General features: G+C 68.7%; 114 protein-coding genes (2 of these 114 only partly in view). 47 read left to right on the plus strand and 67 right to left on the minus strand.

Features of this window, described 5'->3' with window-relative positions; genetic code table 11:
• From hemC to AC3ERS_RS12805, 4 genes are all read right to left on the minus strand, one after another.
• Positions 1–1078 carry the 5' portion of a hydroxymethylbilane synthase gene (hemC, locus tag AC3ERS_RS12790; protein ID WP_431966917.1) on the minus strand. Its footprint begins 20 nt before the window's first position, so the window shows 1078 of its 1098 coding nt (coding positions 1–1078); its start codon is at positions 1076–1078; its stop codon lies off the left edge, out of view.
• Positions 1075–2487, minus strand: coding sequence for a glutamyl-tRNA reductase (locus AC3ERS_RS12795; RefSeq protein ID WP_431966919.1), 1413 nt, complete (start codon positions 2485–2487; stop codon positions 1075–1077). Before AC3ERS_RS12795 ends, hemC begins: the two co-directional genes overlap by 4 nt.
• Positions 2488–2622: 135 nt before the next feature.
• Positions 2623–3453, minus strand: coding sequence for a redox-sensing transcriptional repressor Rex (locus AC3ERS_RS12800; RefSeq protein ID WP_431966921.1), 831 nt, complete (start codon positions 3451–3453; stop codon positions 2623–2625).
• Positions 3454–3690: 237 nt separating this feature from the next.
• A complete protein-coding gene (locus AC3ERS_RS12805; RefSeq protein ID WP_431966923.1) occupies positions 3691–3975 on the minus strand; it encodes a glutaredoxin family protein in 285 nt (94 codons plus the stop codon).
• Positions 3976–4104: 129 nt separating this feature from the next.
• On the opposite strand from AC3ERS_RS12805, the gene AC3ERS_RS12810 reads away from it, so the two are divergent.
• Positions 4105–5109, plus strand: a complete 1005-nt coding sequence (locus AC3ERS_RS12810; RefSeq protein ID WP_431966925.1) for an HAD family hydrolase — start codon at positions 4105–4107, stop codon at positions 5107–5109.
• Between the two features lie 34 nt (positions 5110–5143).
• On the opposite strand, the gene AC3ERS_RS12815 is transcribed toward AC3ERS_RS12810, so the two are convergent.
• From AC3ERS_RS12815 to AC3ERS_RS12855, 9 genes are all read right to left on the minus strand, one after another.
• Entirely contained in the window at positions 5144–6172 is a 1029-nt protein-coding gene (locus AC3ERS_RS12815) for a lysophospholipid acyltransferase family protein (RefSeq protein WP_431966927.1), read from the minus strand.
• Positions 6169–7200 (minus strand): NAD-dependent epimerase/dehydratase family protein, encoded by a 1032-nt coding sequence (locus tag AC3ERS_RS12820; RefSeq protein WP_431967416.1) that lies wholly within the window; start codon positions 7198–7200, stop codon positions 6169–6171. Before AC3ERS_RS12820 ends, AC3ERS_RS12815 begins: the two co-directional genes overlap by 4 nt.
• Positions 7201–7483: 283 nt before the next feature.
• Positions 7484–7585 carry a 30S ribosomal protein bS22 gene (locus AC3ERS_RS12825; RefSeq protein WP_003402602.1) on the minus strand — a complete coding sequence of 34 codons (102 nt, stop codon included), beginning with the start codon at positions 7583–7585 and terminating at the stop codon, positions 7484–7486.
• Between the two features lie 244 nt (positions 7586–7829).
• Positions 7830–8120 carry a helix-turn-helix domain-containing protein gene (locus AC3ERS_RS12830; RefSeq protein WP_431967418.1) on the minus strand — a complete coding sequence of 97 codons (291 nt, stop codon included), beginning with the start codon at positions 8118–8120 and terminating at the stop codon, positions 7830–7832.
• Between the two features lie 190 nt (positions 8121–8310).
• The gene (gene proC, locus AC3ERS_RS12835) at positions 8311–9132 is read right to left on the minus strand and encodes a pyrroline-5-carboxylate reductase (protein WP_431966929.1); all 822 of its coding nucleotides are present in this window, start codon (positions 9130–9132) and stop codon (positions 8311–8313) included.
• Positions 9133–9155: 23 nt separating this feature from the next.
• A complete protein-coding gene (locus AC3ERS_RS12840) occupies positions 9156–10043 on the minus strand; it encodes a thioesterase family protein (RefSeq protein WP_431966931.1) in 888 nt (295 codons plus the stop codon).
• Positions 10044–10158: 115 nt separating this feature from the next.
• Positions 10159–11034: a sugar phosphate isomerase/epimerase family protein gene (locus AC3ERS_RS12845; RefSeq protein ID WP_431967420.1), complete on the minus strand. Its 876-nt coding sequence runs from the start codon at positions 11032–11034 to the stop codon at positions 10159–10161.
• A 141-nt stretch (positions 11035–11175) separates the two neighbouring features.
• Positions 11176–12810, minus strand: coding sequence for a hypothetical protein (locus AC3ERS_RS12850; RefSeq protein WP_431966933.1), 1635 nt, complete (start codon positions 12808–12810; stop codon positions 11176–11178).
• A 114-nt stretch (positions 12811–12924) separates the two neighbouring features.
• Complete coding sequence (locus AC3ERS_RS12855) at positions 12925–13956, minus strand: Ppx/GppA family phosphatase (RefSeq protein WP_431966935.1); 1032 nt, start codon at positions 13954–13956, stop codon at positions 12925–12927.
• A gap of 65 nt (positions 13957–14021) precedes the next feature.
• Here AC3ERS_RS12855 and AC3ERS_RS12860 point away from each other — a divergent pair, with 65 nt between their 5' ends.
• The 4 genes from AC3ERS_RS12860 to AC3ERS_RS12875 all read left to right on the plus strand — a co-directional run bounded on the left by AC3ERS_RS12860 (position 14022) and on the right by AC3ERS_RS12875 (position 16531).
• Positions 14022–14897 carry a DUF3109 family protein gene (locus tag AC3ERS_RS12860; protein ID WP_431966937.1) on the plus strand — a complete coding sequence of 292 codons (876 nt, stop codon included), beginning with the start codon at positions 14022–14024 and terminating at the stop codon, positions 14895–14897.
• 119 nt (positions 14898–15016) lie between these two features.
• Positions 15017–15505: a hypothetical protein gene (locus AC3ERS_RS12865; RefSeq protein ID WP_431966939.1), complete on the plus strand. Its 489-nt coding sequence runs from the start codon at positions 15017–15019 to the stop codon at positions 15503–15505.
• Between the two features lie 116 nt (positions 15506–15621).
• Positions 15622–16068, plus strand: a complete 447-nt coding sequence (locus AC3ERS_RS12870) for a hypothetical protein (RefSeq protein WP_431966941.1) — start codon at positions 15622–15624, stop codon at positions 16066–16068.
• 130 nt (positions 16069–16198) lie between these two features.
• Positions 16199–16531, plus strand: a complete 333-nt coding sequence (locus AC3ERS_RS12875) for a hypothetical protein (protein WP_431966943.1) — start codon at positions 16199–16201, stop codon at positions 16529–16531.
• A 241-nt stretch (positions 16532–16772) separates the two neighbouring features.
• On the opposite strand, the gene AC3ERS_RS12880 is transcribed toward AC3ERS_RS12875, so the two are convergent.
• The 3 genes from AC3ERS_RS12880 to AC3ERS_RS12890 all read right to left on the minus strand — a co-directional run bounded on the left by AC3ERS_RS12880 (position 16773) and on the right by AC3ERS_RS12890 (position 19417).
• Positions 16773–17462, minus strand: a complete 690-nt coding sequence (locus tag AC3ERS_RS12880; protein ID WP_431958626.1) for a winged helix-turn-helix domain-containing protein — start codon at positions 17460–17462, stop codon at positions 16773–16775.
• Positions 17459–18694, minus strand: coding sequence for a sensor histidine kinase (locus tag AC3ERS_RS12885; protein WP_431966945.1), 1236 nt, complete (start codon positions 18692–18694; stop codon positions 17459–17461). The genes AC3ERS_RS12880 and AC3ERS_RS12885 overlap by 4 nt, the downstream gene beginning before the upstream one ends.
• A gap of 180 nt (positions 18695–18874) precedes the next feature.
• Complete coding sequence (locus tag AC3ERS_RS12890; RefSeq protein ID WP_431966947.1) at positions 18875–19417, minus strand: winged helix-turn-helix transcriptional regulator; 543 nt, start codon at positions 19415–19417, stop codon at positions 18875–18877.
• Between the two features lie 89 nt (positions 19418–19506).
• Here AC3ERS_RS12890 and AC3ERS_RS12895 point away from each other — a divergent pair, with 89 nt between their 5' ends.
• Entirely contained in the window at positions 19507–20166 is a 660-nt protein-coding gene (locus AC3ERS_RS12895; RefSeq protein WP_431966949.1) for an NADPH-dependent F420 reductase, read from the plus strand.
• 61 nt (positions 20167–20227) lie between these two features.
• Here the strand turns inward: AC3ERS_RS12895 and AC3ERS_RS12900 are convergent, their stop codons facing one another.
• The 6 genes from AC3ERS_RS12900 to AC3ERS_RS12925 form a co-directional block, all read right to left on the minus strand.
• Positions 20228–22279 (minus strand): CocE/NonD family hydrolase, encoded by a 2052-nt coding sequence (locus AC3ERS_RS12900; RefSeq protein ID WP_431966951.1) that lies wholly within the window; start codon positions 22277–22279, stop codon positions 20228–20230.
• Between the two features lie 343 nt (positions 22280–22622).
• Positions 22623–23360 (minus strand): phosphoglyceromutase, encoded by a 738-nt coding sequence (locus AC3ERS_RS12905; protein WP_431966953.1) that lies wholly within the window; start codon positions 23358–23360, stop codon positions 22623–22625.
• A 43-nt stretch (positions 23361–23403) separates the two neighbouring features.
• Entirely contained in the window at positions 23404–24297 is an 894-nt protein-coding gene (locus AC3ERS_RS12910; protein ID WP_431966955.1) for an ROK family protein, read from the minus strand.
• 765 nt (positions 24298–25062) lie between these two features.
• On the minus strand, positions 25063–25566 hold the full coding sequence (locus tag AC3ERS_RS12915) for a type III secretion system chaperone family protein (protein ID WP_431966957.1): 504 nt from the start codon (positions 25564–25566) through the stop codon (positions 25063–25065).
• A complete protein-coding gene (gene mshA / locus AC3ERS_RS12920) occupies positions 25563–26975 on the minus strand; it encodes a D-inositol-3-phosphate glycosyltransferase (RefSeq protein ID WP_431966959.1) in 1413 nt (470 codons plus the stop codon). Before mshA ends, AC3ERS_RS12915 begins: the two co-directional genes overlap by 4 nt.
• A gap of 125 nt (positions 26976–27100) precedes the next feature.
• Entirely contained in the window at positions 27101–27922 is an 822-nt protein-coding gene (locus tag AC3ERS_RS12925) for an alpha/beta fold hydrolase (protein ID WP_431966961.1), read from the minus strand.
• A 97-nt stretch (positions 27923–28019) separates the two neighbouring features.
• On the opposite strand from AC3ERS_RS12925, the gene AC3ERS_RS12930 reads away from it, so the two are divergent.
• Together AC3ERS_RS12930 and mscL are read left to right on the plus strand one after the other, a co-directional pair.
• Positions 28020–28754 carry an SDR family NAD(P)-dependent oxidoreductase gene (locus tag AC3ERS_RS12930; protein ID WP_431966963.1) on the plus strand — a complete coding sequence of 245 codons (735 nt, stop codon included), beginning with the start codon at positions 28020–28022 and terminating at the stop codon, positions 28752–28754.
• Positions 28755–28961: 207 nt separating this feature from the next.
• Entirely contained in the window at positions 28962–29423 is a 462-nt protein-coding gene (gene mscL / locus AC3ERS_RS12935; RefSeq protein WP_431966965.1) for a large conductance mechanosensitive channel protein MscL, read from the plus strand.
• A gap of 24 nt (positions 29424–29447) precedes the next feature.
• On the opposite strand, the gene AC3ERS_RS12940 is transcribed toward mscL, so the two are convergent.
• Both AC3ERS_RS12940 and AC3ERS_RS12945 read right to left on the minus strand, forming a co-directional pair.
• Entirely contained in the window at positions 29448–30650 is a 1203-nt protein-coding gene (locus tag AC3ERS_RS12940; RefSeq protein ID WP_431967422.1) for a L,D-transpeptidase, read from the minus strand.
• A 97-nt stretch (positions 30651–30747) separates the two neighbouring features.
• Positions 30748–31812, minus strand: coding sequence for a UDP-N-acetylmuramate dehydrogenase (locus AC3ERS_RS12945; protein ID WP_431967424.1), 1065 nt, complete (start codon positions 31810–31812; stop codon positions 30748–30750).
• Positions 31813–31879: 67 nt separating this feature from the next.
• Between AC3ERS_RS12945 and AC3ERS_RS12950 the strand changes: the two genes are divergently transcribed.
• The 4 genes from AC3ERS_RS12950 to AC3ERS_RS12965 all read left to right on the plus strand — a co-directional run bounded on the left by AC3ERS_RS12950 (position 31880) and on the right by AC3ERS_RS12965 (position 34250).
• On the plus strand, positions 31880–32365 hold the full coding sequence (locus AC3ERS_RS12950; protein ID WP_431966967.1) for a DUF2505 domain-containing protein: 486 nt from the start codon (positions 31880–31882) through the stop codon (positions 32363–32365).
• Positions 32366–32406: 41 nt separating this feature from the next.
• Positions 32407–32631 carry a hypothetical protein gene (locus AC3ERS_RS12955; protein ID WP_431966969.1) on the plus strand — a complete coding sequence of 75 codons (225 nt, stop codon included), beginning with the start codon at positions 32407–32409 and terminating at the stop codon, positions 32629–32631.
• Between the two features lie 327 nt (positions 32632–32958).
• Entirely contained in the window at positions 32959–33480 is a 522-nt protein-coding gene (locus AC3ERS_RS12960) for a DUF2505 domain-containing protein (RefSeq protein ID WP_431966971.1), read from the plus strand.
• Entirely contained in the window at positions 33450–34250 is an 801-nt protein-coding gene (locus AC3ERS_RS12965; RefSeq protein WP_431966973.1) for a class I SAM-dependent methyltransferase, read from the plus strand. Before AC3ERS_RS12960 ends, AC3ERS_RS12965 begins: the two co-directional genes overlap by 31 nt.
• Here AC3ERS_RS12965 and AC3ERS_RS12970 read toward each other — a convergent pair.
• Entirely contained in the window at positions 34244–35740 is a 1497-nt protein-coding gene (locus AC3ERS_RS12970; RefSeq protein WP_431966975.1) for a hypothetical protein, read from the minus strand. The genes AC3ERS_RS12965 and AC3ERS_RS12970 overlap by 7 nt on opposite strands.
• Positions 35741–35828: 88 nt before the next feature.
• The gene (locus tag AC3ERS_RS12975; RefSeq protein ID WP_431966977.1) at positions 35829–36437 is read right to left on the minus strand and encodes a hypothetical protein; all 609 of its coding nucleotides are present in this window, start codon (positions 36435–36437) and stop codon (positions 35829–35831) included.
• A 99-nt stretch (positions 36438–36536) separates the two neighbouring features.
• Between AC3ERS_RS12975 and AC3ERS_RS12980 the strand changes: the two genes are divergently transcribed.
• Positions 36537–37271 carry an LmeA family phospholipid-binding protein gene (locus AC3ERS_RS12980; protein ID WP_431966979.1) on the plus strand — a complete coding sequence of 245 codons (735 nt, stop codon included), beginning with the start codon at positions 36537–36539 and terminating at the stop codon, positions 37269–37271.
• A gap of 63 nt (positions 37272–37334) precedes the next feature.
• Here the strand turns inward: AC3ERS_RS12980 and deoC are convergent, their stop codons facing one another.
• Positions 37335–38003: a deoxyribose-phosphate aldolase gene (gene deoC, locus AC3ERS_RS12985; protein ID WP_431966981.1), complete on the minus strand. Its 669-nt coding sequence runs from the start codon at positions 38001–38003 to the stop codon at positions 37335–37337.
• 158 nt (positions 38004–38161) lie between these two features.
• Between deoC and AC3ERS_RS12990 the strand changes: the two genes are divergently transcribed.
• The gene (locus AC3ERS_RS12990) at positions 38162–38758 is read left to right on the plus strand and encodes a GNAT family N-acetyltransferase (RefSeq protein ID WP_431966983.1); all 597 of its coding nucleotides are present in this window, start codon (positions 38162–38164) and stop codon (positions 38756–38758) included.
• 133 nt (positions 38759–38891) lie between these two features.
• Complete coding sequence (gene purU, locus AC3ERS_RS12995; RefSeq protein ID WP_431966985.1) at positions 38892–39782, plus strand: formyltetrahydrofolate deformylase; 891 nt, start codon at positions 38892–38894, stop codon at positions 39780–39782.
• A gap of 106 nt (positions 39783–39888) precedes the next feature.
• Here purU and AC3ERS_RS13000 read toward each other — a convergent pair whose 3' ends face one another.
• From AC3ERS_RS13000 to AC3ERS_RS13020, 5 genes are all read right to left on the minus strand, one after another.
• On the minus strand, positions 39889–40932 hold the full coding sequence (locus AC3ERS_RS13000; RefSeq protein ID WP_431966987.1) for an alpha/beta fold hydrolase: 1044 nt from the start codon (positions 40930–40932) through the stop codon (positions 39889–39891).
• 214 nt (positions 40933–41146) lie between these two features.
• On the minus strand, positions 41147–41452 hold the full coding sequence (locus AC3ERS_RS13005; RefSeq protein WP_431966989.1) for a DUF2516 family protein: 306 nt from the start codon (positions 41450–41452) through the stop codon (positions 41147–41149).
• A 64-nt stretch (positions 41453–41516) separates the two neighbouring features.
• A complete protein-coding gene (locus tag AC3ERS_RS13010) occupies positions 41517–42182 on the minus strand; it encodes a heparin-binding hemagglutinin (RefSeq protein WP_431966991.1) in 666 nt (221 codons plus the stop codon).
• Complete coding sequence (locus tag AC3ERS_RS13015) at positions 42179–42682, minus strand: helix-turn-helix domain-containing protein (protein WP_431966993.1); 504 nt, start codon at positions 42680–42682, stop codon at positions 42179–42181. The genes AC3ERS_RS13010 and AC3ERS_RS13015 overlap by 4 nt, the downstream gene beginning before the upstream one ends.
• A 94-nt stretch (positions 42683–42776) precedes the next feature.
• Positions 42777–44099 (minus strand): DUF445 domain-containing protein, encoded by a 1323-nt coding sequence (locus AC3ERS_RS13020; protein WP_431966995.1) that lies wholly within the window; start codon positions 44097–44099, stop codon positions 42777–42779.
• A gap of 208 nt (positions 44100–44307) precedes the next feature.
• On the opposite strand from AC3ERS_RS13020, the gene AC3ERS_RS13025 reads away from it, so the two are divergent.
• From AC3ERS_RS13025 to AC3ERS_RS13040, 4 genes are all read left to right on the plus strand, one after another.
• The gene (locus AC3ERS_RS13025) at positions 44308–44988 is read left to right on the plus strand and encodes a TetR/AcrR family transcriptional regulator (protein WP_431966997.1); all 681 of its coding nucleotides are present in this window, start codon (positions 44308–44310) and stop codon (positions 44986–44988) included.
• Positions 44989–45242: 254 nt separating this feature from the next.
• Complete coding sequence (locus AC3ERS_RS13030; protein WP_431966999.1) at positions 45243–46715, plus strand: ABC1 kinase family protein; 1473 nt, start codon at positions 45243–45245, stop codon at positions 46713–46715.
• 42 nt (positions 46716–46757) lie between these two features.
• Positions 46758–48008, plus strand: coding sequence for a saccharopine dehydrogenase family protein (locus tag AC3ERS_RS13035; protein WP_431967001.1), 1251 nt, complete (start codon positions 46758–46760; stop codon positions 48006–48008).
• A 71-nt stretch (positions 48009–48079) separates the two neighbouring features.
• Positions 48080–48712 (plus strand): class I SAM-dependent methyltransferase, encoded by a 633-nt coding sequence (locus AC3ERS_RS13040; protein WP_488186842.1) that lies wholly within the window; start codon positions 48080–48082, stop codon positions 48710–48712.
• A gap of 103 nt (positions 48713–48815) precedes the next feature.
• Here the strand turns inward: AC3ERS_RS13040 and AC3ERS_RS13045 are convergent, their stop codons facing one another.
• On the minus strand, positions 48816–49022 hold the full coding sequence (locus tag AC3ERS_RS13045; protein ID WP_431967005.1) for a hypothetical protein: 207 nt from the start codon (positions 49020–49022) through the stop codon (positions 48816–48818).
• Between the two features lie 103 nt (positions 49023–49125).
• Entirely contained in the window at positions 49126–49872 is a 747-nt protein-coding gene (locus AC3ERS_RS13050; protein ID WP_431967007.1) for a GntR family transcriptional regulator, read from the minus strand.
• Positions 49873–50037: 165 nt separating this feature from the next.
• Here AC3ERS_RS13050 and AC3ERS_RS13055 point away from each other — a divergent pair, with 165 nt between their 5' ends.
• From AC3ERS_RS13055 to AC3ERS_RS13070, 4 genes are read left to right on the plus strand one after another with little or no spacing between them, the layout of a single operon-like run.
• Entirely contained in the window at positions 50038–50460 is a 423-nt protein-coding gene (locus tag AC3ERS_RS13055; RefSeq protein WP_431967009.1) for a hypothetical protein, read from the plus strand.
• 4 nt (positions 50461–50464) lie between these two features.
• Entirely contained in the window at positions 50465–51142 is a 678-nt protein-coding gene (locus tag AC3ERS_RS13060; RefSeq protein ID WP_431967011.1) for a hypothetical protein, read from the plus strand.
• Positions 51139–51867 (plus strand): ESX secretion-associated protein EspG, encoded by a 729-nt coding sequence (locus tag AC3ERS_RS13065; RefSeq protein ID WP_431967013.1) that lies wholly within the window; start codon positions 51139–51141, stop codon positions 51865–51867. Before AC3ERS_RS13060 ends, AC3ERS_RS13065 begins: the two co-directional genes overlap by 4 nt.
• Before the next feature lie 46 nt (positions 51868–51913).
• Positions 51914–52759, plus strand: a complete 846-nt coding sequence (locus AC3ERS_RS13070; RefSeq protein WP_431967015.1) for a polyphosphate kinase 2 family protein — start codon at positions 51914–51916, stop codon at positions 52757–52759.
• 308 nt (positions 52760–53067) lie between these two features.
• Here AC3ERS_RS13070 and lexA read toward each other — a convergent pair whose 3' ends face one another.
• Both lexA and AC3ERS_RS13080 read right to left on the minus strand, forming a co-directional pair.
• Positions 53068–53718 carry a transcriptional repressor LexA gene (lexA, locus tag AC3ERS_RS13075; protein ID WP_431967017.1) on the minus strand — a complete coding sequence of 217 codons (651 nt, stop codon included), beginning with the start codon at positions 53716–53718 and terminating at the stop codon, positions 53068–53070.
• 187 nt (positions 53719–53905) lie between these two features.
• Positions 53906–54685, minus strand: a complete 780-nt coding sequence (locus tag AC3ERS_RS13080; protein WP_431967019.1) for a class I SAM-dependent methyltransferase — start codon at positions 54683–54685, stop codon at positions 53906–53908.
• Between the two features lie 118 nt (positions 54686–54803).
• On the opposite strand from AC3ERS_RS13080, the gene AC3ERS_RS13085 reads away from it, so the two are divergent.
• The 4 genes from AC3ERS_RS13085 (at position 54804) to AC3ERS_RS13100 (ending at position 56994) form a co-directional block, all read left to right on the plus strand.
• Positions 54804–55034 carry a ribbon-helix-helix domain-containing protein gene (locus AC3ERS_RS13085; RefSeq protein WP_431967021.1) on the plus strand — a complete coding sequence of 77 codons (231 nt, stop codon included), beginning with the start codon at positions 54804–54806 and terminating at the stop codon, positions 55032–55034.
• Positions 55031–55474 (plus strand): PIN domain-containing protein, encoded by a 444-nt coding sequence (locus AC3ERS_RS13090; protein ID WP_431967023.1) that lies wholly within the window; start codon positions 55031–55033, stop codon positions 55472–55474. Before AC3ERS_RS13085 ends, AC3ERS_RS13090 begins: the two co-directional genes overlap by 4 nt.
• A gap of 207 nt (positions 55475–55681) precedes the next feature.
• Entirely contained in the window at positions 55682–56431 is a 750-nt protein-coding gene (locus AC3ERS_RS13095) for a thioredoxin domain-containing protein (RefSeq protein ID WP_431967025.1), read from the plus strand.
• On the plus strand, positions 56428–56994 hold the full coding sequence (locus tag AC3ERS_RS13100; protein ID WP_431967027.1) for a vitamin K epoxide reductase family protein: 567 nt from the start codon (positions 56428–56430) through the stop codon (positions 56992–56994). Before AC3ERS_RS13095 ends, AC3ERS_RS13100 begins: the two co-directional genes overlap by 4 nt.
• Positions 56995–57022: 28 nt before the next feature.
• Here AC3ERS_RS13100 and AC3ERS_RS13105 read toward each other — a convergent pair whose 3' ends face one another.
• Positions 57023–58123: a S1C family serine protease gene (locus AC3ERS_RS13105; protein WP_431967029.1), complete on the minus strand. Its 1101-nt coding sequence runs from the start codon at positions 58121–58123 to the stop codon at positions 57023–57025.
• Positions 58124–58339: 216 nt separating this feature from the next.
• On the opposite strand from AC3ERS_RS13105, the gene AC3ERS_RS13110 reads away from it, so the two are divergent.
• Together AC3ERS_RS13110 and AC3ERS_RS13115 are read left to right on the plus strand one after the other, a co-directional pair.
• Entirely contained in the window at positions 58340–59395 is a 1056-nt protein-coding gene (locus AC3ERS_RS13110) for an NAD(P)-dependent alcohol dehydrogenase (protein ID WP_431967031.1), read from the plus strand.
• A gap of 80 nt (positions 59396–59475) precedes the next feature.
• Positions 59476–60708 (plus strand): AI-2E family transporter, encoded by a 1233-nt coding sequence (locus AC3ERS_RS13115; protein ID WP_431967033.1) that lies wholly within the window; start codon positions 59476–59478, stop codon positions 60706–60708.
• A gap of 149 nt (positions 60709–60857) precedes the next feature.
• Here AC3ERS_RS13115 and AC3ERS_RS13120 read toward each other — a convergent pair whose 3' ends face one another.
• On the minus strand, positions 60858–61448 hold the full coding sequence (locus tag AC3ERS_RS13120; RefSeq protein ID WP_431967035.1) for a TetR/AcrR family transcriptional regulator: 591 nt from the start codon (positions 61446–61448) through the stop codon (positions 60858–60860).
• A complete protein-coding gene (locus AC3ERS_RS13125) occupies positions 61448–61873 on the minus strand; it encodes a VOC family protein (RefSeq protein WP_431967037.1) in 426 nt (141 codons plus the stop codon). Before AC3ERS_RS13125 ends, AC3ERS_RS13120 begins: the two co-directional genes overlap by 1 nt.
• A 206-nt stretch (positions 61874–62079) precedes the next feature.
• Between AC3ERS_RS13125 and AC3ERS_RS13130 the strand changes: the two genes are divergently transcribed.
• Complete coding sequence (locus AC3ERS_RS13130; RefSeq protein ID WP_431967039.1) at positions 62080–62367, plus strand: hypothetical protein; 288 nt, start codon at positions 62080–62082, stop codon at positions 62365–62367.
• A gap of 178 nt (positions 62368–62545) precedes the next feature.
• On the opposite strand, the gene metE is transcribed toward AC3ERS_RS13130, so the two are convergent.
• Positions 62546–64849 (minus strand): 5-methyltetrahydropteroyltriglutamate--homocysteine S-methyltransferase, encoded by a 2304-nt coding sequence (metE, locus tag AC3ERS_RS13135; protein WP_431967041.1) that lies wholly within the window; start codon positions 64847–64849, stop codon positions 62546–62548.
• 544 nt (positions 64850–65393) lie between these two features.
• Between metE and AC3ERS_RS13140 the strand changes: the two genes are divergently transcribed.
• Both AC3ERS_RS13140 and AC3ERS_RS13145 read left to right on the plus strand, forming a co-directional pair.
• Positions 65394–66131, plus strand: a complete 738-nt coding sequence (locus tag AC3ERS_RS13140) for a response regulator transcription factor (RefSeq protein ID WP_431967043.1) — start codon at positions 65394–65396, stop codon at positions 66129–66131.
• A 140-nt stretch (positions 66132–66271) separates the two neighbouring features.
• A complete protein-coding gene (locus AC3ERS_RS13145; protein WP_431967426.1) occupies positions 66272–67678 on the plus strand; it encodes a sensor histidine kinase in 1407 nt (468 codons plus the stop codon).
• A 27-nt stretch (positions 67679–67705) separates the two neighbouring features.
• Here the strand turns inward: AC3ERS_RS13145 and AC3ERS_RS13150 are convergent, their stop codons facing one another.
• The 12 genes from AC3ERS_RS13150 to AC3ERS_RS13205 all read right to left on the minus strand — a co-directional run bounded on the left by AC3ERS_RS13150 (position 67706) and on the right by AC3ERS_RS13205 (position 79601).
• On the minus strand, positions 67706–68194 hold the full coding sequence (locus AC3ERS_RS13150) for a h domain protein (RefSeq protein WP_431967045.1): 489 nt from the start codon (positions 68192–68194) through the stop codon (positions 67706–67708).
• Positions 68191–69309, minus strand: coding sequence for a hypothetical protein (locus AC3ERS_RS13155; RefSeq protein WP_431967047.1), 1119 nt, complete (start codon positions 69307–69309; stop codon positions 68191–68193). The genes AC3ERS_RS13150 and AC3ERS_RS13155 overlap by 4 nt, the downstream gene beginning before the upstream one ends.
• Positions 69310–69371: 62 nt before the next feature.
• A complete protein-coding gene (locus AC3ERS_RS13160; RefSeq protein WP_431967049.1) occupies positions 69372–70790 on the minus strand; it encodes an MCE family protein in 1419 nt (472 codons plus the stop codon).
• Entirely contained in the window at positions 70787–72031 is a 1245-nt protein-coding gene (locus AC3ERS_RS13165) for an MCE family protein (protein WP_431967428.1), read from the minus strand. Before AC3ERS_RS13165 ends, AC3ERS_RS13160 begins: the two co-directional genes overlap by 4 nt.
• Positions 72031–73293 (minus strand): MCE family protein, encoded by a 1263-nt coding sequence (locus tag AC3ERS_RS13170; RefSeq protein WP_431967051.1) that lies wholly within the window; start codon positions 73291–73293, stop codon positions 72031–72033. The genes AC3ERS_RS13165 and AC3ERS_RS13170 overlap by 1 nt, the downstream gene beginning before the upstream one ends.
• Positions 73290–74351, minus strand: a complete 1062-nt coding sequence (locus tag AC3ERS_RS13175) for an MCE family protein (protein WP_431967053.1) — start codon at positions 74349–74351, stop codon at positions 73290–73292. Before AC3ERS_RS13175 ends, AC3ERS_RS13170 begins: the two co-directional genes overlap by 4 nt.
• A complete protein-coding gene (locus AC3ERS_RS13180; RefSeq protein ID WP_431967055.1) occupies positions 74348–75373 on the minus strand; it encodes an MCE family protein in 1026 nt (341 codons plus the stop codon). Before AC3ERS_RS13180 ends, AC3ERS_RS13175 begins: the two co-directional genes overlap by 4 nt.
• Positions 75370–76539, minus strand: coding sequence for an MCE family protein (locus tag AC3ERS_RS13185; protein WP_431967057.1), 1170 nt, complete (start codon positions 76537–76539; stop codon positions 75370–75372). Before AC3ERS_RS13185 ends, AC3ERS_RS13180 begins: the two co-directional genes overlap by 4 nt.
• A 6-nt stretch (positions 76540–76545) precedes the next feature.
• A complete protein-coding gene (locus AC3ERS_RS13190) occupies positions 76546–77397 on the minus strand; it encodes an MlaE family ABC transporter permease (RefSeq protein ID WP_431967059.1) in 852 nt (283 codons plus the stop codon).
• A 4-nt stretch (positions 77398–77401) separates the two neighbouring features.
• Positions 77402–78166, minus strand: coding sequence for an MlaE family ABC transporter permease (locus tag AC3ERS_RS13195; protein ID WP_431967061.1), 765 nt, complete (start codon positions 78164–78166; stop codon positions 77402–77404).
• Between the two features lie 296 nt (positions 78167–78462).
• A complete protein-coding gene (locus tag AC3ERS_RS13200; protein WP_431967063.1) occupies positions 78463–79368 on the minus strand; it encodes a 3-oxoacyl-ACP reductase in 906 nt (301 codons plus the stop codon).
• Between the two features lie 44 nt (positions 79369–79412).
• Entirely contained in the window at positions 79413–79601 is a 189-nt protein-coding gene (locus AC3ERS_RS13205) for a ferredoxin (RefSeq protein WP_068055768.1), read from the minus strand.
• Between the two features lie 151 nt (positions 79602–79752).
• Here AC3ERS_RS13205 and AC3ERS_RS13210 point away from each other — a divergent pair, with 151 nt between their 5' ends.
• Both AC3ERS_RS13210 and AC3ERS_RS13215 read left to right on the plus strand, forming a co-directional pair.
• Positions 79753–80946, plus strand: coding sequence for an acyl-CoA dehydrogenase family protein (locus tag AC3ERS_RS13210; RefSeq protein ID WP_431967066.1), 1194 nt, complete (start codon positions 79753–79755; stop codon positions 80944–80946).
• A gap of 21 nt (positions 80947–80967) precedes the next feature.
• On the plus strand, positions 80968–82071 hold the full coding sequence (locus tag AC3ERS_RS13215) for an acyl-CoA dehydrogenase family protein (protein WP_431967068.1): 1104 nt from the start codon (positions 80968–80970) through the stop codon (positions 82069–82071).
• A gap of 82 nt (positions 82072–82153) precedes the next feature.
• Here the strand turns inward: AC3ERS_RS13215 and AC3ERS_RS13220 are convergent, their stop codons facing one another.
• Complete coding sequence (locus tag AC3ERS_RS13220) at positions 82154–82741, minus strand: TetR/AcrR family transcriptional regulator (protein ID WP_431967070.1); 588 nt, start codon at positions 82739–82741, stop codon at positions 82154–82156.
• Positions 82742–82841: 100 nt separating this feature from the next.
• On the opposite strand from AC3ERS_RS13220, the gene AC3ERS_RS13225 reads away from it, so the two are divergent.
• A complete protein-coding gene (locus AC3ERS_RS13225; protein ID WP_431967072.1) occupies positions 82842–84020 on the plus strand; it encodes an FAD-dependent monooxygenase in 1179 nt (392 codons plus the stop codon).
• 85 nt (positions 84021–84105) lie between these two features.
• Here AC3ERS_RS13225 and AC3ERS_RS13230 read toward each other — a convergent pair whose 3' ends face one another.
• A complete protein-coding gene (locus AC3ERS_RS13230; RefSeq protein ID WP_431967074.1) occupies positions 84106–85755 on the minus strand; it encodes an acyl-CoA synthetase in 1650 nt (549 codons plus the stop codon).
• 59 nt (positions 85756–85814) lie between these two features.
• Here AC3ERS_RS13230 and AC3ERS_RS13235 point away from each other — a divergent pair, with 59 nt between their 5' ends.
• On the plus strand, positions 85815–86597 hold the full coding sequence (locus tag AC3ERS_RS13235) for a crotonase/enoyl-CoA hydratase family protein (RefSeq protein WP_431967076.1): 783 nt from the start codon (positions 85815–85817) through the stop codon (positions 86595–86597).
• Between the two features lie 58 nt (positions 86598–86655).
• On the opposite strand, the gene AC3ERS_RS13240 is transcribed toward AC3ERS_RS13235, so the two are convergent.
• Positions 86656–87075, minus strand: coding sequence for a VOC family protein (locus AC3ERS_RS13240; RefSeq protein WP_431967078.1), 420 nt, complete (start codon positions 87073–87075; stop codon positions 86656–86658).
• Between the two features lie 177 nt (positions 87076–87252).
• Between AC3ERS_RS13240 and AC3ERS_RS13245 the strand changes: the two genes are divergently transcribed.
• The gene (locus tag AC3ERS_RS13245) at positions 87253–88254 is read left to right on the plus strand and encodes a sigma-70 family RNA polymerase sigma factor (RefSeq protein ID WP_431967080.1); all 1002 of its coding nucleotides are present in this window, start codon (positions 87253–87255) and stop codon (positions 88252–88254) included.
• 471 nt (positions 88255–88725) lie between these two features.
• Here the strand turns inward: AC3ERS_RS13245 and AC3ERS_RS13250 are convergent, their stop codons facing one another.
• A complete protein-coding gene (locus tag AC3ERS_RS13250) occupies positions 88726–90324 on the minus strand; it encodes an acyl-CoA synthetase (protein ID WP_431967082.1) in 1599 nt (532 codons plus the stop codon).
• Between the two features lie 22 nt (positions 90325–90346).
• Positions 90347–91384 (minus strand): LLM class F420-dependent oxidoreductase, encoded by a 1038-nt coding sequence (locus tag AC3ERS_RS13255; RefSeq protein ID WP_431967084.1) that lies wholly within the window; start codon positions 91382–91384, stop codon positions 90347–90349.
• 255 nt (positions 91385–91639) lie between these two features.
• On the opposite strand from AC3ERS_RS13255, the gene AC3ERS_RS13260 reads away from it, so the two are divergent.
• The 4 genes from AC3ERS_RS13260 (at position 91640) to AC3ERS_RS13275 (ending at position 95565) form a co-directional block, all read left to right on the plus strand.
• Positions 91640–92605 carry a Zn-ribbon domain-containing OB-fold protein gene (locus AC3ERS_RS13260; protein WP_431967086.1) on the plus strand — a complete coding sequence of 322 codons (966 nt, stop codon included), beginning with the start codon at positions 91640–91642 and terminating at the stop codon, positions 92603–92605.
• A 12-nt stretch (positions 92606–92617) separates the two neighbouring features.
• Complete coding sequence (locus AC3ERS_RS13265) at positions 92618–93652, plus strand: thiolase domain-containing protein (protein WP_431967088.1); 1035 nt, start codon at positions 92618–92620, stop codon at positions 93650–93652.
• Positions 93653–93879: 227 nt separating this feature from the next.
• Positions 93880–95049, plus strand: coding sequence for a thiolase domain-containing protein (locus AC3ERS_RS13270; protein WP_431967090.1), 1170 nt, complete (start codon positions 93880–93882; stop codon positions 95047–95049).
• A 96-nt stretch (positions 95050–95145) separates the two neighbouring features.
• Positions 95146–95565 carry a nuclear transport factor 2 family protein gene (locus tag AC3ERS_RS13275; protein ID WP_431967092.1) on the plus strand — a complete coding sequence of 140 codons (420 nt, stop codon included), beginning with the start codon at positions 95146–95148 and terminating at the stop codon, positions 95563–95565.
• Between the two features lie 85 nt (positions 95566–95650).
• On the opposite strand, the gene AC3ERS_RS13280 is transcribed toward AC3ERS_RS13275, so the two are convergent.
• Positions 95651–96919 (minus strand): cytochrome P450, encoded by a 1269-nt coding sequence (locus AC3ERS_RS13280; RefSeq protein ID WP_431967094.1) that lies wholly within the window; start codon positions 96917–96919, stop codon positions 95651–95653.
• 130 nt (positions 96920–97049) lie between these two features.
• On the opposite strand from AC3ERS_RS13280, the gene AC3ERS_RS13285 reads away from it, so the two are divergent.
• Together AC3ERS_RS13285 and AC3ERS_RS13290 are read left to right on the plus strand one after the other, a co-directional pair.
• Entirely contained in the window at positions 97050–98213 is a 1164-nt protein-coding gene (locus AC3ERS_RS13285) for a steroid 3-ketoacyl-CoA thiolase (RefSeq protein WP_431967096.1), read from the plus strand.
• Positions 98214–98576: 363 nt separating this feature from the next.
• Positions 98577–98993, plus strand: a complete 417-nt coding sequence (locus tag AC3ERS_RS13290) for a helix-turn-helix domain-containing protein (RefSeq protein WP_011207048.1) — start codon at positions 98577–98579, stop codon at positions 98991–98993.
• Positions 98994–99545: 552 nt separating this feature from the next.
• On the opposite strand, the gene AC3ERS_RS13295 is transcribed toward AC3ERS_RS13290, so the two are convergent.
• The 5 genes from AC3ERS_RS13295 to AC3ERS_RS13315 all read right to left on the minus strand — a co-directional run bounded on the left by AC3ERS_RS13295 (position 99546) and on the right by AC3ERS_RS13315 (position 104177).
• On the minus strand, positions 99546–100568 hold the full coding sequence (locus AC3ERS_RS13295; RefSeq protein ID WP_431967098.1) for a hypothetical protein: 1023 nt from the start codon (positions 100566–100568) through the stop codon (positions 99546–99548).
• Positions 100565–101080: an ImmA/IrrE family metallo-endopeptidase gene (locus tag AC3ERS_RS13300; protein WP_431967100.1), complete on the minus strand. Its 516-nt coding sequence runs from the start codon at positions 101078–101080 to the stop codon at positions 100565–100567. The genes AC3ERS_RS13295 and AC3ERS_RS13300 overlap by 4 nt, the downstream gene beginning before the upstream one ends.
• 311 nt (positions 101081–101391) lie before the next feature.
• Positions 101392–102255, minus strand: coding sequence for a pentapeptide repeat-containing protein (locus AC3ERS_RS13305; RefSeq protein ID WP_431967430.1), 864 nt, complete (start codon positions 102253–102255; stop codon positions 101392–101394).
• Between the two features lie 190 nt (positions 102256–102445).
• Positions 102446–103354, minus strand: a complete 909-nt coding sequence (locus AC3ERS_RS13310) for an SDR family oxidoreductase (protein WP_431967102.1) — start codon at positions 103352–103354, stop codon at positions 102446–102448.
• 31 nt (positions 103355–103385) lie between these two features.
• Complete coding sequence (locus tag AC3ERS_RS13315) at positions 103386–104177, minus strand: SDR family oxidoreductase (protein WP_431967104.1); 792 nt, start codon at positions 104175–104177, stop codon at positions 103386–103388.
• 87 nt (positions 104178–104264) lie between these two features.
• Here AC3ERS_RS13315 and AC3ERS_RS13320 point away from each other — a divergent pair, with 87 nt between their 5' ends.
• The 4 genes from AC3ERS_RS13320 (at position 104265) to AC3ERS_RS13335 (ending at position 107849) form a co-directional block, all read left to right on the plus strand.
• The gene (locus AC3ERS_RS13320) at positions 104265–105029 is read left to right on the plus strand and encodes an enoyl-CoA hydratase family protein (protein WP_431967106.1); all 765 of its coding nucleotides are present in this window, start codon (positions 104265–104267) and stop codon (positions 105027–105029) included.
• 25 nt (positions 105030–105054) lie between these two features.
• Positions 105055–105933 carry a CoA transferase subunit A gene (locus AC3ERS_RS13325; RefSeq protein ID WP_431967108.1) on the plus strand — a complete coding sequence of 293 codons (879 nt, stop codon included), beginning with the start codon at positions 105055–105057 and terminating at the stop codon, positions 105931–105933.
• 4 nt (positions 105934–105937) lie between these two features.
• The gene (locus AC3ERS_RS13330) at positions 105938–106696 is read left to right on the plus strand and encodes a CoA-transferase subunit beta (RefSeq protein ID WP_431967110.1); all 759 of its coding nucleotides are present in this window, start codon (positions 105938–105940) and stop codon (positions 106694–106696) included.
• Positions 106697–106769: 73 nt separating this feature from the next.
• Positions 106770–107849, plus strand: coding sequence for an NAD(P)H-dependent flavin oxidoreductase (locus AC3ERS_RS13335; RefSeq protein ID WP_431967112.1), 1080 nt, complete (start codon positions 106770–106772; stop codon positions 107847–107849).
• A gap of 452 nt (positions 107850–108301) precedes the next feature.
• Here AC3ERS_RS13335 and AC3ERS_RS13340 read toward each other — a convergent pair whose 3' ends face one another.
• From AC3ERS_RS13340 to AC3ERS_RS13355, 4 genes are all read right to left on the minus strand, one after another.
• Positions 108302–109450 carry an acetyl-CoA C-acetyltransferase gene (locus tag AC3ERS_RS13340; RefSeq protein ID WP_431967432.1) on the minus strand — a complete coding sequence of 383 codons (1149 nt, stop codon included), beginning with the start codon at positions 109448–109450 and terminating at the stop codon, positions 108302–108304.
• Positions 109451–109545: 95 nt separating this feature from the next.
• Entirely contained in the window at positions 109546–110163 is a 618-nt protein-coding gene (locus AC3ERS_RS13345) for a TetR/AcrR family transcriptional regulator (protein ID WP_431967114.1), read from the minus strand.
• A gap of 71 nt (positions 110164–110234) precedes the next feature.
• A complete protein-coding gene (locus AC3ERS_RS13350) occupies positions 110235–110879 on the minus strand; it encodes a hypothetical protein (RefSeq protein ID WP_488186270.1) in 645 nt (214 codons plus the stop codon).
• Between the two features lie 233 nt (positions 110880–111112).
• Positions 111113–111665, minus strand: the 3' portion of a protein-coding gene (locus AC3ERS_RS13355; protein WP_431967118.1) for an SDR family oxidoreductase. 248 nt of this gene lie beyond the right edge of the window; the window shows 553 of its 801 coding nt (coding positions 249–801); the start codon falls outside the window, past its right edge — the gene reads right to left on this strand; it ends in the stop codon at positions 111113–111115.

A 111665-nucleotide genomic window follows, 5' to 3' on the forward strand; every position in this document is an offset into this window, starting at 1 on the left:
GGCTGGGATTACTGATACGACCTTCGGTCGCGCCCGGTCGCGACCGCTGCAAGTTCGGGACGTCACCTGGGCGCTCGGCTCTCGCCTCGGCGGTGTCGTCTGTTCCGGGTGCGCCGAGCAACTCGCGGGCCCCCAGCTCCAAGAGCTCTTTCGCGAGTGCGCGGCCGAGCCGATCGGCCTCGGCGGGCGCTCCGACCACCGAGGCGCGCAGCACCTCGGACCCGTCGGCGGCCGCGGCGCAGGCCCGCAGCGAGAGCTCGTCGACGATGCGACCGTCGTCGTCCAGCGACTCGACGACCTCGGCCAGCGCGCCGATCGGCGCGGTACATCCGGCCTCCAGCTCGGCGAGCAGCGACCGTTCCGCGATGACGGCGGCCCGGGTGGCCGCGTCGTCGAGCCGGGTCAGCGCGTCGATGGTCGCGGCGTCGTCGCTGCGGCATTCGACCGCGAGCGCGCCCTGCGCCGGGGCGGGCAGCATCTGCACCGGCTCCAGCGCCTCGGTCACGGCGTCGAGTCTGCCGATCCTGGACAGTCCGGCTCTGGCCACCACCACCGCGTCCAGCTCACCTTCGGTGACCTTGCGCAGCCGGGTGTCCAGGTTGCCGCGCAGCGGCACGATGTCCAGACCCAGGCCGAGCGCCGCCAGCTGAGCCGCGCGGCGCGGCGCGGAGGTGCCGATCTTGGAACCGGCGGGCAGCTCGCCGAGCACCAGCCCGTCGCGCGCCACCAGGGCGTCGCGCGGATCCTCGCGGGGCGGGATGGCGGCGATGGTGAAACGCGCGTCCGGCGCGGTCGGCAGGTCCTTGTAGGAGTGCACCGCGATGTCGATGGTTCCCGCGGCCAGCTCGTCGCGCAGCGCCGAGGTGAACACGCCGACGCCGATCGTCTGCACCGGATCGGAGGATAGATCGCCCGGCGTCTTCACCACGACCAGCTCGGCCGGATGTCCCGCGGCGATCAGCGCGTCGCGCACGGTGCCCGCCTGGGTCATCGCGAGCAGACTGCCTCGGGTGCCGATGCGCCACGGCGCCCGGGTGCCGCCGGCTGTCATGTTGTCCTCTTCCTGAACGACTGTCATGCCGACTTGCCCTCCTCGCCGAGATGTCCCGCGGTGAAGTCGTCGGCGAGTCCGGCGCCGAGTTCACCGGTGATCGTGCTGATTTCCATCGGCGCGGCAACAGCTTGTGCCGCACCGGGCTTGAGTTCGAACAGTTCGCGTAGCGCCTCGGCGTAGCTGTCGCCGCCCGGCGTCGACGCGAGTTGCTTCACCCGCACCGTCGGCGCGTGCAGCAGCTTGTCGACGACCCGGCGCACGGTGCGCGCCACCTCGTCACGTTCCGGATCGGCCAGGCTGGGCAGGCGCGAATCCAGCCGCAGCAGTTCGGCTTCCACCACTTCGGCGGCGCGCTGGCGCAGGGCGGCGACCGTCGGGGTCACCTCGGCCATGCGCTGGCCCGCCAGGTACTTGGCGAGTTCGTCGGCGACGATCGACCTGGCGGCTGCGGTGTCGTCGGCTGCGGCGCCCGCGGCCGGATCGCGCTGCAAGGTCTCGATGTCGATGACCGCGACGCCGGGCAGACCGGCCACGGCGTGCTCCACGTCGCGCGGCAAGCCGAGGTCGCAGAACACCAGCGGACGTTCCGTCGCCGGGAATTCGGCGCGATCGCGGTCGGCGAGGGCGCGGTGGGTGTCGGCCAGCGTCACCACGGCGCCGACCGCACCGGTACAGGTCACCACCACATCGGCGGCGGCCATCGCCTCGGTGAGCCGGGAGAGCTCGAGCGCCGAGGACTCGACGCCGTAGGAGCCCGCGGTCTCGGAGAGCCTGCGCGCCCGGTCGATGGTCCGGTTCACCACGATGATGCGGCCGATGCCCGCGCGCGACAGATGCGCGACGGCGAGCCCGCCCATCGCGCCCGCGCCGACGACGACGGCGGTGCGACCCGCGAGTTCGCCGAGGACCTGCTTGGCCCGATCCAGCGCGACCGACACCACGGACGCGCCCGCCCGGTCGATACCGGTCTCGGCGTGCACCCGCTTGCCGACCCGCAGCGCGTGCTGGGCCAGCTCGTGCAGGGTGCGCCCGACGGCCTGCTGGGCGTCGGCGGTGGCATAGGCGCCGCGGATCTGGCTGAGCACCTGCTGCTCGCCGACGACCATCGAGTCCAGCCCGCTGGCCACCGCGAACAGGTGCTCGGCGGCGGCCTCGCTGTAGCGCACGTAGGCGTGCTTGGTGAGATCGGTCAGCGGCAGCCCGGAATGCTTGGTGAGCAGGTCACCGACCTCGGCGAGACCGCCGTGGAAGGCGTCGACCACCGCGTAGACCTCGACGCGGTTGCAGGTCGAGACGATCATGGCCTCGGAGATGTGGCTGGAGGCGAGCATGCGATCGATCAGCTTGGGCCGGTCGGCATCGGTGATGGCGACCTTCTCCAGCACTGCGACGGGAGCGCTGCGGTGCGAGATCCCGACGAGTAGAACGCTCATGCCTTCGCCTCGCTGACGCTCGGCTCCGGCATGCGCGAAGCGCGCTGGCACATGATTCGCTCACTACGTTCACTCATGCCAGCGCCTCACTGATGCTCGGCATGCGTGAGGCACGCTCGCACAGAATTCGCTCGCTCATGGTGCAACCACCGATCCCTTGCTGCTTGGCTCCGTTGCCGAATGCGAGGTCGTCGAGTGCGTGAGGGCCGGATGGCCGGCCGGAGAGTGCGGAGTCGGCACGCGGCGCGCGATCCGCCCCGAGCCCGCGTGCGCCACCTCGGGCAGCTGCTCCGGCTCGGCATTGCGGGTCCGTTCGAACGACAACATCTGCATTTCGACCGCCAGGTCCACCCGGCGGACTTCCACCGTCTGCGGCGCGATCAGCCCGCACGCGGAGAAGCTCAGAATCGACTGCAACCCGGCGGCGACCAGCTGGTCGCAGACGTTCTGGGCCGCGTCGTCGGGCACCGCGATCACCGCGATGGTCGGTTTCAGTTCGGCGATGCCCGCGGCAAGACCCGCGGCGTCGCGCACGGTCAGTCCGGCAACCGACAGCCCGACCACCCCGGGATCGGCGTCGAAGAGGCCGACCACGCTGAATCCGCGCCGCCGGAAACCGCCGTAGCCGACCAGGGCCCGGCCCAGATTTCCGACGCCGACCAGCACCACGCGATGTCCACCGGACAGACCGAGCACGTCCTCGATCCTGGTCCGCAACTTTGCTACGTCATAGCCGACACCCCGGACGCCATTGGGGCCCAGGAACGACAAATCCTTGCGCAACTTCGCCGAATTGACACCCGCCGCGACAGCCAGTTCCTCACTGGATACGATGAGCACACCGTCGTCGGCCAACATGGCGAGAACCCGAAGATAGGTAGCCAGCCGCGCCACGGTGGCCTGCGGGATGTCTTTCTGCAGAGCCCTGCCGGAGACGCCGCCCGGCGCCTCATGCTGCTCTGTCACGTCGTCGGCTCCTCGTTCCGGCCTGCGCACAGGTCCGGTTCGTCGTTCGACCTCGAGCCCGGCGGCGGTCCGGTGCCATGGTCGAAGTATCGGATTTCAGGGCGCTCCGCAGCCTCGGCATGCGGGTCGCGTGCCACCACCGTAACCGCTTGTGAAGCCCTGCACAAAGTCGGTGAAATTGGCCTCATTTTCCGCCGCGACCAGCGCAGCGGCCGAATCGGACACGGATCACACCGATCAGCGACCCAGATCAGCCCGCAAACGCGCCTCGTCGACGTCGAAGTAGCTGTGCTCGCGACCGTCCACAAGCACGACGGGCAGCCGGTCGCCGTACTCCGCGCGCAGGCCAGGGTCGGTTTCCGCGGCGACGTCGACGTCGAGGGCGCCGGGCTCGATGCCGAAATCCGCGCAGATCGCCCGCAACTGCTCCAGTGCCGTGGCACACAGCCCGCAGCCGGCTCGGGTCAGCAAAATCACTTCGTGCGCGGGCGGCGCGGCGGCGCTCTCTGTGGGATTGGTCATGGCCGATATTAAATCCCCTCGCCACTCCCTTCGGTGCGCGTGGTCTTTCGGGTGACTGTCGGTGAATCCGGTTAGTGTGGACGTGGTTCGCGCGAACGGGCGGAGGTACTGGTGCCGGAACGATCGAGGGTGGAGAGGGCCGGGTTCATCGCGGGCCGGTTCGGCGAGTTCCCGGTGCGGTGGCATCTGGGCCCGCTCGGCCAGGGGCTGCAGGACCAGCTCGCGCGCATCTCCCGCAGTCCGTTCGGACCGAGCGAGGAGGAGGTCCGCGCGAATCTGGCGGGCGAGGCCAGCGCCGACGCGGCGCTGTCGCTGCACGAATCGGAGCTGGCGACGGCCGAGCCCACGGGGCTGGAGGTGCCGCGCGATCTCACCGCGGCGGCGTTCTTCGACGTGGACAACACGATGGTGCAGGGCGCCTCGATCGTGCATTTCGCGCGCGGTCTCGCGGCGCGCAAATACTTCAAGACCTCCGACCTGGTCGACGTGGCGTGGAAGCAGGTGAAGTTCCGCGTCACCGGCAAGGAGAGCAGCACCGACATGGCCTCGGGCAAGGAGAAGGCGCTCTCGTTCATCGCGGGCCGCCCGACCTCCGAGCTGGCCGCGCTCGGTGAGGAGATCTACGACGAGATCATCGCCGACAAGATCTGGCCGGGTACCCGCGCGCTGGCGCAGATGCACCTGGACGCGGGCCAGCAGGTCTGGCTGGTCACCGCGACGCCGGTGGAGCTGGCCCAGGTGATCGCCAAGCGCCTCGGCCTGACCGGCGCGCTCGGCACCGTGGCCGAGAGCGTCGACGGCAAGTTCACCGGGCGGCTGGTCGGCGACATCCTGCACGGGCTCGGCAAGGCGCACGCGGTGCGCACGCTGGCCATCCGCGAGGGCCTGAACCTCAAGCGCTGCACCGCGTACTCCGACAGCCACAACGACGTGCCGATGCTCTCGCTGGTCGGCACGGCGGTCGCGATCAATCCCGACTCGGACCTACGCGAGCTGGCCAAGAACCGCGGCTGGGAAATCCGCGACTTCCGCACCGGCCGCAAGGCGGCCAAGATCGGCGTACCGACCGCACTGGCACTCGGCGCTGCGGGCGGCGCCGTAGCCGCGGCGGTCACCCGCAGGCGCGACCACTGAGTTTTCGGCGCGCCAGCGCGCCAAGAACACAGCGCTAACCGGTGAATGCGTTGCGGCGCTTGGTGAGCAGTTTGTAGAGCGTCTGCTGGATGGTCTCGCGGACCTGGTCGGTGACCTCGAACATGGTCATCGGGTCGTCGGCGGCCTCCGGCTCGTAGGCCGTGGTGGCGATGGGCTTGCCGAATTCGATGTACCACTTCGAGGGCAGCGGCACCGCGCCGAGCGGGCCGAGGTGCGGGAAGGTCGGCGTCACAGGGAAGTACGGCAGACCGAGCAGTCGCGCCAGCGGCTTGATGTCGGCGAGCTTCGGGTAGATCTCCTCGGAGCCGACGATCGAGCACGGGATGATCGGCACGCCGGTGCGCACGGCGGCGGCGACGAAACCGCCGCGGCCGAAGCGCTGAAGCTTGTAGCGGTCGGAGTACTGCTTGCCGACGCCCTTGAATCCCTCGGGGAACACACCCGTCAGTTCGCCGGAGCGCAGCAGGCGCTCGGCGTCCTCGCGGCAGGCCAGCGTGTGCCCGGCCTTGCGTGCCAGCACGCCGAGGAACGGCATCTCGAAGATGAGGTCGGCGGCGAGCAGACGCAGCGCGCGCTGCTTGGCGTGGTGGTCGTGGATGGCCAGCTGGAGCATCAGGCCGTCGACCGGCACGGTGCCCGCGTGGTTGGCCACCACCAGCGCGCCGCCCACTTCGGGGATGTTCTCCATGCCGTGGACCTCGACGCGGAACCACAGGTCCGACAGCGGGCGCAGCGCGGGCAGGATGACCGATTCGAGCAGGTGTTCGTCGAAGCCGAACTCGTCCACCTGATAGTCGCCGGTCAGGCGGCGGCGCGCGAAATCGGCGGTGCGGCCGATCTGCTTGCCGACCTCTTTGCGAATCAGGTCGGACAACGATTGCGGCGCCTGCGGCACGGCCGACGCGAGCCGATCCGTCAGGGACGTGACCCGGGTCGGCTTCGTCTCCCCCGGCGTACGGTCCGGCCAGCGACGAGTGCTGGTGCGCTGCCTGGTTTCGATATTCAGATCATGAAGTTGGATGACTTTCGCCACGTCGTTCATTGGTGTGCTCCCGTACCGGCCCCTATGAGGCCGAGCAGTTTCTTTTCTGCGGCATCGATCCACGCTGGATCGAAGACGGGCCGCAACGCTGCGCCCCCGATGAAGTCGTCGAACGCCTGAACCGTTGTCCACCGCGGTTCGAAGCCGAGTTCGGCTCGCATTCGCGTGGTGTCCAGGCCACAGCCGAAATGGAAGTAATCGAGTTGTTCGCCGGTGAATTCCCGCATCACCGGCCCCATCAACGCGCGGCCTGCGGTGCGGAACACCGTGAACGGCACAGGCAGCTCGATGCGCCCCGCCCTGCGCACCGCCTGCGACAGCGTCAACGCACCATCGCCCGCGATGTTGTAAGTACCGCCGGGGGCCGTCTGCGCCGAATGTGCCAGCGCGGCCACCGCATCTTCTTCGTGCAACAGCTGCATTCGAGGGTCCCGTCCGAAGACGGTCGGCGTTACGGGTGAACGGAGATACTGTACGCCGCGCCCGGCCAGTCGCGGGCCCACAATCGGCGCAAAACGCAGAATCGATGCCGCGATATCGGGACGGCGCCGCGCGAGCCCTCGGACGAAACCCTCGATTTCGATCATGTCGCGCGCAAACCATCCGCGCGGCGGCGTGCGGGCGCTCATTTCCTCGGTGAATTTCGCCGGATCCTTGGCGCTGCACCCGTAGACCGCCGAGGTGGAGCGCACCACGACCCGCCGCACCGACGGCGACTTCTGGCAGACCGCGAACAGCTGCATCGCGCCGAGCACGTTGAGGTCTTTCATCACCGCGCGACCGCCGCCGGACGGCGGCTTGGCCAGCATCGCGGTGTGCACGACGGTGTCGACCTCGTTGCCGCCGATCACCTTGCGGATCAATGGATTTCGAATATCGCCACGCACGAACTCGGCACGTCCCATTCGGCGCCGCAGTTCCCGGCTCGGGGTCATGCTGTCGACGGCGAGGATACGCTCGACAGCGGGATCCTGGGCGAGCTTGGCCACCACGGCGCTGCCGAAGAAGCGGCTTGCGCCGGTCACCATCACAACCTTGGGCGTGTGCCCGTCTCTTATGTCAGATCCCACCGCAGCACCGGTTCCCACCTACCAGGCCCCCATTTACATTTATTGGCGGTTCCAGAGTAACCGCTACCGTCTGGGTCGCCGAGGTTATTAACCAGGATCTAACGATGACTTCAGTCACCGGATACATCGAATAGGTTTCAAACTGAACTATTTCAAAGACTGAGGCCCGCCACCGGGAGGTGACGGGCCTCGTGTCGCACAGGCGCCGGCCGGACGATGTCCGCCCTACCGGCGCGCATGCTCACTTGCCGAGTTTGCGCCGCTGAACACGCGTGCGGCGAAGCAGCTTGCGGTGCTTCTTCTTCGACATGCGCTTGCGGCGCTTCTTGATCACAGAACCCATAGGGTGTCCTCGCGTTCTCTCTACTCGGCGCGCACGCATGGCGTACGCCTAGCTGATTTCGGCATCCGCGCCGCCAGCGGCCACCGGACACCACGAACTGGCGCCGCAGGCAGGCGAACACGAACCGAGGGTTCATCCTACCGGTATCCGATGGGGGCCCGAGCAAGGGCCCTCGCGGTCGAGGGCGCCGTCATCCGCGGGCCGCCGCGCACCGCCACGGGGCCCTTTCGGGGGCGAAACCGCCTCAGCCTGCGTCGAAGTAAGACGTCTCCAGGTAATCGTGCACGGCTTTGGCGTGCACGCGGAACGACCGGCCGACGCGCACCGCGGGCAGTTCGCCCGAATGCACCAACCGATAGACCGTCATCTTGGAAACCCGCATCAGACTCGCCACTTCGGCGACCGTCAGGAATTGAGTGCCACCGCCGAGTATCGACTGGCCGGACGATCCCGAACCACTTTGCGCTCTACCTCCGCCCCGGCCACCGGATGGGCCGGACGAACCTGGTGACGTCCCCGAGCTATTTGCAGACATCTTGTTGGAAGACATCATTGCACCATTGACCTCCGGCACGTCCGCGCCGCCGGCTTCCCCACCGGCGGAACAGACACGCACGTGCTCCTTGAAGCTTAGCGGGGCCAGTGGGATTGCTGCGACGTGTGTGAGAAATCAGCTTCTGACGCCCGGTTTGCCCCGAGGGGAACGGTAGATGTACGGCCGGGCGTTATTCCGCCGACGCGCCCTGTTCCGCCGACCTCCGCTTGGCCGCGTGCAGCGCCTCGAGAAACGCCGAGCGGACGCCGCCGCGTTCGAGCTCGCGCAGGGCCGCCGCGGTGGTGCCCGCGGGTGAGGTGACGGCCGCGCGCAGCTCCACCGCGCTCTGGCCGGACTCGTCGAGCAGCGCGGCCGAGCCGACCATCGTCTGCACCACCAGCTGGGTGGCCACGTCCCTGGTCAGGCCGAGCCCGACGCCCGCGTCCACCATGGCCTCGACGACCAGCAGGAAGTAGGCGGGGCCGGAGCCGGATACCGCGGTGACCGCGTCCATGTGCGACTCGGCCACGGTGACGACCTTGCCGACCGCGGAGAGCACCTCGGTGACCAGCTCGAGCTGCTCGGCCTTGGCGTAGCGACCCGGCGCCAGCACGCTCATGCCCTGACCGACCAGCATCGGGGTATTCGACATCACCCGCACCACCGGGAAGCCCGCGGGCAGCTTGGCCTCCAGCCGCGCCGTCGGCACGCCCGCCGCCAGCGAGACGAGCACCTGGTCGCGGTCGCCCGCGTTCAGCTCGGCCTTGCCCAGTTCGGTCAGCACGACGTCCACGTCGCCCGGCTTGACGGCGATCACCAGAAGGTCGGCGCCGACGGCCGCGTCGGCCGCCTCGCCGGTGACCCGCACGCCGAACCGGTTCGCGATCAGCTCCGCCCGATCGGCGTGCTTCTCGACGACGACCAGATCCTTGCTCGCCCTGCCCGACTCCAGCAGGCCGGCGATCAACGCCTCCCCGATTCGGCCTCCACCGATCACCGCAATTCTCGTCATGGACGTAAAGATTAGTGTGCGCGTCAGCGACGTTGCGGAATCAGTGCGAGCTGACGGCTCTGCGCGACCACCGCACCCGTGCTGTCCAGGATGAGTTGATCCTCGTCGAACATGCGTCCGCCCACCTCGTGCGAGGTGGCGATGATGCGCAGCCAGCCGGGTGCGGGCCTGCGCCGGAGGTAGGTGGTCATCTGCACGGTGGGCGCCCAGCCGAACTGGCCGAGGTTCGCAGGCACCGGCGGGCTCATGTCGGCCGCCATCATCGCGAAGTACATGGACACGTCGGGATCGCGCTGATCGGCCTCGAACGGACGCATCCACAGCCGCAGCCGCGGCTCGCCCTTCGCGCCGTCCAGGAACTTCGCCCACTTCCGGTCCAGGTAGAGGTCGGCGCCCTTGGCGACGTGCACGATCTTGCCCATCGGGGAACCCTCGTAACCCATGGCGTCAGCGGCGGGTTCGGCGGACATGTCGCTGTGCTCGGCGGCGTACAGCGGTTCGATGTCGTCGAGGTGACCGAAGGTGAAGGCGGTGCGCACCATGGCGCGGCCGTTCTGGCTGAGGGTGGCGTCGGCGAGGCAGATCTGACGTCCGACCTTGCGGATGCGCACCTCGTACTCGACCTCGCCGGGCACGGGGGCGCCGAGGAAGTCCGAGCTGGCGGCGATCGGCGCCATCTCGGTGAGCGTCGGATCGGAGGCGCGCAGCCATCGGGTGGCGGCCGCAGCGCTCGCGGCGACCATGGTGCCGCCGTGCACCTTCTCGCCGATGGTCCAGATGTCGTCGATGACGCCCGCGTAGCGTCCGACGCCTGCCTCGGCCGAGAGCAGCTCGGTCAGCGCGCACACGGCGCCGAACGGGCCGTCCGTCGCGGTCGATTCGACCGTGTCGGCTGTGAACTCCAGCGTCATCGTCACTCCTGTCGTGCTACTCAGACGTTCGTACAGCGTACAACCCTTGATCGCTGGGACGGCATTCCCGGGAGCGGGCTGGATCGATCTCACACCGGGCGGACGCGGAAGCGCGTCAGAGCTGATTCGCGTGCGCGGAGGCCGACGCGGGCGTGGGGGCCACGCCGTTCAGATGCAGCCGGGCGAAGGCCAGCGTGCGGTGCAGCATCGCGGCGCGATGGGCGGTGGTGCGGGCGTTCTGGGTGTTGATCTCGGCGACGGCGTGCCCGGAGAAGCCGGTGCTCACCAGCTGCGCGCACAGTTCGGCGCAAGGCTGGGTGCCGTCGCCGGGCACCAGATGTTCGTCATGGGCCGCGCCGCGGCCGTCGGCCAGGTGCAGGTGGGCGAGGCCCTGTCCCATCCTGGCGGCCAGCGCGAGCGGATCGGCGCCCGCGGTCGCGGTGTGCGAGAGGTCGAGGGTGTAGTGCCGGAAGCCGGTATCGGTCGGGTCGTAGGACGGGCTGAAGGCGGTCAGGCCCCAGCCAGGGCCGCCGCGCCGCTCCAGCCGCTTCGCCGAACTCGCGCCACGGCCGAACAGCGAATCCGCGCGCATCGGGAACATGTTCTCCACCGCGACGACGACCGGGCTGTGCTCCTCCAGCTCGGCGACCTGCTCGGCGAAGCCCTCCGCGTAGCGCCGCTGCCAGCGGAACGGCGGATGCACCACCACGGTCGCCGCGCCGAGCGCCTCGGCGGTCCGCACGCTGCGCTCCAGCTTGGCCACCGGGTCCGCGCCCCACACGCGCTGGGAGATCAGCAGGCACGGCGCGTGCACCGCGAGTACCGGAACGTCGTACTTGCGGACGTAGCTCTGCACGGTGGCGATGCTCTGGCTGGCGGGCTCGGCCCACACCATCAGCTCCACGCCGTCGTAGCCCAGCTCGGCCGCGTACCGGAAGGCCGCCTCGGTGTTCTGCGGGTAGACCGAGGCGCTGGAGAGGCCGACCAGGATGTCGCGGCCCGGCGCCCCGGACGATCCGCCCGGCGCGCCGGCCGCCGGATCGCCGGTCTGATCGGGCGCCGGTCCCCCGACCGCGCTTCCGATCCGAGTGTTCTCCGCCTGCCCGATGGTCCCCACAGCCGCGCTCCCTACTCAGTTCGTACTGAGAAGAAAGGCTAGCGGTCCCAGCGTGACGAAGATGCCCACAACGACGGCGATCACCGTGCTGAGGATGTCGTCGGTCCGGCGCAGGATCCGAACCAGGGCCACCAGACCGAGGATCACGATCATCGCCAGGGCCAGCGCCACCCAGGGGAGCATCTCCCACATCCGCTCGAAACCTTTGAACAGCAACATTCCGGCGACCGCGGCGCCGGTACTCTGCCCGCCGAGAACCATCCACTGCTTGCGGTTGGCGTCGTACTCGGCCTTGCGCGCGGTGCGGGAGCGGCGCGTCGACGGCCGCTTGGCCGGCGCCGCGGCACGCGCCTGCGGCTCGTCCTCGTCGTCCTCCTCGTCGTCGAGCAGGAACGGGTCGTGCACATCGGTCAGGCCCTCGTCGAGCGCGACCTCGGCGCGACCGCCGCGCGACCGACCGCGACCGGCGCCCGCGCGTCCGGCGCGCTCCACGCCGTCGCGCAGCAGATCGCCCGCCACCGTCGAGCCGGAGACCAGCTGCTGATCCTGACTGGCCAGCGACCACGCGGCCGTCGGGATACCGCCGGACCCGGGTTCGGAATCGGTCTTCTGCGGCTCCGGCTTGTGCCGCCGCGCCGACCACGAGGGCACCCCGCCCTCGGAGCGAGGAGATCTTCGCTGCTCCTCGCGCGGCTCCTGGCTCGGCGCGCGCCCCGACGGCTTGCCGCGGTCGGGCAGCGGCGAGAGCGGCAGGGGCGCGGAGTCGGGGGCGAACCCGTTCGACGGGGGCGCCCACGCCGCGGTCGACGGACCGGTCTCCTCGGCCTCGGCGGCCCTGCGCCGCGCGGCCCGGCCGCCGCGGCCACCGCGATCCTGCCTGTCGCCGCCGCGGGTCCCTGGCTCGTCGAGCGCGGGGCGTCCGTTGCGCGGAATGTCGAAGTCGACCGGATCGCGCAGCGGCGGGCCGACCACGATGGTGGAGTCTTCGTCCGGGTCCGGTTTGCGTCTGCGTCCGCTGCGCTTCGGAGCCGGCGCCTCGGCCAGTGCGTCGGCGCCGTACGGCGACCCGGCCGCCAGCGGGTCCGGCGCGCTGTGCCGGGAGCCCGGGGACATGTCGCGTCCGGGCATGACCAGGTTGGAGCGTCCGGGCGGCGGATCCGAGTAGGACGGCGTCGCCGGGTAGGGCGTCGGCTCGGGGTAGGACGGTGCCGCCGGGTAGGGGGCCGGCTCGGGGTAGGACGTCGCTTCCCGGTAGGGAGCCAGCGGGTCGTACCTGGTGATCGGGCCGGACATCGGGGAATGGTTCGGCAGCTCCGCGACGGGATCCGGAGCGGCGAACGACATCGGCTCCGGCGCAGCGGGTTCGAAAGCCGGGGGCTCGAAAGCGGTCGGCTCGTAAGATGCGGGCGCGTAGGAGGCGGGCTCGAACGACGACGGTTCGTGCGCGGGCGCTTCGGCCACCTCGTCGTCGGGTGCGGCGTGCGCGGAGTGGCTGCCGCCGTCACGGATGACCGGAAGGTCGCCCGTCAGCTCGGCGACGGAGATGCCGCGGCCACCGCGCCTGCGCCGGCCACCGCCGGACGACGCGCCCTGCTGCCCGTTGCGAGCCAGCAGTTCGGCGACCGATAGCTGCTTGGATTCATCACTCATACCTGCACCTCGCTGACGCTCGGTTCCGGCATGCGCGATGCGCGCTGGCACATGATTCGCTCACTGCGTTCGCTCATGCCTGCGCCTCGCTGGCGCTCGGCTCACTGCGTTCGTTCATGACGACACCGTTCCGATCGGACCGGCGAGCGCGTCACCGCCGGGCGCCGGCTTGCCTGGTTCGGCCGCCGGGCCCGTCGAACGCGATGCTTCGGGTCCACCGTTCATATCGGTATCCAGTTTGCGCAGGATCAGCCCTTCTCGCAGTGCCCACGGACAAATCTCGAGGGTATCCAGCGACAGCGCCCGCATACTCGCCTCCGCGACCAATGCGCCAGCCACCAATTGCTGTGACCGATCGGAACTTACGCCTTCCAATTCTGCACGGTCCGACGCCGTCATCCGCGAGATGAAGGCAATCAGTTGGCGCAGACCTGAGCTGGTGAGTGTACGACGCACCCGGGTGCCCGCCGCGGAGGGCGCCGCTCCGGTCAGTCTGGCCAGCGATCGGAATGTCTTCGACGTGCCGACGGCGAGATCGGGCCTGCCCGCCTCGATCAGCTGTTTGGCGGGGGTGACGAGTTCGGCGTCGAGCCAGTCGCGCAGCACCGCGACCCGGCGTTTGCCCGGCGGATCCTCGCGCAGCCACTCCCTGGTGAGCCTGCCCGCCCCGAGTTGCAGCGAGAGCGCGACGTCGGGCTCCTCGTCGCCGCCGTTGCTCATCTCCAGTGAGCCGCCGCCGATATCGAGGTTGAGGATGCGGCCCGCGCTCCAGCCGTACCAGCGGCGCACCGCGAGGAAGGTCAGCCGGGCCTCGTCGACGCCGGTGAGCACCCGCAGCTCGACGCCCGTCTCGGCGCGCACCCTGGCCAGCACCTCTTCGGAGTTGGCGGCCTCGCGCAGCGCGGAGGTGGCGAACGGCATCAGCTCCACGCAGCGGGATGTCTCGGCGATGCTGGCGAATTCGGCCACGGTCTTGATGAGCCGCTCGGCGCCCTGGACGGTGATCCGGCCCGCGTCGTCCAGGTTCTCCGACAGCCGGAGCGTGGCCTTCGTCGAGCTCATCGGCATCGGATGGCCGCCACGGTGCGCGTCCACCACGAGCAGGTGAACGGTATTGCTTCCGACATCGAGTACCCCAAGCCGCACATGAACACGGTACTGGGTCGACCAGCACTTCAGGCCAGGCGATCGAACTGTTAGCGTCTGCAGGTGTGACGGTAGGCGCAACCGCAAGCAGCCAGACCCCGCCCCGACCAGCGGCGAAGATCGACCCCGCGCCGGAGGTCGATCTCGATTTCCCGCGCGAATGGATCGAGTTCGTCGATCCAGCAAATGACGAGCACCTGATCGTCGCCGATATGACCTGGCTGCTGTCCCGGTGGACCTGCGTCTTCGGGACGCCCGCCTGCCAAGGCATCATCGCCGGTCGCCCGGACGACGGCTGCTGTTCACACGGCGCGTTCCTCTCCGACGAGGACGACCAGGAGCGTTTGCGTAACGCTGTGAAACTGCTCACACCGGACGACTGGCAGCTGATGCGCGAGGCCGAGAACGCCAAGGGCAAGGTGACCAAGAAGGGCTACCTGGAGCTCGACGAGCTCGAGGACGAACCCGCGCTGCGCACCCGGCGCTTCGACGGCGCGTGCATCTTCCTGAACCGCCCCGGCTTCGAAGGCGGCGTCGGCTGCGCGCTGCACACCATGGCGCTGCGCCGCGGCATCGAGCCGCACACCGTGAAGCCGGACGTCTGCTGGCAGCTGCCGATCCGGCGCACTCAGGAATGGGTCGACCGTCCCGACGGCGTGCAGATCCTGCGCACGGTGATCACCGAATACGACCGGCGCGGTTGGGGTCCCGGCGGCCTCGACCTGGACTGGTACTGCTCCGGTTCGCCCGACGCGCACGTGGGCGCGCGGCCGGTCTGGCAGTCCTACGCGCCCGAGCTGAAAGAACTGCTCGGCGAACCCGCCTACGGCGAGCTGGCCAGGCACTGCAAGCGCAGGGAGGGACTCGGCCTGATCGCGGTCCATCCCGCGACGGTGCACGCGCAGCGCAACGCCGAGCAGCGAGCACACGGCACGGCCTAGCCCTCCACGCCGCACGCCCTAGCGGACGCTTGTCCAGTTTTGCGAAACGCCAACATTTCACACATTCGGTCGCTTACTGTGCGGAGGCCCACATCCAGTGGGCAGCACAGGAGAACACCATGAGTATCACCACGCCAGGCCTGGTCGGGCGCCGGATCGGCACCGGACTCGCGGGCTTCGCCGCGGCGACGGCCGTCGCCGTCTTCGCGGCGCCGCAGGCGCACGCCACCGTCGACTCGATCACCGTGTCGGGCACCGACCACACCATCGACACCACCTACACGCTGCGCGCCGAGCTCAGCGGCGCGGGCATCGGCCTGCTTGTCTATTGGTCGGACAACGGCGATCAGATCACCGGCCCGAAGGTGCCGTGGCCGGTCGGCGAATCCTCCGTCAGCTGGACGCCGAAAACGCCGGGGCAGCACCTGATCACGGCCTCGCAGGGCGGCAGCACCAAGACCATAGTCGTGCAGGTGACCGACCCGAGCGACCCGGGCGACCCCGGCGACCCGGGCGACCCCGGAGATCCCGGAAATCCGGGCGGGGGCACCGGCAGTGCGGGAACGGGCAGCGCGGGCAAGCTGCTCGGCAGCCTGTTCGGACGCTGAGTCCCGGTTCTTCCGAACGCATTTCGGCGCGGCCGAACTCACGCCGAAATCTGAAATATCTCCGCTTCAAAGAGTAGGGTCCAGTCGATCGACATGGTCGGCACAGGAGGAGCACCATGACATCACTCAGCATCATCCGGCGCGGGGCGGGCGCCGGACTCACCGCGTTGGCCGCCGCCGTCACCGTGCTCGCGGCGCCGTCGGCGTATGCGGCCGTGCAGTCGGTCTCGGTCGAGGGCAGCGACCACAAGGTCGGCACCACGTACACCATCACAGCCGAGGTCGGCGGCGCGTCCGGCGGCCTGCTGGTCTACTTCAGCGACAACGGCGAATTCATCGGCGGGCCAAAGGTTCCGTGGCCGCCGGGCAGCGCGACCATCGAATGGAAGCCGAGCACGCCCGGCCAGCACATCATCACCGTCGAGCAGGGCGGCACCACCAAGTCCATCGTGGTCGAGGTGTCCAAGGCGAGCAGCGGCGGCACCGGAAGTTCGGGCAGCTCCTCCCTCAGCGGCACCGGCAGCGCGGGCAAGTTGCTCGGCGGACTGCTCGGCAGCAGCTGAAAGACTCGGTGTGCAGACCGTGACTTCGCGGTCTGCACACTCCCCTGACCAGCGCGGGTGAGCCGAGCACACCCGGCAGGTCATCTGTTCGCCATGCGCGCGTCACCCATTTCGGGTTTGATCTCGGTTCATGAAGAAAGCGCTCACCCTCGCAACCCTCGTCATCGGCGCGACCATGGCCATGGCCGGCGGCGCCCACGCCGAGCCCGACGCGGATCCGACCAAATTCTCGGACTTCACCGCCACTTTCGTGCCCGCGACCGATCCGTCCGCGGTGAATGCCGCGAAAGAGGGCAAGAACGTCATCATGAGCCCCTACGGCACCGGCCGCACCATCGCCTGCCGCGGCAACGGCACCAGCGTCCCGCTCTACGACTGCATGCAGGAAGACGATCTCGGCTGGATCACGCTGCGCAAGACCGACGTTCCCGGCATCGGCCCGACCTGGGTCTACCTCCCGTAGGAAACGCCGCAGACGGCGTCCGCCGATCGGACGCCGTCCGGGCAAGATCCGCCGACTGCCAGTGCGGCGGCGGTACGCATCGAAGACGTTGCCGGACAACGTCCGCCACCAGACCGCGCACGGCCGGAGCGAAGGCGGAGGTACGCCTTCAGGGGGCTCGCTACGCACACAGCATGAACGGGCCCCGGTTCCGCGCTCGGGGTGAGGACGTGGAACCGGGGTCCGTTCGCTGTCTCGGCGCTCAGGCCTCGAGCTTGTACCCGAGACCGCGCACGGTCACCAGGTGCTCGGGCTTGGCCGGATCGGCCTCGATCTTCGAGCGCAGCCGCTTGACGTGCACGTCGAGGGTCTTGGTGTCGCCCACGTAGTCGGCGCCCCAGACCCGGTCGATCAGCTGGCCGCGGGTCAGCACCCGGCCGGAGTTGCGCAGCAGGTACTCGAGCAGATCGAATTCCTTGAGCGGCAACGTCACCGGCTTGCCGTTGACCAGCACGGTGTGGCGGTCCACGTCCATCCGGACCGGACCGGCCTCCAGCACGCCGTTCTCGCTACCGCCTTCGAGCTCTTCGCCAGAACCGCGGCGCAGCACCGCGCGGATGCGCGCGATGAGTTCACGCGCCGAGTACGGCTTGGTGACGTAGTCGTCGGCGCCCAGTTCCAGGCCGACCACCTTGTCGATCTCGCTGTCCCGCGCGGTCACCATGATGACCGGCACGCCGCTGCGGGTGCGCAGCTGCTTGCACACGTCGGTGCCGCTCATACCCGGCAGCATCAGGTCCAGCAGGACGATGTCGGCACCGGAGCGGTCGAATTCGGCGAGCGCGGACGGGCCGTCGCCCACCACGGTGACCTCGAAGCCCTCCTTGCGCAGCAGGAACGCGAGCGGATCGGCCAGCGACTCCTCATCCTCGACGATCAGAACACTCGTCATCTGCGTGCCTCCACACCATTCGGTCTGCCCGTCCCCTGGGGGCGCGGGCCGGTTTCCTTCGTGCTCACCACGGGGCCTTCGGCTTCCTCGTCGCTGTCGGTCTCGAGGTGGGCGGGTATTCGCAGGGTGAACGTCGACCCGGTGCCCAGCTTGCTCCACAGGGTGATCTCACCGTTGTGGTTGGCCGCCACGTGCTTGACGATAGCGAGCCCCAGGCCGGTACCACCGGTGGCGCGCGAACGCGCCTTGTCGGAACGGAAGAACCGTTCGAACACCCGCTCCTGGTCTTCCTTCGGTATGCCGATGCCGCGGTCGGTGACCGCCATGGCGACATGGTCGCCGCGCAGCGACCGGCTCACCGAGACGTGCGAACCGGTCGGCGAGTAGGCGATCGCGTTCTCCACCAGGTTGGACAATGCGGTGACGAGCAGCGTCTCGTCGCCGAGGACCTCGAGCCCGCTCGGCCGATCGGTGCTGACGGTGATGCCCGCCGCCTCGGCCGCGGTGCGCGAGCGGTCCACCGCCTGCATGACGACGGTGTCGACGTCGACGACCTCGAGTTCAGGCAGCTTCTCCGCGCCCTGTAGTCGCGAGAGCGCGATCAGCTCGGTCACCATCTTGCCGAGGCGGCGGGATTCGCCGAGCACGCGTTCGCCGAAGTGGCGCACCGCCTCGGGATCGTCGGCGGATTCCAGCAGCGCCTCGGCGAGCAGGCTCATCGCACCGACGGGGGTCTTGAGCTCGTGACTGACGTTCGCGACGAAATCGCGCCGGGTGGCCTCCATGCGGGCCTGCTCGGAATCGTCGTCGGCGAACAGCACGGTGAAACCGGTCTCCTCCAGCGAGAGCGGCCGTGCCACCCCGCGCACCGCGATCCTGCTGCGGCCCGGCATCGGGTTCTTCGCGGTCAGGTCGAATTCGGCGGACTCCCCGCTGCCGAGCACCTTCTCCACCGCGGCCCACGCGCGTTCGTCGAGCAGGCGGTTGCGGACCAGGCCGAGTTCCTCGGCGCGCGGGTTCACGAGCACCACGTCGCGGTACTGGTCGACCACCGCGATGCCGCTCTCGGAGGCGAGCACGATCAGGTCGAGCACCTGCGACATGGTCAGCCCGGAATCGGCCTGCCGACGGGCGGCCTGACGGGCGTTCACGTACGGAATCAGCAGCCCACCGACTGCCAGGCCGACGACAGCCGCAAGAACTGCCAACAACACGACCTGCGGAACACTCACACTTGAATCGTACGGTCGCCAACCGACCGACCAACGCCGGGTTCACGAAGTTTCATGCAGGTCATAGGGCATTCCAGGGCCGTTAGCCGTGTGTTTACGCATTGTTCCGACTAGGGGTGGCGTCGCGCGTCGCCGCGAGCAAGATCAGCCCCGGCCGGTGGACGAGATCGATGGCGGCGGTCAATCCCCCTCCCCCGCGAGGGCCGCGTTCACCGCCCTGCCGTGCTTGTCGACCCACTCGCCGAGCGCGTAGATCGGCCCGAGCAGATCGTGGCCCGCCACCGTGAGTTCGTACTCGACGCGCGGCGGCGCTTCGGCGTAGCGGCGGCGGCGCACCAGCGTGAGTTGCTCCATCCGGCGCAGGGTCTGCGTGAGCATCTTCTGACTGATCCCGCCGATCGCGGTGCGCAGCTCGCTGGGACGCATCGGCCCGTCCCTCAGCATGTAGACGATCACCGGCAGCCAGGAGTTGCCGAACAGGTCGACGCCCATCCGCGCGGGGCAGTCCGATTCGTAGTCGCCGTAGGGCGGGTAGTCGATCCGGACCGGTTCCGCCTCGTTCGGCATCGGAACGCTCGCCACGGGTTCATGCGCTGTTGTGGGGTCCGGGTCGTGGAACCGGGTCAGCGGGGACTGGGCAGCGCCTTCCGGCTGCGGTGCCATTGCTGCGCGGGACATCGGTCCGGCGTTCGCGCTGCCGGTGTCGGCGGGTGACGCGGTCATGTGTTCAGCATGGCACCGCCGTTGGGCACCCGGAGGTGCCTATCGAACTCTCTACCGTCAGAACCACATTCGACAACGAGGAGTTCACAATGCGAATCGGAATCATCGGGACGGGCGCGATGGCGCGGGCGCTCGGCGGCGGCTGGGCCGCGGCCGGGCACGAGGTCCGCTTCGGCGCGCGGCGCAGCGAAGGGGCTGTCGAACTGGCCGACGCAGTTGGTCACGGCGCACGAGGCGGGAGCATCGACGAGGCGGCCGGGTTCGGGGAGGCGGTGCTGCTCGCGGTTCCGGTCGACGCGCTGGACGCCGTCCTCCGATCCACCGGCCTCGACGGCCGCGTCCTCATCGACTGCACCAACGCCTTCGAGCCCGACGCCGCCGCACCCGACGGCACGATGAATTTCGTCCTCGGCGAGGACGCGGTGGCCGAACGCATCGCCGCCACCGTCCCCACGGCACACGTGGTGAAAGCCTTCAACATCTGCGCGGCCGAAGTGTGGGCGGCGCAGGAGCGCGCTTTCGAGGGCAGCCCGCTCTCCGTTCCCGTCTGCGGCGACGACCCGGATGCCGTACGCCTCGTCGCCGGTTTGGCCGAGGACCTGAAGCTGCGGCCGTTTCCGGCGGGTGGGTTGCATCGGGCTCGGTACTTGGAGGCCGCTTCGGTTCTGACGGTCGGGCTCTGGTTCGCCGGGCACGACAGCCGGGCGATGCTCCCACCGCTCGCCGCCGCGTTTGCCGCGCGCGATTGATGGGAGGCAGACGCCTGGTGAGGCACCTTCTGTTTCGAAGACGCCCCTCGGGAGACGGGATTCACCAACCGTGATTGCCGCGTACCGGAATGTTCACGAAGCTCGGGCGCTCCGGGTCCAGCTGCACGTGCTGCGGCTTCAACTCCGTGTCGAGCAGCATCGGCAGGACCGGCAGGCCCTTGGGGAAGTTCCCCGCGAACACGTCCACCCGCAGGCGGTGGCCCGGCTGTAGAACCGCCTCGGTGGCGCTGAGCGTGATGTCCAGCGTGGCGGCCTCACCCGGCACGGTCGGCTGCCTGGTCTCCAGCGAGGTGAACGGCCGCGGGTCGGTGTAGTCGCCGTTGGCCGAGCGGGTGCTGTTGGCCTCGTCCACCTGCCGCAGCGAGGCCATCAGCTGACCCGAGGTGAGCACGGTCGACTGGCCGTCGGGCGCGACGTCGTTGACGGTCACCGTCCAGTAGCCGTCGGCCGCGTCCTGAACGGTGTTGAGCCGCACCGCGATCGGGCCGGAGATGGTGGTCGTGTCGGCCACCGGCGCGCTGGTGAAGGTGAGCGCGTTCAACTCCGCGATACGGGAATCCTTGGCACAGCCGTCGATGATCGACAGGATGCCCGCGCTGCCCTGCGCGGCATCGTTGGAGCACACGGTGGTCAGGCCGGGCCCGACCGTCAGCCGCGCGGTGTCGGCGTTCGCGTCGCCGGTGAGCGAGCCGTCGTAGACGCTGCGCGCGGTGCCGCTGGGCTCCGCGGACAGGTACATGCGGCGGTGCTGCGCGGCGGCCTCGCCGACGGCCGACGCGCCGAAACCGTTCTGGGTGACCCATCCGCCGCCCTGCTGACGCAGGGTGACCGGGCCGTAGCTGTCGATGCCGTTGTCGATGCCCTTGAGCCACTTGTCGAACCACGCGCGCTGCAACACGTCCAGCCGCGGCGGCAGGCCCGGCTTGCCGTACTCGTTGCCGGAGTTCACGTGATAGGTGTTGCCCATCAGCAGCTGCTTCTGACCAGCGGGCAGCGGAATCTCGTTGTAGATCTGGGATTCCGAGTAGGTGAACAGGTCGTGCCAGCCGCCGACGACGAAGGTCGGCACCTGGATCTGTCTGGGATCGCTGACGTAGTCGCCGCGTTCGGGGCTGTTGTGGCTGAGCAGGCCGAGCAGGCGCGGGTCGGCGTCCTCGAAACGCGTTGCGGTGTAGGCGTTCAGGAACACGTCCATGAAGGTGAGCGGGGAGGCGGCTCGATCGGCGAGCCATTCCCAGTCGAACTGGCCGTTCACGATGGACTGGAGATCCGGCGCCCACTTGAGGGTGTTGATCGCGGTGAGCCACAGCGGGATGAAGTTGAAGCCGAAGCCGCCGCCGGGCGCGAGCACGTCGTTGACCAGGTCGCTGCCCGGCACCACCGGGAAGATCGCCTTCAGCGCGGGCGGCTGCTGCGCCGCGGCCTGCACCTGGTTGATGCCCGAGTAGGAGATGCCGTTCATGCCGACCTTGCCGTCCGACCACGGCTGGCGCGAGGCCCAGTCGATGACCTCGAGGGTGTCCTGCTGCTCGCGGGCGCGGAGCATGTCCCACTCGCCCTGCGAGAAGCCGGTGCCGCGCACGTCGACGACGACCTGCGAGTACCCGCTCTTGATCAGCTGGCGGTCCACCGTGAAGTTGCGCAGTTCGCCGCCGCCGAAAGCCTTGGTGAGGTCGGTGACGCCGGACAGCGGGGTGCCGCTGAAATCGATCTGCCGGAACAGCTCGAGCAGCGCGTCGGACAGCACCGGAACGGACTGCGCGTGGTCGGCGAGGTTCGACACCAGCTTGGTGTAGGGCGTCAGGTTGACGATGGTCGGCGTCGGCGCGTCGATCGGTCGTCCGGAGGCGTCGGCGGGCCGGTAGACGTTGCCCTTCAGCACCGTCCCATCGCTCATCGTGACCGGCACATCCCATTCGATGTGCACGTTCGGGTACTGCTGGGCGCCGTCCTCCGTCGCGGTCCACGCCGCTCCGGCGGCGCCGCCGTCGGGACCGGTCGCGGCGGGCGCGGCGGTCGCGCCAGTGGCGAGGAAAGGAACGAGCACGGCGGCGGCGAGCGCCGCGACTGTGGCCCGTAACGCGTACTTCATCGGACGTGATCCACCTCTCGGACTGGTCGAACGTCCGGAAGCATACACAACTTACCAGTCGGTAAGAACTCCCGGATTCACGGAGAGCTGATGGAATCGCAATTCACATATGCCTGACAGCACGCGATAGCCACTGGGTATGTGGGTCTTCGCGAGATCCGTGCGCCGGAATGAAGGTTTACCGCATCGGCCGCGGCCGCGCGCATGTACACGCCGGAGAGCGGGCCGAAGCGCGGCGATTCTCGCCGAGAACACAGGCATGGCGGCGCCCGGATCGACCGCCCCGCCGAACGAGAAATGCGCCGCGGTCGATTACCGACCGCGGCGCATTCTCGGTTTCGTACTACTTACCGCCCTGGCTCGCGACGGCGGCCGCGCCCGCCGCGGCGGCCTCCGGGTCCAGGTACTCGCGCGGACGCACCGGACGCAGGTTCTCGTCCAGCTCGTAGCGCAGCGGGATGCCGGTCGGGATGTTCAGGCCTGCGATGTCGTCGTCGGAGATCTGGTCCAGGTGCTTGACCAGCGCGCGCAGCGAGTTGCCGTGCGCGGCGACCAGCACGGTCTTACCGGTGAGCAGCTCCTTGGAGATGGTCGACTCCCAGTACGGGACCATCCGGTTCACCACGTCGAGCAGGCACTCGGTCTTGGGCACCTCGATGCCCGCGTAGCGCGGGTCGCCTTCCTGGCTGTACTCGTTGGCCGGGTCGATCGGCGGCGGCGGGGTGTCGTAGCTGCGACGCCACAGCATGAACTGCTCGTCGCCGTACTTCTCGCGGATCTGCGCCTTGTTCTTGCCCTGCAGCTCGCCGTAGTGACGCTCGTTGAGCCGCCAGTCGCGCACCACCGGAATCCAGTGCCGGTCGGCCGCGTCCAGCGCGATATTCGCGGTGGAGATGGCACGACGCAGCACCGAGGTGTAGACGATGTCGGGCAGGATGCCGTGCTCGGCGAGCAGCTCGCCCGCGCGCTTGCCCTCGGCGATGCCCTTGTCGGTCAGGTGCACGTCCACCCAGCCGGTGAACAGATTCAGGGCATTCCATTCGCTCTCGCCGTGGCGCAGCAGCACGAGGGTGTACGTCATGACGGTCATCCTGCCACGCGCGGCCTTCGCGCCCGAGCCCTGGTCAGGGTGCCGGAGCGAGGGCAGTGAGCAGTCCGGCGCCGACCAAGGTGGCCTGATCGCCCAATTCCGAAGGGACCACGCGCAGGTCGCGGAGAAAGTCGATGCGGGCGTGCGCGCCGAGCGCCTCCTGTAACGGTCGCCACAGTGGCTCGCCGGACTGGGCGAAACCGCCGCCGACGACGACCAGGTCCACGTCGAGCAGCGCGGCCGCCGACGAGATCACCTGTCCCAGCGCGATTCCCGCGCGCCGCAGCGCCGCCTTGGCGATCCGGTCCCCCGCCTGGGCGTCGACGGCCAACTCCACGCCGGTGTTGCCCTCCCAGCCGCGCTCGCGCGCCCACCGCACCGAGGACGGGCCGCTGGCCACCGCCTCCACGCAGCCGACGCCGCCGCAGGCGCAGGGATCGGTCGACCCCGGGACGATCATGTGGCCGATGTGACCGGCATTGCCGGTGTGCCCGACCGCGACCATGCCACCCACGACGACGCCGCCGCCGATGCCGGAGGACACCGTCATGGCCAGCGCGTCCGGCGTCTCCCGCGCCGCGCCGAAATGCCGCTCGGCCAGCGCGAGGCACACGCCGTCGATGGCGAAGCGCACCGAGGCGTCCGGGAACACTTCCTGCACCGCGGGCACCAGCGCGAATCCGTCGCGCCACTCCGGAATGTTGAGCGGGGTGGTGATGCCCGCGGGCGCGTCCACCGGACCGCACGCGCCGATGCCGACGAGGTCGATATCGGACCCGTTGGCCGCCGCGAGCAGCAGCCCGCGCACCGCGTCCCACACGCCGGTCGGCGGCACCTGGATGCGGCCGACCTCGTGCGTCATCCCGTCGGCCCCCACCAATCCGACCGCGATCTTGGTCGCGCCGATGTCCAATGCGAGAACGGTCATCTGAAACCCCCACTTCCCAACGCCACCGGACCGCCGCGATGGCGCGACGGTCCGGTGCCGAATGATCTTGCTGTGCGGTCGCCAACGGTAGTTGCCCGACGGCCGACCGGCACCATCGGTCTCCACGCCCGGCGGTCGACGAACACCATCGGCCTCCCCATCCGGCGGTAGTCGAGCATCATCAGCCTCCACATCCGGCACACCATCGGACCTCGCGCCCAGCGGTAGCCGGACGTCATCGAACTCAGCACGCGACACGCAATCATCAGCCACGGCAGTCGACAGTCGGCAGTCGGCAGTCGGCAGTCGGCAGTCGAACACCACCAGGCCTGGCGCCCAGCGGTTCCCAGACACCATCGGGACTGAGTACGCGGCAGGCAATCATCAACCACAGCCTTCGCGCGCTCGGCGAGCACAGCCAACCCTTCGGCGAGCACCATCATTCTCACCTCCCAGCGCGGCCGGCCAGCATCTCCAGCCCCAACACTGGGCGGGCGATGGGCACGATCAGGCTTGGCGGGGGCACGCTCAGCGCTCAACGGGCACCGTCGGATCCCGCGTCCGGCGGCCTAGTTGTCCAGCGCCCAGTGCGCACCGCCAGGCTTCGCGCCCAACGGTCGGCGCATCATCAGGCAGTCAGCATCTGGCAGCGCGAGGCACCGTCAGGCTTGGATCGGCGGGCATCGCCAGCTCGCGTCAGAAGGTTGCCGCGCACCATCGGGCTCACCGCCGAGTGGCTGCCGGACCCCAATCGGGTGCGGGCGGTCAGGAGTTCTCGGAGGATTCCACCAGGTGCTCGAACGCGCGCAGGTTCTTCAGTGACTCGCCGCGGGAGACCCGCCACTTCCATTCCTTCCGAATGGATTCCGCGAAGCCGAGTTCCAGTAGCACGTTGAAGTCGGCGTCGGCCGCCTCGAGCACCTGGCCGAAGATGCGATCGAGCTCGTCCTCGGTGACGGCGTGCGTGGCGATGCGGCCGACCAGGTAGATGTCGCCGACCCGGTCCAGCGTGTAGGCCACGCCGTAGAGGCGGCGGTTGCGGCGGAGCAGGAATTTGTAGACGCCCTCGAAGTTCTCGTCGGGCTTGCGGCAGACGAAGGATTCGACGCGCACGCCGTGTTTGCCGACGGTGAGCATCAGCGTCGTCTTCAGTTTGCGCTCACCGGGCAGGACGACGACGAAGACGTCCTCGCTCGGGCGGGTGTACTCGATCTCCCGGTCCCGCAGTGTCTCGTCGATCAGCCGCGCGGTGGCCTGGGTATCGGTCATCGGTGCACTCCCATCCTGCGCCGCCACAGCGCCCGCGATCTGACCTGTCCGCCCTCGCCGAGGAGCGTGGCACCGGACAGGCTAGTGCGTTCCGTCGCGAGCGGGCCGTCGAGCACCGTCGGCCGGGCGCCGCCGGACTCGCCCGCGCCGAAATCGGACAGTGCGGCGGCGTAGCTGGCGAGCAGACCGTCGGCGGTGTGCTCCCAGGAGAAGTTCGCGGCGTGCTCGACCGCACGGTCGCGCATCGCACGCAGCCGGCGCGGCTCGTCCAGCAGCGTGCCGAGCGCGGCGGCCCAGTCCGGGATGCGGTGACCGGCCACCAGCAGTCCGGTCTCGCCATGCCGGACGGCGGTGCCGAGACCGCCCACGTCGGCGGCGAGCACCGGTGTGCCGGTGGCCTGCGCCTCGATGGCGACCAGGCCGAAGGACTCGTTGTAGCTGGGCACAGCGACCAGGTCGGCGGCGCGGTACACCTGGACGAGCCGGTCCGGCGGCTGCGGCGGCAGGAAGGTCACGCGGTCGGTGATGCCGAGTTCGGCGGCGAGCTCGATCAGCGCGTCGGGACGCTCGAGGCCGGAGCCGGACGGCCCGCCGACGATCAGCACACGCAGGTTGCGGGCGGGATCGGTGCGCAGTAACTCGGCGGCGGCGCGCACGAGCACGTCGGGCGCCTTGAGCGGTTGGATGCGGCCGACGAACGCGACGATCTTCTCGTCGGCGGCCAAGCCGAGCTCGGCGCGGGCCGCGGCCTTGTCGCCGGGGCGGTAGCGGGCCAGGTCGGCGCCTGGCGGCACCACGTCGATGCGTTCGGCGTCGGCGCTGTAGAGCTCGACGAGCTGACGCGCCTCTTCGGCGGTGTTGGCGACCATACGGTCGGCCTCGGCGATGACCTGTTTCTCGCCGATCTCGCGGGTGGCGGGCTCGGGGCAGTCGCCCTCGGCCAGCGCGGCGTTCTTCACCGCGGCCAAGGTGTGCGCGGTGAATACCAGCGGCACCCGCCAGCGATCCCTGGCCAGCCAGCCGACCTGACCGGACAGCCAGTAGTGCGAGTGCACCAGGTCGTAGTGGCCGGGCTGGTGGCGCGCCTCCTGACGCAGCACCTCCGCGGTGAACGGGCACAGCTGAGTGGGCAGGTCGTGCTTGTCGAGCCCCTCGAACGGGCCCGCCACCACATTGCGTACCAGCACGCCCGGTCCCGCCTCCTGTACCGGAGGCACGTTCGAGGAGGTGGCGCGGGTGAAGATCTCGACCTCGGTCCCGCGTCGTGCCAGCTGAAGAGCCGTTTGCAGCACATAGACGTTCATGCCGCCCGCGTCGCCGGTGCCCGGTTGCGCGAGCGGTGAGGTGTGCACCGACAGCACGGCTATCCGATTCGGCCGTAGGTCTGCACGTTGACTCACACCATCCATAGTGCACGGTGGCTAACCGCTCCCGACGCCGCCTACCGGCCAAGTGAGAGTCATCACACACCGCGAGCCGGTGGGCTCGCCGAACGCGTTGACCTGCGATTCGAATGTATGTGCGTACCGAAGGGCTACAGGCTGTCGGCGAACTCGGTGACTTCGGCGACGAAGCGCGGGCGGTCCTCGATGAACAGACCGTGTTGCGCATCCGGCCAGAACGAGGTGCGCGCGTGCGGGGTGTTCTCCGCGATGTAGCGGCCGTTCTCGACGGGCACCACCGGGTCCGCTTCGCCGTGCAGCACGAGCACCGGAATGTCCAGGGCGCGAAGGGTTTCGGTGTTGTCGACGGAACGGTAGAACAGCGCCTTGCGCACCGAGGGCGGGGTGGACAGGCTGATGCCGAAGAGCCGCTGGGCGTCCACGCCCTTGTCCGGACCCGGACCGGTATTGGCGTTGCCGAACACGGCGAAGGCCCTGGTGGCGCGGCCCGCGCTGGTCTCGAAGACGCCGGGGATGGCCTGCTGCATGGCCGTTCCGGTGGCCGCGCCGGGCACGTCGCGGCCGATGTTGGCCATCGAGCCGGTGAACACCACGCCCGCCACCGCGCCCGTGCCGTAGGCGGTGAGGTAGTCGCTGATCACGATGCCGCCGTAGGACCAGCCGAGCAGCACCGCGCCGGACGCGATCCCCTCGGCCGCGAGCACCGCGGCGAGGTCGGCGGCCCAGTTCTTGGGGTCGTCGTAGCCGATCTCCGGGACGCCGGAATAGCCGTGACCGCGCAGATCGACCGCGATCACCCGGAAGCGGCCGGCCAGATCGTCGGCCGCGCCGCCCCAGCAGCGCAGGCTCGCCGACCAGCCGTGGACCAGGACGAGGGGCCGCCCGTCGGAGGGGCCGTCGACCCGATAAACGATGGTGGTGCCGTCCGCGCTGACCGCTTCCCGAAGTGCCATGGCACCCAGCGTAAGGGCGCGCGCCGACGATCCGCGCGGGGTGATCCGCGCGACAGCGCGCGGCACCCGCAAACACTCCGCACATAAGATCGCCCCCATGAGCAATCGCACCGCCGTCGTCACGGGAGCCAGTTCGGGCATCGGGGAAGCCACCGCGCGGGAACTCGCGGCACAGGGCTACCACGTGTACGTCGGCGCGCGCAGGCTCGACAGACTGAAGGCTCTCGCCGACGAAATCGGCGGCACGGCAATGGAACTCGACGTCACCTCGGAGGAGTCCGTCGCGGCGTTCACCGACGCGGTGCCGACGGTCGACGTGCTGGTCAACAACGCGGGCGGCGCGAAAGGCCTTGCGCCGGTGAGCGAGGCCGATCTCGACGACTGGCGCTGGATGTGGGAGACCAACGTGCTGGGCACGCTGCGCGTCACGAAGGCGTTGCTGCCCAAGCTGATCGCGTCCGGCGACGGCCTGATCGTCACCATCACCTCGGTCGCCGCGTTCCACACCTACGACAACGGTTCCGGTTACACCTCGGCCAAGCACGCCCAGGCCGTGCTGCACCGCACCCTGCGCGGCGAGCTGCTCGGCCAGCCGGTGCGGCTCACCGAGATCGCGCCCGGCGCGGTGGAGACCGAGTTCTCGCTGGTGCGTTTCGACGGCGACGCCGAGCGGGCGGCGAAGGTGTACGAGGGGATCGATCCGCTGGTCGCCGCGGATATCGCCGAGATCGTGGGGTTCGTCGCCTCACGGCCGCCGCACGTGAATCTGGACCAGATCATCGTGAAGCCGCGGGATCAGGCCGATCCGGGACGATTCGCGCGGCGTTCCTGAGCCGCTCGCTCGCCGCGCGCGGCGGCGGGCCCGCCGATGCTGCGGGCGGACGAGTCCAGGGCGCACGACCGACGGCTCGATGGTGTCCTTATTGCCGGAAATCATCCACAAGATCGTTTGCTGTGAATTCGCCGAGTTGCGGAGTCGCGGTTAGCATCGGATGGTTTTTCTGAAATTCGACTACACCAGATTGGAGTTGTTCGACTCATGCTCAAGGGCTTCAGAGAGTTCCTGATGCGCGGCAATGTCATCGATCTCGCCGTGGCGGTCGTGATGGGCACCGCGTTCACGGCGGTGGTGACCGCGGTGACCAAGGGCGTCGTCAACCCGTTGCTCGCCGTTCTCGGCAACGCCAACGAACTCGGCCTCGGCTTCCACCTGGTGCCGAGCAAGCCCGCGACGTTCATCGCCGTCGGCCCGATCGTCACCGCGATCATCGACTTCGTGATGATCGCCGCGGTCCTCTACTTCGTGCTCATCCTGCCGATGAAGACCCTGAAGAACCGGTTCGGCACCACCAAGGCCGCCGAGCCCACCGAAATCGAACTGCTCATCGAGATCCGCGACCTGCTCGCCAAGCAGAGCGCCGACGCCCGCGCCACGCAGAACGCCGAAACGCTGGCGAAGCTCGACCGGGTCGACCCCACAGTCGGCAGCTCGCAGCGGTAGGGACGATCCCGGCCGGAGGTGCGCCTACCGCGGCGGACCCGGCGTGACCGGCGTCGCGGAGACGACCGGGGCCGCGGAACCGTCCAGCGCGGACATCGTCTTCCAGGTGGCCCAGTCGATGGTCCAGTCGTAGAGGTCGCCGTCGGCGGCGGAGAGAGCGATCGAGGTGCCGGTGACCTCGACCGGGTCGCCGTAGAGCGCGGTCGGGAAATACGCCTGGGCGTCGGCGGGCGAGAGGTTGATGCAGCCGTTGGTGACGTTCGCCGAGCCCTGCGCCGACAGGGATTCCGGGTTGGCGTGGATGAATTCGCCGTTGTTGGAGATGCGCACCGCCCACCGTTCCCTGACGTTGGTGTAATACGGCGGATTCGACATCAGGAAATCCTCGTACTTCTCGGTGACCACGTGGACGCCCGAGCGCGTCACATTGCGCGCCTCGTTGCCCTCGCCGTAGCTCACCGCGAAATCGAAGACGGTCTGCCCGTCGCGCACCACGCGCATGCGATGGCTCGGCGCGTTGGCCTCGACGATCTGGCTGCGGCCGATGCGGAAATCCGAGGTGAGGTCGGAGTAGCCGTAGTGGCCGCCGCCCAGGTCCAGTCCGTAGAACTTGGCCGCGACGTGCACGGTGGTGCCGGGCGTCCAGTACTGCTTCGGCCGCCAATGCAATCGCGAGCCGCCGTTGTCGTCGGGGAACCAGGCCCATGCGCCCTCGGTGGCCGGATCGGTGGTGACGGTCAGCGCCTTCTCCACCTCCGCCTTGTTCGTCACGGGGGACTTGAACTGGAGGATGATCGGCGCGGCGATGCCGACCTCCTGGCCGTCGCCGATATTGACCGTCGCGGGGACGGTGCTCTTCGGGGTGAGCGTGTGGAACGAGCCGTCGATCGGGACGGACTTGCCGTTGGCGCCGACGGCGGTGCCCGACCAGGTGTAGGCGGCGTCGTAGCCGAGCGGTTCGGTGATGCGGAAGGTGCGCCTGTCCTGGCTCAGCTCGCCCTGCACCTGCTTGCCCGCCGCGTTGGTGAGCGCCACCTGGTCGATCACTCCGTCCGCGACCGTCACGGAGACGGGTGCGACCGGGTTGACGTCCTCGCCGTCGTCGGCGGGTGTCATGGTCACTTCGGCCACCGGACCGGATGCGGCGCCGGGCTTGCCGTCGCCGCCGGCGGAGCAACCCGCCACCAGCGCGATCACGACGAGCAATACGGCCGACACGGCGGCCATCGGTCGACGGGTCACGGGACGCTTACTCACCGCATCGAATCTACGCCTGGCTAACGATCGTGCTGGTCATCGCGCTGCGCGCCCGCTGTTCCCCCGATCAGAGCGTGACACCGACGGTGACGGGTTCGGGTTCGAGCCGGATGCCGAAACGCTCGGCCACGCCGTCACGCACGACGCGGGCGAGCGCCACCAGGTCCGTGGCGGTCGCGGCGCCGCGATTCGTCAGTGCCAGTGTGTGTTTCGTCGAGAGTCGGGCCGCGGCGTCGGGGCCGGGGAAGCCCTTGGCGAAGCCCGCCCGTTCGATGAGCCAGCCCGCGGAGAACTTCACGCCGTCCTCGGCCGGATAGGTGGGAATCATGACGTCACCCACATGGGCCGTGATCGCGGCCCGCACCTCGGGCACCCGCGCGTGCGGAACCACCGGGTTGGTGAAGAACGAGCCCGCGCTCCAGGTGTCGGGATCGGCGGCGTCGAGCACCATGCCCTTGCCTGCCCGCAGGCGCAGCACCGCCTCTCGCACCAGCGCCGCGGGCTTGGTCTCGCCCTCCGCGGCTTCCAGCACCCTGGTCAATTCGCCGTAGCGCAGCGGTGCGCTGGTTCCGCCCGGGTTCAGTGCGAAATCCACCTCGAGCACCACCGCGTCGTCGCGGTGCTTGAGCACGCTGGTGCGGTAGCCGAAGCCGAGCTCGGCGGGCTCCACCCAGCGGATCTCGCCGCTCGCCCGGTCCAGCAGCCGCACCCGGCGCAGCAGATCGGCCACCTCGACGCCGTAGGCGCCCACGTTCTGCACCGGCGTCGCACCCGCGGAACCCGGTATGCCGGACAGGCATTCGAGCCCGCCGAGACCGGCCGCCACGGTCGCGGCGACCACCGCATCCCAATTCGCGCCCGCCTCGGCCACGACGCCGTCCGCGCCGATCCGGACGTCCTCGGTCGCGATACGCACCACCACGCCGTCGAACCCGGCGTCATCGATGAGCAGGTTCGAGCCGCCGGCGAGCAGCAGCACCGGAACGCCCGCCGCGTCCAGCGCGCGCACCGTCGCCACCAGCGACTGCGTCGAGGCGCATTCGGCGACGAGCGCGGGACCGCCGACCCGCAGCGTGGTCAGCTCGGCAAGCCGCACCTCGTCGCGCACCAGCGCGCCGGTGTCGGCAAGCACATCGCGCGCCCGATCGGTCGCCACCACACGTGAAGTTCGCACGCTCCAGACGGTAGCGTGTCCAACCATGGCTACACCCTTGGCGTTCACGGCCCGCTATTCCCACTCGGTCGCCGCCGTGCGCGCGGCCTTCGGCAACGAGCAGTACTGGAAGGACCGTATCGCCGAGGTCGGCGGGCCGAACGCTCGCCTCGAGTCGGTCACCGTGCAGAGTGACCAGGTGCGCGTCGAGATGGTGCAGGCCATCGCCGCCGAACAGCTGCCGCCCGCCATCACCGCCGTGCGCCCCGGCGACCTGATCATCCCGCGCACCGAGAACTGGACCGGCAACACCGCCGACTTCGACGTCCGCGTCGAGGGCGCCCCCGCCACCATCCGCGGCGCCATCACCCTGACCGGCGACGGCACCTCCGCCACCACCACCGTCGAAGGCACCATCGAAGTCAAGGTCCCCCTCTTCGGCGGCAAGATCGAATCCGCCATCCAGGAACGCCTCACCGAACTCCTCCAGTCGGAAGAAGAGTTCACCAACATCTGGCTCACCCAGCACTGAGGACCAACTGGCCGAGGCCGTCAAGCGAAACCCTCAACGCGGTGGTCGCCCGCGTCGAACACGTCTTACTCGATGACCTGGCCGATCTCGACCACATCACCGCCCTGGGACGAGTCATGGGCTGGATCGGCGCCCCGCAGGACATCGCCTCCACCACGGCCAAACGCCTCGACTGGCCCGTGTTGACGCTCGAGGCTTCGCGCTGGCAGCCGATCGATCAGAAGCTGCCGTGGCAGGTGCCGGTCGTCGAGTCGAAGGAGCCCTGAAGACAAGGCGCGATAGCGCGCCAATCCCCGCCCTCGACCTGGGTAGCCACGGCACAGCTGCCGAGTCTCCGCATGGCGATGGCGGCAGGCGAAATCCCGCCGCCGAGCAGGCACAGTGCCACGGCGCACGCCGACCCCAAACGCAGCATCCCTGCCCCTGCCGACCACCCCCAGGGCGAGTCTTACGAGCCCGTTCGCAGCCGTCTCGCGTCCGAGCGGTCGAAGCGCATGCGACGCAGTCGCGAGTCTCGACCGCTCGGACGCGAGACATAAAGGGCCGCGAACCCGCGCGCGCCAGCGCGCCGACAACTCAGTACCCTTTCCCGAATGGCACGCCGACTGGACTACTCCGCCCGCTACCCGCTGCACACCACCAAGGAGCTGTACGCGGCGCTGTCGACCCGTGAGTACTGGGAGGCGCGGGTCGCCGAGATGCGGAAGTACACGCCGGACAACGAGGTGAGCAGCCTCGAGGTGAGCGATTCGGGGATCGAGGTCGTCCTGCGTCACACCCTGCCGCGCGAGATGCTGCCGGAGATCGCGCAGACGGTGATGCGCAAGGACATGATCATCACCCGCAAGGAGAGCTGGGGCCCGTACAACGGCGAGGAGACGGTCGGCAAGTTCTCGGCGTCGATTCCGGCCGGGCCGGGCAGCCTGGGCGGCACCATCAAGCTGTTCCCCACCGAGACCGGCTGCACCGTCCGTTTCTCCTCGGAGGCGAAGGTGTTCATTCCGATGGTCGGACCGCGGCTCGAGCAGCTGATGCTGGTGAACCTCGTCGATCTGTTCCGCGGCGAGGCCGAGGAAACGGTGAAGTGGCTGGAAGAGCGAAACCCGACCAGCTGAACAAACCGATAGGCACGATCACCAGGGGGACCACCGGCGTCAACCGGCTGCGGCGCAGTGACCGCTGGCTGATGCACGACGAGTTGGTCACCGCGCGCCTGTCGGCGGCGCTCGATCCCTTGGTGGTGGATCTCGGGTACGGCGCGAGTCCGTGGACCACTTTCGAGCTGGCGGCCAGGCTGCGCACTGTGCGCCCGGACGTGCGGATGGTGGGTCTGGAGATCGATCCGGACCGGGTGGTGCCGGGCCGCGACGGCGTCTCGTTCGCCAGGGGCGGTTTCGAGCTGGCCGGTCTGCGTCCCGTACTGGTGCGCGCGTTCAACGTGCTGCGCCAATATCCGGAGTCCGCGGTGCCGGACGCCTGGTCGACCATCCGGTCGGCGATGGCGCCCGACGGTCTGCTCGTCGACGGCACGTGTGACGAACTCGGCCGCCGCAGCGCCTGGGTGCTGCTGGACCGCACCGGCCCGCTGTCACTGACGCTGGCCTGGGATCCGTTCACCGTCGAACGGCCTTCCGATATCGCCGAGCGGCTGCCGAAGGCGCTCATTCACCGCAATGTGCCCGGCGAGCCGATCCACGCCCTGCTGCTGGCCGCCGATCGCGCGTACGCGCACGCCGCGCCGCTCGCGCCGTTCGGGCCACGCGTCCGCTGGCGCGCCGCCGCGGAACAGCTTCGCGCGCAGGGCTTTCCGGTGCGCGACTACCGCAGGCGCATGCGCGACTGCGTGCTCTCGGTGCCGTGGTCGCTCGTCGCGCCCCGTCAGTGACCGCGTTCGGCCGAGCGCAGCAGCCCGCGCAGGTGTCCGGTGACGATCGCGACGGGCAGCAGAGACCGCGGCTCGAATGGCAGCCGCCAGAGCCCGCCGTGCGCCGCGCCCGCCGCGAAGAGGGATTCCGGGTTCGGATCGGCCGGGGCCGGGTCGTTGAGGTCGGCGACCAGCTTGGCGGCGAGCAGGGTGCGGGCGGTGTCGGGTTCGAAGATCTCCACGCCGTAGCGGTGCGCGCCGCGGCAGGCGGCGGCCAGTGAGCGCTGGGACAGCACCCCGCGAGTCCAGGTCGGCGGCGCGACGGTGTAGGAGACCAGGTGGCCCGCGGCCCGAGCGGAGAGCGTGCGCCAGCGCAGGATCCGCTGGGCGAGCGCGTGATTCGGTCCCTGAAATGGAAACAGCGCGTCGGTGACGGACCAGTTCGCGCCCGTGCCATCGGCCACCACGGTCCGATAGTTCGGCTGGTAGAGGGCGGATCGGGTCAGCACGCGCAGTGCGTCTCGACCGAGCCTCTGCGGCCCGCGCTCGTGCAGACGCGAATGCGCTTGCGCGAAGACCGATTCCGGCACCGCGTAGCAGTCCGTCGGCGAGCCCGCCCCGGCCAGCGCGGCGTCGGGCCGCGCGGCGAGCAGGTCGGCGGCCAGCAGATCGAGGGCGGCGGCGAGCCTGACACCGCCGGGGCCGCGGCGCGTCACGTACCCGCCGAACACCGGAAAGATCTCGCCGGGCAGGTGTTCTCGGATCCAATGCACCAGGGCGGGGAACTGACTGGTGATGTCGGCGCCGGGTTCCCCGTCGACCAGCGGATAGCGCAGCACGCCCGCGCCCGCCTCGGCCTCCCGCACCAGCTCGTGCCAGCGCGCGGGACCCGGTCGCGCCACGGCGAGCACGTCGGCGCCCCAGCGCAGCAGCGGGCGCAGCGGCGTCAGCTCCCCCGCGCCTGCGACCACCACCCGAAATCCCGGCAGCGCCAGCCACTCCGGATGGTCGATCACCCGTTCCACCGCGGCGGCGAAACCGGGTTCCACGATCCCGCGCTGCCGCCAGTCGGTGAGCTTGCGTTGCAGCGCCTCCTCGGCCAGCACCGCGCCGCCGAACGGAACCTCCAGGCGGCGAGCGATTTTCCCCGCGCCTCGGGCGGTTCCCGTGTCGAGCCCGCCGTCGGCAGCCACCGCTCCGATCTCCACCCCGCGCAGCGGCTCCACGCTGTACCCGGCGACGAACCGCAGCAGATCGCGTGTGGCGCGCAGTCCTTCGCCCGCGATGCCCACCGACGCGTCGGTCGCGCTGGCCGCCAGCGCGGTCATCCCCCGAAACACCGAGCGATACTGGCGCGACCAGTCGCGGCAGGTCTCGACCCACTGCGCGAGATCGGCGTCGTACCGGCGCACGGCGTCGGCGATCACGGCGGTGGCGAACATGTCGCCGACCCGATCGGGCGCTCCGGACGGAAAAACCAGATCCCACCTGCCCGTACCTACCGACCCCATGATCAGTCACCCTGCCACGATCGCGCGCCCGGCAAAACCGGACGAACCCGGAATTCATAGCAGGACCGGATGATCGCGGCCACGCGTCTCACAGCCCCGTCAGCGCGCGATGCACCCTGGCCGCGGCCCTCGGTGGCAGACGCACACTGGCCGAACGGATTTCCGAGCCCGCGCACCGGCGGATGGCGACCGCGTCGCCGACCACCTCGTCCAGCGCCGCCTGCCCGATGTCGGCCTCGGCGAGATCGAGCACGGTGCGCACCGGCGTCGTCACCAGGAACGCGCCCGCCGATTCCACGTCCGAGCCGATCAGCGGACGGCGCAGCACCACGAGTCGCGGGGTCACCGGCGGGCGACCGGCGCCCACCGACAGATGCAGAAACCGCGGGCGCAACCGCCCCATACCGTGCAATTCGGCCGCGCTCTGGTGCGAAACGGCGGCGGCGCCGTCGAACCAGGCCGCCCACATCGCGTATTCGTCCAGCGGCCCCTCCGGCCATTCGGTCAGCCGCAGCATTCCGACGCCGGCCCTTGTCACCGATCCGTCCCCCAGCCCCGCCCGCACCTTGGCCTCACATCCCGTGCGCAACACCTGGCGTGTGGTGAAGAATCCGGCGTGTCGCCCGGCCAGCCTGCGCAGCACACGCCACCCTTGGTCCACTGATTCGGGTGCGCGGCCCGCCGCATCGCCAGCCATGCAGACCAGGCTACGCTCGAATTCTGTGTCACATGTCACATTCGAGACCCTCAACGCGCCCACAGAGCGCACACAGAAACGTCGTGAAGAATCGTCCGCATGAGTACGAAGCCGTCCACCGCGCTGAAAGTCAGCAGGCGCACGCTGGTGATCGCCCTGGTCGTGGTCGCCACGTTGCTCGTCACGATCCTGGTCGGCGGCGAGGCGTACGCGCGCCACGTCGTCTCCCGTTGCATCAGCAGCCAGTTCGAGAAAGAGATGGGCTCACAGATCGAGGTGGGCTTCGGCGCCAAGCCGATGCTGATCACCTGGCTGGACGGGAAGGTCTCGTCGGTCACCGTGGACAGCAAGGACAACAAGTTCGGTCCCGCCGTCGGCATGGTGGTGCACGCCGAGTTCAACGACCTCGAAGGCGTGAACAGCGGCAACGGCGGCGGCAGCGTCGGCAGCTCCTCCGCGGACGTCACCTGGAGCAACGAGGGCATCCAGGAGACGCTGGGCGGCATGGTCAGTGGCGTCCGCTCGTCGTCGGCCACCGGCATGATCACGCTCGACGTGCTCGGCGGACTCGCCCAGCTACAGGTGCATCCCGAGGTACGCAACGGTGCCGTCGAGGTGCAGACCAAGTCGGCCGAGCTGCTCGGCATCGGTCTGCCGACCGATCTGGTCGAGGGCATCGTCGACGTCATCACGCAGAGCCTGCAGAGCTACCCGATGGGCCTGAAGGCCACCGAGATCAAGGTGACCGACAACGGCGTCGCGGTGCAGCTGGCAGGCGGTCACACCGAACTGCCCGCCGCCGACAACAGCAACAACGCCGAGCTGCGCTGCTGATCTGCGACGACGAAACATCCTCCGCTCCGGCCGTTTTCCGCGCACACGCGCGGCGGCCGGAGCTCAGGCGGGGAAACCCTCCAGCACCGCACGGGATTTCGACAGACCGAGCCGGGTCGCGCCCGCGGCGATCAGCTCGGCCGCCGCCTCGGCCGTGCGGATGCCGCCGCTGGCCTTGATCCCGAGCCTGCCGCCGACGGTATCGGCCATCAGCCGCACCGCGTGCGCGCTCGCGCCGCCCGCGGGATGGAATCCGGTGGAGGTCTTCACGAAATCGGCGCCAGCGCGCTCGGCGACGCGGCACACCTCGACGATCGCGTCGTCGGGCAGTGCGGCCGATTCGATGATGACCTTGAGCACCGCGCGATCGGCGATGGCCTCGCGCACCGTGACGATGTCGGCGAGCACGGCGTTGTACTCGCCCGTCAGCGCCGCGCCCACATCGATGACCATGTCGACCTCGGCAGCGCCCTGATCCACCGCGAGCCTGGCCTCGGCGCCCTTCACCAGCGAATGATGTTTGCCCGAGGGGAATCCGGTGACGGTGGCGAGCACCAGTCCCGGCGCGCGCACCGGAAGCATCGACGGCGACACGCAGATCGCGTAGACCCCGAGTGCGCGTGCCTCGTCCACCAGCGCGGCGACCTCGGCGGGCGTCGCCTCCGGCGCCAGCAAGGTGTGATCGATGATGGCGGCCACTTCGGCCCTGCTCAGCGACGCGGAATCAGACATGTTTCGAGAGTCTGGCACACGCGAGGCGAATTCCGTTGCGTGCCTGGCGAGGCGTAACGCACACTCGTATGTGTCGGTGGATCCGCGGGCTCCGGGAAGCTCGGCCACCTGACGAGCGTTGTGCGGAGGGCCCAACTCGTTCGGGAGGAGACGACACCGTGCTGATCCGACGCGAACGCGCCGAGGACGCTCCCGCCGTCGCGTCGGTGCACCGCAGCGCCTTCGGCGCGCTGTACGCACGCGAGCACGCAGGACGCGCCGCCGGGACACCGCCCGGTGGTACCACAGGTCCGTCACCCGGCGAAGCCACCGGGCTGTCGCCTGCCGAACCGCCCGAGGTCGATCTGGTCGCGCGGTTGCGCAGCGACGCGGGCTGGATCCCCACCCTGTCGCTGGTCGCGGTGGAGTTCGACACGGTGATCGGGCACGTCTGCCTCACCCGCGCCGCCGTCGGCCCGTTCCCCGCGCTCGGCCTCGGGCCGTTGGGCGTGCACGCGGAGCACCAGGGCGTCGGCGTCGGCTCCGCGCTCATGCACGCGGCCCTCGGCGCGGCCGACGCGCTCGACGAACCGCTGGTCGGCCTGCTCGGCAGCCTCGACTACTACCCGCGGTTCGGGTTCGTGCCCGCCGCTCGTCTCGGGATCGCCCCGGACGAGCCCGACTGGGTGTCGCACTTCCAGGTCCGCCCGCTCACCACCTACGAGGACCAGATCACCGGCGAATTCCATTACGCCGAACCGTTTTACGAGCTCTGATCAGATAGCCCGGAATTCGACGACCCGAGACGCCGCGGCCCCCTCCCGGCGAACGCCGGGCATCCGACGAGAGGCCGCACAGAACAACCGGTCCTGGTGCATCGCGTGAAGCGGAACCTGGGAGGATGGGCCGATGAGTTCCGCTCCATCCGCCCCGGACGATCGCCGTTTCGTGCTGACGCTGGGCTGCCCGGACCGACCCGGCATCATCGCAGGGATCACCTCGTTCATCGCCGAGTTCGGCGGGTCGATCGTGGAGGCCGGTTACCACTCGGACACCGACACGGGCTGGTTCTTCACCCGGCAGGCGATCAAGGCCACGACGGTGCCCTTCGGCATCGCGGAACTGCGCGACCGGTTCACCGCGATCGCCGACCGGCTCGGCCCGGAGACGGAGTGGCAGCTGCACGACACCGGCGAACGCCGCCGCGCGGTGCTGCTGGTCAGCAAGGAGGGCCACTGCCTGCACGACCTGCTCGGCCGCGCCGCCTCGGGTGAACTACCCGCCACCATCGAGGCCGTCATCGGCAACCATCCGGATCTGGCGGCGATGACCGAGGCGCACGGCGTGAAGTTCCATCACGTGCCGTTCCCCAAGGATCCGGCCGAGCGCGGCCCCGCCTTCGAGCAGGTGCGCGAACTGGTCGACGCGCACGATCCGCACGCGGTGGTGCTGGCTCGCTTCATGCAGGTGCTGCCCGCCGAACTGTGCGAGCACTGGGCGGGCCGGGCCATCAACATCCACCACAGCTTCCTGCCCTCGTTCGTCGGCGCCCGCCCGTACCACCAGGCTTTTGCCCGCGGCGTCAAGCTGATCGGCGCCACCTGCCACTACGTGACCGCCGAACTTGACGCGGGTCCGATCATCGAGCAGGACGTGATCCGCATCGATCACGCCGACGAGGTGCGTGACATGGTGCGCCAGGGTCGCGACATCGAACGCGTGGTGCTGGCCCGCGGCTTGCGCTGGCACCTGGAGGGCCGGGTGCTGGTGCACGGCCGCCGCACCGTCGTGTTCAACTGAACCGCCTCCGCGGCGACGTCGGTACGCACCGGACCCCCCTCGCGCGGCGGCCCCGATCGGAGACATCGTCGGCTCCGGTCGGGGACAGCGCGGGATCGGCCTCGGATCAGCCGACCGCTTCGGTGCGCGCGGGTGTGTACACCGAGTCGAGCACCCGGGCGAGTTCCTCGTTGAACCGCTCGAACATCTCGACATTGCCGAGGTGGCCGGTCTTCAGCACCTCGTAGCGCTCCAGGCTGCCTACCGACTCGAGCATCTCGGCGATGATCTCCGAGTGCAGCGGCGGCGTCATGTCGTCGGCGGATCCGGCCAGGATCGTGGTCGGCACCACCAGATTCTTGGCCGATTCGCCGAGATCCATGATCGCGAGCAGCCTGCCGAATTCGGCGCGCACCAGCGCGGGACACGAACGCACCACGGCCATGCTGTAGTCCACCAGATCGCCGGTGGAGTCCAGGCTCATGATCTGGCGGGCGAAGACCCATTTGACCGGCTTGATCGGCGGAAACACGATCGGCGTTCCGAGCCCGAGCTTGCCGATGACGTGCGGCAGCGATACGCCGGTGCGATTCCACGGCAGCGGCCGGTTGAAGAACGGCACCACGGTGGTGGTGGCGACCAGGCCGTGCGGCGCGGTGTTGGTCAGCAGCACCGCCTCGGCGCGCCGGGTGACCTCCTCGGGGTAGCGCCCGGCCCAGGCTTGCAGCGTCATGCCGCCGAGGCTGTGGCCGACCAGCACGGCCTTGCGGCCCGCGGGAAGGGCGGCCCTGAGCACCGCGGCGAGGTCGTCGGCCAGCAGATCCATGGTCAGCGGGGACGAGCCGCGCTCGCTCGCACCGTGTCCGCGCTGGTCATAGGCGATCACACGGTATTCGCCAGCGAAGGCGTTGATCTGGGCGTTCCAGTACTCGATGGCGCAGGTCCAGCCGTGTACCAGCACGATGGCGGGAGCGTCGACCGGACCGTACGCGTGCACCCGCAACTTCGTGCCGTCGGGCGCGGTCACCGGGATGACGTCACCCGGGACGGTGGGCGGGTTCAGCGCGGCGATCGAGTAGGTCCGCGCCCTGAGGTTGGCGCGATGTACCTCGAGCAAGCTCCGGACCTTCCCCGGAAGCTCCGCCAACGCGGGCGGCAACTGTGCACGCATTCGGACACTCCTTTGTGTTACTGATAATTACAGTAACCCGAAGTACCGCCTGCTAGCTAGTGCAAGCACAAGAAAATCGCCGCCGCCCGGTCGGAGGGCAGCGGCGATCAGAGCGCCTACCAGCGGAGGCGCGAAGTCTGCTTGCTGATGCAAGCACGAGAAATTCGTCTATCGGCGCGTCGACAGCGCCGGGCGGTGACCGCCGACGGGCGAGTTACCAGCGCGGTCCGCGCTGGATCTCGTCCACCTTGGGTCGTACGTCGGCCAGGTAGATGCCCGTCGCGATGATCGCGACGAAGGCAAGCAGTCCCAGTCCGGCGGGCGAGAGCAGCAGAAGCAGCAGCGACACGCCGAGGATCGCCAGCCAGATCGGCTTGGTCTGCTTGTCCACCGCAGTGAAGGCGTCCGGCCGCTGGCGAATGGCGTGAATCAGCGCGAAGATCGTCGCGCCGAGCGCGACGAGCCACAGCGCCAGCAGGATGAGTCCGGTCAACCCTTGCACGGTATTCACCTGACCCATGATACGAGTGACGCCCCCGCACAGCAGGCTGTGCGGGGGCGTCCAGGCGTGTCCGACCGGCGCGTTACGCCTTCTTCGGCGCGGCCTTCTTGGCGGGAGCCTTCTTCGCGGCGGGGGCCTTCTTGGCCGGAGCCTTCTTCGGCGCGCCGTTCGCTTCGGCCGGAGCGGTCTCGGTGGTGACTGCGACGACCTCGGCCTCGACGACCGGTTCGGCCTCCGCGTCGGCCTCGTCCTCGACGGCCTTGCCCGAGCGCCCGATCAGGCCGTTGACCCGGTCGAGCACCTCTTCGGCGCGGCCTGCCGCGTCCTTGTACAGGGTCTCGACGCGGTCGATCTGGTCCTCGACCCGCTGGTTGGCGCGCAGCCGCTCGACGGTCTCCTCGCCGCGCACGGCCAGGTCGGCGTACAGGTCGACGACCTTGTTGTAGTACTCCTCGGCCAGCTTGCGCAGCTCCTCGGAGGTGAACTTCTCGCGCAGCTCGGCAAGGTCGTCCGGCAGCTCGGAAGGCAGGCCGGCGAGCCGCTCGCGCAGCGTCTCGAACTGGGCCTGCACGTCGGCGGGCACGTTCGCGAAGCGCTCGCGCGCCTCTTCCACCCGGCCGGGCACATCGGCGGAGGCCGCGCGCTCACGCACCTGGGTGACGACATCCAGGGCGGCGGTGTAGACGGCATCCCCGGCGCCGACGGCGGCGAGCAGAGGCTTGGTGACGGTTACGGTCTTGTCGGTCATGGTGTTTCGTTCTCCTGGCGTGGCGGAGTGTCGGTTGTCGTGCGCGGAACGTCGCTGTCCCATTCCCCCCCTGGCTCGTTCCCTCCGTTTTCCCGGCGAAACGATTCATAGATCTCCAGGAGCACCTGCTTCTGCCGTTCACTGATATCGGTGTCGGCAAGCAAGGCGTCCCGGACCGGACTGTGCGGCCGCTGCTCGAGATAGCCAGCCCGTACGTACAACACCTCCGAGGACACCCGCAGCGCCTTCGCGATCTGCGCGAGTACCTCGGCGGAAGGATTGCGCAATCCGCGCTCGATCTGACTGAGATACGGATTGCTCACCCCCGCCAGCGCGGCGAGCTGACGCAGCGAGACTTGCGCCGCCTCGCGCTGCGCCCTGATGAAACCTCCGATGTCGTGCGCCGCGTTCGCGACGCGACCCCCTCGTTCCCCGACGCCGGCCGATCGCTCGGCCGAACTGTCGGTGTACTCGGCGGAAACCTCGGGATGGTCTGCCATCACTCACCTTCTGGCGGTTGTACGGGTTCAATTCTAGGGCAGGGTGCTAACTCTTGCAAGCACGCTGTTAGCACACCTTCGGCGTGCCGCTCTGTCAGCCTTGGAACAACAGCTGCGAAACCGTGTAGATCACCAGACCGGCCAGCGATCCGACGACGGTTCCGTTGATTCTGATGAATTGCAGGTCACGTCCCACTTGCAATTCGATCTTCTTGCTCGCCTCTTCGGCGTCCCATCGGGCCACCGTGTCGGTGACCAATGTGGTGATCTCGCTCGCGTAGTTCGACACGAGGTAGCGCGCCCCGCGGTCGATCCAGCCGTCCACTTTCGCTCGCATCTCGGCGTCGTCGCGCAGCCGCTCACCGAGCTGCTGCACATTCTCCCCCACCTTGCGCCGCAGCGTGCTGTTCGGATCGTCGGCCGACTCCAGGATGAGCCGCTTGGCCGCGCGCCAGGTCGCCTCGGCCATGCCGGTGATTTCCTCGCGGCCCATGATCTGCGATTTGATCCGCTCCGCCTTCTTGATCATCGCGTCGTCGTACTGCAGATCGTGGGCGAATTCCTCGAGGAACCGATTGGCGGCCAAACGCACCTCGTGCTCGGGATTCGACCGCACCTTCCAGGTGAACTCGACGAGCTCGCGGTAGATCTTTTCCGAAAGCAGAATGTTCACGAATTTCGGAGCCCACTGCGGCGCATCGCGCAGCACGATCCGGTCGATGGTCTCCTGGCTGCCGAGCGCCCACTGATGTGCGCGTTCGGCGAGCATGTCCAGCAGCGGCAACTGCCGATTGTCGGCCAGCAACTCGGCGAGCACCCGGCCGATCGGCGGCCCCCACAGCGGTTCGGCGATGCGCTTGACGATGGTGTTGTCGATGACCTGCTCGACGTCCTCGTCGCGCAGCACCCCGACCACCGCGCGCAGGATCGTCGAACTCTCCTCGGCCACCCGCGCGGCATGCTGCGGGTCGGCCATCCAGCGGCCGACGCGCAGCGAGATCTGAGCCGAATTCACCTTGGCCGAGACCACCTCGGGCGCGAGGAAATTCGTGCCGACGAAACTGCCGAGGCTGGCGCCGAGCTGATCCTTCTTCTTGCGGATGATCGCCGTGTGCGGAATCGGCAGGCCGAGCGGATGCCGGAACAGCGCCGTCACCGCGAACCAGTCGGCGAGCGCGCCGACCATGCCCGCCTCCGAAGCGGCACGCACATATCCGACCCAGTCGCCGCCCTCGCCGCGCGATTCCAGCCAACGGCAGAACAGATAGACCGCGGTGGCAAACGCAAGCAGACCGGTGGCGACCGCCTTCATCTTCCACAGGTCGCGCCGCTTGGCGGCCTCGTCGACGAAGAACCCGGTCGGCGCCGCCGGGGTGGGCGCGTCGATGACCGCGATAGTGCCGGGGGCTTTCTCCATGTCTCCATTCTGCGGTGCCACGCGCGGGAGACCGGACGGCGCGTGGCGCATCGATTCTGTGGTTCCCGCCGCATCCGGCCCCCATTTGCGCCTATGGCGGCTGGCCTGGACTTAAGCTGGTGGTCCACGACCAATACAAACAAGGGAGCCAACGCTGTCCACCGAAGACCTTGTCGACATCGGTGAGCTCGCCGAGCGACCGGCTGCGGTGCGCACCGGCCGGATGGACGGCCGCAAGCGCCGTTGGCGTCAGCACAAGATCGACCGCCGCGAAGAGCTCGTCGACGGCACTCTCGCCGCTGTCCGCACCCGGGGCAGCAACGCGGGTATGGACGAGATCGCCGCGGAGATCGGCGTCTCCAAGACCGTGCTCTACCGGTACTTCTCCGACAAGAACGACTTGGTCCACGCGACCATGCAGCGGTTCATCGAGACCACGCTGATGCCGCGGGTGTACGGCGCGATCAGCCTCGACGCCGACGAGTTCGAGCTGGTGCGCACGGCGCTCGCGGCCTACGTCGGCACGGTCGACGAGGACCCCGAGGTGTACCGCTTCATCATGGGCAGCGGCTCGGACGCGTCCTCGCTGGCCGAGTTCGAGAAGCTCTTCGCCGAGGTGGTCTCCACGGTCATCGCGGACAAGGCCGATGCGCTCGGCCTCGACACCACGGGGTCGATGCTCTGGTCCTACGTGCTGGTCGGCGGCATCCAGCTGGCTACCCACTGGTGGACCACCGACAAGTCGATGTCCCGCGAGGAAGTCATCGACTACCTGACGATGATGGCCTGGAGCGCCATCGAGGGGCTGGTTCGCGCGAGCGGCTCCCGTGAGAACTTCAACAAGCAGCCGCATGTGCTGCCCATCCGGGAGAAGGACGCCTCCGAGTAGGAGCGGGCCACGCGAACGGACCTCGGGGTACGCCGATCGGCGCTGCCGCTTGAAGTCCGTCCATAGCCGCGCGCACGGCCGGGAGCGAAGGCTGACTCCACCTGTCTGTGACGGCGGGTTCGACAATGCCGCTCGGTTGGTTAGTCTGAACGCGAGCGGTGCCACAGTGGGGTGGGTCACCGCCCCACGTGGCCACGCAAGCTCGCGCCTGCGCGTCGCGTCGGCCCGACCGCGGCACCAATGGAGGTACCTCGATGGCGAAGCATGTGCCGACTTCCCGGCTTGCTCGTGGCACCAAGCTGGGTGCGGTGGCCGCCAGTTCCGTGATCCGGACGCAGCGCACGCGGCTTTCCATGCGAGGTAGATCCGAGGCCGTGCGCGCCAAGATGGCCGAGGAATCCATGATCCGCACCACCGAGCAGGTGGTCATGGTGCTCGGCACCATGAAGGGCGTCGCCATGAAACTGGGACAGATGATGTCGGTGCTCGATCTGGACCTGGTGCCCGAGGATCATCGCGAACGTTTCCAGAAGCGGCTGGCCGTGCTGCGCAATGCCGCGCCGACCGTCTCGTTCGAGGCCATGCGCCAGGTGATCGAGGAGGACTTCGGACAGCCGCTCACCACGATCTTCGCGCAGTTCGACCCGGAGCCGATCGCGGCCGCCTCGATCGGCCAGGTGTACCGGGCCACGCTGCACGACGGCCGGGTGGTCGCGGTGAAGGTGCAGTACCCGGGCATCGACGCCGCGGTGCGCGCGGATCTGAAGAACCTCAATATGTTTCGCAAGGTGCTCACCTCCGCCATGCCGTGGGTGACCCCCGCGGTCCTGGACGAGCTGCGGCTGAACATGGAGGGCGAGCTCGACTACCGGACCGAGGCCGTCACCCAGTTGCAGATCGCCGAGCTCTACGCGGGGCACCCGTTCATCGCGGTGCCGCGCTCGCTGCCCCAACTCAGCACGACGCGGGTGCTGGTCAGCGAATACCTCCCCGGCAAGGGCTTCGAGGAGCTGCGCCAGTTCCCCGAGGTCGAGCGCAACCGGCTCGGCGAGATCATCTACCGGTTCTACGTCGGCTCGCTGTTCAGCTTCAACGAATTCTGCGGCGACCCGCACCCGGGCAATGTGCTGCTCGCCGACGACGGCCGCGTCGGCTTCCTCGACTTCGGCCTGTTCAACCGAATGGACCCCGAGCACGTGCGCTTCGAGACGATCTGCCTGCGCGCGGCCGCCGAGGATCGCGCGGAAGACCTGCGCGACTTGATGATTCAGCGCGGCGTGATCGACTCGCCGGAGGAGATCGGCGCCGAGGAATGCCTCGAATACGTGCTGGCAGCCTCGGAGTGGTGCCTGGTCGACGAAGATCTGACCATCACACCGGAACTGGCCAGCGGCGCGTTCCTGCTCGCGGTCGACCCGCGCGCCAGCGAGTTCGCCGGGATGAAACAGCAGAACCTGCCGCCGGAGCACCTGTTCTCCCGGCGCGCGGACTTCCTCACCTTCGGCATGCTCGGCCAGCTCAACGCCACCGCGAACTGGCATCGGATCGCGCGCGAGTGGCTCTACGACGAACCGCCGGTCACCGAACTGGGCAAGGCGCATCAGCAGTGGCTGGCGGAGAACCCTCCGCCCGCCCCGACCAAGACCGCGCGGTCGCGGACCGCGACCGCATCCAAGAAGACCGCGGCGAAGACGACGCGGCAGCCAAGGACCGGGCGAAAAGCTTGAGTCACAGCGATCGCCACGGCATCGACCAGGAGTGAATGACCTATGGCAGACAACCGCGAATTCGATATCGCCCTGTTCGGCGCGACGGGTTTCGTCGGCAAGCTCACCGCGCAATACCTGCTCGACGCGGCACCCTCCGACGCGCGCATCGCGCTGGCGGGCCGCTCGCTGGACAAGCTGACCGCAGTCCGCGCCGAACTCGGCCCGAAGGCCGCGTCGTGGGATCTCGTGGTGGCCGATTCGACCGATCAGTCCGCGCTCGACGCACTGGCCGAGCGCACCAAGGTCGTGGTGACAACGGTCGGCCCGTACCTGCGCTATGGCCTGCCGCTGGTCGCCGCCTGCGCGAAGGCGGGCACCCACTACGCCGACCTCACCGGCGAGCCGCTGTTCATCCGCGACGCCATCGACAACTACCACGACGAGGCCGCGCGCACCGGCGCGAAGATCGTCAATTCCTGTGGGTTCGACTCGATTCCGTCCGATCTGAGCGTTTACCAGCTGTACCGCACGTCCGTCTCGGACAACACCGGTGAGCTGACCGACACCACGCTGATCGCCTCGCTCAAGGGCGGCGTCAGCGGCGGCACCATCGATTCGGGCCGGGCCATGATGGAGGCCATCGCGGCCGACTCCAGTAAGGCCTCGGTGCTTTCGCACCCGTATTCGCTGAGCCCCGACAAGTCGATGGAACCCGACGTCGGCCGTCAGTCCGATCAGGCGTTGCAGCGCGCTAGCAGCATCGATCCGAGCCTGGACGGCTGGGTGAGCACCTTCGTGATGGCCACGCACAACACCAAGGTCGTGCGGCGCAGCAACGGCCTGCTCGGGTGGGTGTACGGCAAGAACTTCCGCTACCGCGAGGTGATGAGCGCGGGCAAGTCGGCGGCGGCGCCGCTGGTGGCGGCGGGCGTGGCGGGCGGCATCGTGGCGACCATGGCCACCGGCGCGCTGCTGTCGCGGGTGTCGGCGGGCCGCAAGCTGCTCGACCGGGTGCTGCCGAAGCCGGGCACGGGGCCGAGCGAGGAGGCCAGGCGCAGCGGCTGGTTCACCATGAAGACGTACGCGCACACCACCTCCGGCGCGAAGTACGTGGCGACGTTCCACGGCAAGGGCGACCCCGGCTACCAGGCCACCGCGGTGATGCTGGGTGAAGCCGGGCTGTGCCTTGCCTTCGACACCGGCAAGCAGCCGGAGCTGTCGGGCATCCTCACCCCGGCCGCGGCCATGGGTGACGCGCTGACCGACCGGCTGCGCGCGGCGGGCATGACCATCGAGGTGCGGCGGGCCTGAATCAGGCTGCCGCATCACGATTCTCAGCGTCGAGGAGCTGTTGTGCAGTACGAGTCCGCGAGGGCGGCGCGGTGAACCTGGCGCGCCGCACCATGAATCATCCTGCGCTGGCCGCCGTGTACCAGCGTGCGTGGCGGCCGACGCTGTTCTACTTGGCCAGCGGTCGCAGCACCGCGTCGGATCGCCGCGACGCGGTGCGCACGCTGCGCTTGGCCGGGGACAAGAAGGTGCTCGACATCGCTTGCGGTCCGGGCAATTTCACCAGGCACCTGAGCGAATCGCTGTCCGAGGGCGGCTTCGCGGTCGGCGTGGACTATTCCGAACCGATGCTGGCGCGCGCGGTGGTCGACAACGCCGGTCCGCGGGTCGGCTATCTGCGCGGGGATGCTCGCGCGCTGCCTTTCGCCGACGGCGTCTTCGACGCGGTGTGCTGTTTCGAGGCGCTCTATCTGATCCCCGATCCGCTCGCCGCCACCCGGGAGATGGTGCGCGTGCTCGCCCCCGGCGGCCGCATCGCCATCACCACCAGCCACCGCGCCGACACCCCGTTCGGGCAGGCGAGCCGAATCGTCGGCGGCTGGAGCGGTTTGCGGGTGTTCGATCACCAGACCTTCCCGAACCTGTTCCGCGAACTCGGGCTGGTCGAGATCGATCAGAGCGTGCACCGGCTGCTTCAATACGTCAGCGCGACCCGTCCGGCTTGAGCGAAAAGCCAGGGCGGATCGAACTTTCGGCTAGCGCGTTCCGGAGCCGCCTGTGGCACACAGTGTCTCGGACGGGTCCGGCTTGCGCGAACCGAAGCCTCGGTCAGTCGGGCCGATCGTCGGCAGACACTTGGATTCCGCTGAGCTCGACCATCCGTTGCAGCACAGCGGGCGCGACCGCGAAATCGAGTTCCGTGCCGCCATTTTCGAAGACATAGGTCAGGTAGTCGTCGCAGTGCAACGTGGCGCGCCGGACCGAGCAGTGCTCGCCGACGACTACCCAGCCACCGATGGTCAACTGATCGAGCATCGCACCTCCCACCCTGCGGCCTAGTCCATTCCCTAGCAAAGCGGACTATTCCAGGCGTCATTCCGCCTTGTCAACGGCATCACGGCGCGTCATCGACCGCGTGTCACGCACCGCGAACGGAATATTCCTGGCGGAATACCCAGGACTCGGGCGGATAGATGCCCTCGTCGAATTGCAATGCAGCGCCGTCGGCGTCGAGCGCGGTGAGCCGGTACACCAGCACCGCGGAGGTGCGGGCCAGCCGCAACCGCTTGCGCTCCTCCGAGGTCGCCAAGCGGGCGCTGACCTCGTCGAACACCGACGCAACCCGGCGACCGGTCACCGCCTCCAAATAGGTTGCGGTACCACCGGGCAGCCGCTGGATATCGAGCAGGCGGTCGGCGACCCCGGCCAGATCGCCGGGAAACCAGGACGTGGAGAGTTCGGCGTCGCCGTTGTCTCCGGTGACCAGTCGCCTGCGGGCGATCACCTCGCTACCGGCCGCGAGGCCGAGCGCGTCGGTCACGTACTCCGGGCCGCCGACGAGTTCGGCGGCGAGGATGTCGACCGGCTCGCTTTCGGCGTACATCGCGCCGTACTGCCGTGCCCGCCCGGCGGATTCGCGCACCAGCGGCACCGCGTCCGGACCGCGCACGAAGGTGCCCGACCCGCGCCGGGATTCCACCAATCCCTGCTGGCGCAACGTATTCAGCGCCTTGGCTGCCGTCGGCCGCGCGACCTTCCACGCGACGGCGAGCTCGCGTTCGGAGGGCACCTCGGCGCCGGGAGCGAGTTCGCCACGCTCGATCTGGTCACGGATGTACCCCGAAATCTGCTGATACTTCGGGAGTACTTCTTCGATGTCGGGCACCGAACGCCTTCCGCTCCGGGATCTGCCAATACTTCCGGTCAGTGTAATCAGCTCGCGAACCACGCCAGGTGGCCGACCGTGCGCCACATCACAGCAGGTGCGCGGGGGAAAGCCGGCAACGGGGTTGGTTACCGAGCGGTAGAGTGCCGACCAGTATGGCCGTGGGTGTGGACCGAACAGAAGGGGGCGACCCAGATGGCGGTGCCGGATACCGGACAGGGGCTGGCCAGGGGGCTGTACGCGGCGGCCATCGGCGCGGACGGCGGCGAGCGTTTCGAGCTGGCCGAGGACGTGGCCGAGAATCTCGCCGCCGCCTGCGACCGGCTGGTCGACGACCTGCGAAAGGCCATGGCCACAGGACATTCGGTCACCGAGGTCGCCGGTTTTCCCGACCTGCCGACCGGCCGCTGCCTGGCCGCCGGGTTCGGCGACAAGGGCAGGCAGTTCCTCGATACCGTGGCCGCCTTCCAGGAGACCGCGCTGCTCTTCAAAGCGGCGTATCTCGCGGCGGGCCGTAAACTCGCGGACGCGGAGGCGGCGAATCGAGCCGCGCTCGAACTGGTCACCGAGTACCTGGATCCGCGATGACCGCGTGCGAGTCCGGAATGCGGAGGTGGTGACCGTGGTGGACGCCGCGGCCAGAGCTGCTGCCGACGAGATCAGGGTGCAACAACGCGCACTCGCCGCGTCCGCCGGAACCTCCAGCGGCGGAACGGATCCCGCCTACGCGCCGGAGCGGGAGCGATTCGGCGCCTACACCCACGTGGAGATATGGGACCGGGTGCACGAAGCGCTCGATCCCGGCGCGCTCGGCGAGACGGCCGCGGCATGGCAAGCCAACGCCGACGCGGTCGCCGACGCCTTCCAGAGCTTCGCCGACACCGCCAATCGCGAATTCGCCCGCTGGTCAGGGCGATCCGCCGAGGCGGCACAGCGCGCGACGCGCGAGTTCATCAGGGCGGGCGCCGGAGCGCACGACGTGTGCCGGGCGGTGCAGCGCCTCATGGAGCTCAATCGCGATGCGGCGCAGACGATCCGCGCCGCGATCCCGCAACCGCGGCGCTATGCGCCGCTGGACGACCCGGCCGCGGAGGCCGTGTCCGGCGGGCGCCGCAGGATGGACCACGACCTGGCCGCCGCGACGGCCGAGGCCGACGCCCAGGACACCATGACCTACGTCTACACCCCGACCATGCCCGCCTCCGGCGACAGCGTGCCCCGGTTCACCCCGCCGCGCGCCCCCTCCGACGGCGGGGGCGGCGCACGGTGAGATGGGTCCTCACCCCGGACGAATTCACGCATGTCTGGGAAAGCGAAACGAACCTGGACAGGCGACCGTATCCGATCAACATGGTGCCGTCGTCCACCGTGCGCACCGAAACCGAGTACGCCGCATTGCGTTTGCCACAACGGTTCGCCAGGCAGGCCGATCCGGACCTGGCCGCGGCGCTGATGCTGTGCGCGCGCACCGACGCCACCACCATCACCCTCTCCGGCGAACGCAGCGCACCGGGGCGCAACGGCAGCGCCTCCGATGGCGATCGCATCCTGGCGTTCGCCGCGGTGGTGCACAATCACGCGGGCGTGCTGGTCGCCGCGCCGGACAAGGTGACCGTGCAGATGTGTCACGCGCGCAACCTCGGCCAGCGCCTGGTGCAGGTGATCGGCTCGGCGCAGCCGGGACGGCTCGGCGCGATGCGCGAGCCGCAGGACGCGGTGCTCACCATCGAGTCGGCCGACACGCCCTCGGCCAACGGCCAGCGCGGCGCGGCCCGCTTCCGGCAGACGTTGCGCAAGCCGGTGGATTGCCGCGGGTTCATCACCGTGACCGTGGACCCGGACAATCCGATGTCACCTCCGACGCGCCACCGCACCTGGCTCGATTTCACCGGCGACGGCCGCTACCTGCTGACCACCTCGCACGATCTGATCCTCACCCCGGTCACCGACGACGATTTCGCCGTGCAGTTGCTGAGGCTCGCACAGATCCGCTGACGCCGAACGCCGCTCCGGGCGCGGACAGACGTGGTAAGTGTGGTCGATGGTGAAGCACTGGTCTGTCCCGGTCACCGAGGCACTGAAAGCCGACGGTTTGCGGATCGCGGAACTGGCGACCTCGTCGACACCCGGATTCACCGGGGACAAGAAGAATGCCCAGAAGTTGCTGATGCAGCGCGGCGAGGCGCTCTCCGTGCTTCAGGAGAAGCTCTACGCCAACGGGCGCTCCGGCGACAAGCGCAGCGTGCTGCTGGTGTTGCAGGGCATGGACACCGCGGGCAAGGGCGGCATCGTCCGGCACGTCATCGGTTCGGTGGACCCGCAGGGCGTCGACCACGCGGCCTTCGGCGTCCCGACCGACGAGGAGCGGCGGCACCACTACCTGTGGCGCATCCGCAACGCACTGCCGCGCGGCGGCCAGATCGGCGTCTTCGACCGCTCGCACTACGAGGACGTCCTGGTGGTGCGGGTGCACGAGCTGGTACCCCGCGAGGAGTGGGAGCCGCGCTACGACGAGATCAACCAGTTCGAGCGCGAGCTGATCGGCCAGGGCATCACCCTGGTGAAGGTCGCCATGTTCGTCTCGCTGGACGAGCAGAAGAAGCGGCTGTGCCAGCGGCTGGAGCGCCAGGACAAGTACTGGAAGTTCAACCCCTCCGACATCGATGAGCGCGCCTACTGGCCCGCCTACCACGAGGCGTACCAGGCCATGCTGGATCGCACGTCCACCGCCGACGCGCCCTGGTACGTGCTGCCCGCCGACCACAAGTGGTACGCCCGCCTCGCGGTCACCGAACTGCTCATCGATGCGCTGGAGAAGCTGGAACTCGACTGGCCCGCGGCGAATTTCGACATCGCCGAACAACTCCGCCGCTTGGAGCATGCCTAGCCTCGGACCCGATACTGCTCCAGCCGGAGATCCTTGCGCACACATCACCAACGCCTTGGGCACCTCCTCGCCCGCCCCGTCCCGTACGCCGATGACGGCCTCGTCGGCGACGGCGGGATGAGTGAGCAGCGGGCCGTGACACGCTGGTTTCTGCACAGCTGGGTGTTACGAAACCGATTGCTACGAAACGGGCGTCCGCGGAGATAACAGAACACACCGAGGCAATCGGTCGACCCGAACAGGTCCGCCTCGGTGCCCCATGCGGCCCCCGTCGTTCCCCTCCCGGCGGGGGCCGCCCGCCGTGCGCCTCAGATCCGGCGCATCACCGAGACGACCTTGCCGAGAATCACGGCCTCGTCGCCGTCGATGACGTCGTAGGCCGGGTTGCGCGGTTCCAGGTAGACGTGGCCGGTGCGGCGGCGATACACCTTGACGGTGGCTTCCTCGCCGATCATGGCGGCCACGATGTCGCCGGAGTGCGCCTCGCTCTGCTGGCGCACCACCACCGTGTCACCGTCGCAGATGGCGGCGTCGATCATCGAGTCGCCGCGCACGCGGAGCGCGAAAACCGTTCCGCGACCGACCAATTCGCGCGGGAGCGTCAATGTCTCGTCGGTGTGCTGCTCGGCCGGGATCGGTGCGCCCGCGGCGATGTCGCCGACCACGGGAACGGTGACCGCGGCGTCGGAGTGCTCCGCCCGCGCCGCGCCTTGGAGGAACAACCGCACGTCGATCGGGCGCGCCACCGCGGCGCCGCGGCGCAGAAAGCCCCTCTCCTCCAGGTTCTTCAGATGTTTGGAGACCGAGGACGCCGACTTCAGGCCGACCGCATCGCCGATCTGCCTGGTGTTCGGCGGATACCCGTATTCGACGACCCAGTCCCGGATCACGGCAAGGATGCGCTGCTGGCGCGGCGGCAGCGTCGAAGTGTCGAGATGCTCGAAGTCGTATCCGGTCACCCGGGGAATGCTAAGGGCGGGCTCGGACAAACCCCGCACGCGACGCCGGGCGGCCGGTCCGGAGCCGGGCGGCCCCCAGCGCGCGGCCCGTGCCACGCACGTTGCAGCGACGCCGGGCGGCCGGTCCGGAGTGCCGAGCGGCCCGAGACGGTGCAGCGTCCTGCGTTGCGGCGGGAGCACCGCGCGATCAGGCCGGGCCGGGCCGGTGCGCGGTGAGCACCGGCTGAAAGAAGCCGGTCTCCTCCGGCGCATGCCAGGTCGGTTCGGCGAAACCCGCCTCCACGACGAACTCGGTGAGCTGCGCCCTGGTCAGCGCCCAGTACCGCGCGCCGCCCACCCGGACGGCCCAGCCGTCGCCACCCTCGGTGAGGCGGAACATCTCGAAGTCGTAGCGTTCGCCGTCGTCGTCCCAGTGCCAGAGCTGGAAGGTGATCGCGCGCCCCATGACCGACTCGATCGATTTCGGCGGCTGCCCAGCCGGTTTGGCGGCGCGCAGCGCGTCGTAGTCGCGGGTCGTCAGCACCAGCAGACCGCCCGGCCGCAGCACCCGCCACATCTCGCCGAGCGCGGTACCGACCTCGACGGCCGTCAGCAGATGCGGCAACGCGTTGTCGGCACACACCACGGCATCCGCCCACCCGCCGTCGAAGGGCAGCGCCCGCATATCGCCTGCTAACGTCGGCAGCCGCAACCCCCGGGTCCGCGCCTCCTCGGCCGCCCGCGCCGCCGCCACCGGACTCAAATCCATCCCCACCACGGCATGCCCGCACGCCGCCAACCCGATCGCCTGCGTCCCGATCCCACACGCCGCGTCCAAGACGGTCGACGGCCCCGCCCCCAGACGCCCCCGCAATACCCGATCCAACGCCCGCCCCTGCCCCGCGACCGCCGCGGGCCAGTCCTGGTAGAGCAGGTGGTAGTCCCCGGCCAAATGGTCGTAGAAGTCGCGCGCGGTATCCCCGGACATGGCTCAACGGTAGACGGCGAGCGCCGGCGTCCGGGCGCGACAACGCTGCCATCAGTAGGCCGCCCACAGTCGAACGAGCCGTGGCCACGCCAGTACCCTACGTAGTACCCTACATTCTATGAAGACCAAGACGAGCGTGTACCTCGAATCCCAGCAGGCGGCCCGTCTCAAGCAGGCGGCGGAGGAGTCCGGGCGGTCGGAAGCCGATCTCATTCGAGAAGGGATCGACCTCGTTTTGCTCCGCACACACCGGGTTCGCCGAAGCAGGCCATGGCCGTCATTCGACTCCGGGGATCCGAATTTCGCCGCCGACAGTGAGGAATCGCTCGGCGAGGCCTACGGGCGATGAGCTTCTTCATCGCTGACACCTCGGCGATCATCGCGGCCTACGATCGCGCCGCCGAGCTGCAGGATCGCGCGCGCGAATTCCTGGCCACCTCAGTGGCCGTCGTCTCGCCGCTGGTGCTCGATGAGATCGATCATCTGCTGATCGCCCGATTCGGCAAAGACCGTCGCATCGCCGATCTCGTCCTCGACGATCTGCTCACCTCTGCCGAGGAAGGCGCGGTACTCGTCCCACCGATCGATCATGACGATCTTCGAGCGTCGCAGCAGATCATGGGACAGTACCGCGGGCTGCGACTCGATCTCGCCGATGCGGTCAACGTAGTGCTCGCCGAGCGCTACCTGACCAACGACATCCTGACATTGGATGAGAAGGACTTTCGCGCCATCCGGCCACTGACGCCTGCCCACCCCTCGTTTCGGTTGCTGCTCCAAGACGCTTGAGCCGTCGGCGCCGTCGTGGGCCCGCGACGCCGTCGGCCTCGGGCTGAGCGGAGCCGAGGCCCGCTGAGCCTCCGCACGCGACATTTCGGAATCTCTCAGGTTGACGCACGATGATGTGGACCATGCCCGCTCGACGAGGAGTTCCGGAACTACCATCGTGGCGGCAGGCGAAACCGGCAGGCGAGCGAAAGGCGTGGTGAACGCACGGTGAGCAACAATCCGGGACGGACTAATCCGCTGCTGAAGGCGGAGCGCGCCGACCGCAACCGCAAGATCCTCATCCAGGTGGCGGTGGCCGCCGTGCTGATCGGCCTGGTGGCCGCGATCGGCATCGGACTCGCGATCAAGAAGGCGGAGAAGGACGATCCCGGTCCCACCCCGACCATCGCCGCGGCGCAGACGCCGGGCGCCGTCGGCGGCTCGATCACCGACAACGGCTCCATCCGGATCGGCAAGCCCGAGGCGAAGGTCACCGTCCGGTTGGTCGCCGACCTCCAGTGCCCGGCGTGCAAGGCCTTCGAGGCCACCTACGGCAAGGTGCTCGAGGACGCGGTGAGCACCGGCACCGCCGCGGTCGAATACAACATCATCTCGTTCCTGGACAAGGCCTCCACGACCCAGTACTCGACCCGCGCGGCCAACGCCTCCTACTGCGTCGCCGAGCAGGATCCGACCAAGTACCAGACGTGGCTGTCGGCGATGTTCGCCCAGCAGCCGCCGGAGGGCGGCAACGGCCTGCCCGACGAGAAGCTGATCGAGATCGCGAAGTCGGTCGGCTACACCGACGCCGTCGCGAGCTGCATCACCGACGGCACCTACGAGAAGTTCGTCGCGTCCACCACGAACAAGGCCTTCGACGGCGGCATCCAGTCGACGCCGACGGTGTTCGTGAACGGCAAGCAGGTCAACCCGAGCGCGCTCGAGCAGACCATCGCCGCGGCGGCCGCGGGCCAGTGATCGCCGCGCCACCCCGGTCCGCCTGGCTGCTGTTGATCTGCGGCCTCGCGGGCTGGCTCGCCTCGATGGCGCTGACCATCGAGCGGTTCAAGCTCTTCACCGATCCCGGCTACCGTCCCTCGTGCAGCATCAATCCGATCCTGTCCTGCGGCTCGGTCATGGTCACCGATCAGGCCTCGGTGTTCGGGTTCCCGAACCCGCTGCTCGGCATCGTCGCGTTCTCCGTCGTGGTCACGCTCGGCGTCCTCGCGGTGGCCGGGCTCGGGTTCCCGAAGTGGATCTGGGGCGGCCTGTGGCTGGGCACGGTCGCCGGCATCGGCTTCGTCTGCTGGCTCATCTTCCAGAGCCTGTACCGCATCAACGCGCTGTGCCCGTACTGCATGGTGGTCTGGGCGATCGTCACCCCGCTGTTCGCGGTGGCCACCGACCAGCTGTGGGGCGAGTCGCGCGGCCCGCTCCGCGTGCTCGCCGAATGGCGCTGGACCATCGTCGCGCTCTTCTACGCGGTGGTGCTGCTGCTGGTCTTCCTGCGGTTCCAGGATTACTGGCTGAGCCTGTTCTGACCCTGCCGCCTGTGCTGACGCGCTCGCGTCAGTTCGGCGCGCCCTTGCCGAGCACCACGGTCACCGTCCGCTCGACGCCGCCCACGCCGATCACTCCCAGGCGCACCGTGTCGTCGGGCTTGCGCACGTTGATCGCGGCGCGCAGAGCCCGAGCGGTGGTGACCGCCTTGCCGTCGATGGACGTGATCACCTCGCCGTCGGCGAGTCCGGCGGCAGCGGCGGGACTGCCGTAGATCGCGACATCGATGCGCGCGCCGCTCGGCTTCGCGTCGGAGATCAGCACGCCGAGCGTAGCCGTCGGGCCGATGTGCACCGTCTCGGTCGGCGTGCCGGAGCGGATCTGGCGCACCACCCGCATGGCGGCGTCGATCGGCACCGCGTAGCCGTTGGGCTGCCGATCGACCGCCCGGTCGCGATCGCCCGACGCCGCGGTGATCACGCCGACGATCGCACCGCGCCGATCGGCCAGCGCTCCCCCCGACTGCCCCGAACTCACCGCGGCCGCGATCTCCAGCATCCCCGACAGCGCCTTGCGGGAGAGATCGGCCGAGTTCAGCGCGACGATCGTGCTGTCGAGATCGGTGATCTTCCCGGCGATCGCGGTCGGCGGGCCGCCCGTGCCACCCGCGTTGCCGATCGCGAGCACCTCGTCGTCCAACCGCAGATCGGCGGCACTGCCGAGCTGCGCGATCGTGAGTCCGGCGGCGTCGGCCAGCTCGAGCAGGGCGATGTCGGCGCTGGAGTCGTAGCCGAGCACGTTCGCGGAGTAGACCTCCCCCGTGCCGACCGACGTCACGGTGACCGATTCGGCGCCTTTGACCACGTGATGGCTGGTCAGTACCTGTCCATCGGCGGTGAGCACGATGCCCGAGCCCGCGGCCCCCTGACCGAACATCTGGGCGGCGGTGCTGATGTTCACCAGGGCCGGTTTCACGGCGGCCGCGACGGCGACCGGGTCCATCGGCGGGGCGGCTTCGTGCTCCATCGGCGCGACGACCGAGCCAGGGCCGGTGAACGGCCAGCCCGGCAGCTCACCGCGATACCCGAGGAAGCCGGCGAGGCTGAGCAGGGCGACCACGATCAGCGCCAGCGCCCGCCCGCCGCCGCTGCCGCGTCGTCCGTCGTCCATGGCACTCCCGCCTCTGCTACGCCTGACGAATTCCATTGTGGCCGGAGATCTTCACCGTAGATCAGGATTTCCGGCCGTCGCACCCGCCGAGGGTCGGAAAACCGGGCAGGATGGACATCCCCCGCGCTCCCCGGGGCAAACCCGTCTCGGCAAACACGCGGCGTCGCGAAGCCGTATAGGTTGGCAATCCGCGCATGCGACGGTAGGCATGTATTCATGAGCACTGTTGCCGCCGCCTACGCCCTGCCCGCTCCCGACGGAGCCTTCGAGAAGGTCACCATCGAGCGCAGGGAACTCGGTCCGCACGACGTGCTGATCGACGTCAAGTACGCGGGCATCTGTCATTCGGACATCCACACCGCCCGCGACGAATGGGGCGGCACCCGCTACCCGTGCGTGCCGGGCCACGAGATCGCGGGCCTGGTGGCCGCGGTGGGTTCTGCGGTGAGCAAGTACAAGGTCGGCGACCGGGTCGGCGTCGGCTGCATGGTCGACTCCTGCGGTAAGTGCGGTCCGTGCCTGGCCGACGAGGAGCAGTACTGCCAGGTCGGCGCCACCATGACCTACAACTCCGCTGTCGCGCCCGAGGTGCAGCCGGGCGGCTACACCATGGGCGGCTACGCCACCCGGGTCGTGGTGACCGAGAACTTCGTGGTGTCGATCCCGGAGGGCATCGGACTCGACGTGGCCGCGCCGCTGCTGTGCGCGGGCGTCACCCTGTTCTCGCCGCTGCGGCACTGGCAGGCCGGGCCCGGCAAACACGTCGCGATCATCGGCATGGGCGGGCTCGGGCACATCGGCGTGAAGATCGCCGCGGCGATGGGCGCGGAGGTCACCGTGCTGAGCCACTCGCTGAGCAAGCAGGACGACGGCAAGCGGTTCGGCGCGGACCACTACTACGCCACCGGCGACCGCCAGACCTTCCGCGAACTGCGCGGCCGCTTCGACCTCATCCTCAACACGGTCTCGGCCGACCTGCCGCTGGACGACTACATGAAACTGCTGAACCTGGACGGCACCCTGGTGATCCTCGGCCTGCCCGAGAACCCGTTGAGCGTCAAGCCGTTCACCCTCGCCGGCTACCGCAGGTCGCTGTCGGGCTCGATGATCGGCGGTATCGCGCAGACCCAGGAGATGCTGGACTTCTGCGCCCAGCACGGCATCGGCGCCGAGATCGAACTGATCTCCGCCGACGAGATCGACAACGCCTACGACCGCGTCGTCGCCAGCGACGTGCGATACCGCTTCGTCATCGACACCGCGACCATCTAGGAGTACTTCCGGCGGGCACGGGTTCGCGCCGCGCTGGCATGTTGCGGGCGGCCGGACGCGCAGCTCAGTACCGTGGTTTTGTGTCCGCGGATGACCAAGACTCGACCACGCCGAAGTCCGGTGCGGATTCCCACGCGCCCGGGTCCGAGAAGCCGAAGGCCGAGGCGTCGACGTCCGACGTCTCGAACGCGCCGCCGCCGTGGCTGTTGCGCGCCTTCCTGCTCGCCGCCGCCACGGTCGCGGGACTGATCGTCGGGTTCTGGGTGCTCCAGCGGCTGCAGGGTTTGCTGACCGTGCTGATGGTCTCGCTGTTCCTCGCCTTCGCCATCGAGCCCGCGGTCAACTGGCTCGCCGCGCGCGGGGTGCGGCGCGGCATCGCGACGGGCGTGGTGTTCCTCGGCCTGTTGCTGATCGTCGTCGGGTTCCTGTGGACGCTGGGCTCACTGCTCGTCAATCAAGTGACCACGCTGGTGCAGAACGCGCCCGAATACGCCGACCGGATCGTCGACTGGGTCAACAACACCTTCCACACGGAACTGTCCGGCACCGACATACAGAAATACGCGACGGAGTGGAGCGACCAGATCGAGGGCTATCTGGTCGGCCTCGCCGAAAATGCCTGGGGCATCGGAACGGCCGCCATCGGCGCGCTCTTCCAGGGGCTCGGCGTCTTGCTGTTCACCTTCTATTTCGCCGCCGACGGACCGCGCTTCCGCAATGCCGTGTCCTCGCTGCTGCCGCCGCATCGCCAGCGGCACGTGCTGCGCGCCTGGGACATCGCGGTCGACAAGACCGGCGGCTACATCTATTCGCGCGGCCTGCTCGCCGTCTGCTCGACGCTCGCGCACTACGTGGTGCTGCGGATACTCGACGTGCCATCGGCTTTCGCGCTCGCGCTGTGGGTCGGCGTGGTCTCCCAGTTCATTCCGACCGTCGGCACCTACCTGGCGGGCGCGCTTCCGGTGATCGTCGCGATGGTGAACGGCGGCCCCGGCGACGCGCTGTGGATCCTCGGCTTCATCGTCCTGTACCAGCAGTTCGAGAACTACGTGTTGCAGCCGCGCATCACCGCCACCACGCTCGACATGCACCCCGCGGTCGCCTTCGGCGCGGTGATCGCGGGCGCCGCGTTACTCGGGGCCACCGGCGCCCTGCTCGCCATCCCCGTCACCGCGACCGTGCAAGCCTTCGCGGGGGCCTACATCCGGCGCTACGAGGTGGAGACCGACGTCGAATCCCCGGCCCCCGAGCCGCCCAAGCGCAACGGCCGGAACCGGCTGCGGGAATTGATGGTCCGGATTACCCGCGCCTAGCACTGAAGGGTCCGTCGTCCTCCGTCTTGCGATGCGGCGACCGAACACAGTCCCGCGTTTACCGATGCTCCGGTGCGTGTCCGGGCGGCCCAACTGCGCGCGAAAGCAGATCGGAGCGGCAACCGTACAACGGGCCGCCTTCTGTTTCGCTAGGGAAGGCGGCCCGTGCCGTCCCCCGCCGCGACCAAGCGCATGACCGCGTCCACCGACGCTTCGGCGAGTTCGTCGTCCAGCGGCAGGTGGCCGAACAGCGCGCGAAAGTAGATCGGAGCGGCGACGGCGTCGAGGACGAAGTCCATATCGATGTCGGGGCGGACCTCGCCGCGCCGGACCGCCGCGCGTAGTGCGATTTCCGTGGTCTGCCGCCGGGGCTCGAAGACCGTGGCCAGGAAGTGCTCGCGCAGTTCCGGATCATTGCCCAGATCGGCGAGCAGCGCGGGGAGCACCCGATCGAGCGAGGTATCGCGGAGCGCAGCGACGAGATCGCGCATCGCCGCGGTCAGATCGGCGCGCAGGTCGCCGGTGTTCGCGGTGGGCCGCAGGCCGAGGAGATCGGCGACCACCGCCACCACCAGGTGCCGTTTGGAGGGCCAGCGCCGGTAGATCGCGGGACGGTGAATTCCCGATCTGGTGGCCACCCCGCCGATCGAGAGCTCGGCATATCCGTTCTCGCTCAGCAGTTCTCGCGCGGCGATCAGCACCGCCGCATCGATCCGATCGTCGCGCGCGCGGCCTGCCATCAGAACACCGGCCGCGGCATCAACATGACCAGCCAGCCGTCCGGATCGGGAAAAGCCAAGCCGCCGTGCGCCGCCCAGTACGGATTCTCGACGGGCACCGGCTCGACGCCGAATTCACCGAGCCGCTGCGCGACGTCGTACATCTGCGCCTCATCCTCGAAACAGAGGACTAGCAGATTCTCGGAACTCGGTGCGGCGCAGGGACTTCCGTCCACATGCGAGGTGAACTCGAGGTGATACTCGGCGCCGGGCAGACCGAGCATCACACCGTCGTACCCCGCGTGGTTCTCGAATCGGTACAGCTCGCGAAGGCCGAGCCCCTCGACGTAGAACCGCACCACCTCGTCCAGCCGATCCGTCGGCCGCGCGACCCGTACCTGGGCCACCCGTAGCGAATCGGGCCACGCTCGTTCATCCACAGTCATACCCAAATAATACGGTACGGACCGTACCGAAATAGCGGGTTGCGACCGGAACGGAAGCTTCACCTTGGTGGGATCGAACCACTTGGAGGGTGCGCTGGCGTGCACCCTGGGTGTCCTTTCGACGCGATCCGGCGTCGAGCAGTCTGGACGGCGTCATCACGACAGCGGGACCGCCCCGCCACACCGACACGAAGGAGCACCCTCGTATGACCTCGAACCAGCGCTCGACCCGCCGCACCCACCGGTTCGCCCGCGCCATGGCTATCGCCGCGGCGCCCGCCCTACTGGGCGCGGGCCTGCTGACGGCAGGCGTGGCCCAGGCTGGTCAGGACGCCAATCTGGCGACCTGTACCTGGCCCAACCTGGTGTGCGGAGGGCAGGTCGATCTGACCCCCGGCGGCCAGACCGACCTCACCCCGGGCGGCCAGACCAACCTCACTCCCGGCTCATCGACCGAGAATTACGACTCCTACGGTAACTACTACTACTACTGATCACGGTGCCTGCGTGCGGCTCCGCCGCGCTGGCGCCACTCCCTTGGCAGCGAGAGCAATTGCCGACCCACTCGGCTGAGGTACACACCGTAGCGAGTTGAGGTCCCCGCCGCAGAGGCGTGAAAAACAACGGGCCGCGTTTCCATTTCGTGACGGAAAAGCGGCCCGTTTCGGCTGACTATTCGGCCGTCGGCATGCGCCGCCGGATGCGCCGCGCGGCGGCGACCAGATTGCGCAGCGAGGGCTCGAGCTGCCAATAGTGCCGGGTCTTGAGTCCGCCGTCCGGATTGGCCCACAGCCGTTCCGGGGTGACAGCCTCGGCCGCTGCCGTGAGCAGTTCGTCGAGCTCGTCGATGTCCGGGATACGGGCCGAACGGCTTTCGTACACACCGGGACCGACACCGTGGCTCAGGCCGTGGCCCGACGCGCAGTCCTCCTTGAGCGCCTTGAGCACCCATTCGATGGAGCGAGTGGCGACGATCGCGGTGACGTCGGCGTCGAGCTGATCGATCGCCTCCACGACCTCGGCGCGACCGGAATAGCCGATGTGCGTGTGGATCTGGGTCTCCGGCCGCACACCAGAGGTGGCCAGCCGGAACGCGCCGACCGCCCAGCGCAGGTACTCCGCGCGGCCGACGTCGCGCAGCGGCAGCATCTCCCTGATCGCGGGCTCGTCCACCTGGATGATGGCGATGCCCGCCTTTTCCAGATCCACCACCTCGTCACGGATCGCCAGCGCCACCTGGTCGGCGGTCTCGTGCAGCGGCTGGTCTTGCCGCACGAACGAACGCGCGATCATGGTGACCGGGCCGGTCACCATGCCCTTGACCGGCCGGTCGGTGAGCGACTGGGCGTAGGTGATCCACTCCACCGACATCGGCGCCGGGCGCGAGACGTCGCCGTAGATGATCGGCGGTCGCACACAACGGGATCCGTACACCTGCACCCAGCCGAAGTGGGTGGTCGCGAAGCCGTCGAGCAGCTCGGCGAAGTACTGGATCATGTCGTTGCGCTCGTGCTCGCCGTGCACCAGCACGTCGAGGCCGATGTCCTCCTGCAGACGGATGGTGGCCTCGATCTCGGCCTCGATCCGCTTGCGGTACTCGTCGTAGGACAGCCGTCCCTCGCCGAGTTCGTACCGGGCCTGGCGAATTCGGTCGGTCTGCGGGAACGAGCCGAGCGTGGTGGCGGGCACCGGAGGCAGGTTCAGCTTGGCCTGCTGGGCGATTCGGCGCTGCTCGTAGGGCTCGCGCTCGCGCATCTGCGGCGTGATCGCGTAAACCCGTTGGCGCACCGCGTGCTTCTGCTTGAAGTGCACTTCCGTCGGCCGCTTGCGCCACTTCTCCGAGGGACCCTCGGTGAGCGCCTTGGCGAGCGAAACCACCTCGCCCACCTTTTGTTTCGCGAAGGCGAGGCGATCGGCGACGTTGCCCTCGATGTCGTATTCGACGAGCAGGTCGTAGGGCACGTGCAGCAGCGTGCTTCCGGTGGAGACCACCAGATCCGGGCACACCTTGGCCAGTTCGTTGAGGTACTCCAGCGTCACGAAACGGTCTGCGCGCCACACGTTGCGGCCGCTGATCACGCCCGCGTACAGCCGCTTGCGGCGGATGCCGGGCACCTCGGCGAGATCCTCGGGGCGGATGCGGTGGCTGGCCAGGTCCAGACCGATGGCCTCGACATTGGACGCGGCGAGGATGGCCAGCGCCGGTCCGAAATCGCCGTACTGACCGGTGACGAGCATGCGTGGCCGCAGCGGCGCCTTGGACAGCCGCTGGTAGGCCAGCTCGAACGCGGCCAGCTCGGCCTCGCTGCGCTCGCTGGTGAACGCGGGCTCGTCCAGCTGGACGCAGGTGGCGCCGCGCTTGGCGAGGATCTCGAACAGCTCCTCGTAGACCGGGAGCAGCTTGTCGAGCAGGGTCAGCGTGTCGAACTCGGCCTCGCCGGGCACCTGCCCCGCCTTGGAGAGCAGCAGCAGCGAGAGCGGGCCCAGCATGACCGGACGTAGCTCGATGCCGCGCTCCTTGGCCCGGTCGAACTCGTCGAGCAGAGCTTCGGGATGCAGCGAGAAATCGGTCTCGGCGTCGAGTTCGGGCTGGCGGTAGTGGTAGTTGGTGCCGATGTAGCGCACCAGCTCCAGCGGCGGCAGGTCGGGCCGCCCGCGCGCCATCAGGAAGTAGAAGTCCAGCGGCTCCATCACGTCCTGGTAGGGCTGGAACCGCTTCGGCACCGCGCCGAACATCAGCGCGTTGTCCAGCACGTGGTCGTAGAAGGAGAAGGTGTTGCCCGGCACCTGGGTGAGCCCGGTGGCGGCCAGCTCGCTGAACTGCTGTTCCTGGATGTCGCGACCGACCTCGAGCAGTTCCTCACGCGAGAGCGAGCCCCGCCAGTAGGACTCCAGCGCCCGCTTGAGTTCCCGGTGCGGTCCGATCCTGGGATACCCCAGAATGCTCGACCCGTAGCCATCCGTGACGTTGACCATGCGCGGCAACTCCCTTTCGATCACCTGCGCGATATCCGCTCCGCACGGCGGACGACGCACAACACTGCGCTTTCCGGTGTCCGGCCGAGCCGTGCCAACGGCCCGGCATCCTTGCAGCCTATGCCGATTACTACTGCTGTCACTGCGAAGCGCTGGTGGCGGCGCCTCACCTCATTCGGCCCGACCATTGATCGACCGCACATCCACAACACACCCGGCCACCTCAGGGGAGAGTCTCAGGCCGTCAGACTCGGGCTGGCACGACCTCCGACCGATCGCACCATCCACGCACTCCCAGCCACCCCCAGGGCGAGTCTTACGAGCCCGTTCGCGGCCCGTCTCGCGTCCGAGCGGTCGCGACGCATGCGCCGCAGGCGCGAGACGCGACCGCTCGGACGCGAGACACCAGGGGGCCGCGAACACGCGCGCGCCAGCGCGCCAAAAACACAGCCCGCAAACCCGCCCTGGATCACCGAACCATCAACACAGCTAGTTCCCAGGAAAGGTCCAGCATCCTCGCAGATACCTGGCGCACCATGAACTCATGACTGGTGCGCCCGCGGATCAGTCCCCCGAGGCCAGAGTGCTGGTGGTGGACGACGAGCCGATGATCCTCGAACTGCTCTCGGTGAGCCTGCGCTACCAGGGCTTCGAGGTGGAGACCGCGAGCGACGGCGCGCAGGCGCTGGACCGTGCCCGCAGCTTCCGGCCGCAGGCCTTGATCGTCGACGTGATGATGCCTGGCATCGATGGCTTCGGCCTGCTGCCGAGGCTGCGCGCCGACGGCATCGACGCGCCCGTGCTCTTCCTGACCGCCCGCGACGACGTGCAGGACAAAGTGGCGGGCCTGACCTTGGGCGCCGACGACTACATCACCAAGCCGTTCAGCCTGGAGGAGGTGGTGGCCCGGCTGCGGGTGGTGCTGCGCCGCGCCGGGCCCTGCGAATCCGCGAAGGAGAGTTCGCGCATTCGCTTCGAGGACATCGAGCTCGACGACGACACCCACGAGGTGTGGAAGGCGGGCGAGCCGGTCACCCTTTCCCCCACCGAGTTCACCCTGCTGCGGTATTTCATGGTCAACGCGGGCACCGTGCTGAGCAAGCCGCGCATCCTGGATCACGTATGGCGCTACGACTTCGGCGGCGAGGTCGGTGTTGTGGAGACCTACGTGTCGTATCTGCGCAAGAAGGTGGACACCGGCGAGCAGCGACTGATCCACACCTTGCGTGGTGTCGGCTACGTGATGCGGGCGCCGCAGCGCGGCCGCCCGCTGGGCCCGTGAGTATCGGCTCGGTGCGCGCAGACGCCGATCGGAAAGCGCCCGCCGCCAAGCGAACTCGCCCTTCGGCGCAGCGGCGCGCCGCCCGCGAAGCAGGCCGGGCGCGCCGGGCGCGGGAAGCGTTCGCGCAGCGGCTCGGCGCCATCCCCTTGCGGGTGACGCTGGTGGTGGCCCTAGTGGTGTTGGCGGCGCTGGGCCTGCTGGCTTCCGGCTGGGCGGTCACGTCGTCGCTGGAGGTGTCGCTGCTGAACCGCACCGATCAGCAGTTGCACGATGCCGCGATGACCCGCGCCAGGACCGCGCGCCCGCCGCTGCCGCCGCCGACTCCGCCGCCGGATCAGCGCACCGCGCCGAGCCCGTTCTACATCGTCACCGAGAACAAGAACGGCACAGGCACTTTCGTGTTGCAGCCGTTCAATGTCGACGCCACCCCCGATTTGCCGAATCCGCCTTCTCTCGAGCCGGTGACGGTGGGTTCGGTCGGTGATTCCGACGTCCAATGGCGCGTGGTGACCGTGCACCACCAGGACACGATCACCACGATCGCGTTGCCGCTCACCCACAATCAGCAGACCGTCCAGCGGCTGGTGACACTCCAGCTGGTGATCGGCCTCGCCGTTCTCGCCGCGCTCGCGCTGGCCGCGTATTTCGTGATCAGGAGCAGCCTGCGCCCGCTGCGCCGGGTGGAGAACATCGCGGCGGCCATCGCCAGGGGGGATCTGCACCGCCGGGTTCCGGTGCGCGGCACCAACACCGAGGTGGATCGGCTGTCCCGTTCGCTGAACGGCATGCTGGCGCAGATCCAATCCGCGTTCGCGGCGACCGAGGCCTCGGAGGCGGCGGCGAAGAGCTCCGAGGCGAAGATGCGCCGCTTCATCGCCGACGCCAGCCATGAATTACGAACCCCGATCACCACCATTCGCGGTTTCGCCGAGCTGCACCGGCAGGGCGCGGCCACCGATCCCGGGATGTTCATGGACCGGATCGAACGCGAGGCGCAGCGGATGGGCCTGCTGGTGGAGGATCTGCTGATGCTGGCCCGGTTGGACGCGCAGCGCCCGCTGGAGAGCGGCACGGTGGATCTGCTCGCGGTCGCCAGCGACGCGGTGCACAACGCCCGCGCGGTCGCCGCGGCCGCCGATCCGGACGGCCCGCGCCGCCCGATCGCCCTCGAAGTGTGTTCCGGTTCGGGAACTTTGGAAATCAACGGCGACGAGGCCAGGCTGCGCCAAGTGCTGGCGAATCTGCTGAACAACGCCCTCACGCACACCCCGCCGGACGCCTCGGTGACCGTTCGTCTCACGCCCGGCGACGACGACGTGCTGCTCGAGGTGGCCGACACCGGTCCCGGCCTGCCGTCCGAGGAGGCCGAGCGGATCTTCGAGCGCTTCTATCGCACCGACATCTCGCGCGCCCGCGCCAGCGGCGGCACCGGTCTGGGTCTGTCCATCGTGCAGGCGCTGGTCACCGCGCACGGCGGCGACGTGCGGGTCACCAGCACCCCGGGCGCGGGCGCCACATTCACCGTGCGGCTGCCCCGAGACTCCTAGAGCGGCGACTCCTGGATCGAGCGACTCCTAGATCGGCGTCACGGAGTCGACGAGCCAGCGGTCGTCGGTCTTGTCCAGCGCGACCCGCACCCGGCTGCCGGTGGTGGTCCCCTGCGGCGACTCCTTGCTGGTGGTCACCTGATTCAGGTACAGCAGCACCACCGCGTGGTCGCGGTCGGCGGAGACCACGCCGCTCGCCTGGGTGGTGGCCCGCACGGTGAGCTGCTTCTCCTTGGCGCCCGGCGCGATGGCCTGGCTGATCAGCTTCAGGTAGTCCTCGCGAAAGTCGGCGGACAGGTTGTCCGCGGCCTTCGGCAGCACGGTGTCGACGCTGCCGTAGTCATAGCTGAACATGGCCGAGACCGTCCGGTCGGCCGCGGTGACCGCGTCCTGCCTGGCCTGCTCGTCCTGCCGGTCCGACCAGTACCCGAATCCGTTGATGGCCATGACGATCACCGCCGCCAGCGCCACCGCGCCCGCGGCGCCCGCCGCGATCAAGCCCCGTGTTCCGTTCATGCCACGAACTCCACATTCGAGGCGGACAGGCCGGAGTCGGTGCGGGTCACGGTGACCCGGAACCGGTAGAACCGCGTCTGCGGCTCGGCCTGGCCCGCGTTGGTCAGGGTCTGTTTGGCGGCGACGAGCACCTTCGCGGAATCGTCGGCGTCGCTTTCCAGCGCGGCCTCGACGATCTCGCCGTTGGAGACGACCTTGGCCTGCTGCACGATGCTCAGGAACGGATCGACCCGGCCGTCGAATTCGGTCTTGAACTGGCCGGAGGCCATCGAGAGGATCCGGTCGATGTCCTCCTTGGCGGAGTCGGCCCTGATGGTGGTCAGATTCAGAATGGCCTGCCGCGCGGTCTGCACGTAAGCGGTGCGGCGCTCGTCGCGCTCGCCGGCGGCCCTCGCGACGAAGACCGAGGCGACCGCGCCCCCGACGAGGGAGAGGACGAGGACCGCCGCGACGGCCACCGCCACGATGCTTCCGACGACGGACCGGTCGCCGCGCAAGCCTTCGGCGGTGTCGTCCCCGTCGGTGGAACCGGAGGTCTCATCCGAGGACGTCGCCGTCTCGGCCTCGGCCTTACCGAGGTCGGCAGACGGCGCACCGGCGGATTCCACACCCGCCGAAACCTGCACCGGGTCGGCAGCACCGCTGTCCTTCGGCTCGCTCTTCGTCAGCGCGACGGTGTCGGCGTTTTCCACAGCCTCGGCGATCTCGGCGATCTTCGCCTGCCCAGCACTGTCAGCACCTTTCACCGCGCTGTCGGCATTCTTCGCCTGCCCGGCGCTCTCAGCATCTTTCGCCGGCCCCGCGCTGTCAGCATCTTTCGCCGGCCCCGCGCTGTCAGCATCTTTCGCCAGCTCGGCGGTGTCGGCATCCTTTGCCTGCTCAGCGCTGTCGGCATCCTTTGCTCGCTCCGCGCTGTCGGCGGGCTTCGGGCGGTCGGCGCTCTCGGCAGCTTTCGCCTGCCCGGCGCTCTCGCCGGCCTTCGCCTGCCCGGCGGCCTCGGCATCCGCAGTCCGCCCGACACTCTCGGCAGCCTTCACCCGCCCGGCGGTCTCCTCGCCGCCGAGCCGAGCGGCATCCGTCGCCGACTCCTCCGTCACCGCGTCGGCGCCCTCCACGGGCGGGCCCGCCGAGCGAACGGCCCGCCTGCGCGCGCGATGTGCATCTCCGCTGATTTCACTCATCGTTGCTGCTCCTCGAGCATCGCCTGCCAGCTCGGCGGTACCGTGCCGGAACCGCCGGGCCCGACATCACCTTGTCGGTAGGTGCGACCGTCGGTGCCTATGTACACGCCGGTAGCCGGATCGTAGGACTTGGCGGCCGCGGGCGTACTGAACGACGCGGGAGCGACCTGAGTGTCCTCGGGCGCGGGACCGCTCGCGGGCGCCACCGGCCGCGGCGGACCGAACGGCGGGTTGTCGCCGATGGGAACGTAACCGGTGCGGCACAGCTCCGGCGTCGGCGCGCGCACGCCCGGGTACTCCATGCACGGCGTGTTGCGGATACCGCGCACCTCGATGGGCGAGTCCTGCGGAATCTTGCAGTAGAGACCGGGCGGGGTCGGCACGGAGTTCAGTTCGCTCGGCGAGCGGCGCTCGTCTTCGGGCAGGAAGCCGGTGGTGCAGGCGGGCGGATCGTTGATGGTCATCATGAAGTCGACGAGCACGCCGTACTCGACCGGTCCCCGCACCGCGGTCATCAGCGCGGCGACCAATGGCGGGTACACGACCAGGATCTGCTCGAGGCCCGCGTGGTAGATCGTGGTGACCTGCCCCAGGCTGACCAGGTTCGAAAGCAGCAGCGGCAGCGTCGGTTTCAGATCCTGGAACTGCGTGGACACGCGCTGCAAGGCGGCCGGGCCGTCACGCAGGATGTTCGTCAGCGCCGGATCGTGCGCCCGCAGCTGATCGGTCACCGTGGCCAGGTCGGCGGTCCACGACCGGATCGCCGCGTCCGAGCGGATCTGGGTGTCGAGCAGCGGGCCGATCTGCTCGATCAGTTTCTTGGTCGGCTCGCTGCTGTTCTGCGCCTCCTGCACCAGCAACGAAGCGGAGTCGATGAACCGCTGCAGGTCGGGTCCCGCGCCGTTGAACGCGCGGAAGGCCTCGTCGATCACCTGCCGCAGCCGGGTATCGGCCACGCTGGAGAGCAGGCGGTCGGTCTGATCGAGCAGCGTGCCGACGTCCTGCGGCAGCTTGGTGCGCTCCTGCGGGATCACCGCGCCCGCCGCGAGATTGCCGCCCCTGGGGCTTTCCGCCGGAATCAGGTCGACGTACTGCTCGCCGACCGCCGAGACGCTGCGCACCCAGGCGTCGACGTCGGACGGGACCTTGTAGTCGCTGTCGATGGACAGCTTCGCCTCCACGCCCTCCGGCGTGAGCAGGACCTCCTGCACCTTGCCGACATTGGTGCCGCGATAGGCCACGTTGGCGTGCGGGTAGAGGCCGCCGGTCGCGGCCAGCTGCACGGTGACGTCGTAGCGCCCGATGCCGAACATGGCGGGCAGCTGCACGTAGGTGCCCGCCATGATGGTCAGGCCGATGACGGTCAGCACGGCGAAGATGCCGAGCTGGACGCGGACGAATCGGGTGAGCTTCATCGGCCCGGACTCCCTTGCGGCGCAGTGTCTCCCGCTCCCGGCAGCGGCACGGTCAGGCCGGGAATGGCGGGCAGACCGGGGATCGGCGGCAGACCGGGAATGGTCGGCGTCGGCTGGCCCTGGGCGGGTGGCTGCAGCGGACCGGTCGCCGGGTTGCCGCTTTCGCTGGCGGTGGGCGGCGCGAAGCTGCCGACGATGCCCTCGACGCCGCCGAAGCGGCCGCCGAGCGGGGTGCCGGTGAGCCAGTTCGAGTCCAGGCGCTTGCCCGTCATGTCCACCGTCATGAACAGATTCAGGTAGTCGCCCTTGATCGCCTTGTCGATGTTCTCCATCGGGAACGGGAAGGTGAGCAGGATCTTCAGCGACTCGATGAGGTTGTTTCCGGTGTCGGACAGCTGCCGCAACACCGGCTCCAGACTGGCCAGGTTCGCCTTCAGGTTCTCGCCGCTGGTGCTGATCACCCGCTGCGTCACGTCGCTGAGCTCACCGAGCGCGGTGAGGGCGTGGGTGATGTTCTCCCGCCGGTCGGCGAGCACCGTCAGCGCCGGATGGATGCGCTCGATCGCCGAGCCGAGCACGGCGCGCTGCTGGGCGAGCTGCCCGCCGAGCCGGTCCAGCCCGTTCAGCGCGGCGATGATGTCACCGGTCTGCGCCTCCAGGTTGGTGGTGAGCTCGTTCAGCTGCGGCAGCAGGTCGCGGATCGCGTCCTCGCGTCCGCTCAGCGCGGAATTCAGTTCGCGGGTAATGGTTTCCAGCTGTGCTACGCCGCCGCCGTTGAGCACGACCGACAACGAGGAGAGCACCTGCTCGGTGGTCGGGTACGCCCCGGCACGGTCCAGCGGGATGACGTCGCCCGCCTTCAGCTGGCCTTCGGGCGGCACGTCCGTCGGCGGGGCGAGCTCGATGTGGTTGCTGCCGAGCAGACTGGTCTGACCGATCTTGGCGGTCGCGTTGGCGGGCAGTTTCACGTTGCCGTCCAGCGAGACGGTCACCAGCGCGTGCCAGTTCTGCACCTCGATGCCGGTCACCGTCCCCACTGGGACGTCGTCGACGCGCACCGGCGAATTCTGGGTCAGCGTGGTGACATTCGGCATCTGAATACTGACCTGGTACGAGCCCTCGCCGGTGCCTTCGGCGCCCGGCATCGGCAACGAGTTCAGGCCGTCCCACTGGCAACCGGTGGCGCCGAGGGTCAGCGCGACGCCCATCGCGAGGACGGCGGTCTTGCGCATCGGTCGCATCATCGACCTCCTCCCGGAATGGCCAGGCCCGCAAGCCCGTTCGGCACGGTGATCGGCGCGGGCTGCGGCGTCTGCACCGGAACGCGCTCCTCCAGGCTGGGCGGGCTGTAGACGATCTGGTTGGGGAAGGCGTGCACGCCGGTGGCCGGGTTCAGCATGATCGGCGCGTAGTTCATGGCCAGCGAGTCGATCACCGGCGCGAGGTAGGTGGCACACAGGTCGGCGGAGCGATCCGAATCGTTCTCCTCCAGCGCGCGCACCGAGCCGCACAGGAAGCTCAGCGGGTCGGCCGTGTTGTTCAGCGCGACCGCGCCGGTGATGGTGCCCTGGGCCGGCTTGTAGAGCTGGTAGAAGTTCACCAGCGCCGTGGGACCCGAGTGCAGCACCCGTTCCAGTTCGGGGCGCTTGTCCACCAGGATCTGGGTGGCGTCGGACAGCCGCTGCACGCCCTCGGTGAGCTCGGCTCCGCTGCCGTCCAGGAAACGCTTGACGTCCGCCATCGCGAGGTCCAGATTGTCCAGTCCCGCACCGAGATCCGCCGAGACGCCGGCCAGCACGGAGGACACCGAGGCGAGTCTGCCGCCGAACTGCACGATCTGCTCGTTGCTCGCCGAGAGCACCTCGACGAACTGCTGCAGATTGCGGATGGTGCCGAACAGGTCGGTGCGGCCATCGGAGAGGGTGTTCAGGGTGGCGGAGAGCTCGCGGAGGGTCTCGCGCATCCGGTCGCCGTTGCCGTCCAGGTTGTTCGCGGCGGTGTCGATGAAGCGCCCGAACGAGCCCTGTTCGTCGTCGCCCACCGGGCCCAGAGTCGTTGCCAGCTTGGACAACTCGGCCTTGATGTCGTCCCACTCGACCGGTACGGCGGTGCGCTGGATCGGAATGGTCGCGCCGTCGGCCAGCTTGGGCCCGCCGGTGTAGGCCGGGGCCAGCTGGATGAAGCGGGCCGAGACCAGCGAGGGCGAGATGATCACCGCGCGCGCGTCGGCGGGGATGTCGATGCCGCGGCGGATGGTGAACTCGACCCGGACCTGATCGCGACCCGGCTCGACCTTGTCGATCTCGCCGACGTCGACGCCGAGCACCCGCACGTCGTCGCCGACGTAGAGGCCCGTCGTCGACGGGAAGAACGCGGTGACGGTGGTGGTCCCGATCTTGGTGATGCCGCGATACGCGCCGACCGCCACCAGTGCGGCGACCAGCACGCCCGCGACCACCCACGCCCAGCGCGGGCCTTTCTGAACAACCTTCGGCATTTTCATCGCGGCGGCTCCTGGACCGCAGGCCCGATCGACGGGGGCGGGTTCAAGAAGAAGTTGCGCAGGTCGTCCGGCAGGTGCTGCGGCCACACCAGCGCGTCGACCAACGGCTGCAGACCGACGGAGGTCGCGTTCACCACGTAGGCGTTGAACCACGGACCGTTGCCGACCTGCTCGCCGAGCGCGGCGGCGAACGGGCCGAGCCCGTCGAGCGCCTGGGTGAGGTTGTCGCGGTTGCGCTGAAGCAGGGCGAGCACCGAATTGAGCCGGTCCAGCGCGGGTTTCAGCTGCGCCTCGTTGTCGGCGACCAAGCCGGAAAGCTGCTGGGCGAGCCCGTTCACGTACACGATCAGCTGTTGGATCGCGGTGCGGCGGCGGTCCAGCTCGCCGAGTAGTTCGTTGCCGTCGAGCAGCAGCGCGTTGATCTGGGCGCTGCGGTCGGACAGGATCTTGGTGACGTTCTGCGCCCGCCGCAGCAGTTCGGAGAGCGCCTCGTCGCGCGCGTTGATGCTGCGCGAGAGCTGAGTGACGCCGTCCAGCGCCGCGCGCAGCGGGGCCGGGGTGTCGGCGAAGGTCTCCGAGAGGGCGTCCAGCGTCTCGTCGACCTTCACCATGTCCAGGCCGTGCACCGTGCCCGCCAGATCGCCGAGCGCTTCATTGAGCGAGTACGGCGAGGTGGTGCGCTCCAGCGGAATGGTGTCGTCGCGGCGCAGCGCGCCCTGGCCCTGCGGCAGCAGCTCCAAGGATTTGCGCCCGAGCACGGTGTTGGTCTTGATGGCCGCGGAGGTCTTGTCACCCAAGACGATCGATTCGTCGAGAGTGAACTTCACCAGTACCTTGGCGCCCGCCAGCTCGACATCGTCGACCCGGCCCGAGCGCACGCCGGCGACCTGCACCGGGTCGCCGGGCGCCAGCCCGCCCGCGTCGGCGAAGTAGGCGGTGTAGATCGCGCCGCCGCGGATGAACGGCAGCCGGTCGAACTGCAAGGCCGAGAGCGCCACCGCGATCGCGACGACGATGCCGACGATACCGATCGTGACGGCCGGGGATCGCTCGTTCATTCGGGGGCGCACCTTCCCGTCTCCTGTCCGCCGGGCATGTTGATGTGCAGCGGTTGTCCGTTCGGTCCGTCGACGATGAAGTTCGTGCTGCATATGTAGAGCGCGAGGAAGGAGCCGTAGGAACCGATGCGGATCAGCTTCCGGTAGGTCTCCGGCAGCCGCTCCAGCACCCACTGGACGGTGTCCGAGCCGTTGTCCAGGTTGGTGGCCAGCCTGCCGGTCTGCTCGATCGTGCCGCGCAGGTCCGGGCGGGCCTGGGCGAGCAGGTCGGTGAGGTCGCCGGTGGCGCCCGCGATCCTCGGCAGCGCGTCGCCGATCGGATCACGGTCGGCGGCGAGGCCGCTGACCAACCGCTGCAATTCGGTGAGGGTGGTGTCGAACTGCTCGCCACGCTCATCGATGGTCGCGAGCACGGCGTTCAGGTTGTTGATGACGCTGCCGATCAGCGCGTCGCGCTCGCCGAGCGTCTTGGCGAACGAGCCGCCGCTGTTGAGCAGCGAGACCAGCGTGCCGCCTTGGCCCTGGAAGATCTGCAAGAGCGCGTTGGTCAGGTCGTTCACCTGGCCAGGATCGAGCCCGCGCAGCAGCGGTTTGAAGCCGCCGAGCAGCATGTCCAGGTCCAGCGCGGGCGCGGTCTTGTCCGTGCCGATGGTGCCGCCCTGGCGCAGCTTTTCGGCCGAGCCCGGCCCGTCGAGCAGCTCCATGTACCGGTCGCCGACCAGGTTCTCGTATTTGATCGTCGCGCGGGTGCTGGTGAGCAGCTGGTGCTTGCGGTCGACGTCGAACTCGACGTGCGCCAGGTTGTCCTTGCCCACCTTCACCGAGGTGACCGAGCCGACCGGCACGCCCGCGATGCGCACCTTCGCCCCGGGCAACATGCCCGAAGAGCTGGTGAACACGGCGTGGTATCCGTATTCCCTGGCGAAGCGCATCTGGCTGAACACGATGGCCAGTCCGGCGAAGACCAGCGTCATCACCAGGGTGAAGATGGCCAGCTTCACCGTCGTCGCGGTGTTCTTCACGGCGCGCTCACCCCCGGAAGCCCGGCGAACAGCAGCTGGAACACCTTGGGGCCGTTGAATTCGAGCTTCATCGACGGCACGTAGGGCGTGCCCTCGTTGGTATCGGTGACGATGTAGTTCGCGTGGCTGCCCGGCACCCGGTTGTCCAGCCCCTCACAGCGCGGGCCGCCGGTCGCGTTCACCTTCGGCAGATCCTCCGGAAACTTGTACGGCTCGGCGCCGAACATGAAGTTGGTGTTCATCGTGACGCCCGGCTGCAGACCGCCGAACATCATGTTGGCAATCGGCATCAGCCGCCCGATCGCGTTGATCATGCAGTGCAGGCCGGGCGCGTACTCCTCGAGCAGGCCGGTGGTCGGGCGCAGCAGATCGAGCGCGGTGCCGAGGTTGTTCTCGTTCTCGCGCAGCACCGAGCCCGTGGTGTCGGCCAGGCCGACCAGGTTTGCGAGCACGTCGTCGAGGCCCTGCTGTTCGTCGACCAGCGTCTGGCTGGTGGCTACCGCGTTGTCCACGGTCCGCAGCAAATCACCCACGGTGTCCGCGTACAGGTTCGACACGTCGGCGGTGGCCGCGAAATCCTGTTGCAGTGTCGGCAGCGTCGGGTTGATCTCGCGCAGGTAGACGTCCAGGTTCACCAGCAGCTCGCCGAGGGTCTCGCCGCGGCCCTGCAGCGCGGTGCCGAGGGCGGAGAGCGTCGCGTTCAGCTTCTCCGGCTCCACCTTGGCCAGCACGTCGGACAGATGCTGGAACAGCGTGTTGAACTCGACGGTCACCTGCTCGGCGACGACGGTCGCGCCCGGCTGCAACGATTTCGACGATGCCTGTTCCGGCACAACGAAGTTGACGTACTTCGCGCCGAAAACGGTGGTGGACCTGATGTCGACGCCCGCGTTGGCGGGCACCATCTTCAGCAGTTCGGGGTCTATCGCCAGCTTCAGCTCGGCGCCGTCGTTGTGCTGGGTCACCTCGGAGACCCGGCCGATCTCGACCCCACGCAGCTTCACCTTGGCGTCCGGGTCGAGCACCAGGCCGCTGCGCGGCGCCTCGACCAGCACCGTCGCGGTCTTGGTGAACCCGCCGAGGAACATGGTCAGCGCGATCGCCACCACGGCGACCAGCACGAGCACCATTCCCAGGCCGGCGAGTTTGTATTTGATCTTCTCCATACCGCCCTACCCGGAAAGATGAAAGTTGCCGGAGGTGCCGTAGATGGCCAGCGAGATCAGCAGAGTCACCGTGACCACCGCGACCAGCGAGGCCCGCACCGCGTTGCCGACAGCCACACCCACGCCGACCGGTCCGCCCGCGGCGAAATAGCCGTAATAGGTGTGGATCATCATCACCGCGAGTGCCATGAAGATCGCCTGGGCGAAGGACCAGAGAATGTCGCTGGGGATGAGGAACGTCGAGAAGTAATGGTCGTAGACGCCCGCCGACTGCCCGTAGATCACCACGGTGGCGAACCGCGCCGCCACGAACGAGGCGATCACGGCCAGCGCGTAGAGCGGCACGATCGCGATCATCCCGGCCAGCACCCTGGTGCCGACGAGGAACGGCACCGGCCGGATCGCCATGGTCTCGAGCGCGTCGATCTCCTCCGAGACCCGCATGGCGCCGAGTTGCGCGGTGGACCCCGCGCCGATGGTCGCCGCAAGGCCGATGCCCGAGATCACCGGCGCCGCGATGCGCACGTTGATGAACGCGGAGAAGAAGCCGGTCAGCGCCTCGACGCCGATATTGCCCAGCGAGCTGTAGCCCTGCACAGCGATGGTGCCGCCCGCGAACAGCGTCAGGAAGCCGACGATCACCACCGTGCCGCCGATGACGGCGAGTGCGCCGGTGCCCATGCTGATCTCGGCGATCAGCCGGATGGTCTCGGTTCGGTAGTGGGTCAGGGCGCGCGGCATCGAGGCCAGCGCCTGCGCGTAGAACACGGCGTGCTTGCCCACCGAGTCCAGCGAGTCCGACATCCGGCGCGCCCGCCGCACCGTGCGGGGAAACCGGGACTGGATCACGAAGGCCATCGCGTCACCGCACCGTGAACTTGATGCCGACGGCGGTGACCACCACGTTCACCACGAACAGGGCCATGAAGGCGAAGACGACGGTCTGATTCACCGCATCACCGACACTCTTGGGACCGCCTTTGACGTTCAGGCCGAGGTAACAGGCCACCAGTCCGGCGATCAGCCCGAACAATCCGGCCTTCACTTCGGAGATGATCAGCTCGGGCAGATGGGTGAGCAGCGTGATGCCGTTGACGAAGGCGCCCGGGTTCACGTCCTGCAGATAGACCGAGAACAGGAAGCCGCCGACGATGCCGATCGTGCACACCAGGCTGTTGAGCATGAGCGCGACGAACATCGAGGCCAGCACCCGCGGCACCACCAGCCGCTGCACGGGGTTGATGCCGAGGACGCGCATCGCGTCGATCTCTTCTCGGATGGTGCGCGCGCCCAGGTCCGCGCAGATCGCGGTGGCGCCGGCGCCCGCGACGATGAGCACGGTGACGATCGGTCCGACCTGGGTGACCGAGCCGAAAGCCGCGCCCGCACCACTGAGGTCGGCCGCGCCGATCTCGCGCAAAAGAATGTTCAGCGTGAAGCTCACCAAGACGGTGAACGGGATCGCGACCAGCAGGGTCGGCACGATGGACACGCGCGCGATGAACCAGGACTGATCGATGAACTCACGCGCTTGAAAGGGCCTGCGGACGCTCGCGCGGGCTACCTCGGCGGTGAGTTCGAAGAACCCACCGACGGCCCGCAACGGGACAGCAAGGACCTCGTTCATCCGCGATCCTCCTAGCTCAACTGCACGTACTGCTCATGGCGCGACACGGCACCATGGCCGCGTCGCCGGATTGATTAGAACATGTTCACATGGTCGCCGTGCCGTTTTCGTCACATTTGAACTGCACGTTTTCTAGATGACGGACCTCGAATATGAAACGTGTGTCATACGTAGGCGGTGACGCCTTTGTGAGGCGTCACACACCGGTCACCCATGTCTACCAAGTGCTGGACTCATGATCAACAGCTGGACAGTTGATCAGTTAATCATCGACGACCGAGGCGATCGCCCGGCGATCAGCCGAGTTCGGTCACCGAGGAAGCCGAGAAGGTCTGCCCGGCCGGGCGCTCGGCGAAGTAACCGGAGAGCGTGGCCGCGAGGTCGGCGGAGTCCCACGCCGCCCCGGCGGCGTCGAAGCGCCGCTCGACGACGGGCGCGGCCATCAGCGCCACCATCGGTCCGTAGACCACGAACAACTGCCCGTTGACCGAATCGGCCGCGGGCGAGGCGAGGTAGGCGACCAGACGCGCCACATGATCGGGCGAGAGTGGATCGATTCCGGCTTCGGGGGCCGCACTGAACACGGCTTCGGTCATCGCCGTCCGCGCACGGGGCGCGATCGCGTTGGCCCGCACGCCGTAGCGCGAGAGCGCACGCGCGGCCGAGAGGGTAAGGGCGGTGATGCCCGCCTTGGCCGCACCGTAGTTGGCCTGCCCCTCCGGGCCGAGCAGACCCGCCTCGGAGGAAGTGTTGATCAGGCGGCCGTAGACCGGCGCGCCCGCCTCCTTCGACTTGACACGCCAGTAGGCGGCGGCATTGCGGGACAAGAGGAAATGCCCGCGCAGGTGCACCGCGAGCACCGCGTCGAAGTCCTCGTCGGACATGTTGAACAGCATGCGGTCACGCGTGATGCCCGCGTTGTTGACCACGACGTCCACGCTGCCGAACGCCTCGTTGGCGGTGCGAATCAGCGCGTCGGCCGTGGCGCGCTCCGCGATACTGCCCGCGACGAACTCCGCCTTGGCTCCCAGCGCCCGGATCTCGGCCAGCGTCTCGGCGACCGCGTCGGATTCCGCGAGGTCGTTGACCACCACCGACGCGCCCGCGCCCGCCAGTGCGAGCGCCTCGGCCTTGCCGAGTCCCGCGCCCGCGCCGGTCACGATCGCCACACGGCCCGCCAAGCTCAGATCAGTTTCGTTCACCGGCCCGACTTTAGAACGTGTTCCAACCTACTGGCAAGAAACTTTCACAGAAGCTTCAGCGCGGCTTTCGGGCACTGCGCCACCGCATCCTCGACATCGCCGAGGCGGTCGTCGGGCACCTCGGCGGTCAGGATGTGCAGCTGGTCCTCGTCATCGAGTTCGAACACGTCGGGGGCGATTCCGACACAGATTCCGTTCGCCTCGCACAGATCCCGATCGACACTGACCTTCATGGAAACTCCTTATCTGCGACTCATCTCAAAGCCTACAAGCCTGCGCGGTCACACGCGCCGCCATCGGCCGGATTCCTGGGCAATACTGGAACATGTTTCAGTCGATATGCAATCATCGGGACAAGCGAATCTAACGACATGAGGTTTTGCCATGCGCATTGCGTACACGCCGCAGCAAGAAGAGCTCCGCGCCGAGTTGCGCGACTACTTCGCTCGGCTGATCACACCGGAGCGCCGGGCCGCGCTGAGCGCGACGACCGGTGAGTACGGGCACGGCAATGTCTACCGCGAGGTCGTCCAGGAGATGGGTCGCGACGGCTGGCTGACGCTGGCCTGGCCCAAGGAGTACGGCGGCCAGGACCGGCCGACCATGGACCAGCTGATCTTCACCGACGAGGCCGCCATCGCCGGCGCGCCCGTGCCGTTCCTGACCATCAACTCGGTGGCTCCGACGATCATGCACTACGGCAGCGAGGAACAGAAGAAGTTCTTCCTGCCCAAGATCGCCGCGGGCGAGCTGCACTTCTCCATCGGCTACTCCGAGCCGGGCGCGGGCACCGACCTGGCCAGCCTGCGCACCTCCGCGGTGCGCGACGGCGACGAGTACGTGATCAACGGCCAGAAGATGTGGACCAGCCTGATCGCCTACGCCGACTACGTCTGGCTCGCGGTGCGCACCGACCCGACCGCCAAGAAGCACAAGGGCATCAGCATGCTCATCGTGCCGACCACGGCCGAGGGCTTCTCCTGGACGCCGGTGCACACGATGGCGGGGCCGGACACCAGCGCCACCTACTACCAGGACGTGCGCGTGCCGGTGAGCTCGCTGGTCGGCCAGGAGAACGGCGGCTGGGCGCTGATCACCAACCAGCTCAACCACGAACGCGTCGCGCTCACCTCGGCGGGCCCGCTGACGGTCGCACTGAACCAGACCGTCGAGTGGGCCCGCACCACCAAGGCGGGGGACGGCTCGCGCGTCATCGACAAGGAATGGGTGCAGCTGAACCTGGCCAAGGTGCACGCCAAGGTCGAATACCTCAAGCTGCTGAACTGGGAGATCGCCAGCCGCGCCGACGCGGGCGGCGACGCGGCGCCGCGCCCGTGGGACGCCTCGACCTGCAAGGTCTACGGCACCGAGCTGGCCACCGAGGCGTACCGGCTGCTGATGGAAGTGCTCGGCCCGCAGGCCTATCTGCGCCAGGACTCGCCCGGCGCCGAACTGCGCGGACGCCTGGAGCGTTTCCACCGGGCCGCGCTGATCCTGACCTTCGGCGGCGGCACCAACGAGGTGCAGCGCGACATCATCGCCATGACCGCCCTCCGCCAGCCTGCCGCGGCGCGCTGAGCAGAAAGCAGAGAGACCACCATGGATTTCACCCCCACCGAAGCCCAGCTCGACCTGGCCCGCCTGACCGGCGAGGTGTGCGGCAAGCTCGTCACCGCCGACCGGTTGCGCGCACTCGACGTGGCGGGCCGGTTCGACGAGCCGCTGTGGAAGTCGTTGGCCGAGACCGGCGTGCTGGCCGCGGCGCTGCCGGAGAACGTCGGCGGCAGCGGCCTCGACGCGCTCGAGCAGACCGCGGTGCTGCGCGAACTCGGCAAGTCGGTCGCCGCGGTGCCGTACCTGTGGTCGATCGTGGTCGGCGCGGGCGCGCTGGCGCGGTTCGGTTCCGAGGAACAGCGCGCGCTGGCGACGCGGGCGGGCGAGGGCGGCGCGATCCTCACCGCGGCACTGGCCGAGGAGCACAACTACGAGCCCGCCAAGCCGACCACCGTCGCCCGCGAGAGCGGAGGCGCCTGGCGGTTGACCGGCGCCAAGACCACGGTGCCCTACGCCGACCGCGCCGCGCGAATCCTGGTGCCCGCCACGGTCTCCGGGGTGCCCGCGGTCTTCCTCGTCGACCCCGCCGACGCGTCGGTGCAGGTCACCGCGCAGCAGGTGGTCGACCTCAGCGCGGAATTCGGCGTCGAATTCACCGACACCCCGGCCGAATTGGTCGGCACGGTGGAGGGCGGCGCGGATCTGCTGGACTGGATCCTCACCCGCGCCTGGCTCGGGCTCAGCGCCCAGCAGCTCGGCACCGTCGAGAAGGCGCTCGACCTGGTGGCCGACTACGCCCGCGAGCGCGAGCAGTTCGGCAAGGCCGTCGGCAGCTTCCAGGCCGTCGCACAGCGCCTGGCCGACGCCTACATCGACGTCCAGGGCCTGCGCCTCGCGGTCACCCAGGCCGCCTGGCGGCTGGCCGAGGACCTGCCCGCCGCCGAGGCCGTGCACACCGCCAAGTTCTGGGCCGCCGACGCGGGCCACCGCGTCGCCCACACCGTCGTGCACGTGCACGGCGGCGTCGGCATCGACCGCGACCACATCGTGCACAACTACTTCACCGCCGCCAAGCACAACGAATTCGCCCTCGGCGCAGGCACCGACCACCTCCGCGCCCTCGGCGCCCTCCTCGCCAACCCATCCTGATCCGAACCACCCTGACATCGGCCCGTCGGCACAACCGACGGGCCGATCGCCGTTTCGGGCCGAGAGCCTTCGAGCGCGGGTGCTACACGGCGGGTGGGGTGGAGGTCAGGTAGCGCTGGAGGGTGGGGGCGATGTCGGCTATGAGCTGGGGTGGGGTCATGGCGACGACCGGGGGGATTTGTAGGACGTAGCGGCACAGGGCCAGGCCGAGGAGTTGGGTGACGATGAGGCCACCGCGGCGGGGGGCGTCGGCCGGGTCGCCGAAGCGCAGCACCGCGGGCAGTACCTGTTCGGCGAAGATCACGCGGAAGCGGTCGGAGACGGCGTCGTCGGTGATGGACGAGCGAAGCAGGATCAACAGGACGGTGTTCTGCCGATCCTCCCAGATCGCGAGGAAGCGGCGGATCAGCAACTCGCCCAGCGTGTCCGGCTCGGCGGCGGCCAGATCGGGCAGCTCCAGATCGATGTCGACGGCCGCCGCGAACAGGCCGTCCTTGCTGCCGAAATAGCGCATCACCATGGACGGATCGATGGCGGCGTCGGCGGCGATGGCGCGAATGGTGGCCTTGCGGAACCCTTCGGCGGCGAACCGCGCCCGCGCTGCGTCGAGGATCGCGGCGCGGGTCGCGTCGGAGCGACGGGCAGGGGCGTGATCGGACGACTCTGTCATGCCAACAATTGTAGGCCAACAACTGTTGACATCTGCGCGCGTACCGATCTATCGTTATGACAACAAGCGTTGGCCTACAGATGTTGACCTAGGAGCCACCATGAATGCCCCGCTCCCCCGCACCACCTCCGTACTCGTCGTCGGCGCCGGACCCGCCGGACTCACCGCCGCCATCACCCTCGCGGACGCGGGCGTCGACGTCGTCGTGCTGGACCGGCTCGCCGAGGGCGCCAACACTTCCCGCGCCGCCGTCGTGCACGCCCGCACCCTCGAGGTGCTCGCCGAGCTCGGCATCGCCGACGAACTGATCCTGCGCGGCATCCAGGTTCCGCGTTTCACCGTGCACGACGGCGCGCGCACCCTCGCGACCATCCACTTCGGCAAGCTCCCGACCCCGTACCCGTACACCCTGATGACCCCGCAGGACACCACCGAGGCGGTGCTCCTCGAGCGCCTGCACAAGGCGGGCGGGCAGGTGCACCGGCCGTACGTGGTCACCCGGGTGGTGCAGGAAAACGACGGCGTCACCGTCGAATACACCGACGCCGAGGACACCACGGGCACGATCCGCGCCGACTACGTGATCGGCGCCGACGGCATGCACAGCACCGTGCGCGAACAGGCGGGCATCGGCTTCACCGGCGACACCTACCCGGCCTCGTTCGTCCTGGCCGACGTCCGCATGGCCTGGCCGATCGCCAGGGACGAAGTGGCGCTGCACCTTTCGCCGGAGGGCGTCACGGTGGTCGCGCCGCTGCCCGACGACGCCGAACCCGATCGCTACCGGGTGGTCGCCACCGTGGCCGAAGCGCCCGAACACCCCACCGCCGAGGACATCCAGGCGATCCTCGACGCCCGCGGCCCCGGCGGCGACGTGCGGGTGCGAGAAGTGCTCTGGAGCTCGCGATTCCGCGTGCACCACCGGGTCGCCGACCGCTACCGCGCGGGTCGCGTCCTACTGGCGGGCGACGCCGCGCACGTGCACAGCCCGGCGGGCGGGCAAGGCATGAACACCGGTATCCAGGACGCGGCCGCCCTCGGCCCGTTGCTCGCGCGGGTGCTGGCCGGCGAGCCGCAGACCCTCCTGGACGAGTACGAGGCCACCCGCCGTCCGGTCGCCGTGGAAGTGGTGGCGTTCACCGACCGCATGACGAAGATGGCCACGCTGCGCCCCCGCCTCGCCAGGCTCGCGCGCAACACCGCGCTTTCGACGCTGAGCCGAATCCCCGCGATTCGCACCCGGCTCGCCTTCCGCTTGGCCGAGCTGACGAACCGCTGACCGAAAGACGCACTCGGGCCTCGATATTCGGCACACGGCAAAGGGCCGCCGCGATGATCGCGGCGGCCCCTTCCTGCCCTCGTGACTACTTGGCGCTCGCCTCGGCCTGCTCGTCCGCCGGGCGCTCCTCGGTCTGAGCCTTCGCCCAGCGGTAGTCCGGCTTACCCGCGGGCGAACGCTTGATCTCCTCGACGAACCAGAGGCTGCGCGGCAGCTTGTACGGCGCGATCTCCTTGGTCAGCACCGGACGCAGGTCCTCCAGGGTGGGCCGGTTGTCGCCGCGACACTGCACCACCGCGACGACGCGCTGACCCCAGCGCTCGTCGTCGACGCCGACCACCAGCGCGTCGAAGATCTCGGGGTGCGATTTCAGCGCGCCCTCGACCTCCTCCGGGAAGATCTTCTCGCCGCCGCTGTTGATGCTGACCGAACCGCGGCCGAGCATCGTGACGGTGCCGTCTTCCTCGACCCGCGCGTAATCGCCGGGGATCGAGTAGCGAGTTCCGTTGAACTCCTTGAACGTCGCGGCCGTCTTGGCCTCGTCCTTGTAGTAGCCGAGCGGAATGTGCCCCTTGCGCGCGAGGATGCCGATCTGGCCGGATCCGGCCGCCACCGGATTGCCCTGCTCGTCGAGCACCTCGGTGGAGGCGTCGATCTTCACCCGCGGCCCGCCGGTGTGCGCCGCGCCCTTCGCGACCATGCTCAACCCGCCGAAACCGGTCTCGGACGACCCGATCGAGTCGGTGATCATCCGGTTCGGCAGCAGATCGAGCAGCTTCTCCTTGATGGCGGGCGAGAACAGCGCCGCGCTACTGGCGATCGCGAACAGCGTCGAGAGATCGTAGGGCGCATCGGTTTCCGGGTTGCCCTCGATCAGCGCGTCCAGCATCGGCCTGGCCATGGCGTCGCCGGTGATGAAGATGAGGTTGATGCCGTGGCGGTCGATGTGCTGCCACACGCCGTGCCCGGTGAACTCGGGGATCATCACGGTCTTGCCGCCGCCGAACAGGCTCTGGAAGGTGGCCCACTGGGAGCCGCCGTGGATCATCGGCGGGATCGGGAACCGGGTCATCGGCGGGTTGGCCGCGCCCAGCTTCGCCAGATCCCATTCGTCGGCGACGTATTCGCCGGTGAGGAAGTTGATGCCGCCGCCGAGCACGCGCCACACGTCCTCCTGCCGCCACATCACGCCCTTGGGCATGCCGGTGGTGCCGCCGGTGTAGAGCATGTACAGGTCGTCCGGGGAGCGTTCGCCGAAATCGCGCGCGCCGGAGGACTGCGCGAGGGCCGCTTCGTATTCCACCGAATCCGCTGCGGTGGGGATGGCGCCGGTCGTATCGTCGTCCACAACGATGACGGTGCGCAGTTGCGAGATCGCGGGCCGGACCGCGGCCACCTTGTCGCTGTAGCGGCGCTCGTGAATCAGCGCGACCATGTCCGAATTGTCGAAGATGTATTGCAACTCGTTCTCGACGTATCGGTAGTTCACGTTGATCATCACGGCCCGCGCTTTGAACACCGCGACCATGGCCTCGGCGGCCTCGATGGTGTTGCGCGAGTAGATGCCCACCTTGTCGCCCGGCTGTACGCCTTGTTCCAGCAGGTAGTGCGCCAATTTGTTGGCGCGCTCCTCCAGCTGTGCATAGGTCACCTCACGGCCGTCGTCGGCCAGCGCGACGCGATCGGGCATGAGGTCGATGGCATGTTCGACGAGGTCGGCTATGTTGTGGCTCACACGCTAAAAATAGAACGTGTTACTGTTCTTGACAAGGCTCGAAAGTCAGGAGATCAGCAATGCCGCACTGCCTCGTCGAGAAGCGCGATCACGTTCTCATCGTCACCATGAACCGGCCGGAGGCCCGCAACGCGCTGTCGGCCGAAATGATGGCGATCATGCGCGACGCCTGGGACCAGGTGGACAGCGATCCGGACATCCGGGTGGCGATCCTGACCGGCGCGGGCGGCGCTTTCTGCGCGGGCGCGGACCTCAAGGCGATGACCACTCAGCACCCCGGCGATTCGTTCAAGGGGGGCGGCTGGGACCTGTCCAAGATCGAGGCGCTGCTCAAGGGCCGCAGGCTCACCAAGCCGCTGATCGCGGCGGTCGAGGGCCCGGCCATCGCGGGCGGCACCGAGATCCTCCAGGGCACCGACATCCGCGTGGCGGGCCAGAGCGCGAAGTTCGGTGTGTCCGAGGCGCGCTGGGGCCTGTTCCCGCTCGGTGGCTCCGCGGTGCGCCTGGTGCGCCAGATTCCTTACACCGTCGCCGCCGACATCCTGCTCACCGGCAGGCACGTCACCGCGGCGGAGGCCAAGGAGATCGGCCTGATCGGGCACGTCGTCCCGGACGGCACGGCGCTGGACAAGGCGCTCGAACTGGCCGACCTGATCGCGGCCAACGGCCCGCTCGCGGTGCAGGCGATTCTGCGCACCATCCGCGACACCGAGGCCATGCACGAGGAAGAGGCCTTCAAGATCGACGCCCAGCTCGGCGCCGAGGTCTTCAAGTCGGCCGACGCCAAGGAAGGGCCGAAGGCCTTCGCGGAGAAGCGCAAGCCCACTTTCACCGGTCGGTGAGCGAATACGGCTCGGCCCCCGGCGCGTTCGCGCACGGGGGCCGCGTTGTGTTCCTGCGTCAGTTGGCGCCCGGGTAGTCCATCCAGAACGGCTCCCACTGGTGGCCGTCGGGGTCGATGAAGGTACGGCCGTGCATACCGACCTCGGCCTCCTGGGCGCGCTTCTCCTCGTTGACTTCCTCGGTCGCGCCCGCGGCCACCGCGGCCTCGGTCAGCTGGTCGACCTCCTGCGCGCTGGACAGCGAGAGGGCGTAGCCTGCGGCCGCCGTCGAGACGGTGTCCGCGATCGGGCGCGTGCTGAAGGTCTTGAAGTATTCCCTGGTCAGCAGCATCAGACAGATGTTGTCGTCGATGACTATGCAGGAGGCGTTCACGTCGGTGAAGTCCTGGTTCACCTTCCAGCCCAGTGCCTCGTAGAAGGCCTTCGACCGGTCCAGGTCGGTGACCGGAAGATTGATGAAGATCATCTTGCTGCTCATGTTCTCGTCCTCTCGGGGCGCATCGGCGTGTTCACACATAGAGACGGACCCCGCGGCGCGAACTCATCGCAGCGGCGATCTGTGATCGTCGTCACTCGAATTTCGCCGATCTTGGTCGGCCCGCGACCTGGTTTTCGGGCCTGTTTTGTGTCAGTGGGCTGTGGCATGGTGGCACCCATGAGCGACTCGTCGAGCCCGTCCACCACCCTCTCCCCCGACGTACTCGCGTCGTTCGAGAGCCACCGGCGGGAGCTGTGCGCCTACGCGTACCGCATGCTCGGTTCCTCCTTCGAGGCCGAGGACGCGGTGCAGGAGACTTTCACCAGGGCGTGGAAGTCCTATGACTCCTTCGAGGGCCGGGCCAGCCTGCGGTCCTGGCTGTACCGCATCGCCACCAACGTCTGCCTGGACATGCTCGACGGTCCGCAGCGCCGGGCAAGGCCGATGGATCTGTCCGGCCCGGGTAGGCCGGATTCGCCGCTGCCCGCGCCGCAGCCGGACTACGTCTGGATCGAGCCGATCCCGAATGCCCTTGCCTTCGGGGCGGATCCGGCCGAACACGCGGCCACCAAGGACACCCTGCGCCTGGCCTTCGTCGCGGCATGTCAGCATCTGCCCGCGACCCAGCGCGCCATCCTGATCATGCGCGAGGTGCTGCGCTTCTCGGCGAACGAGACCGCCGAGGCGCTGACCATGTCACCCGCGTCGGTGAACAGCGCCTTGCAGCGCGCCAGGGCCACCATGTCCAAGGTGCAGCCGACCAGCACCGACGGCTACGACGAATCCGACGACAATCAGCGCAAACTGATCGATGACTTCGTCGCCGCCTTCGAGGCCTACGACATGGACACGCTCACCACCCTGCTGAAAGCCGATGTGGCACTGTCCATGCCGCCCTTCGAGCTGTGGATCTCCGGCCCGGACAACGTGGCCGCGTTCATGCTCGGCACCGGCAGCGCCTGCGAGGGATCCCGGATGGTCCGGCTGGAAGGCGCGAACGGGTTGCCGGCTTTCGGCCACTACAAGCCGACCGAGGAGCCGGGCGTCTTCGTGCCGTGGTCGATCACGGTGCTGGAACTGGACGGCGACACGATCGCGGGACTGAACTTCTTCCTGGACACGGAGCGGCTGTTCCCGATGTTCGGGTTGCCGATGGAGTTGCGCGAAGCTGTTGCGTGAGGGGGTTTGCCAAGGGTTGGGTTTCGCCGGTCGACAGTTGGGTTCCGGTGGATGCCCAGGGTCGGGCGGTGGGACCGGCGGCCGGGTTCCACGTTGTCGGCACGTTAGTCGAACGGCCGATCGCGCGACGTGAACCCAGGTTGAGCTGGTCCAATTAGCTTGCCTACCAACGTTTGCCTCGAAGCGGTGCTGGGCACGTCGAGTGCCGTACCCGACGATCCGCCCGGACCAACCCACTACGTACGCGAACCGAACGCGCCCGAAGGCCACCTACCACGTACGCGGGCCAACGAAGCGCCCCGAAACAACCCGACGGCGTACGCGAACCAGCGACGCGCCCGAAGGCCATCTACCGCCTAGGCAAGCCAACGACGCACCGCGAAGACCAACCCCGCCACCGGCGCGAGCCAACGACATCCGCCCGAAGGCACAATCGCACCTACACAACCCAACGACGCGCGCCCCGAACCCCTACGACGCCGACACGTACCTGTCCCGCAACTTCCGCTTGTACAACTTCCCATTCGGGTCGCGGGGCAGCTCCGGCAGGTAGTCGATCGAGCGCGGCATCTTGTACTTCGCCAATCGCGTTGCGGCGAAGGCGAGTATGTCGGCGGTGAGCGCTTCGCTGGGCTCCACGCCGTCCACCGGCTGGACCACGGCCTTCACCTCCTGACCCCAATCCGGGTGCGGGATACCGAAGACCGCGACGTCGGCGACCTTCGGGTGGGTGATGAGCACGCCCTCGATCTCGGCGGGGTAGATGTTCACGCCGCCGGAGAGGATCAGGTCCGAGCGGCGGTCGCACAGGTAGAGGTAGCCGTCCTCGTCGAGATAGCCGATGTCGCCGACGGTGAACAGATCGCCGACCCTGGCGTCGTCGGTCTTGGCCTTGTCGTGGTGGTATTCGAAGCTCGACGCGCCCATCTTCATGTACACCAGGCCGGTCTCACCCACGGGGACCTCGCTGCCGTCCTCCTCGCTGAGCACCTTGATCACCGACCACGGCCACGCCTTGCCGACCGAGCCGGGCTTGCGCAGCCAGTCGGCGCCGTTGATCACCGTGCCGCCGCCCTCGGTCGCCGCGTAGTACTCGGTGACCGTCGGGCCCCACCACTCCAGCATCTGGCGCTTGGTCTCCTGTGGACACGGCGCCGCACCGTGCACCATGCTGCGCAGCGAGGACACGTCGTACTTCGCGCGCACCGCCTCCGGCAGCGCAAGCAGTCGGTGGAATTGGGTGGGCACCATGTGACTGTGGGTGACCCGGTACTTGTCGATCAGGCGCAGCATCTCCTCGGCTTCCCACTTGTCCATGAGAACGAGCTTGTGCCCCAATTGGATCGAAATGGTCGCGAAGTTCAGCACCGCGGTGTGATACAGCGGCGACCCGCAGATGTGCACGTGATCGTCGTAGGGCGCCAGCTCGAACAAGCCGAAGAAGGCGTTGGTGTGCGGCGGGACCACGTCGGGATCGGCGCCGGTCAATGGACGCCGAACTCCCTTGGGACGCCCCGTGGTTCCCGAGGTGTAGAGCATCGGCGCGCCCGTACTGCGCTCGGACGGACGACCGGTGTCGGCCGCGCCGAGCCAGGCCACCGACTTGAAGCCCTCGATCTCACCGACCGAAAAGCGCGCCGTCGGAGGCAGACCCGCCTCGTCGGCGGCGGCCTTCGCGGCGGCGGCGAACCGGTCGCTCGCGAAGAACGCCTTCGCCTCGCTGTCCTGGAGGATGTAGGCCACCTCGGGGCCGGTGAGATGCCAGTTCACCGCCACGATGTAGAGCCCCGACTGGTAGGCCGCGAAGTAGGCGGCGACCGCCTCGACGCAGTTGTGCACCATGCTCACCAGCACGTCGCCCGTCCGCAGGCCGAGGGCGCGCAGCCCGGTGGCGTAGCGGTCGGCGAGCGTGGCCAGTTCGTGATAGGTCACCTCGCGGCCCGAGGGATCGACCATGGCGATCCGATCGGGTTCGGCTTTCGCGATGTTCCACAGGCCGAGAATGTTCACCGACTCCTGCGCAGGGGGATTGTGCGGAGGCGGAGCGGACGGGGCGGGTGAGGCAGTCACCCCATTGAATTTAGAACGCGTTCTACTGATCGACAAGGGGTGCGAGCCGGTGCAATTGCTCGATATCCGGAACCGACACGAGCATCATGGTGACGCCCGCGGCCTCCCAGACCTTCAATTGCTCACGCACATGACCTTCGTCACCGATGATGGCGGTGTCCAGGATCAGCTCGTCCGGGACCACGGCCGCCGCCTCGGCCTTCTTGCCCGCCTGGAACAGCCTGCCGATCTCGTCGACCTCGCGCTCGTAGCCCATCCGCCGGTAGACCTGGGCATGAAAGTTCAGCTCCGGCGCACCCATGCCGCCGATGTAGAGCGCCATGATCCAGCGCATCCGTTCCAGCTCGGCGCCGGGGTCGTCGGTGATCACCACCTGGCAGCTGGCCGCGATCTCGAAGTCCTCGCGCGATCGGCGCGCGCCCACCCTGGCGAAGCCTTCGTCGAGCCAGTCGTTGTACATGTTCGCCAACCGCGGCGCGTAGTAGATCGCCAGCCAGCCGTCGGCGATCTCGGCGGTGAGCGCCACGTTCTTCGGACCTTCCGCGCCCAGCCAGATCGGCAAATCCGCACGTAGCGGGTGCACGATCGGCTTGAGCGGCTTACCGAGCCCGGTCGCGCCCGGCCCGGTGTACGGCAGCGGGTAGTGCGGTCCGTCGCTGGTCACCGGCGCCTCGCGCGCGAGGATGCGGCGGATGATGCCGACGTACTCGCGGGTGCGCTGCAAGGGTTTGGCGAACGGCTGCCCGTACCAGCCCTCCACCACCTGCGGACCGGATACCCCGAGCCCGAGGATCGCACGACCGCCGCTGAGGTGATCGAGGGTCAGCGCGTGCATCGCGGTCGCGGCGGGCGTGCGCGCCGACATCTGCACCACCGAGGTCCCCAGCCGAACCCGCTCGGTCGACGAACCCCACCAGGTGAGCGGACCGAAGGCGTCCGAGCCCCACGATTCGGCGGCGAAGACGGCGTCGAAGCCCGCCTTCTCGGCCGCCACGACCAACTCCCCCGCGTTCCGCGGCGGCTGCGCCATCCAATATCCGAGTTGCAATCCGAACTTCATGGTCGTCCCTTTCCTTGGCAACTTTTACGCGCACGGCCGGAGCGAAGGCGGAGGCACGCCCTTGCCACCAGAATAAGAACCTGTTCTACTCGATAGCGTGACTAAGGGGAATACCGCGTCCGGCGTATTCACGGGTGGGGGCCCGACGAGATGAGCACCGCCGCGAGCTGGGCGGGACGAACCCGGCCCACCGCGTGGCGCGAGGACGGCCGCCGGAACCGCGGCGGGTGATGAAGAGCTGAGAGAAGGTCGGAATTGGACACCAGCACGGCACCCGATGTGCTGAGCGCCCCGCTGCGGGCGCGATTCGACTACACACGGTCGGTGGGACCGACCATCGGCAGATTCCTGACCGGTCTGCGGAGCCGCAGGGTGGTCGGCGTGCGCGGGTCCGACGGCCGGGTTCTGGTGCCGCCGCCCGAGTACGACCCGGTGACCAGCCAGCCGCTGACCGAGTTCGTCGACGTCGCCGACACCGGCACGGTCGCCTCCTGGACCTGGGTGCACGAGCCGCTGCCCGGCCAGCCCTTCGACCGGCCGTTCGCCTGGGCGCTGATCCAGCTGGACGGCGCGGACACCAGCATGCTGCACGCCGTCGACGTCACCGCGCCGGACGAGATGCGGACCGGCATGCGAGTGCGGGCGCGGTGGGCCGCACAGACCGAAGGCAGCATCAAGGACATCGTCTGCTTCGAGCCGGGCGAGCAGTCCACCGCCGAGCCCGCCACCGAAAGCGGCGAGCCGGTCACGATGATCGTCACGCCGATCGATCTGTCCTACAAGCACACCGCTTCCCCGCAGGAGACCGTCTACCTGCGCGGACTCGCCGAGGGCAAGCTGATCGGCGCGCGCACCGACGCCGCGGGCAAGGTGTACTTCCCGCCGCGCGGGGCCAACCCGACCGACGGCAGGCCGACCGACGATTACATCGAACTCTCCGATCACGGCACGGTCACCACGTTCTGCATTGTGAACGTTCCGTTCCTCGGACAGCGCATCAAACCGCCGTACGTCGCGGCCTATGTGCTGCTGGACGGCGCCGACATTCCGGTACTGCATCTCGTACTCGGCTGCGACGCAAGCGAAGTGCGGATGGGCATGCGCGTGAAAGCGGTGTGGAAGCCGCGCGAGGAGTGGGGTCACGGTCTGGAGAACGTCGACCACTTCGAGCCGAGCGGCGAGCCGGACGCCGACTACGAGACCTACAAGCACCACCTGTGAGAGGCGCTTACGTTGACTGACAACGCCACCGACATCGCGGTCGTGGGCTTCGCCCACGCACCGCACGTGCCGGAGACCTTCGGCACCACCAACGGTGTCGAGATGCTGGTGCCCTGCTTCCAGCAGCTCTACTCCGATCTGGGCATCACCAAGTCCGATATCGATTTCTGGTGCTCGGGCTCCTCCGATTACCTTGCCGGACGCGCCTTCTCGTTCATCTCGGCGATCGACGCCATCGGCGCCGTGCCGCCGATCAACGAGTCGCACGTCGAGATGGACGCCGCGTGGGCGCTGTACGAGGCGTTCGTGAAGCTGAAGTCGGGGCAGGCGCGCACCGCGCTGGTCTACGGATTCGGCAAGTCGTCCGCGGGCACACTGCGCCAGGTGCTCACCATGCAGCTCGACCCCTACCTGGTCGCTCCCCTGTGGCCGGACGCGCTGTCCATCGCCGGTCTCCAAGCGCGGGCCGGACTCGACGCGGGCCGCTGGACCGAGCGCGATATGGCCGCGGTGGCGGCGGGCGCTTCCGGTGACGTCGAAAGCTTGCTCGCCACACCGTATGTGGCCGATCCGCTGCGCGCCCACGACTGCGCGCCGATCACCGACGGCGCGGCCGCCATCGTGCTCGCGGTCGGCGATCGCGCCCGCGAGCTGTGCGAGCGGCCCGCCTGGATCACCGGCATGGCGCACCGCGTCGACACCCCGGTGCTCGGCGCTCGCGATCTCACCGCCTCGCCCTCGACTTCCGCTGCGGCACAGGCGGTTACCGGCGGCGACCTGAGCGGCTTCGACATCGCCGAACTGCACGCGCCGTTCAGCCACCAGCAGCTGATCCTCGCCGAGGCCATCGGGCTGAAGCCGGAGACCACCTTGAATCCGTCGGGTGGCGCACTGGCCGCCAACCCGATGTTCGCGGCGGGCTTGGAGCGCATCGGTTTCGCGGCCGAAGCCATCATGGCGGGCACCGCGAACCGCGCGCTCGCCCACGCCACCAGCGGCCCCGCGCTGCAACAGAATCTTGTGACCGTTTTGGAGGGGCAGGTATGAGCGAACGAAGTGAGCGAATCATGTGCCAGCGCGCCACGCGCATGCCGGAGCCGAGCGCCAGCGAGGTGCAGGCATGAGCGAACGAAGTGAGCGAATCATGTGCCAGCGCGCCACGCGCATGCCGGCGCCGAGCGCCAGCGAGGTGCAGGCATGAGCGAACGAAGTGAGCGAATCATGTGCCAGCGCGCCACGCGCATGCCGGCGCCGAGCGCCAGCGAGGTGCAGGCATGAGCGTTCCGGCCGCGGTGCTCGGCACCGGACAAACCCATCACGTGACGAAACGAACCGACGTCTCGATGTCGGGCATGTGCCGCGAAGCAATCGATCGCGCGCTCGCCGACGCCGGGCTCACCATCGCCGATATCGATGCGGTGGTGGTCGGTAAGGCGCCGGACCTGTTCGAGGGCGTCATGATGCCCGAACTGCATATGGCCGACGCGCTCGGCGCGACCGGGAAGCCGCTGCTGCGCGTGCACACCGCAGGCTCGGTGGGCGGTTCCACCGGCGTGGTGGCCGCCAACCTGGTGCAGGCTGGCGTGCACAAGCGGGTGCTCGCGGTGGCGTGGGAGAAGCAGTCGGAGTCGAATGCCATGTGGGCGTTGTCGATTCCGGTGCCGTTCACCATGCCGGTCGGCGCGGGCGCGGGCGGCTACTTCGCCCCGCACGTGCGTTCCTACATCCGCAGGTCCAATGCGCCGTCCCACATCGGTGCGATGGTCGCGGTGAAGGATCGGCGCAATGGCGCCAAGAACCCGCTCGCCCACCTCCAGCAGCCCGACATCACGCTGGAATCGGTGCTCGCCTCGCAGATGCTGTGGGATCCGATCCGCTTCGACGAGACCTGCCCGTCCTCGGACGGCGCGTGCGCGATCGTGCTCGGCGACGCCGAGGCGGCCGCGGCGGTGGAAGCCGAGGGCAAGAAGGTGGCGTGGGTGCACGGCACCGCGATGCGCACCGAGCCGACCACTTTCGCCGGGCGCGACCAGGTCAACCCGCAGGCGGGCCAGGACGCGGCTGCCGCGCTGTGGAAGGCGGCGGGCATCACCGATCCGCTCGAGGAGATCGATGCCGCCGAGATCTACGTGCCGTTCTCCTGGTTCGAGCCGATGTGGCTGGAGAACCTCGGTTTCGCCGCGCCGGGCGACGGCTGGAAGCTCACGGAGAAGGGCGAGACCGAGATCGGCGGACGCATCCCGGTGAACCCGTCGGGTGGCGTGCTGTCCTCCAACCCGATCGGGGCTTCCGGCCTCATCCGGTTCGCGGAGGCGGCCAAGCAGGTGATGGGACGGGCAGGCGACTACCAGGTCGACGGCGCGCGCAAGGCCATGGGCCATGCGTACGGCGGTGGATCCCAGTACTTCTCGATGTGGGTTGTCGGCGCGGAAAAGCCTCGCTGACGCTCGGCTTACTCCGCACCGACCGACGTTGGAGGTCGATCGGGGGCGCTTCGCTTCCCCGATCGACGGATACCTGCCATCAGATACGGAGCTCCTATGACCACCACTACCGAGCATCCCGCCCGCCTCGCCGGACTCGCATCCCAGGCCGCGGTGCGGGCACGGGACAAGGACGCGTGGCTGGATCTGTTCGCCGCCGACGGGATCGTCGAAGATCCCATCGGCCCTTCGGGTTTCGACCCCGAGGGCAAGGGTCACCGCGGCCGTGACGCCATCGCGGCGTTCTGGGACAAGGCGATCGCGCAGACCGAATCGATCGAGTTCCTCTTCGACGATTCCTTCGCCTGTGGCAAGGAGGTGGCCTTCACCGGCACCATCCGCACCCGCATCGGCGGGCATCAGATCGACGCCGAGGGCGTGTTCACCTACAAGGTCGACGACGCGGGCAAGATCGCCGCCCTGCGCGCGTTCTGGGAGGTCGACCGGGCGATCGCGACTACCCGGCGCGTCGACTGATACCGGCTGCCCCTGCTCTCGGGCAGCAGACGAAAGGGCCCTCGAACCGGCTGGGTACTCCGGTTCGAGGGCCCTTTTCGCTCGGTCAGTGCGCGACCGGGCAGCCGCCCTTGGTCTTGTAGTCGACCGGGAATTCCTTGATACCGTTCAGCCACCCGGACCGCAGGCGCTTGGCGTCGCCGAACTTCGTCATATCGGGCAGGTGGTCGGCGATCGCGTTGAAGATCAGATCGATCTCCAGACGGGCCAGGTTCGCGCCGATGCAGAAGTGCGCGCCGGTGCCGCCGAAGGACAGGTGCTGGTTGTCCTTGCGGGTGATGTCGAACTTCTCCGGGTTCTCGAAGACGTCCTCGTCGAAGTTGGCCGAGCGGTACAGCATCACCAGCCGCTGCCCCTTCTTGATCTGCACGCCGCCGAGCTCGGTGTCCTCCAGCGCGGTGCGCTGGAAGGAGGTGACCGGAGTCGCCCAGCGGATGATCTCGTCGGCCGCGGTGGCCGGGCGCTCCTTCTTGAACAGCTCCCACTGGTCGGGGTTGTCCAGGAAGGCCATCATGCCGTGGGTGATGGCGTTGCGGGTGGTCTCGTTGCCTGCGACCGCGAGCATGATGACGAAGAAGCCGAACTCCTCCTCGCTGAGCTTGTCACCGTCGATATCGGCCTCGATCAGCGTGGTCACGATGTCGTCGGCGGGACATGCCTTGCGGGCGGCGGCCATCTGGTAGGCGTAGCCGAGGATCTCGGCGGACGCGGCCACCGGGTCGGCGTCGTTCTCCGGGTCGTCGTAGCCGGTCATCTGGTTGGACCAGGTGAAGACCTTCATCCGGTCTTCCTGCGGAACGCCGATCAGCTCGGCGATCGCTTGCAGCGGCAGCTCGCACGCGACCTGGGTGACGAAATCGCCCGCTCCCGATTCGGCCGCGCTCTTCACGATCTCCTCGGCCCGCGCCGAGAGTTCGGCGCGCAGGCCGTTGATGGCGCGCGGGGTGAAGCCGCGCGAGATGATCTTGCGAAGCTTGGTGTGCTCGGGCGCGTCCATGTTGAGCAGCACGATGCGCTGGAGTTCGATCTGCTCGCGGGTGATGTCGTCGTTGAAGCGCGGGATCGCGGTGTTCTCGAAGCTGGAGAACACCTCGCTGCGCCGCGACACCTCCTTGACGTCGGCGTGCTTGCTCACCACCCAGAAACCCTCGTCCTGGAAGCCACCGGTCTCGGGCGACTGCGGGTTCCACCAGATCGGCGCGGTGCGGCGCAGTTCGGCGAATTCTTCGACCGGAACTCGCTCGGCGTAGATGTCCGGGTCCGTGACGTCGAACCCTTCCGGCAGATTCGGGCGGGCGTTCCGAGTCTCAACCACCAGATGTCTCCTTCGACAAACTGAAACACGTTCTACAATCAATTGCAGCACAGCCGGAAGGACTAGTAAAGAAGCGCAGTACATCCGGCTGGCACACGTTTCAGTTTTGGTCCCCAGAGGAAGGTTCAAGATGGGCACACCCGTCATCGTCGAGGCCGCTCGCACTCCGATCGGCAAGCGCGGCGGCTGGCTATCCGGCCTGCACGCCGCCGAACTCCTCGGCCTGGCCCAGCGCGGACTGCTCGAGCGCGCTCACCTGGACCCGGCCCAGGTGGAGCAGGTCATCGGCGGCTGCGTCACCCAGGCGGGCGAGCAGTCCAACAACGTCACCCGGGTCGCGTGGCTGCACGCCGGACTGCCGTGGCAGGTCGGCGCGACCACGATCGACGCGCAGTGCGGTTCGGCACAGCAGGCCAACCACCTGGTGGCCGGCCTCATCGCCGCAGGTGCGATCGATATCGGCATGGCCTGCGGCGTTGAGGCGATGAGCCGAGTTCCGTTGGGCGCCAACGTCGGCGAGCACGCCGGTCCGCGCAGGCCGGCGTCGTGGAATATCGACCTGCCCAACCAGTTCGAGGCCGCCGAGCGAATTGCCAAGCGGCGCGGCATCTCTCGCGCGGACGTCGACGAATTCGGCGCACGCTCGCAGCGGCTGGCCGGGCAGGCGTGGGCCGAAGGACGCTTCGATCGCGAGGTGCTGTCGGTCACCGCGCCCGCGGTGGACAAGGAAGGCAACCTCACCGGCGAGAAGCTGGACGTGGCCCGGGATCAAGGTCTGCGCGAGACCACCGTGGAGGGCTTGGCCAAGCTGAAGCCGGTCCTGGAGGGCGGCGTGCACACCGCAGGCAGTTCGTCACAGATCTCCGACGGCGCGGCCGCGGTGCTGCTGATGGACGAAAAGGCCGCGCAGCGAGCGGGTTTGCGCCCCCGCGCGCGGATCGTGACTCAGGCACTGGTCGGCGCCGAGCCGGAATTCCATCTCGACGGTCCGGTGCAAGCTTGCACTCGCCTACTGGAGCGTTCCGGGATGAGTATCGGCGACATCGACCTTTTCGAGATCAATGAGGCATTCGCTTCGGTCGCACTTTCGTGGGCTTCTGTACACCAGTCGGACATGGACCGGGTGAATGTCAACGGCGGCGCGATTGCTCTCGGCCATCCGGTCGGGTCCACCGGATCCCGGCTCATCACAACGGCTTTGCACGAACTGGAGCGGACCGGCGGCAGCACGGCAATGGTGCTCATGTGTGCCGGTGGCGCACTGGCGACAGGTACGATCATCGAGAGGTTGTAGCAACTTCAACTAATTCCACTCCCATTTGTTGAACGTTCATCCCAGAGCCCGCAAAACGTGTCGTACGCCACACAGTGACCAGTACGGCCGACTAGATGAGATGTCAGCTATCTTGTCGCTAACATCGCCCTGATCGGGAAGACCCCCGCGACGGGCCAGAACCGGGTCGTACCGCGCCTCCACTAGAGACGTTGGCGCGACCCGCAAACGCAACCGTCCCAGTAGCTTCGCCGACCGCTCACCTAGAAGCTTCAAGGAAATCCTGAATCAGGCGTAGGTTTTCAGTTACTGAGCCGCTAATATCAATGATACGTATCCGAGATAACGACTGTTAGTACAGCGAAGGGAATTGGGCGGCTCACAATGGCTGATTTCGCGGCGCGGCTGAACAAGCTGTTCGAAACCGTGCATCCCCCGGGGCGCAAGCCGCACACCAACGCGGAGGTTGCGGCTGCGCTGACGGCCTCCGGGCATCCGATCTCGAAACCGTATCTCTCGCAGTTGCGGTCGGGCCAACGGACCAACCCGTCGGACGAAACGGTGGCTGCACTGGCCAAGTTCTTCAAGGTCAAGCCGGACTACTTCTTCAACGACATCTATGCCGCCAAGATCGATCACGATCTTGAGCTGCTGTCCCAGCTGCAGGGCTACGGACTGCGTCGGCTGTCGAGTAGGGCGTTCGATCTTTCCGAAGAATCGCAGAACCTTCTCACCTCCATGGCGGAGAAGTTGCGGGCGAGTGAGGGCTTGCCCGAAATTCCTCCGGACGGAACCGAATAAGGTTCTCCCACAGCGCAGCACAGTGCGGCCATCGGTCGCACTGTGCTGCGTTGTGCGCGAACCAGCTCCCGAGGACGGGCAGGCCGGCGCGGCACACGGGTTCCCGCCGAATCCAATTCGGCGGAGTGCGCGCATTCTGTAGCGTCCGCGGATTGCGCGCCGATTCGGATTCCACGCCGTGCAAGAACGTTTGAAAGTGCACCGCTCGATCCATACCGAGCGGGTTGCGATCGCCATTGTGCAAACGCATGCCACACCACAGAAGACAGAGCGAGCAAGTTCCTCGTTCGGTCGATAGCCCCGATTTCCAGGGGCGCATTACATTCCACTGATGGACACGGGTCCAACTTCGATCCCGCGGCCTTATCGTCACGGTGACGATGCCCTCACAGGTCGACGGTGCGCGCGGTGAGCAGTGTAGTCATCCATCCGAGTCGATGTCATCGACGGGTGACCGGGAACACCGATCATCGAAAATCGTGGTGCGGCACGGAGAACGGCGGCCGTCACCACATGCGACGGCGACACCGATGGATGATCACCCGCGTCAGGTCATCGAGAAACCGGCTCCTCCGAGTGCGCGCCTGCGGTGGACTCGTAGGCGCGCGCGATCGCCTGTACCCAGCCGCGCGAACCGACACCCTCCGGCGGCGCGATCCATCGAGCGTCTATCACGATGTCGCCCAACGGATTTCGCGCCCACTCCGCCACCTCGTCGGCGCGCTCGGCGATGGCGTCGGGCGGCGTGCCCGCGGCCACCAACTCGACACCGCCACCCGATTGCAGGTAGAGGGCGTCCATGATCTGGGCGACCTGGTCCGAGGCACGCAGCTGCGTGGAGGTTCCGGTCTGATCGTGCGCCACCACTTCGGGGAACCGGCCGACCATCAGGCGGTGCAGCGACCGAATCTGGCGCAGCAGCACTCTGGCTCGCACCCACAGCTCCACCACGATCCACACCGCGCCGAAAGCGACCAGCAGCGCGGCGATTTCCCACGCGGGCCAGTCCCACGCCGGTTGACCCGCGGGCGCGCGCGGCTCGTCGGTCAGCGCGCGCCGCACCTGAAGCACCGCGAGCACGCCGACCAACGCGGTTCCCCCGGTGTAGATGGCGATGCCGCGGCCGAGCGTCGTCCAGTCCAGGTTGCGCAATCCGGTCACGACGATGAAGATCGCGCCGAGCACGACGAGCAGCCAGCCGAACGTGTACGACCACGACAGCGCGATGGCCACCGCGGTCGTGCCCGCCGCGTAGATCACCATGCCGATCTGGCGCAGGTTGCGCCGCGAGACCACCGGCCACGCCGCGGCGGCCACCACCGAGGTGGCCGTGACGAACGCGAGCCACGCCGAGAGCACGACGCCGTCGGACAGCAGCCCGGAGCGCAGACCATGCGGGCGCAGATTGTCCACGGCGAGGGCGATTTCGGGCACCGCGACCGTCGCGCCGAGCGCTACCGCGGCCACCGCGACGACGATCGCCACCCGCGCCGTCGTCGCGGGTTTCACCAGCACGCGCCCCACGCGCGCGCCCGCGGCCACCCAGACCAGCATGGCCGTCAACCAGAACGTCATCCGAGTGCCTCATCGAATCGAAGGACCGAGACGCCCGCGCCTCGGCTGTTGAAGACGCGCAGCCGGGTCATCAGCATGGCGGCGAAGGTCTCGGCCTCCCATTCGGCCAGCTCGTCGGCGCCGTCGTCGACGATCTGCTGATGGGCGCGCTGGCTCAGCATGTAGGCGATCAGGTCGTCGCCGGCCTCCAGTGTCACCTCCGGTGCGGGCGCGCCCTCGTGGTCGAAGACGATGTGGCCGAGTTCGTGGGCCAGCGTGTGATCGCGGCTGGGCAATGTGGCCGCCAGCACGATGACGTCCCGGTCGGGATAGAACCTGCGCTGGCCGCAGACACCGGGACCCAGCTGGGCACTGGCGATCTCGATTTCCCGCTTACGCTCGTTGGCGATCGCGGCGACCACCTCGTCCAGGGTGGTGGCGTCGTAGTCGGCGGCCACGGCGCACACCGCGTCGACCGCGGCCGCCACCCGCCGGTAGGACCGGGAACTGCTCTGCGTCCTGCTCTCACTCATGCCTGACCCTTCACAACCTCGGGCCGAAGAACTGGGCGCGGGCGGCGTCCACCTTGGCCTGCGCGGCGGAGGCGCTCTGGAAACTGACCACGCCGGAACCGGTTCCGGCGAGCGCGAGGGCGACGAGGCCGCCGACGACCGAGAGCACGTTCGGTTCGGGCAGTCCGTTGTCGGCGCTCGTCGGGCGTACGTCGTGGTTCGGATTCGCGGGCACTTGCGGCGCGGGAGCGGGCGGCGGAGTCTGCTCCGGAACCGCCTTCGCGGCGGGCGGTGCGGCGACCGGGATCGGAGCGAGCTGTGGAGCCGGGCCGTCAGGGACGGGCGGAATGACGAGGGGCGCAGCAGGAGTCGCCGGGACGGGCAGTGTCGGCAGCGGGATCAGCAGGAGCAGCAGTGGGGAGGCGGAGCCGACCGCGGCCGAACCGACGGCGGCGGAACCGACAGCCGCCGACCCCGGACCCGCCGAACCAACACCGGCCGAACCGACACCCGCGGAACCAACGCCCGCCGAACCGACACCCGCGGAACCAACAGCGGCCGAACCGACACCGGCCGAACCGACAGCCGCGGAACCGACAGCGGCAGAGCCGACGGCCGCCGAACCGACAGCGGCAGAGCCGACGGCCGCCGAACCGACAGCGGCAGAGCCGACGGCCGCCGAACCGACAGCGGCAGAACCAACGGCCACCGAACCGACAGCTGCCCCCAGACCCGCCGAACCGGTACCGAGCAACGCAGCCAATCCGGCTGAGCCGGTGCCCAACAACGCACCCAATCCGGCCGACCCGGTACCGAGCACAGCGGCCAACCCGGCGGAACCGGCCGCACCGGCCGAGCCCAATCCGGCTGAGCCCAGTCCGGCGGAACCCGCGGCGGCGGCGGAACCGAGTCCAGCGGAACCCGCGGCGCTTGCCGAGCCGACAGCGGACGAACCGATCTCCTCGGCGGTGGGTTCGGGAGTCATTGGCACCAGCGGCAATCCGGGGCCCGTGATGGAAGCGCTCGACGCGGGGACGCGCGGCTGACCCGGCTCCTCGGGCGGTATGCCACCCGGTTGCGCGAGGGCGGCAACGGAACCGAGTAGCGCAAAACCGGTCACAGCTCCGGCTAGTGCCACCGCACGGAACGTGCGACCAACGGCCATGCGCCAGCCTTCCCCTCTTCGTACAGCGCAGCTATATGCCCGGTCGCAACACCTCATCCGGACTTTTGACGGACGGGTGCCCATAGTAAACCCCCGCCCTGAAAGGCGCAGGGAAAGGATGGCAGCGCACAGCGGCGCCCCGAGGGGACAGGGCTCGCGTCACATGGCGTTAGCTCGAATTTCACTGGGCGAGCCCAGGGCCCGCCCAGCAAACAGATCGATCAGGCTCCGTACACCGGCTCCGGCGGCGCGGCCTTCGCGATGAGGTCCGCGACGACCGGGCCGAGCTCGACGGGCTCCCAGCGCGCGCCGCGATCCACCGCGACGCCGTGCCGCCAGCCGTCGGCCAGCGCGACCTTGCCGCCCTCGACCTCGAACATGCGGCCGGTGACACCGGCGGACTGGGGGCTGCCGAGCCAGACCACCAGCGGCGAGATGTTCTCCGGCGCCATCGCGTCGAACCCGTCCTCGGGCTTGGCCATCGTCTCGGCGAACACGGTCTCGGTCATCCTGGTGCGCGCGGCGGGCGCGATGGCGTTGACGGTCACGCCGTACCGGGCGAATTCAGCGGCGGCGGTCAGGGTCAGCCCGGCGATACCCGCCTTCGCGGCGCCGTAGTTGCCCTGGCCGACGCTGCCCTGCAGGCCTGCGCCGGAGCTGGTGTTGATGATGCGGGCGTCGACCGGACGGCCCGCCTTGCTCTCGCCGCGCCAGTATTCGATGGCGTGACGCATGGTGGCGAAATGGCCCTTGAGGTGCACTCGCACCACCGCGTCCCACTCGTCCTCGCCCAGGTTGACCAGCATCCGGTCGCGCACGAAGCCCGCGTTGTTGACCAACACGTCCAGCCCGCCGAAGGTATCGACTGCCTGCCGGATCAGGTTGCGCGCGCCCGCCCAGTCCGCGATGTCGTCGCCGTTGGCCACGGCTTGGCCGCCCATCGCCTCGATTTCGGCGACCACCTGCTGGGCGGGCGTCTCGACGGTGGCAGCGCCGTCGAGGGCGGAGCCGAGGTCGTTGACCACCACGCGCGCGCCCGCGGCCGCGAAGGCCAGCGCGTGCGCCCGGCCGATACCGCGGCCCGCGCCGGTGACGATGACGGTGCGCCCCGCACAGATCTGCTCGCTCATTACCTGTTGTCCTCTTTCGTTCTGTTCGGGATCAGGCCCGCTGCTGGTCGTGCTCCGCGGTGGACGCGGCAAGGAAGGCGGGGCGCTCGCCGCCACCGTGCACCGGCAGCGAGGCGCCGCTGACGTAGGCGGCGAGGGGCGAGGCCAGGAAGGCGGCGGCGCGGCCGATGTCCTCGGGACGGGCCATCCGGCCGAGCGGAACCGTCGCGGCGACGGCGTCGACGCCCTCGCGGTCGCCGTAGTGCATTTCGGTGAGCTCGGTCTCGACCAGGCCGACCACCAGCGAGTTCACCCTGACCTTCGGGGCCCACTCGACGGCGAGGGATTGGGTCAGGTTGTCGATGCCCGCCTTGGCCGCGCCGTAGGCCGCGGTGCCCGGGGAGGGCCGATGGCCGCTGACGCTGGAGATCATCACGATCGATCCGCCGTCGGACTGTTCCTGCATGACCGCGTTGGCGGCCTGCGAAACCAGTAGCGGGGCGAGGAGATTCAGCTCCACGATCTTGGCGTGGAAGTTCTTGCTCGCGGTGGCGGCGAGCGCGAAGGGGGCGCCGCCCGCGTTGTTCACCAGGTGATCGAGCCGCCCGTGGCGGGCGAGCACCGTGTCGATCATGCCCTGGACCGCGTCGCCGTCGCGGACGTCGCACGGCAGGTATTCGATCTCCCGGCCGTCGTGGACCACCGGGGCGTCGGCCGGGCGCCGGGCGCACGCGACCACCGTCGCACCCGCCGCCAGGAATGTCCTGCTGATCCCCGCGCCTACACCGCGCACTCCGCCGGTGACCAAAACGACGCGATCGGTCAGATCGATTTCGAGTCCCACCGTGCTAACCTACCAAGCAACTGCTTGCTTTGCCAATGCCCGGCGACATCCGGCACGCACCACGAGCTCAGAAACGAAGGACATGCGATGGGGATCAACCGTCACTCCGAATCAACCGGCATCACCGTCGTCACGGTCGACTACCCGCCGGTCAATGCCATCCCGACCGACGGCTGGTTCGCCATCGCCGACGCCGTCCGCGCGGCAGGGCGCGACCCAGAGACCAAGGTCGTGGTACTGCGCGCGGAGAACCGCGGCTTCAACGCGGGCGTCGACATCAAGGAGATCCAGAGCAAGCCGGGCCACCAGGCGCTGATCGACGCCAACCACGGCTGCTTCGAGGCGTTCGCCGCGGTCTACGACTGCCCGGTGCCGGTCATCGCGGTGGTGCAGGGCTTCTGCCTCGGCGGCGGCATCGGCCTGGTCGGCAACGCCGACGTCGTCATCGCCTCCGACGACGCCACCTTCGGCCTGCCCGAGGTGGACCGCGGCGCGCTCGGCGCGGCCACGCACCTCTCCCGGCTGGTCCCCCAGCACCTGATGCGCGCGCTGTTCTACACCGCGAGCACCATCACCGCCCAGCAGCTGCAGCACTACGGCTCGGTGTACCAGGTGGTGCCGCGCGCCGAACTCGACGCCGCCGCCATGGAAGTCGCCAAGAACATCGCGGCCAAGGACGGCCGGGTGATCCGGGCGGCCAAGCGCGCGCTCAACGGCATCGACGTGCAGGACGTGCACCGCAGCTACCGCTACGAGCAGGGCTTCACCTTCGAACTGAACCTGGCGGGCGTCGCCGACGAGATCCGCGCCAGGTTCGAAGACGACCTCGCGGCGCGCAAGGCCGGCGAGTAGCCCGCCCACGGATACAGGAGAACACATGCGGGACAAGCGAATGTCGCTCGACGACGTGGTCGGCGAGCTGCGCAGCGGAATGACCATCGGCATCGGCGGCTGGGGTTCCCGGCGCAAGCCGATGGCGCTGGTGCGGGCCATCCTGCGCTCGGACCTCACCGATCTGACCGTGGTCAGCTACGGCGGCCCCGACCTGGGCCTGCTCTGCTCGGCGGGCAAGGTGCGCAAGGCGTACTACGGGTTCGTGTCGCTGGATTCGGCGCCCTTCTACGATCCGTGGTTCGCCAAGGCGCGCACCGAGGGCGCGATCACGGTCCGCGAAATGGACGAGGGCATGGTCAAGTGCGGTCTACAGGCCGCGGCGGCCCGGCTGCCGTTCCTGCCGATCCGCGCCGGGCTCGGCTCCGCGGTCATGGATTTCTGGGAGGGCGAGCTGAAGACCGTCGCCTCCCCCTACCCGGCCGCCGACGGACGGACCGAAACGCTCGTCGCCATGCCCGCGCTGAATCTCGATGCGGCGCTGGTTCATCTGGACCTCGGCGACAAGCACGGCAATGCCGCCTACACCGGCGTCGACCCCTACTTCGACGATCTGTACTGCCTGTCCGCCGAGCGCCGCTACCTGTCGGTGGATCGGCTGACCGAGACCGAGGAGCTGGTGAAAGCCGTTCCGCAGCAGGCGATCATCCTCAACCGGATGATGGTCGACGGCGTGGTCGAGGCCCCGGGCGGCGCGCACTTCACATTCTCCGGCAGCTACGGCCGGGACGAGAAATTCCAGCGTCACTACGTGGCGGCCGCCAAGACGCCCGAGTCGTGGGCCGAGTTCAAGGCCACGTACCTCGACGTCTCCGAGGACGAATACCAGGCGGCCGTCCGCGCTTTCGCCACGCAGGAGGGCTGACCCGATGACCGACACCACCACGAGCACCCTCGCCGAAGTGTGCGTCGTCGCCTGCGCGGAGATCTTCCGCGGGGCGGGCGAGATCATGGCGAGCCCGATGTCCCCGGTCACCACGATCGGCGCGCGACTGGCCCGGCTTACCTTCGAACCGGATCTGCTGCTCTCCGACGGCGAGGCGCTCTACCTGGCCGAAACGCCCGCGCTCGGCGCGAAAGCCCCCATCGAGGGCTGGATTCCGTTCTCCAAGGTCTTCGACGTGGTCGCCTCCGGTCGACGGCACGTTGTCATGGGCGCCAACCAGATCGACAAGTACGGCAACCAGAACCTGTCCGCCTTCGGCCCGCTCCAGCGGCCGACCAGGCAGATGTTCGGCGTGCGTGGCGCGCCGGGCAACACGATCAACCACGCCACCAGCTATTGGGTGCCCAGGCACACCAACCGGGTGTTCTGCGAGCAGGTCGACATCGTCTCCGGCGTCGGCTACGACAAGATCGACCCGGCCAACCCGGCTTTCCGCTTCCACCACCTGCACCGGGTCGTGAGCAATCTGGGCGTCTTCGATTTCGGCGGGCCCGGCCACACGATGCGCGCCCTCTCGCTGCACCCCGGGGTGAGCCCGGAAGAGGTCGCCGAGAACACCTCGTTCGAGATCGCCGGGCTCGGCGAGGCGGGCGAGACGCGGCTGCCGAGCGCGGAAGAACTGCGGATCATCCGGACGGTGCTGGATCCCAAGGGCATTCGCGACAAGGAAGTGGCCGCATGACCGAGTCAGGGCCCGGAGGAGGCAGCCTGCGTAACCACGTAGGGCCCCTCGGGCATGCACGAAAGGACACCGCGTGACCGGACGCCTGCACACGCCGCTGACCGAATTGGTCGGCGTCGAGCATCCCGTCGTACAGACCGGCATGGGCTGGGTGGCCGGCCCGAGCCTGGTCTCGGCCACCGCCAACGCGGGCGGCCTCGGCATTCTCGCCTCGGCGACCATGACCTTCGCGGAGCTGGAAGCGGCGATCGCGAAGACCAAGTCGCAGACCGACAAACCGTTCGGCGTGAACATCCGCGCCGACGCCACCGACGCGGGCGAGCGCATCGACCTGCTGATCAGGGAGAAGGTGGCGGTCGCCTCGTTCGCGCTCGCGCCGAAGAAGGATCTCATCGCCAAGCTCAAAGACGCAGGCGTCGTGGTGATTCCGTCGATCGGCGCGGCCAAGCACGCGGTGAAGGTGGCCTCCTGGGGCGCCGACGCGGTGATCGTGCAGGGCGGCGAGGGCGGCGGGCACACCGGTCCCGTCGCGACCACGCTGCTGCTGCCCTCGGTGCTCGACGCAGTCGACATCCCGGTCGTCGCGGCGGGCGGTTTCTTCGACGGGCGCGGCCTGGCGGCGGCGCTGGCCTACGGCGCGGCGGGCGTCGCGATGGGCACCCGCTTCCTGCTGACCCAGGAGAGTTCCGTGCCCGACGCGGTGAAACAGGAATACCTGCGCAGGCAGTTGCAGGACACCGTGGTCTCGTTGAAGGTCGACGGCATGCCGCATCGCGTGCTGAACACCGAACTGGTGCAGCGGCTGGAGAATTCGGGCCGCTGGCGTGGCTTGGCCGCGGCGGTGTCGAACGCGGCGCGGTTCAAGAGCATGACCGGCATGAAGTGGTCGACCATGGTCAAGGATGGCCTCGCCATGCGAAAGACCAAGGACCTCAGCTGGTCCCAGGTGATCATGGCCGCCAACACCCCGATGCTGTTGCGCGCCGGGCTCGTCGAGGGCAACACCCAGGCGGGGGTGCTGGCCGCGGGTCAGGTCACCGGCATCATCGACGACCTGCCGACCTGCAAGGAGCTCATCGATCACGTGGTCGCCGACGCGCTGGCGCGGATCGAGGCGATGTCGGCGCTCGCCGGTCGAACGGCTACTCACTGACCCCCGATCAGCATCGACCTACAAGGCCGCTCGATCCCCGATCGAGCGGCCTTGTCATGCCCTGAACCGGCGGGCCAGGCGCGTCGGCGCGATGCGACCGAGCCCGCCGGCACAAGGACCTCGCAGCGGTTTCGCACGCTCCGCAGCCGGTATACGCCCTGCGAGGCGTGTGGAGCATATGCGTGGATCTACTATCTGCCGGTGGGGTTGCGCCGCCTACGCTGACGTTATGGCTTCCACCGTTTGGGCGATCATCACGACGACGCCGAAAATCCGCAGACGCATCGGAGTTGGCATGCGCGCCGCGGAGGACTGACCACAGCGATCACAGCCGTGCCCACGGGTGTCTGCCTCGGCCGCCCAGCCAACCGCTGCCCGCGACCGACGGGCGCATCACCACGAAAACCGCTCCGGGCGAATGGCATTCGCCCGGCGCAGATCGCGATCGGTGCTTACAGGCGCTCGATGATGGTGGCGTTGGCGGTGCCGCCGCCCTCGCAGATGGTCAGCAGGCCGTAGCGGCCGTTGCGGCGCTCCAGCTCGTTGAGCAGGGTGGCGAAGAGCTTGGCTCCGGTGGCGCCGAGCGGGTGGCCCAGCGCGATGGCGCCGCCGTTGACGTTGACCTTCTCCGGGTCGGCGCCGGTCTCCTTCAGCCAGGCGAGCACGACGGGAGCGAAGGCCTCGTTGATCTCCACCACGTCGATGTCGTCGATGGTGAGACCGGTCTTCGCCAGCGCCCACTTGGTGGCCGGGATGGGCGCGGTGAGCATGAAGATCGGGTCGGCGCCGCGCGCGCTGACGTGGTGGATGCGGGCGCGCGGGGTCAGGCCGTATTCCTGCACCGCCCACTCCGAGGCGAGCAGGGTGGCGCTGGCGCCGTCGGAGATCTGGCTGGCCACCGCGGCGGTGAGCGGGCTGCCCTCGGCGAGCGCGGGCAGCGAGGCCATCTTCTCCAGCGAGGTCTCGCGCGGGCCCTGGTCGATCCAGAAATCGCCGACCGGGACGATCTCCTTGTCGAACTTGCCTTCCTTGATGGCCTGGCGGGCGCGCTCGTGGCTGCGCAGCGCCCACTGCTCCATGTCCTGGCGGCTGATACCCCACTTCTCGGCGATCAGCTGCGCGCCGCGGAACTGGGAGACCTCGTCGGTGCCGTACCGGTGGTCCCAGCCCTGCGCGCCGACGAACGGCGACTCGAAGCCGTACTCCTTGCCCGCCAGCATGGCCGCCGAGATCGGGATGGCGCTCATGTTCTGGACGCCGCCTGCGACGATCACCTCGGCGGTGCCGCTCATGATGGCCTGCGCGCCGAAATTGATGGCCTGCTGGGAAGATCCGCACTGCCGGTCGACGGTGACGCCGGGGACTTCCTCCGGGTAGCCCGCGGCCAGCCACATGGTGCGGCCGATGTTGCCCGCCTGCGGACCGACGTTGTCGACGCAGCCGACGATCACGTCATCGACATTGATCGGGTCGATCGGGTTGCGGTCGAGCAGTCCGCGCAGCGCGGCCGCACCCAGATCGGCCGGATGCACACCGGCCAGCGCACCTCCGCGCTTGCCGACGGGGGTGCGCACCGCGTCGATCACGTAGGCGTCCCGCAGCGGGGTGTAAGGGGGACGGTAGTCGTCGGAGCCTGCGGAGACGGCGGGGCGGGTAGGCCCAGCGCGGCGGGCGGAAGGTGCAGACATGGGGTCTCCTAGTCGGTGTGCTGCGAGGCGGTGAGCCCGTCGAGCACGATGGTGAGGTACTGCTTTGCGAGGTTTTCGACGGTGATGGCGCCGCCCGGCTGGTACCAGCGCACGGCGACCCAGACGGTGTCGCGCAGGAAGCGATAGGCCAGTTCGACGTCGAGCTCGGGACGGAAGCTGCCGTCCTCGACACCGTTGGTCAGCACCCGGTGCCAGAGCTCGCGGAACTCGCGGTTGTACTCCGCGATGTAGGCGAAACGCTCCGCGTCGCGCAGGCGTTTGGCCTCGGCCTGGTAGATCGCGACCGCGGCGTGGAAGCGGTCGAACGACTCGTAGGACGCGATCACCAAGGCTTCCAAGGTGTCTCGCGAGCTGAGGCCGGAGCCGACGATCTCGCGGTAGCGGCCGAACAGGTCGTCCAGGAAGCCGCGCAGGATCTCGTCCACCATCGACTCCTTGGAATCGAAGTGGTGGTAGAGGCTCCCGGATAGAATCCCCGCCGCGTCGGCGATATCGCGCACCGTGGTCGCGCGCAGTCCACGCTGGGCGAACAGGTCGGCCGCCAGCGCGAGCAGTTCGTTGCGTCGTGCGGATTTCGAGGCGTCAGGTGCGGTCACGAAGGCCATAATACAACCAAGCATTTGCTTGGTGGTAGTAGGCAACGGCACATCCTGATTCGGCGGGTTTCGGTGGTGCGCTAGCGCAGGGAGTAGCGGATCGGAGAGGAGACCGAGAGGTCGGCGAGGAGGCGGTCGCAGATGACGACCGGGGAGATGCCGGCGCGGGCCATGCGGGCGACTAGCGCCAATCTTCGCTCCGGCGTGTCCCATTCGACGGTCAGTGGCCCGCGGCCGGGGCCCGCGTCGACGGTCGCCATCACCCTGGGCGGGCCGTACGGGACCGGTTCCTCGATGAGCTTCAGCACCATGCCGCGCTGCCAGGCGTGGTAGGCGTCCATATCGGCGCCGACCACCAGTTTGTCGGTGGCCGCGCACAGACCCTGCGCGATCTCGTCGGCGACGGCGCCGCGGTCGAAGTGATGTTTGCGGCAGCGGCGCAGCACCTCGATCAGATCGGCGCGGACCTCGCGCAGCAGCGCGGTCTGGCGCTGTCGCCGCCGATCCTGGTCCGAGGGAACCCCGGCGGGAGACCGCAGTCCGATCCGGCTGGCGCGAGCGTTGTCGCGCACCATGTCGGCGCGCAACGCGGCTCTCGGGTCTCGTTCGACTTCGCTCTCGTCGATCGCGAACCGCTCGAGAATCTGCGCGGCCCGGCACGCCGTCGCCCGCGCGGACTCGTGGTTCATGAGCTCGGCGCCGAGCGTCAGGGCAGCGAGAACCATGCTGTCCAGCCTGCGCCTGGCCAACACGACCTCGCGTACGACATCGAGTTCTAGTTGTTCGCGGGCAGGTGGGCGATCCGGGCCCATAGCCAACGCCCCTTACGAAATTGCGGGATCCGTCCTTCCCCAGCATGGCACACCCCAGCCCCGCGCGCGCCACCCTTTTTCACCTGATCGGGCGCCCATTTCCGGGGAGGGAAGCGGACGCCCGAAGGCGATCTCAATCGGGCGCCTCAGGCCCGCTGACTGCTCACCGAAACGACCTCGCCGGTGAGGTAGCTGGTGTAGTCGCTGGCCAGCATGGCGATGGTCGCGGCCACCTCCCACGGCTCGGCCGCGCGGCCGAAAGCCTCTCGTTCGGAGAGCTGATCCAGCAGCTCCGTCGAGCTGACCTTGTCGAGGAACGCGTGCCGCGCGATGCTCGGCGAGACGGCGTTGATCCGCACGCCGAGCTCGGCGGCCTCGACCGCGCTGCACCGGGTCAGCGCCATCACACCGGCCTTGGCCGCGGCGTAGTGCGCCTGCCCGTACTGCGCGCGCCAGCCGAGGACGCTGGCGTTGTTCACGATGACGCCGCCGTGGCCCGCCGAACGGAAGTAGGCCAGCGCGGCGCGGGTGCACCGGAAGGTGCCGTTGAGCGTGATGTCCAAGACGCGGTCCCACTGCTCGTCGGTCATGTCGACCACCGGCGTCTCACCGCCGAGGCCCGCGTTGTTGACCATGATGTCGATGCGGCCGAGCACTTCCGCCGCGCCGCGCACCAGCGCGTCCACCTGCTCGGTGCTC

The organism is Nocardia sp. bgisy134 (genome assembly GCF_057708325.1).

What these genes read in the sequence shown, in the direction of transcription:
- AC3ERS_RS13345 (WP_431967114.1), bottom strand. Translation starts at nt 110,163, where the DNA reads ATGGCCTTCGTGACCGCACCTGACGCCTCGAAATCCGCACGACGCAAC.
- AC3ERS_RS13070 (WP_431967015.1), top strand. Translation starts at nt 51,914, where the DNA reads ATGGTGAAGCACTGGTCTGTCCCGGTCACCGAGGCACTGAAAGCCGAC.
- AC3ERS_RS13235 (WP_431967076.1), top strand. Translation starts at nt 85,815, where the DNA reads ATGCCGCACTGCCTCGTCGAGAAGCGCGATCACGTTCTCATCGTCACC.
- AC3ERS_RS13030 (WP_431966999.1), top strand. Translation starts at nt 45,243, where the DNA reads ATGGCGAAGCATGTGCCGACTTCCCGGCTTGCTCGTGGCACCAAGCTG.
- AC3ERS_RS13110 (WP_431967031.1), top strand. Translation starts at nt 58,340, where the DNA reads ATGAGCACTGTTGCCGCCGCCTACGCCCTGCCCGCTCCCGACGGAGCC.
- AC3ERS_RS12830 (WP_431967418.1), bottom strand. Translation starts at nt 8,120, where the DNA reads ATGTCTGCAAATAGCTCGGGGACGTCACCAGGTTCGTCCGGCCCATCC.
- AC3ERS_RS12865 (WP_431966939.1), top strand. Translation starts at nt 15,017, where the DNA reads ATGAGTATCACCACGCCAGGCCTGGTCGGGCGCCGGATCGGCACCGGA.
- AC3ERS_RS12975 (WP_431966977.1), bottom strand. Translation starts at nt 36,437, where the DNA reads ATGGCTGGCGATGCGGCGGGCCGCGCACCCGAATCAGTGGACCAAGGG.
- AC3ERS_RS12930 (WP_431966963.1), top strand. Translation starts at nt 28,020, where the DNA reads ATGAGCAATCGCACCGCCGTCGTCACGGGAGCCAGTTCGGGCATCGGG.
- AC3ERS_RS13225 (WP_431967072.1), top strand. Translation starts at nt 82,842, where the DNA reads ATGAATGCCCCGCTCCCCCGCACCACCTCCGTACTCGTCGTCGGCGCC.
- AC3ERS_RS13270 (WP_431967090.1), top strand. Translation starts at nt 93,880, where the DNA reads ATGAGCGTTCCGGCCGCGGTGCTCGGCACCGGACAAACCCATCACGTG.
- AC3ERS_RS12880 (WP_431958626.1), bottom strand. Translation starts at nt 17,462, where the DNA reads ATGACGAGTGTTCTGATCGTCGAGGATGAGGAGTCGCTGGCCGATCCG.
- AC3ERS_RS13120 (WP_431967035.1), bottom strand. Translation starts at nt 61,448, where the DNA reads ATGGCAGGCCGCGCGCGCGACGATCGGATCGATGCGGCGGTGCTGATC.
- AC3ERS_RS12840 (WP_431966931.1), bottom strand. Translation starts at nt 10,043, where the DNA reads ATGACGCTGGAGTTCACAGCCGACACGGTCGAATCGACCGCGACGGAC.
- AC3ERS_RS13240 (WP_431967078.1), bottom strand. Translation starts at nt 87,075, where the DNA reads ATGAGCAGCAAGATGATCTTCATCAATCTTCCGGTCACCGACCTGGAC.
- AC3ERS_RS13010 (WP_431966991.1), bottom strand. Translation starts at nt 42,182, where the DNA reads ATGACCGACAAGACCGTAACCGTCACCAAGCCTCTGCTCGCCGCCGTC.
- AC3ERS_RS13205 (WP_068055768.1), bottom strand. Translation starts at nt 79,601, where the DNA reads ATGAAGGTCAGTGTCGATCGGGATCTGTGCGAGGCGAACGGAATCTGT.
- metE (WP_431967041.1), bottom strand. Translation starts at nt 64,849, where the DNA reads ATGGTCAACGTCACGGATGGCTACGGGTCGAGCATTCTGGGGTATCCC.
- AC3ERS_RS13210 (WP_431967066.1), top strand. Translation starts at nt 79,753, where the DNA reads ATGCGCATTGCGTACACGCCGCAGCAAGAAGAGCTCCGCGCCGAGTTG.
- AC3ERS_RS12960 (WP_431966971.1), top strand. Translation starts at nt 32,959, where the DNA reads ATGGCACGCCGACTGGACTACTCCGCCCGCTACCCGCTGCACACCACC.
- AC3ERS_RS12970 (WP_431966975.1), bottom strand. Translation starts at nt 35,740, where the DNA reads ATGGGGTCGGTAGGTACGGGCAGGTGGGATCTGGTTTTTCCGTCCGGA.
- AC3ERS_RS13080 (WP_431967019.1), bottom strand. Translation starts at nt 54,685, where the DNA reads ATGTCCGGGGATACCGCGCGCGACTTCTACGACCATTTGGCCGGGGAC.
- AC3ERS_RS13000 (WP_431966987.1), bottom strand. Translation starts at nt 40,932, where the DNA reads ATGCGTGCACAGTTGCCGCCCGCGTTGGCGGAGCTTCCGGGGAAGGTC.
- AC3ERS_RS13325 (WP_431967108.1), top strand. Translation starts at nt 105,055, where the DNA reads ATGCGGGACAAGCGAATGTCGCTCGACGACGTGGTCGGCGAGCTGCGC.
- AC3ERS_RS13330 (WP_431967110.1), top strand. Translation starts at nt 105,938, where the DNA reads ATGACCGACACCACCACGAGCACCCTCGCCGAAGTGTGCGTCGTCGCC.
- AC3ERS_RS13090 (WP_431967023.1), top strand. Translation starts at nt 55,031, where the DNA reads ATGAGCTTCTTCATCGCTGACACCTCGGCGATCATCGCGGCCTACGAT.
- AC3ERS_RS13320 (WP_431967106.1), top strand. Translation starts at nt 104,265, where the DNA reads ATGGGGATCAACCGTCACTCCGAATCAACCGGCATCACCGTCGTCACG.
- AC3ERS_RS12980 (WP_431966979.1), top strand. Translation starts at nt 36,537, where the DNA reads ATGAGTACGAAGCCGTCCACCGCGCTGAAAGTCAGCAGGCGCACGCTG.
- deoC (WP_431966981.1), bottom strand. Translation starts at nt 38,003, where the DNA reads ATGTCTGATTCCGCGTCGCTGAGCAGGGCCGAAGTGGCCGCCATCATC.
- AC3ERS_RS13130 (WP_431967039.1), top strand. Translation starts at nt 62,080, where the DNA reads ATGACCTCGAACCAGCGCTCGACCCGCCGCACCCACCGGTTCGCCCGC.
- AC3ERS_RS13295 (WP_431967098.1), bottom strand. Translation starts at nt 100,568, where the DNA reads ATGACGTTCTGGTTGACGGCCATGCTGGTCTGGGTGGCCGCGGGCGCG.
- AC3ERS_RS13185 (WP_431967057.1), bottom strand. Translation starts at nt 76,539, where the DNA reads ATGGAGAAGATCAAATACAAACTCGCCGGCCTGGGAATGGTGCTCGTG.
- AC3ERS_RS13020 (WP_431966995.1), bottom strand. Translation starts at nt 44,099, where the DNA reads ATGGAGAAAGCCCCCGGCACTATCGCGGTCATCGACGCGCCCACCCCG.
- AC3ERS_RS12915 (WP_431966957.1), bottom strand. Translation starts at nt 25,566, where the DNA reads ATGACCGATACCCAGGCCACCGCGCGGCTGATCGACGAGACACTGCGG.
- AC3ERS_RS13105 (WP_431967029.1), bottom strand. Translation starts at nt 58,123, where the DNA reads ATGGACGACGGACGACGCGGCAGCGGCGGCGGGCGGGCGCTGGCGCTG.
- AC3ERS_RS13255 (WP_431967084.1), bottom strand. Translation starts at nt 91,384, where the DNA reads ATGAAGTTCGGATTGCAACTCGGATATTGGATGGCGCAGCCGCCGCGG.
- AC3ERS_RS13195 (WP_431967061.1), bottom strand. Translation starts at nt 78,166, where the DNA reads ATGAACGAGGTCCTTGCTGTCCCGTTGCGGGCCGTCGGTGGGTTCTTC.
- mshA (WP_431966959.1), bottom strand. Translation starts at nt 26,975, where the DNA reads ATGGATGGTGTGAGTCAACGTGCAGACCTACGGCCGAATCGGATAGCC.
- mscL (WP_431966965.1), top strand. Translation starts at nt 28,962, where the DNA reads ATGCTCAAGGGCTTCAGAGAGTTCCTGATGCGCGGCAATGTCATCGAT.
- AC3ERS_RS13190 (WP_431967059.1), bottom strand. Translation starts at nt 77,397, where the DNA reads ATGGCCTTCGTGATCCAGTCCCGGTTTCCCCGCACGGTGCGGCGGGCG.
- AC3ERS_RS13015 (WP_431966993.1), bottom strand. Translation starts at nt 42,682, where the DNA reads ATGGCAGACCATCCCGAGGTTTCCGCCGAGTACACCGACAGTTCGGCC.
- AC3ERS_RS13165 (WP_431967428.1), bottom strand. Translation starts at nt 72,031, where the DNA reads ATGCGACCGATGCGCAAGACCGCCGTCCTCGCGATGGGCGTCGCGCTG.
- AC3ERS_RS13310 (WP_431967102.1), bottom strand. Translation starts at nt 103,354, where the DNA reads ATGAGCGAGCAGATCTGTGCGGGGCGCACCGTCATCGTCACCGGCGCG.
- purU (WP_431966985.1), top strand. Translation starts at nt 38,892, where the DNA reads ATGAGTTCCGCTCCATCCGCCCCGGACGATCGCCGTTTCGTGCTGACG.
- AC3ERS_RS13085 (WP_431967021.1), top strand. Translation starts at nt 54,804, where the DNA reads ATGAAGACCAAGACGAGCGTGTACCTCGAATCCCAGCAGGCGGCCCGT.
- AC3ERS_RS13170 (WP_431967051.1), bottom strand. Translation starts at nt 73,293, where the DNA reads ATGAAAATGCCGAAGGTTGTTCAGAAAGGCCCGCGCTGGGCGTGGGTG.
- AC3ERS_RS12900 (WP_431966951.1), bottom strand. Translation starts at nt 22,279, where the DNA reads ATGAAGTACGCGTTACGGGCCACAGTCGCGGCGCTCGCCGCCGCCGTG.
- AC3ERS_RS13045 (WP_431967005.1), bottom strand. Translation starts at nt 49,022, where the DNA reads ATGCTCGATCAGTTGACCATCGGTGGCTGGGTAGTCGTCGGCGAGCAC.
- AC3ERS_RS12815 (WP_431966927.1), bottom strand. Translation starts at nt 6,172, where the DNA reads ATGAACGACGTGGCGAAAGTCATCCAACTTCATGATCTGAATATCGAA.
- AC3ERS_RS12940 (WP_431967422.1), bottom strand. Translation starts at nt 30,650, where the DNA reads ATGGCCGCCGTGTCGGCCGTATTGCTCGTCGTGATCGCGCTGGTGGCG.
- proC (WP_431966929.1), bottom strand. Translation starts at nt 9,132, where the DNA reads ATGACGAGAATTGCGGTGATCGGTGGAGGCCGAATCGGGGAGGCGTTG.
- AC3ERS_RS13220 (WP_431967070.1), bottom strand. Translation starts at nt 82,741, where the DNA reads ATGACAGAGTCGTCCGATCACGCCCCTGCCCGTCGCTCCGACGCGACC.
- AC3ERS_RS12910 (WP_431966955.1), bottom strand. Translation starts at nt 24,297, where the DNA reads ATGACCGTTCTCGCATTGGACATCGGCGCGACCAAGATCGCGGTCGGA.
- AC3ERS_RS13175 (WP_431967053.1), bottom strand. Translation starts at nt 74,351, where the DNA reads ATGAACGAGCGATCCCCGGCCGTCACGATCGGTATCGTCGGCATCGTC.
- AC3ERS_RS12905 (WP_431966953.1), bottom strand. Translation starts at nt 23,360, where the DNA reads ATGACGTACACCCTCGTGCTGCTGCGCCACGGCGAGAGCGAATGGAAT.
- AC3ERS_RS13125 (WP_431967037.1), bottom strand. Translation starts at nt 61,873, where the DNA reads ATGACTGTGGATGAACGAGCGTGGCCCGATTCGCTACGGGTGGCCCAG.
- AC3ERS_RS13150 (WP_431967045.1), bottom strand. Translation starts at nt 68,194, where the DNA reads ATGAACGGAACACGGGGCTTGATCGCGGCGGGCGCCGCGGGCGCGGTG.
- AC3ERS_RS12925 (WP_431966961.1), bottom strand. Translation starts at nt 27,922, where the DNA reads ATGGCACTTCGGGAAGCGGTCAGCGCGGACGGCACCACCATCGTTTAT.
- AC3ERS_RS13005 (WP_431966989.1), bottom strand. Translation starts at nt 41,452, where the DNA reads ATGGGTCAGGTGAATACCGTGCAAGGGTTGACCGGACTCATCCTGCTG.
- AC3ERS_RS13035 (WP_431967001.1), top strand. Translation starts at nt 46,758, where the DNA reads ATGGCAGACAACCGCGAATTCGATATCGCCCTGTTCGGCGCGACGGGT.
- AC3ERS_RS13215 (WP_431967068.1), top strand. Translation starts at nt 80,968, where the DNA reads ATGGATTTCACCCCCACCGAAGCCCAGCTCGACCTGGCCCGCCTGACC.
- AC3ERS_RS12870 (WP_431966941.1), top strand. Translation starts at nt 15,622, where the DNA reads ATGACATCACTCAGCATCATCCGGCGCGGGGCGGGCGCCGGACTCACC.
- AC3ERS_RS12825 (WP_003402602.1), bottom strand. Translation starts at nt 7,585, where the DNA reads ATGGGTTCTGTGATCAAGAAGCGCCGCAAGCGCATGTCGAAGAAGAAG.
- AC3ERS_RS12805 (WP_431966923.1), bottom strand. Translation starts at nt 3,975, where the DNA reads ATGACCAATCCCACAGAGAGCGCCGCCGCGCCGCCCGCGCACGAAGTG.
- AC3ERS_RS12875 (WP_431966943.1), top strand. Translation starts at nt 16,199, where the DNA reads ATGAAGAAAGCGCTCACCCTCGCAACCCTCGTCATCGGCGCGACCATG.
- AC3ERS_RS12850 (WP_431966933.1), bottom strand. Translation starts at nt 12,810, where the DNA reads ATGAGTGATGAATCCAAGCAGCTATCGGTCGCCGAACTGCTGGCTCGC.
- AC3ERS_RS12795 (WP_431966919.1), bottom strand. Translation starts at nt 2,487, where the DNA reads ATGAGCGTTCTACTCGTCGGGATCTCGCACCGCAGCGCTCCCGTCGCA.
- AC3ERS_RS13160 (WP_431967049.1), bottom strand. Translation starts at nt 70,790, where the DNA reads ATGAAGCTCACCCGATTCGTCCGCGTCCAGCTCGGCATCTTCGCCGTG.
- AC3ERS_RS13275 (WP_431967092.1), top strand. Translation starts at nt 95,146, where the DNA reads ATGACCACCACTACCGAGCATCCCGCCCGCCTCGCCGGACTCGCATCC.
- AC3ERS_RS13290 (WP_011207048.1), top strand. Translation starts at nt 98,577, where the DNA reads ATGGCTGATTTCGCGGCGCGGCTGAACAAGCTGTTCGAAACCGTGCAT.
- AC3ERS_RS13245 (WP_431967080.1), top strand. Translation starts at nt 87,253, where the DNA reads ATGAGCGACTCGTCGAGCCCGTCCACCACCCTCTCCCCCGACGTACTC.
- AC3ERS_RS12895 (WP_431966949.1), top strand. Translation starts at nt 19,507, where the DNA reads ATGCGAATCGGAATCATCGGGACGGGCGCGATGGCGCGGGCGCTCGGC.
- AC3ERS_RS13285 (WP_431967096.1), top strand. Translation starts at nt 97,050, where the DNA reads ATGGGCACACCCGTCATCGTCGAGGCCGCTCGCACTCCGATCGGCAAG.
- AC3ERS_RS12820 (WP_431967416.1), bottom strand. Translation starts at nt 7,200, where the DNA reads ATGGTGACCGGCGCAAGCCGCTTCTTCGGCAGCGCCGTGGTGGCCAAG.
- AC3ERS_RS13350 (WP_488186270.1), bottom strand. Translation starts at nt 110,879, where the DNA reads ATGGTTCTCGCTGCCCTGACGCTCGGCGCCGAGCTCATGAACCACGAG.
- AC3ERS_RS13300 (WP_431967100.1), bottom strand. Translation starts at nt 101,080, where the DNA reads ATGAGTGAGAGCAGGACGCAGAGCAGTTCCCGGTCCTACCGGCGGGTG.
- AC3ERS_RS13140 (WP_431967043.1), top strand. Translation starts at nt 65,394, where the DNA reads ATGACTGGTGCGCCCGCGGATCAGTCCCCCGAGGCCAGAGTGCTGGTG.
- AC3ERS_RS12950 (WP_431966967.1), top strand. Translation starts at nt 31,880, where the DNA reads ATGGCTACACCCTTGGCGTTCACGGCCCGCTATTCCCACTCGGTCGCC.
- AC3ERS_RS12890 (WP_431966947.1), bottom strand. Translation starts at nt 19,417, where the DNA reads ATGACCGCGTCACCCGCCGACACCGGCAGCGCGAACGCCGGACCGATG.